General features: G+C 67.2%; 102 protein-coding genes, 2 tRNA genes and 4 pseudogenes (1 of these 108 running past the window's edge). 54 read left to right on the top strand and 54 right to left on the bottom strand.

The features are described 5' to 3' along the window. The first annotated feature begins 77 nt into the window (after window positions 1-77). The 6 genes from G6N24_RS15835 to G6N24_RS15810 all read left to right on the top strand — a co-directional run bounded on the left by G6N24_RS15835 (window position 78) and on the right by G6N24_RS15810 (window position 7,224). Window positions 78-1,283, top strand: a complete 1,206-nt coding sequence (locus G6N24_RS15835; RefSeq protein WP_085160442.1) for a 5-(carboxyamino)imidazole ribonucleotide synthase — start codon at window positions 78-80, stop codon at window positions 1,281-1,283. Beyond that, window positions 1,276-1,791, top strand: a complete 516-nt coding sequence (purE, locus tag G6N24_RS15830; RefSeq protein WP_085160421.1) for a 5-(carboxyamino)imidazole ribonucleotide mutase — start codon at window positions 1,276-1,278, stop codon at window positions 1,789-1,791. The genes G6N24_RS15835 and purE overlap by 8 nt, the downstream gene beginning before the upstream one ends. Window positions 1,792-1,885: 94 nt before the next feature. Further along, the gene (locus G6N24_RS15825; protein WP_085160444.1) at window positions 1,886-3,055 is read left to right on the top strand and encodes an acyl-CoA dehydrogenase; all 1,170 of its coding nucleotides are present in this window, start codon (window positions 1,886-1,888) and stop codon (window positions 3,053-3,055) included. A gap of 68 nt (window positions 3,056-3,123) precedes the next feature. Next, a complete protein-coding gene (locus G6N24_RS15820) occupies window positions 3,124-3,720 on the top strand; it encodes a TetR/AcrR family transcriptional regulator (RefSeq protein WP_085160423.1) in 597 nt (198 codons plus the stop codon). A gap of 163 nt (window positions 3,721-3,883) precedes the next feature. Then, complete coding sequence (locus tag G6N24_RS15815; RefSeq protein WP_197743095.1) at window positions 3,884-4,330, top strand: MmpS family transport accessory protein; 447 nt, start codon at window positions 3,884-3,886, stop codon at window positions 4,328-4,330. Beyond that, window positions 4,327-7,224: an MMPL/RND family transporter gene (locus tag G6N24_RS15810; RefSeq protein WP_085160427.1), complete on the top strand. Its 2,898-nt coding sequence runs from the start codon at window positions 4,327-4,329 to the stop codon at window positions 7,222-7,224. Before G6N24_RS15815 ends, G6N24_RS15810 begins: the two co-directional genes overlap by 4 nt. Here the strand turns inward: G6N24_RS15810 and G6N24_RS15805 are convergent. The 6 genes and pseudogenes from G6N24_RS15805 to G6N24_RS15780 all read right to left on the bottom strand — a co-directional run bounded on the left by G6N24_RS15805 (window position 7,182) and on the right by G6N24_RS15780 (window position 14,940). Beyond that, complete coding sequence (locus G6N24_RS15805) at window positions 7,182-9,425, bottom strand: SulP family inorganic anion transporter (RefSeq protein ID WP_085160429.1); 2,244 nt, start codon at window positions 9,423-9,425, stop codon at window positions 7,182-7,184. The genes G6N24_RS15810 and G6N24_RS15805 overlap by 43 nt on opposite strands. A gap of 680 nt (window positions 9,426-10,105) precedes the next feature. Then, a pseudogene (locus G6N24_RS24820) lies at window positions 10,106-10,639 on the bottom strand (PPE family protein); the annotation flags it as partial. Window positions 10,640-10,980: 341 nt separating this feature from the next. Continuing rightward, window positions 10,981-12,177, bottom strand: coding sequence for a CoA transferase (locus G6N24_RS15795; protein WP_085160433.1), 1,197 nt, complete (start codon window positions 12,175-12,177; stop codon window positions 10,981-10,983). 15 nt (window positions 12,178-12,192) lie between these two features. Then, window positions 12,193-12,846: an SAM-dependent methyltransferase gene (locus G6N24_RS15790; protein WP_085160435.1), complete on the bottom strand. Its 654-nt coding sequence runs from the start codon at window positions 12,844-12,846 to the stop codon at window positions 12,193-12,195. A gap of 813 nt (window positions 12,847-13,659) precedes the next feature. Next, window positions 13,660-14,550 carry a non-homologous end joining protein Ku gene (ku, locus tag G6N24_RS15785; RefSeq protein WP_085160437.1) on the bottom strand — a complete coding sequence of 297 codons (891 nt, stop codon included), beginning with the start codon at window positions 14,548-14,550 and terminating at the stop codon, window positions 13,660-13,662. A gap of 141 nt (window positions 14,551-14,691) precedes the next feature. Continuing rightward, complete coding sequence (locus G6N24_RS15780) at window positions 14,692-14,940, bottom strand: hypothetical protein (RefSeq protein WP_085160440.1); 249 nt, start codon at window positions 14,938-14,940, stop codon at window positions 14,692-14,694. Window positions 14,941-15,076: 136 nt separating this feature from the next. On the opposite strand from G6N24_RS15780, the gene G6N24_RS15775 reads away from it, so the two are divergent. Together G6N24_RS15775 and G6N24_RS15770 are read left to right on the top strand one after the other, a co-directional pair. Further along, window positions 15,077-17,332, top strand: a complete 2,256-nt coding sequence (locus tag G6N24_RS15775; protein ID WP_085161692.1) for an ATP-dependent DNA ligase — start codon at window positions 15,077-15,079, stop codon at window positions 17,330-17,332. Further along, window positions 17,329-19,263 (top strand): fumarylacetoacetate hydrolase family protein, encoded by a 1,935-nt coding sequence (locus G6N24_RS15770; RefSeq protein ID WP_085161691.1) that lies wholly within the window; start codon window positions 17,329-17,331, stop codon window positions 19,261-19,263. Before G6N24_RS15775 ends, G6N24_RS15770 begins: the two co-directional genes overlap by 4 nt. Before the next feature lie 7 nt (window positions 19,264-19,270). Here the strand turns inward: G6N24_RS15770 and G6N24_RS15765 are convergent, their stop codons facing one another. The 4 genes from G6N24_RS15765 to G6N24_RS15750 form a co-directional block, all read right to left on the bottom strand. Then, window positions 19,271-20,188: an SAM-dependent methyltransferase gene (locus G6N24_RS15765; protein WP_085161690.1), complete on the bottom strand. Its 918-nt coding sequence runs from the start codon at window positions 20,186-20,188 to the stop codon at window positions 19,271-19,273. Window positions 20,189-20,252: 64 nt separating this feature from the next. Further along, window positions 20,253-21,026, bottom strand: coding sequence for an STAS domain-containing protein (locus G6N24_RS15760; protein WP_139822475.1), 774 nt, complete (start codon window positions 21,024-21,026; stop codon window positions 20,253-20,255). Window positions 21,027-21,501: 475 nt separating this feature from the next. Next, entirely contained in the window at window positions 21,502-22,485 is a 984-nt protein-coding gene (locus G6N24_RS15755; RefSeq protein ID WP_232070815.1) for a DUF4873 domain-containing protein, read from the bottom strand. A 188-nt stretch (window positions 22,486-22,673) separates the two neighbouring features. Beyond that, complete coding sequence (locus G6N24_RS15750; RefSeq protein WP_085161689.1) at window positions 22,674-23,594, bottom strand: AurF N-oxygenase family protein; 921 nt, start codon at window positions 23,592-23,594, stop codon at window positions 22,674-22,676. A gap of 104 nt (window positions 23,595-23,698) precedes the next feature. Between G6N24_RS15750 and cobF the strand changes: the two genes are divergently transcribed. The 6 genes and pseudogenes from cobF to G6N24_RS15725 all read left to right on the top strand — a co-directional run bounded on the left by cobF (window position 23,699) and on the right by G6N24_RS15725 (window position 29,717). Continuing rightward, window positions 23,699-24,436 (top strand): precorrin-6A synthase (deacetylating), encoded by a 738-nt coding sequence (gene cobF, locus G6N24_RS15745; RefSeq protein ID WP_085161688.1) that lies wholly within the window; start codon window positions 23,699-23,701, stop codon window positions 24,434-24,436. 124 nt (window positions 24,437-24,560) lie between these two features. Further along, window positions 24,561-26,276, top strand: a complete 1,716-nt coding sequence (locus G6N24_RS15740; RefSeq protein WP_163745536.1) for a PE family protein — start codon at window positions 24,561-24,563, stop codon at window positions 26,274-26,276. 95 nt (window positions 26,277-26,371) lie between these two features. Continuing rightward, window positions 26,372-28,057: a PE family protein gene (locus G6N24_RS15735; protein ID WP_085161686.1), complete on the top strand. Its 1,686-nt coding sequence runs from the start codon at window positions 26,372-26,374 to the stop codon at window positions 28,055-28,057. Between the two features lie 33 nt (window positions 28,058-28,090). Beyond that, window positions 28,091-28,285, top strand: a pseudogene (locus G6N24_RS24815) (DNA-formamidopyrimidine glycosylase family protein); the annotation flags it as partial. A gap of 201 nt (window positions 28,286-28,486) precedes the next feature. Continuing rightward, on the top strand, window positions 28,487-28,954 hold the full coding sequence (locus G6N24_RS24810; RefSeq protein WP_232070814.1) for a zinc finger domain-containing protein: 468 nt from the start codon (window positions 28,487-28,489) through the stop codon (window positions 28,952-28,954). 16 nt (window positions 28,955-28,970) lie between these two features. Further along, complete coding sequence (locus tag G6N24_RS15725; RefSeq protein ID WP_085161684.1) at window positions 28,971-29,717, top strand: SDR family oxidoreductase; 747 nt, start codon at window positions 28,971-28,973, stop codon at window positions 29,715-29,717. Between the two features lie 64 nt (window positions 29,718-29,781). Here the strand turns inward: G6N24_RS15725 and pgi are convergent, their stop codons facing one another. From pgi to G6N24_RS15710, 4 genes and pseudogenes are all read right to left on the bottom strand, one after another. Further along, window positions 29,782-31,446: a glucose-6-phosphate isomerase gene (pgi, locus tag G6N24_RS15720; protein WP_085161683.1), complete on the bottom strand. Its 1,665-nt coding sequence runs from the start codon at window positions 31,444-31,446 to the stop codon at window positions 29,782-29,784. Continuing rightward, a pseudogene (locus G6N24_RS25895) lies at window positions 31,443-31,517 on the bottom strand (hypothetical protein); the annotation flags it as partial. The pseudogene G6N24_RS25895 and the gene pgi, both read right to left, overlap by 4 nt. Before the next feature lie 55 nt (window positions 31,518-31,572). Then, window positions 31,573-32,502, bottom strand: coding sequence for an esterase family protein (locus G6N24_RS15715; RefSeq protein WP_407938667.1), 930 nt, complete (start codon window positions 32,500-32,502; stop codon window positions 31,573-31,575). 107 nt (window positions 32,503-32,609) lie between these two features. Further along, complete coding sequence (locus tag G6N24_RS15710) at window positions 32,610-32,951, bottom strand: chorismate mutase (protein ID WP_085161681.1); 342 nt, start codon at window positions 32,949-32,951, stop codon at window positions 32,610-32,612. A 303-nt stretch (window positions 32,952-33,254) separates the two neighbouring features. Between G6N24_RS15710 and pcrA the strand changes: the two genes are divergently transcribed. Continuing rightward, window positions 33,255-35,570 carry a DNA helicase PcrA gene (pcrA, locus tag G6N24_RS15705; RefSeq protein WP_085161680.1) on the top strand — a complete coding sequence of 772 codons (2,316 nt, stop codon included), beginning with the start codon at window positions 33,255-33,257 and terminating at the stop codon, window positions 35,568-35,570. A gap of 72 nt (window positions 35,571-35,642) precedes the next feature. On the opposite strand, the gene G6N24_RS15700 is transcribed toward pcrA, so the two are convergent. Together G6N24_RS15700 and G6N24_RS15695 are read right to left on the bottom strand one after the other, a co-directional pair. Then, window positions 35,643-36,206 (bottom strand): hypothetical protein, encoded by a 564-nt coding sequence (locus tag G6N24_RS15700; RefSeq protein ID WP_169716092.1) that lies wholly within the window; start codon window positions 36,204-36,206, stop codon window positions 35,643-35,645. Window positions 36,207-36,210: 4 nt separating this feature from the next. Beyond that, window positions 36,211-37,257, bottom strand: coding sequence for a M23 family metallopeptidase (locus tag G6N24_RS15695; RefSeq protein ID WP_232070584.1), 1,047 nt, complete (start codon window positions 37,255-37,257; stop codon window positions 36,211-36,213). A gap of 274 nt (window positions 37,258-37,531) precedes the next feature. Between G6N24_RS15695 and sucC the strand changes: the two genes are divergently transcribed. Both sucC and sucD read left to right on the top strand, forming a co-directional pair. Continuing rightward, window positions 37,532-38,695, top strand: coding sequence for an ADP-forming succinate--CoA ligase subunit beta (sucC, locus tag G6N24_RS15690; protein ID WP_085161678.1), 1,164 nt, complete (start codon window positions 37,532-37,534; stop codon window positions 38,693-38,695). Window positions 38,696-38,713: 18 nt separating this feature from the next. Further along, window positions 38,714-39,616 (top strand): succinate--CoA ligase subunit alpha, encoded by a 903-nt coding sequence (gene sucD, locus G6N24_RS15685; RefSeq protein ID WP_085161677.1) that lies wholly within the window; start codon window positions 38,714-38,716, stop codon window positions 39,614-39,616. Between the two features lie 62 nt (window positions 39,617-39,678). Here sucD and G6N24_RS15680 read toward each other — a convergent pair whose 3' ends face one another. Further along, entirely contained in the window at window positions 39,679-40,527 is an 849-nt protein-coding gene (locus tag G6N24_RS15680; RefSeq protein WP_085161676.1) for an LLM class F420-dependent oxidoreductase, read from the bottom strand. A 162-nt stretch (window positions 40,528-40,689) separates the two neighbouring features. Here G6N24_RS15680 and G6N24_RS15675 point away from each other — a divergent pair, with 162 nt between their 5' ends. From G6N24_RS15675 to G6N24_RS15645, 7 genes are all read left to right on the top strand, one after another. Then, window positions 40,690-41,604: a DUF5336 domain-containing protein gene (locus G6N24_RS15675; RefSeq protein ID WP_085161675.1), complete on the top strand. Its 915-nt coding sequence runs from the start codon at window positions 40,690-40,692 to the stop codon at window positions 41,602-41,604. A 51-nt stretch (window positions 41,605-41,655) separates the two neighbouring features. Further along, entirely contained in the window at window positions 41,656-42,978 is a 1,323-nt protein-coding gene (locus G6N24_RS15670; RefSeq protein WP_085161695.1) for a cell division protein PerM, read from the top strand. A gap of 91 nt (window positions 42,979-43,069) precedes the next feature. Beyond that, a complete protein-coding gene (purN, locus tag G6N24_RS15665; protein ID WP_085161674.1) occupies window positions 43,070-43,699 on the top strand; it encodes a phosphoribosylglycinamide formyltransferase in 630 nt (209 codons plus the stop codon). Continuing rightward, window positions 43,696-45,267: a bifunctional phosphoribosylaminoimidazolecarboxamide formyltransferase/IMP cyclohydrolase gene (purH, locus tag G6N24_RS15660; protein ID WP_085161673.1), complete on the top strand. Its 1,572-nt coding sequence runs from the start codon at window positions 43,696-43,698 to the stop codon at window positions 45,265-45,267. The genes purN and purH overlap by 4 nt, the downstream gene beginning before the upstream one ends. Before the next feature lie 97 nt (window positions 45,268-45,364). Next, complete coding sequence (locus G6N24_RS15655) at window positions 45,365-46,750, top strand: sigma 54-interacting transcriptional regulator (RefSeq protein WP_085161672.1); 1,386 nt, start codon at window positions 45,365-45,367, stop codon at window positions 46,748-46,750. Next, entirely contained in the window at window positions 46,743-48,719 is a 1,977-nt protein-coding gene (locus G6N24_RS15650) for a vWA domain-containing protein (protein WP_085161671.1), read from the top strand. Before G6N24_RS15655 ends, G6N24_RS15650 begins: the two co-directional genes overlap by 8 nt. A 36-nt stretch (window positions 48,720-48,755) precedes the next feature. Beyond that, entirely contained in the window at window positions 48,756-49,097 is a 342-nt protein-coding gene (locus G6N24_RS15645) for a hypothetical protein (protein ID WP_085161694.1), read from the top strand. Between the two features lie 22 nt (window positions 49,098-49,119). On the opposite strand, the gene G6N24_RS15640 is transcribed toward G6N24_RS15645, so the two are convergent. From G6N24_RS15640 to G6N24_RS15570, 15 genes are all read right to left on the bottom strand, one after another. Beyond that, window positions 49,120-49,791, bottom strand: a complete 672-nt coding sequence (locus tag G6N24_RS15640) for an LppA family lipoprotein (protein ID WP_085161670.1) — start codon at window positions 49,789-49,791, stop codon at window positions 49,120-49,122. After that, a complete protein-coding gene (locus tag G6N24_RS15635; RefSeq protein ID WP_163745535.1) occupies window positions 49,788-51,485 on the bottom strand; it encodes an alpha/beta hydrolase in 1,698 nt (565 codons plus the stop codon). Before G6N24_RS15635 ends, G6N24_RS15640 begins: the two co-directional genes overlap by 4 nt. Then, entirely contained in the window at window positions 51,482-51,622 is a 141-nt protein-coding gene (locus G6N24_RS15630; protein ID WP_163745534.1) for a hypothetical protein, read from the bottom strand. The genes G6N24_RS15635 and G6N24_RS15630 overlap by 4 nt, the downstream gene beginning before the upstream one ends. Before the next feature lie 193 nt (window positions 51,623-51,815). Next, window positions 51,816-51,995 carry a hypothetical protein gene (locus G6N24_RS15625; protein WP_085163059.1) on the bottom strand — a complete coding sequence of 60 codons (180 nt, stop codon included), beginning with the start codon at window positions 51,993-51,995 and terminating at the stop codon, window positions 51,816-51,818. Continuing rightward, complete coding sequence (locus G6N24_RS15620) at window positions 51,995-52,663, bottom strand: LppA family lipoprotein (RefSeq protein WP_085163060.1); 669 nt, start codon at window positions 52,661-52,663, stop codon at window positions 51,995-51,997. The genes G6N24_RS15625 and G6N24_RS15620 overlap by 1 nt, the downstream gene beginning before the upstream one ends. Further along, entirely contained in the window at window positions 52,663-53,334 is a 672-nt protein-coding gene (locus G6N24_RS15615; RefSeq protein ID WP_085163061.1) for an LppA family lipoprotein, read from the bottom strand. Before G6N24_RS15615 ends, G6N24_RS15620 begins: the two co-directional genes overlap by 1 nt. Continuing rightward, the gene (locus G6N24_RS15610; protein ID WP_163745533.1) at window positions 53,331-55,031 is read right to left on the bottom strand and encodes an alpha/beta hydrolase family protein; all 1,701 of its coding nucleotides are present in this window, start codon (window positions 55,029-55,031) and stop codon (window positions 53,331-53,333) included. The genes G6N24_RS15615 and G6N24_RS15610 overlap by 4 nt, the downstream gene beginning before the upstream one ends. Then, window positions 55,028-55,360, bottom strand: coding sequence for a hypothetical protein (locus G6N24_RS15605; protein WP_139822593.1), 333 nt, complete (start codon window positions 55,358-55,360; stop codon window positions 55,028-55,030). The genes G6N24_RS15610 and G6N24_RS15605 overlap by 4 nt, the downstream gene beginning before the upstream one ends. Before the next feature lie 87 nt (window positions 55,361-55,447). Continuing rightward, window positions 55,448-56,050, bottom strand: coding sequence for a DUF1707 SHOCT-like domain-containing protein (locus tag G6N24_RS15600; RefSeq protein ID WP_085162622.1), 603 nt, complete (start codon window positions 56,048-56,050; stop codon window positions 55,448-55,450). A 68-nt stretch (window positions 56,051-56,118) separates the two neighbouring features. Continuing rightward, on the bottom strand, window positions 56,119-57,018 hold the full coding sequence (locus tag G6N24_RS15595) for an enoyl-CoA hydratase family protein (RefSeq protein ID WP_085162621.1): 900 nt from the start codon (window positions 57,016-57,018) through the stop codon (window positions 56,119-56,121). Window positions 57,019-57,034: 16 nt separating this feature from the next. Next, window positions 57,035-58,201 (bottom strand): acyl-CoA dehydrogenase family protein, encoded by a 1,167-nt coding sequence (locus tag G6N24_RS15590; protein ID WP_085162620.1) that lies wholly within the window; start codon window positions 58,199-58,201, stop codon window positions 57,035-57,037. Next, the gene (locus tag G6N24_RS15585) at window positions 58,198-60,189 is read right to left on the bottom strand and encodes an acetyl/propionyl/methylcrotonyl-CoA carboxylase subunit alpha (RefSeq protein ID WP_085162619.1); all 1,992 of its coding nucleotides are present in this window, start codon (window positions 60,187-60,189) and stop codon (window positions 58,198-58,200) included. Before G6N24_RS15585 ends, G6N24_RS15590 begins: the two co-directional genes overlap by 4 nt. 5 nt (window positions 60,190-60,194) lie before the next feature. Next, window positions 60,195-61,784 carry an acyl-CoA carboxylase subunit beta gene (locus tag G6N24_RS15580; RefSeq protein WP_139822600.1) on the bottom strand — a complete coding sequence of 530 codons (1,590 nt, stop codon included), beginning with the start codon at window positions 61,782-61,784 and terminating at the stop codon, window positions 60,195-60,197. Window positions 61,785-61,839: 55 nt separating this feature from the next. Continuing rightward, on the bottom strand, window positions 61,840-62,988 hold the full coding sequence (locus tag G6N24_RS15575; protein WP_085162618.1) for an acyl-CoA dehydrogenase family protein: 1,149 nt from the start codon (window positions 62,986-62,988) through the stop codon (window positions 61,840-61,842). Beyond that, on the bottom strand, window positions 62,985-64,667 hold the full coding sequence (locus G6N24_RS15570) for an acyclic terpene utilization AtuA family protein (protein ID WP_139822599.1): 1,683 nt from the start codon (window positions 64,665-64,667) through the stop codon (window positions 62,985-62,987). Before G6N24_RS15570 ends, G6N24_RS15575 begins: the two co-directional genes overlap by 4 nt. Window positions 64,668-64,908: 241 nt before the next feature. On the opposite strand from G6N24_RS15570, the gene rpmF reads away from it, so the two are divergent. The 5 genes from rpmF to G6N24_RS15545 all read left to right on the top strand — a co-directional run bounded on the left by rpmF (window position 64,909) and on the right by G6N24_RS15545 (window position 69,450). Then, window positions 64,909-65,082, top strand: coding sequence for a 50S ribosomal protein L32 (rpmF, locus tag G6N24_RS15565; RefSeq protein WP_085162617.1), 174 nt, complete (start codon window positions 64,909-64,911; stop codon window positions 65,080-65,082). Between the two features lie 57 nt (window positions 65,083-65,139). Then, entirely contained in the window at window positions 65,140-65,826 is a 687-nt protein-coding gene (gene mprA, locus G6N24_RS15560; RefSeq protein WP_085162616.1) for a two-component system response regulator MprA, read from the top strand. A 137-nt stretch (window positions 65,827-65,963) separates the two neighbouring features. After that, the gene (locus G6N24_RS15555) at window positions 65,964-67,415 is read left to right on the top strand and encodes a HAMP domain-containing sensor histidine kinase (protein ID WP_232070583.1); all 1,452 of its coding nucleotides are present in this window, start codon (window positions 65,964-65,966) and stop codon (window positions 67,413-67,415) included. Between the two features lie 59 nt (window positions 67,416-67,474). Next, window positions 67,475-68,905, top strand: coding sequence for a S1C family serine protease (locus G6N24_RS15550; protein WP_085162614.1), 1,431 nt, complete (start codon window positions 67,475-67,477; stop codon window positions 68,903-68,905). After that, entirely contained in the window at window positions 68,905-69,450 is a 546-nt protein-coding gene (locus G6N24_RS15545; protein ID WP_085162613.1) for a MogA/MoaB family molybdenum cofactor biosynthesis protein, read from the top strand. Before G6N24_RS15550 ends, G6N24_RS15545 begins: the two co-directional genes overlap by 1 nt. 19 nt (window positions 69,451-69,469) lie before the next feature. Here the strand turns inward: G6N24_RS15545 and mscL are convergent, their stop codons facing one another. The 4 genes from mscL to G6N24_RS15525 form a co-directional block, all read right to left on the bottom strand. Further along, a complete protein-coding gene (gene mscL, locus G6N24_RS15540) occupies window positions 69,470-69,919 on the bottom strand; it encodes a large-conductance mechanosensitive channel protein MscL (RefSeq protein WP_085162612.1) in 450 nt (149 codons plus the stop codon). Window positions 69,920-69,994: 75 nt separating this feature from the next. Continuing rightward, on the bottom strand, window positions 69,995-70,666 hold the full coding sequence (locus G6N24_RS15535; RefSeq protein ID WP_139822592.1) for an SAF domain-containing protein: 672 nt from the start codon (window positions 70,664-70,666) through the stop codon (window positions 69,995-69,997). Between the two features lie 67 nt (window positions 70,667-70,733). Next, on the bottom strand, window positions 70,734-71,054 hold the full coding sequence (locus G6N24_RS15530) for an FmdB family zinc ribbon protein (RefSeq protein ID WP_085162610.1): 321 nt from the start codon (window positions 71,052-71,054) through the stop codon (window positions 70,734-70,736). An 84-nt stretch (window positions 71,055-71,138) separates the two neighbouring features. After that, on the bottom strand, window positions 71,139-71,732 hold the full coding sequence (locus tag G6N24_RS15525) for a 5-formyltetrahydrofolate cyclo-ligase (RefSeq protein ID WP_085162609.1): 594 nt from the start codon (window positions 71,730-71,732) through the stop codon (window positions 71,139-71,141). A 75-nt stretch (window positions 71,733-71,807) separates the two neighbouring features. On the opposite strand from G6N24_RS15525, the gene G6N24_RS15520 reads away from it, so the two are divergent. The 6 genes from G6N24_RS15520 (at window position 71,808) to G6N24_RS15495 (ending at window position 76,689) form a co-directional block, all read left to right on the top strand. Beyond that, window positions 71,808-72,725, top strand: a complete 918-nt coding sequence (locus G6N24_RS15520) for a UTP--glucose-1-phosphate uridylyltransferase (protein WP_085162608.1) — start codon at window positions 71,808-71,810, stop codon at window positions 72,723-72,725. 33 nt (window positions 72,726-72,758) lie between these two features. Next, the gene (gene glp, locus G6N24_RS15515; protein ID WP_085162607.1) at window positions 72,759-74,039 is read left to right on the top strand and encodes a molybdotransferase-like divisome protein Glp; all 1,281 of its coding nucleotides are present in this window, start codon (window positions 72,759-72,761) and stop codon (window positions 74,037-74,039) included. Window positions 74,040-74,060: 21 nt separating this feature from the next. After that, the gene (locus G6N24_RS15510) at window positions 74,061-74,714 is read left to right on the top strand and encodes a GNAT family N-acetyltransferase (RefSeq protein WP_085162606.1); all 654 of its coding nucleotides are present in this window, start codon (window positions 74,061-74,063) and stop codon (window positions 74,712-74,714) included. A 169-nt stretch (window positions 74,715-74,883) separates the two neighbouring features. Continuing rightward, the gene (gene sepX / locus G6N24_RS15505; RefSeq protein ID WP_085162605.1) at window positions 74,884-75,960 is read left to right on the top strand and encodes a divisome protein SepX/GlpR; all 1,077 of its coding nucleotides are present in this window, start codon (window positions 74,884-74,886) and stop codon (window positions 75,958-75,960) included. Between the two features lie 48 nt (window positions 75,961-76,008). Further along, window positions 76,009-76,081 (top strand) — tRNA-Ala (locus G6N24_RS15500). A gap of 461 nt (window positions 76,082-76,542) precedes the next feature. Next, window positions 76,543-76,689, top strand: coding sequence for a hypothetical protein (locus tag G6N24_RS15495; RefSeq protein WP_163745532.1), 147 nt, complete (start codon window positions 76,543-76,545; stop codon window positions 76,687-76,689). A gap of 18 nt (window positions 76,690-76,707) precedes the next feature. Here the strand turns inward: G6N24_RS15495 and G6N24_RS15490 are convergent, their stop codons facing one another. Further along, window positions 76,708-76,905 (bottom strand): site-specific integrase, encoded by a 198-nt coding sequence (locus G6N24_RS15490; RefSeq protein WP_308204446.1) that lies wholly within the window; start codon window positions 76,903-76,905, stop codon window positions 76,708-76,710. Window positions 76,906-77,168: 263 nt separating this feature from the next. Here G6N24_RS15490 and G6N24_RS15485 point away from each other — a divergent pair, with 263 nt between their 5' ends. Then, window positions 77,169-77,432 carry a hypothetical protein gene (locus G6N24_RS15485; protein ID WP_085162602.1) on the top strand — a complete coding sequence of 88 codons (264 nt, stop codon included), beginning with the start codon at window positions 77,169-77,171 and terminating at the stop codon, window positions 77,430-77,432. Between the two features lie 9 nt (window positions 77,433-77,441). Here the strand turns inward: G6N24_RS15485 and G6N24_RS15480 are convergent, their stop codons facing one another. Then, a complete protein-coding gene (locus tag G6N24_RS15480; protein ID WP_085162601.1) occupies window positions 77,442-78,188 on the bottom strand; it encodes a class I SAM-dependent methyltransferase in 747 nt (248 codons plus the stop codon). A gap of 131 nt (window positions 78,189-78,319) precedes the next feature. On the opposite strand from G6N24_RS15480, the gene G6N24_RS15475 reads away from it, so the two are divergent. Genes G6N24_RS15475 through G6N24_RS23725 form a run of 3 tightly spaced genes read left to right on the top strand, consistent with a single transcriptional unit; the run spans window position 78,320 to window position 80,656 of the window. Continuing rightward, window positions 78,320-79,264: a GNAT family N-acetyltransferase gene (locus tag G6N24_RS15475; protein ID WP_139822598.1), complete on the top strand. Its 945-nt coding sequence runs from the start codon at window positions 78,320-78,322 to the stop codon at window positions 79,262-79,264. 39 nt (window positions 79,265-79,303) lie between these two features. Then, on the top strand, window positions 79,304-79,972 hold the full coding sequence (locus G6N24_RS23730; protein ID WP_085162599.1) for a DUF5642 family protein: 669 nt from the start codon (window positions 79,304-79,306) through the stop codon (window positions 79,970-79,972). A gap of 27 nt (window positions 79,973-79,999) precedes the next feature. Further along, window positions 80,000-80,656 carry a DUF5642 family protein gene (locus G6N24_RS23725; protein ID WP_085162598.1) on the top strand — a complete coding sequence of 219 codons (657 nt, stop codon included), beginning with the start codon at window positions 80,000-80,002 and terminating at the stop codon, window positions 80,654-80,656. Window positions 80,657-80,709: 53 nt separating this feature from the next. Here the strand turns inward: G6N24_RS23725 and G6N24_RS15465 are convergent, their stop codons facing one another. Beyond that, window positions 80,710-81,306 (bottom strand): alpha-ketoglutarate-dependent dioxygenase AlkB, encoded by a 597-nt coding sequence (locus G6N24_RS15465; protein ID WP_179963436.1) that lies wholly within the window; start codon window positions 81,304-81,306, stop codon window positions 80,710-80,712. Window positions 81,307-81,375: 69 nt separating this feature from the next. On the opposite strand from G6N24_RS15465, the gene arcA reads away from it, so the two are divergent. Next, window positions 81,376-82,584 carry an arginine deiminase gene (gene arcA / locus G6N24_RS15460; RefSeq protein WP_085162596.1) on the top strand — a complete coding sequence of 403 codons (1,209 nt, stop codon included), beginning with the start codon at window positions 81,376-81,378 and terminating at the stop codon, window positions 82,582-82,584. An 82-nt stretch (window positions 82,585-82,666) separates the two neighbouring features. On the opposite strand, the gene G6N24_RS15455 is transcribed toward arcA, so the two are convergent. Beyond that, the gene (locus G6N24_RS15455) at window positions 82,667-84,235 is read right to left on the bottom strand and encodes a dolichyl-phosphate-mannose--protein mannosyltransferase (protein ID WP_085162595.1); all 1,569 of its coding nucleotides are present in this window, start codon (window positions 84,233-84,235) and stop codon (window positions 82,667-82,669) included. 22 nt (window positions 84,236-84,257) lie between these two features. Between G6N24_RS15455 and G6N24_RS25890 the strand changes: the two are divergent. Further along, window positions 84,258-84,410: pseudogene (locus G6N24_RS25890) on the top strand (hypothetical protein); the annotation flags it as partial. Beyond that, window positions 84,407-85,246: a 16S rRNA (cytidine(1402)-2'-O)-methyltransferase gene (gene rsmI / locus G6N24_RS15450; RefSeq protein ID WP_085162594.1), complete on the top strand. Its 840-nt coding sequence runs from the start codon at window positions 84,407-84,409 to the stop codon at window positions 85,244-85,246. The pseudogene G6N24_RS25890 and the gene rsmI, both read left to right, overlap by 4 nt. 23 nt (window positions 85,247-85,269) lie before the next feature. On the opposite strand, the gene G6N24_RS15445 is transcribed toward rsmI, so the two are convergent. The 4 genes from G6N24_RS15445 to G6N24_RS15430 all read right to left on the bottom strand — a co-directional run bounded on the left by G6N24_RS15445 (window position 85,270) and on the right by G6N24_RS15430 (window position 90,063). Further along, the gene (locus G6N24_RS15445; RefSeq protein WP_085162593.1) at window positions 85,270-86,526 is read right to left on the bottom strand and encodes a hypothetical protein; all 1,257 of its coding nucleotides are present in this window, start codon (window positions 86,524-86,526) and stop codon (window positions 85,270-85,272) included. 122 nt (window positions 86,527-86,648) lie between these two features. Next, window positions 86,649-87,914 carry an aminodeoxychorismate synthase component I gene (locus tag G6N24_RS15440; protein WP_179963435.1) on the bottom strand — a complete coding sequence of 422 codons (1,266 nt, stop codon included), beginning with the start codon at window positions 87,912-87,914 and terminating at the stop codon, window positions 86,649-86,651. A 47-nt stretch (window positions 87,915-87,961) separates the two neighbouring features. Then, window positions 87,962-88,891 (bottom strand): RNA polymerase sigma-70 factor, encoded by a 930-nt coding sequence (locus G6N24_RS15435; RefSeq protein WP_085162592.1) that lies wholly within the window; start codon window positions 88,889-88,891, stop codon window positions 87,962-87,964. Next, complete coding sequence (locus tag G6N24_RS15430) at window positions 88,888-90,063, bottom strand: NAD(P)/FAD-dependent oxidoreductase (RefSeq protein ID WP_085162591.1); 1,176 nt, start codon at window positions 90,061-90,063, stop codon at window positions 88,888-88,890. The genes G6N24_RS15435 and G6N24_RS15430 overlap by 4 nt, the downstream gene beginning before the upstream one ends. 388 nt (window positions 90,064-90,451) lie before the next feature. Here G6N24_RS15430 and G6N24_RS15425 point away from each other — a divergent pair, with 388 nt between their 5' ends. Then, window positions 90,452-92,131 (top strand): hypothetical protein, encoded by a 1,680-nt coding sequence (locus tag G6N24_RS15425; RefSeq protein WP_085162590.1) that lies wholly within the window; start codon window positions 90,452-90,454, stop codon window positions 92,129-92,131. A gap of 13 nt (window positions 92,132-92,144) precedes the next feature. Here the strand turns inward: G6N24_RS15425 and metG are convergent, their stop codons facing one another. Next, window positions 92,145-93,689: a methionine--tRNA ligase gene (gene metG / locus G6N24_RS15420; RefSeq protein WP_085162626.1), complete on the bottom strand. Its 1,545-nt coding sequence runs from the start codon at window positions 93,687-93,689 to the stop codon at window positions 92,145-92,147. Between the two features lie 20 nt (window positions 93,690-93,709). On the opposite strand from metG, the gene G6N24_RS15415 reads away from it, so the two are divergent. The 5 genes from G6N24_RS15415 to G6N24_RS15395 all read left to right on the top strand — a co-directional run bounded on the left by G6N24_RS15415 (window position 93,710) and on the right by G6N24_RS15395 (window position 99,579). Next, complete coding sequence (locus G6N24_RS15415) at window positions 93,710-94,558, top strand: TatD family hydrolase (protein ID WP_085162589.1); 849 nt, start codon at window positions 93,710-93,712, stop codon at window positions 94,556-94,558. Between the two features lie 159 nt (window positions 94,559-94,717). Further along, window positions 94,718-95,845, top strand: coding sequence for a resuscitation-promoting factor (locus G6N24_RS15410; protein WP_197743094.1), 1,128 nt, complete (start codon window positions 94,718-94,720; stop codon window positions 95,843-95,845). Then, on the top strand, window positions 95,809-96,717 hold the full coding sequence (gene rsmA / locus G6N24_RS15405) for a 16S rRNA (adenine(1518)-N(6)/adenine(1519)-N(6))-dimethyltransferase RsmA (RefSeq protein WP_275997516.1): 909 nt from the start codon (window positions 95,809-95,811) through the stop codon (window positions 96,715-96,717). The genes G6N24_RS15410 and rsmA overlap by 37 nt, the downstream gene beginning before the upstream one ends. A gap of 54 nt (window positions 96,718-96,771) precedes the next feature. Next, the gene (locus G6N24_RS15400) at window positions 96,772-97,725 is read left to right on the top strand and encodes a 4-(cytidine 5'-diphospho)-2-C-methyl-D-erythritol kinase (RefSeq protein ID WP_085162586.1); all 954 of its coding nucleotides are present in this window, start codon (window positions 96,772-96,774) and stop codon (window positions 97,723-97,725) included. Window positions 97,726-97,944: 219 nt separating this feature from the next. Further along, window positions 97,945-99,579: a fatty acyl-AMP ligase gene (locus G6N24_RS15395; RefSeq protein ID WP_085162585.1), complete on the top strand. Its 1,635-nt coding sequence runs from the start codon at window positions 97,945-97,947 to the stop codon at window positions 99,577-99,579. A 102-nt stretch (window positions 99,580-99,681) separates the two neighbouring features. Here the strand turns inward: G6N24_RS15395 and G6N24_RS15390 are convergent, their stop codons facing one another. The 4 genes from G6N24_RS15390 to G6N24_RS15375 all read right to left on the bottom strand — a co-directional run bounded on the left by G6N24_RS15390 (window position 99,682) and on the right by G6N24_RS15375 (window position 105,225). Further along, window positions 99,682-103,569, bottom strand: coding sequence for a non-ribosomal peptide synthetase (locus tag G6N24_RS15390; protein WP_139822590.1), 3,888 nt, complete (start codon window positions 103,567-103,569; stop codon window positions 99,682-99,684). 26 nt (window positions 103,570-103,595) lie between these two features. Next, window positions 103,596-103,811 carry an MbtH family protein gene (locus G6N24_RS15385; RefSeq protein WP_085162584.1) on the bottom strand — a complete coding sequence of 72 codons (216 nt, stop codon included), beginning with the start codon at window positions 103,809-103,811 and terminating at the stop codon, window positions 103,596-103,598. Window positions 103,812-103,974: 163 nt separating this feature from the next. Further along, a complete protein-coding gene (gene pth, locus G6N24_RS15380) occupies window positions 103,975-104,550 on the bottom strand; it encodes an aminoacyl-tRNA hydrolase (protein WP_085162583.1) in 576 nt (191 codons plus the stop codon). Window positions 104,551-104,562: 12 nt separating this feature from the next. Further along, window positions 104,563-105,225 carry a 50S ribosomal protein L25/general stress protein Ctc gene (locus G6N24_RS15375; RefSeq protein ID WP_085162582.1) on the bottom strand — a complete coding sequence of 221 codons (663 nt, stop codon included), beginning with the start codon at window positions 105,223-105,225 and terminating at the stop codon, window positions 104,563-104,565. A gap of 388 nt (window positions 105,226-105,613) precedes the next feature. Between G6N24_RS15375 and G6N24_RS15370 the strand changes: the two genes are divergently transcribed. Continuing rightward, the gene (locus G6N24_RS15370; protein ID WP_232070582.1) at window positions 105,614-106,495 is read left to right on the top strand and encodes a lipase family protein; all 882 of its coding nucleotides are present in this window, start codon (window positions 105,614-105,616) and stop codon (window positions 106,493-106,495) included. An 86-nt stretch (window positions 106,496-106,581) separates the two neighbouring features. On the opposite strand, the gene G6N24_RS15365 is transcribed toward G6N24_RS15370, so the two are convergent. From G6N24_RS15365 to G6N24_RS15345, 5 genes are all read right to left on the bottom strand, one after another. Further along, window positions 106,582-107,205, bottom strand: coding sequence for an LpqN/LpqT family lipoprotein (locus G6N24_RS15365; protein WP_085162624.1), 624 nt, complete (start codon window positions 107,203-107,205; stop codon window positions 106,582-106,584). A 32-nt stretch (window positions 107,206-107,237) separates the two neighbouring features. Next, window positions 107,238-107,594, bottom strand: a complete 357-nt coding sequence (arsC, locus tag G6N24_RS15360; RefSeq protein ID WP_085162581.1) for an arsenate reductase (glutaredoxin) — start codon at window positions 107,592-107,594, stop codon at window positions 107,238-107,240. Further along, window positions 107,595-108,575, bottom strand: coding sequence for a ribose-phosphate diphosphokinase (locus G6N24_RS15355; protein WP_085162623.1), 981 nt, complete (start codon window positions 108,573-108,575; stop codon window positions 107,595-107,597). A gap of 92 nt (window positions 108,576-108,667) precedes the next feature. Next, window positions 108,668-110,143, bottom strand: coding sequence for a bifunctional UDP-N-acetylglucosamine diphosphorylase/glucosamine-1-phosphate N-acetyltransferase GlmU (gene glmU, locus G6N24_RS15350; protein ID WP_085162580.1), 1,476 nt, complete (start codon window positions 110,141-110,143; stop codon window positions 108,668-108,670). Between the two features lie 107 nt (window positions 110,144-110,250). Beyond that, window positions 110,251-110,322 (bottom strand) — tRNA-Gln (locus tag G6N24_RS15345). A 217-nt stretch (window positions 110,323-110,539) separates the two neighbouring features. On the opposite strand from G6N24_RS15345, the gene G6N24_RS15340 reads away from it, so the two are divergent. The 5 genes from G6N24_RS15340 to mfd all read left to right on the top strand — a co-directional run. Next, window positions 110,540-110,992, top strand: a complete 453-nt coding sequence (locus tag G6N24_RS15340) for a YiiD C-terminal domain-containing protein (RefSeq protein ID WP_139822589.1) — start codon at window positions 110,540-110,542, stop codon at window positions 110,990-110,992. A gap of 71 nt (window positions 110,993-111,063) precedes the next feature. Beyond that, on the top strand, window positions 111,064-111,657 hold the full coding sequence (locus tag G6N24_RS15335; protein WP_139822595.1) for a TetR/AcrR family transcriptional regulator: 594 nt from the start codon (window positions 111,064-111,066) through the stop codon (window positions 111,655-111,657). A 46-nt stretch (window positions 111,658-111,703) separates the two neighbouring features. Then, a complete protein-coding gene (locus G6N24_RS15330) occupies window positions 111,704-112,357 on the top strand; it encodes a hypothetical protein (protein WP_139822588.1) in 654 nt (217 codons plus the stop codon). Next, window positions 112,354-112,959: an RES family NAD+ phosphorylase gene (locus G6N24_RS15325; RefSeq protein WP_085162576.1), complete on the top strand. Its 606-nt coding sequence runs from the start codon at window positions 112,354-112,356 to the stop codon at window positions 112,957-112,959. The genes G6N24_RS15330 and G6N24_RS15325 overlap by 4 nt, the downstream gene beginning before the upstream one ends. Window positions 112,960-113,029: 70 nt before the next feature. Continuing rightward, window positions 113,030-114,926, top strand: partial view of a transcription-repair coupling factor gene (mfd, locus tag G6N24_RS15320; RefSeq protein ID WP_085162575.1) — the 5' portion only. Its footprint extends 1,775 nt past the window's final position; 1,897 of the gene's 3,672 nt are visible here — the first part of the coding sequence; the start codon lies at window positions 113,030-113,032; its stop codon lies off the right edge, out of view.

The following is a 114,926-nucleotide window of genomic DNA, read 5'->3' as shown; positions in this document are numbered from 1 at the left end:
AGGCAAAATTGACGCAAAATGGTACGCGGCGAGAACGAGTGCGGCCGCCAAACACGCCGCGCGCGCGCCATGAAACCATGATGGCCGTGTCGATCATGCGCACCCCCGTCGTTGCGATGGTCGGCGGCGGTCAACTTGCCCGCATGACCCATCAGGCCGCGATTGCGCTCGGCCAGAGCCTGCGGGTGCTCGCTGCCGCCGACGACGATCCCGCCGCGCAGGTCACCCCCGATGTGGTGATCGGCGCGCACACCGATCTCGAAGACCTGCGCCGCGTCGCCGCCGGAGCCGATGTGCTGACCTTCGACCATGAGCACGTGCCGACCGAGCTGTTGGACAAGCTGGTCGCCGAGGGCGTCAACGTGGCACCACCGCCGCAAGCGCTCGTGCACGCCCAGGACAAGCTCGTCATGCGTCGGCGGCTGGAAGAGCTCGGCGCCCCGGTGCCGCGCTACGTCGGCATCGAAAGCGCCGCCGGGCTCGAGGATCTGGACGCCCTGGCTCGGCGCGTGCAGGGCCCGATGGTGGTCAAGGCGGTCCGCGGCGGCTACGACGGCCGAGGCGTGCGGATGGCGCCTGATCTGGCGCACGCCCGTGAGATCGCACGCGGATACCTCGCCGAGGGGATCCCGGTGCTGCTGGAGGAGCGGGTGGAACTGCGTCGCGAACTGTCGGCATTGGTGGCGCGATCGCCGTTGGGCCAGGGCGCGGCATGGCCGGTGGTCGAAACCGCACAGCGGGACGGGATCTGCGTGCAGGTGACTGCCCCCGCGCCCGCGTTGCCCGACGAAGTCGCTGCCGCGGCGCAGCAGCTGGCGTTGCGGTTGGCGGCCGAACTTGGTGTCGTCGGCGTGCTCGCGGTCGAGCTGTTCGAGACCAGCGAGAGCGCACTGTTGGTCAACGAGCTCGCGATGCGGCCGCACAACTCCGGACACTGGACCATGGACGGGGCTCGCACCAGCCAATTCGAGCAGCATCTGCGCGCGGTGCTGGATTATCCGCTAGGCGACACCGCCGCCATTGTTCCGGTGACGGTGATGGCCAACGTGCTGGGCGCCCCGCGGCCCCCGGCGATGACCCTCGACGAGCGGTTGCACCACTTATTCGCACGGATGCCGGACGCCCGGGTGCACCTCTATGGCAAGGCCGAACGGCCGGGTCGCAAGATCGGGCACATCAACCTTCTCGGCGACGATGTCGGCCAGCTGCGTGAACGCGCCGAGCTGGCGGCGCACTGGTTGTCACACGGGCAGTGGACGGACGGATGGGAGCCGCATGGCTGAGCAGCCGCGGGTCGCGGTGATCATGGGCAGCGACAGCGACTGGTCGGTGATGGCCGACGCCGCCGAGGCGCTGGACGAGTTCGGCATCCCGAACGAGGTTCGGGTGGTCTCGGCGCATCGCACGCCGGCCGTGATGTTCGACTACGCGCGCAGCGCGGCCGACCGCGGCATCGAGGTGATCATCGCCGGAGCCGGCGGGGCCGCGCACCTGCCCGGCATGGTCGCTGCGGCGACACCGCTGCCGGTGATCGGGGTGCCGGTGCCGCTGGCTCGGCTGGACGGCCTCGACTCGCTGCTGTCGATCGTGCAGATGCCGGCGGGAGTTCCGGTGGCTACGGTGTCGATTGGCGGCGCGCGCAACGCCGGCCTGCTGGCGGTGCGGATTCTGGGATCGTCCGACCCGCAGCTGCGGGCGCGGATCGTCGCGTTCTCGGACCAGCTGGCCGATGCGGTGCGGGCCAAGGACGCCGCGCTGCAGGAGCGTCGGAGTAAGTTAACCGGCGACTAATGTCGAATTGTCTGACTCTCCCCCGCACGCGGGTGGTGCCCCCCATGGCGGACCGCGAGCGGTCGCAACGTCGTCAGACGAAAAGGAGGTCATGATGGTTGGTTGGGCCGGCAACCCCACGTTCGACGTGTTCAAGCTGCCCGAGGAGCACGACGAGTTGCGGGCGGCGATCCGCGCGCTGGCGGAAAAGGAAATCGCTCCGTACGCGGCTGACGTGGACGAGAAAGCCCGGTTCCCAGAGGAAGCACTAGTGGCGCTCAATTCCTCCGGTTTCAACGCCGTGCACGTGCCCGAGGAGTACGGCGGTCAGGGCGCGGACTCGGTGGCCGCCTGCATCGTGATCGAGGAAGTGGCGCGCGTCGACGCGTCTGCCTCGTTGATCCCCGCAGTCAACAAGCTCGGCACCATGGGCCTTATCCTGCGGGGTTCCGAAGAGCTGAAGAAACAGGTCTTGCCGTCGCTGGCCTCCGAAGGGGCGATGGCGTCGTATGCGCTGAGTGAGCGCGAAGCCGGCAGCGACGCGGCGTCCATGCGGACCCGCGCCAAGGCCGACGGGGACGACTGGATTCTCAACGGCGCCAAGTGCTGGATCACCAACGGCGGCAAGTCGACCTGGTACACGGTGATGGCGGTCACCGATCCGGACAAGGGCGCCAACGGCATCTCGGCATTCATGGTGCACAAGGACGACGAAGGGTTCATCGTTGGTCCCAAGGAAAAGAAGCTGGGCATCAAGGGCTCGCCGACCACCGAGCTGTACTTCGAGAACTGCCGCATCCCCGGCGATCGGATCATCGGCGCGCCGGGTACCGGCTTCAAGACCGCGCTGGCGACGTTGGACCACACCCGCCCGACGATCGGCGCCCAGGCCGTCGGGATCGCCCAGGGCGCGCTGGACGCTGCCATCGCCTACACCAAGGAGCGCAAGCAGTTCGGCGGATCGATCAGCAGCTTCCAGGCCGTGCAGTTCATGCTGGCCGACATGGCGATGAAGGTGGAGGCGGCGCGGCTGATGGTCTATACCGCCGCCGCGCGCGCCGAACGCGGCGAGCCGGACCTGGGTTTCATCTCGGCGGCGTCGAAATGCTTCGCCTCCGACATGGCGATGGAGGTCACCACCGACGCCGTGCAACTTTTCGGCGGCGCGGGTTATACCACCGACTTCCCCGTCGAGCGCTTCATGCGCGACGCCAAGATCACCCAAATCTACGAGGGCACCAATCAGATTCAGCGCGTGGTGATGTCGCGGGCATTGCTGCGCTGATTCTTGTTGTCGGTAGCGGGACAGTACGGTACTGGGCTGTACTGCCATAGCGGCTCTATCGTGGACGTGTGACCCAGATTGCCGATCGCGCCGCGCAGTCCTCGCCGTGGTCGCCGCGCGAGGCCGAGTTGCTCGAGGTGACGCTGCGGCTGCTGCAGCAACACGGGTATGACGGGTTGACGGTGGATGCGGTCGCGGCGACCGCCAAGGCCAGCAAGGCCACGGTGTACCGGCGTTGGAAGTCGAAAGCCGAGCTGGTGTTGGCCGCGTTCGTCGAGGGCATCCGCCAGGTCGCTCTCCCGCCCGATACCGGCACGCTGCGCGGCGACTTGCTACGGGTGGGGGAGCTGGTGTGCGAGCAGGCGCGCCAGCATTCCAGCACCATGCGCGCGGTGCTTGTCGAGGTGTCGCGCAACCCCGCACTCAACGACGTCATGCAGCATCAGTTTCTCGATCAGCGCAAGGCGTTGATCCAACACATCCTGCAGCAGGCCGTAGAGCGCGGCGAGATTGATCCGGCCGCGATCGGGAACGAACTCTGGGACCTGCTGCCCGGCTACCTGATATTCCGGTCCATCATCGCGAACCGGCCGCCCACCAAGCACACCGTGCAAGCCCTGGTCGACGACGTCGTCCTGCCCAGCCTCACCCGTATCACCAAGTAACCGTCCAGCCGCTGCCCAGCCGCGCGTTTGGATGTGCACGCCAGCGTTCCTTGTGATGTCCGGTCCCGTACCGTACTGTTATAGCCGTCGGTTTCCCGCTCCAAGCGCAAGACATGATGCCCTCGCACAAGTGGTGTGCCACCGGTCGTCGAAAGGCTAACGGGTGAAAGGGATTTCGATCCTCCGGCTGGCGAGACGGTGGTGGATGCTGCTGGTCGCGGTGGTCGTGGTCGCCGCCGCGGGGTTCGGTGTCTATCGGCTGCATGGAATCTTCGGTTCGCACAACACCACGTCGACTGGCGGCGCCATCGCGAATGACATTGTCCCGTTCAACCCCAAGCGCATCACTCTGGAGGTCTTTGGCAACCCCGGCGCGGTTGCGACCATCAACTACTTGGACATCAACGTCACACCGCAGCAAGTCCGCAACGCGACCCTGCCGTGGTCGTTGACCATGGTGACGACACAACCAGGTGCGTTCACCAACCTTGTGGCGCAAGGCAATAGCGATTCCCTGGGCTGCCGCATCACTGTGGACGGTGAAGTCAAGGACGAAAGGATCGTCAACAAAGTGAACGCCTATACCTTCTGCCTGGTGAAATCCGCATGAGCAACCATCACGTCTCCCGATCGTCCCTGGCACACTCCATCCGCCGGCTTTCGGTGCCGATCCTGCTGTTTTGGGTGGGTCTGGCCGCCGTCACGAACATCTTGGTACCGAAGTTGGAGGACGTGGCGAAAGCGCATAACGTGTCCCTGCAGTCCGCGGATGCGCCGTCCCTACAGGCAATGCATCGCATGGGCAAAGTGTTCCGCGAGTTCGATTCCGACAGTGCGGCGATGATCCTGTTGGAAGGCGACAAGCCCCTTGGCGACGACGCCCACCGGTTTTACAACACCCTGGTTCACAGGCTCGAACAAGACACCAAACATGTCCAGCACGTCCAGGACTTCTGGGGGGACCCGCTGACGGCGGCGGGCTCACAAAGCAACGACGGCAAGGCCGCATACGTTCAGGTCTACCTTGCCGGTAATCAGGGCGAGGCTAAGTCAATCGAGTCCGTCGACGCCGTCCGCGACATCGTCGCAAACACGCCACCACCGCCCGGCATCAAGGCCTACGTCACCGGCGCGGCGCCGCTCATCACGGATCAGTTCGAGGTGGGCAGCAAGGGAATCCTCAAGGTCACCTTGGTGACTCTGCTGGTGATCGCGGTGATGTTGTTTTGGGTCTACCGCTCCGCCATCACCATGATCCTCGTGCTGCTCATGGTCCTCATCGAGTTGGCCGCGGCCCGTGGATTCGTCGCTGTTCTCGGCAACTACGGGCTCATCGGACTTTCGACGTACTCGACCAATCTGCTCACGCTACTGGTCATTGCCGCCGGCACGGACTACGCGATATTTTTCCTAGGCCGTTATCACGAGTCGCGCCACGCGGCACAGGATTCCGAAACTGCCTTCTACACCATGTACCGTGGGACCGCCCACGTGATCTTGGGCTCAGGTTTAACCGTCGCCGGCGCGGTGCTCTGTCTGAGCTTTACCCGACTGCCGTATTTCCAAAGCCTGGGCGTTCCCGCCGCAACGGGCATTCTCGTCTCACTGGTGGCCGCGCTCACCCTGGTCCCGGCCGCGCTGACCGTCGGCAGTCATTTCGGTCTCTTCGAACCCAAACGAATGATGAGGACCCGGGGATGGCGGCGTATTGGCACCGCCATCGTCCGCTGGCCCGCACCCATCTTTGCGGTCACGTGCGCGGTCGCCATCGTCGGCCTGCTCGCTCTGCCGGGATACAACACCAGCTACGACGCCCGCTCCTACATGCCGACCACTGCCCCGGCCAATATCGGTTACGCGGCCGCGGAACGACACTTTTCTGCGGCCCGGCTGAATCCCGAACTGCTGATGATCGAAACCGATCACGACATGCGTAACCCGGCCAACATGCTCGTCCTCGAAAGGGTGGCGAAAGCGATCTTCCACCTCCCCGGCATCTCCCTGGTGCAATCGATGACTAGGCCCTTGGGAACCCCGATCGAGCACACCTCGATACCGTTTCAGATCAGCGCGCAAAGCACCGGCCAGGTGGAGAACTTGACATACCAGCGAGACCGGGCGAACGACTTGCTGACACAGGCCGGCGAGCTTCGGAAAACGATCAACATTCTGGAGCAACAGCTTGCTCTGCAGCAGCAGCTCGCCGCGGCCACGCACGCCGAGACCCAAAGCTTTCACGACACGATCGCCACGATCAATGACCTGCGCGATAAGATCGCCAATTTCGACGACTTCTTTAGGCCGATTCGCAGTTATTTCTACTGGGAACGGCACTGCTACGATATCCCCGTCTGCTTCGCGTTGAGAAACGTCTTTGACGCCGTCGACGGTATTGACCAGCTCAGCGAACAGTTCCAAAATCTCACCGCAACATTGGACAAATTGGATGCGGTCCAGCCGCAACTAGTCGCGCTGCTCCCGGAACAGATCGCCAGTCAGAGGAAAAACCTGGAACTGGTCCTGTCCAGCTACGCCACCAACTCCGGGATCAACGCACAGACGCAGGCTATGACCGACAACGCGACCGCCCTCGGCCAAGCCTTTGACGCCGCCAAGATGGACGATTCCTTCTACATGCCTCCAGAGGCTTTCGACAACCCGGAATTCAAGAGGGGTCTAAAACTGTTCCTCTCGCCGGACGGCAGGGCCGCACGGATGATCATCTCCCATGAAGGCGATCCCGCTACGCCGGAGGGCATTTCGCATATCGACCCGATCCGCAACGCCGCGCGCGAGGCAGTGAAGGGCACCATCTTGGCGGGCTCGAACATCTATTTGGCCGGTACCGCCGCGACGTACAAGGACATCCAGGACGGCGCCAAATACGATCTGATGATCGCGGGAATAGCCGCGCTGAGCCTGATTCTGCTCATCATGATGATCATCACGCGAAGCCTGGTTGCCGCGATCGTCATTGTGGGCACGGTAGCGCTTTCGTTGGGTGCCTCTTTTGGGCTCTCCGTGCTGGTTTGGCAGGATATTCTCGGCATCAAGTTGTATTGGATCGTGCTTGCCCTGGCCGTCATAATCCTCTTGGCGGTGGGCTCCGACTACAACCTGCTGTTGATCTCCCGGTTCAAGGAGGAAGTCGGAGCCGGACTAAAGACAGGCATAATCCGTGCGATGGGCGGCACCGGCGCGGTGGTCACTTCCGCGGGCCTGGTATTCGCCGCTACCATGTCGTCCTTCATCGTCAGCGATTTGCGGGTGCTCGGCCAGATAGGAACCACCATCGGCCTCGGGCTGCTCTTCGACACGCTGATCGTGCGTTCGTTCATGACGCCGTCCATCGCTGCGCTTCTCGGGCGCTGGTTCTGGTGGCCGCAAAGAGTTCGCCCGCGCCCCGCGAGCAAGATGCTTCGGCCTTACGGCCCGCGTCGCGCGGTTCGTGAACTTCTCGGTTACGTGCCGACGGACTCGTCAGGGCATACGATGCCGTCCTGACGCACCTCGTACACGCGTGCGGTCGAAATGTCGAAGAAAATACCGACGACCTGCACCTCATCGGACGCGACCGCGGAAGCCAGAATCGGGTGGCGGGTCAGCCTTTCCACCTGAATGGCGACGTTGACGATGCTGAGCTGGTCGGCTTCCGGGTAGCCGCTGGCCTCCGCGCTCCGGCGTGCCGGATGGTGATCCTGGTAGGCGACGAGACTGTCGCGGGCATTCTCCAGCCAACGACCCATGGGCGTCGCCGCGTCCGCGGCACCCTCCAGTAGCGCCGTCATCGCGCCGCACGACGAATGTCCGCAGACGACAACCGAACTGACACCGAGCTCGTTGACGGCAAAGTCGAGAGCGGCGTCGACCGATCGGTCGGCCGGATCGGGCGGCACCAGGTTGCCGAAGTTGCGCACGGTGTACAGGTCGCCAGGGCCGCTGGCGGTGATGACGTTGGGCAGTATCCGTGAGTCGGCACAGGTGAGGAACAGCTCATACGGGTTCTGCGAATCGGTGAGCCCGGCGATGTGCGAGTGCAACATGGCGGCACCGTTGCGGTGGTACTCATCGATGCGGTCCAGAACCGAAGTGTTGGCATCGCCGCGGTGATTGCCACGCGCCGACCGCCATGGAACCAGTCCTATCGGTTCGGACGCGAAGTGGCGCTTCGGCGGTCCAATGTGCGCGTGGTGTAGCTTCGCGGGCGACGTTTCGACGATCGCTACGACTCCGCCCCTCGTCTGGTGGGCGCGTCGCCAGTCGGAAATGGCTTCGGAGACAGAGTCATCGATGTAGTCCGCGTTGAGGTTGAGCGTCACCTCCGAGCCCTCGGGCAGCTTCGACAACACGGTGGTCAGGCGGGGCAGAAGCAAGAAGCTCAACGTGCCATCGATATCGACCCGCCACTGCCTGGACTGCTCGCCGCCAACCGGTTTGACCTCGACGGGCGCGCGTACCACCCGCACCAGGAGGAATACCACCGCGACGGCAAGTCCAATGGCCACACCCTCCAGCAGGTTGAGGAACACCACCGAGACTATGGTGATGGCGTAGATCGCGAAATTGCCGGTGCGCCAGGCCAATTTGATGTGAGCCAGCTTGATGAGCTGGGCACCGATCACGATGAGCAGGCCGGCCAGCGCCGCCTTGGGAATGAGTTCCACCAAATTGGTGAACAGTGACGCGAACAGCAGGACCCACACACCGTGCAGGATCGACGACATCCGGGTGCGAGCGCCGGCGGCCACATTGGCCGAGCTGCGCACGATGACACCGGTGATCGGCAGCCCACCGAGCAATCCGGACACCACGTTCGCGCTGCCCTGCCCGATTATTTCCCGGTTGAAGTCGGTGCGCGGACCCTGGTGCAGCTTGTCGACACCGACCGCGCACAGCAGCGATTCGACGCTGGCGATCAGCGCGATCGTGAGGGCACCGAGCGCTATCGCGCTGATCTCGTGGGTCCACGGCTGCCCCCCCGGGGACGTTTCGGGCAGCCTGGGCAAGCCGATGGCCTCGAAGAAGTTGCCGGAGAGGTTGATTCGTTCGGTGTCTAGCCCCACCGCCATCGTTAGCGCGGTCGCCGCCACGATGGCCACGAGTGGGCCGGGAATGGTTCGCAGCTTCGCGGGCAGCCTCGACCACACCACCAAAATGGCGATGACCGTTCCGCCAACGATCACTTCGTGCAGTTCGTGATGGAGGATCCCGTCCGGCAACGCCACGATGTTTTTCCACGCCGAGCTGTGCGACGTACCACCCATCAGCACATGAACCTGCTGCAAGGCGATGGTGATGCCGATGCCCGCCAGCATGGCGTGCACCACGACTGGTGCGATGGCCAGCGCAGCGCGCGCCATCCGGCTCAGGCCGAACACGATCTGCAGTGCGCCCGCGCCAATGGTCATCAGGCACAACATCGGCCAACCGAGCTCGTCGATCAGCCCGGCGACCACCACGGTGAGACCCGCAGCCGGACCGCTGACCTGAAACGGCGACCCGCCAATTGCCCCGGCGACAATGCCGCCCACTACCGCGGCGATGAGACCAGCCATCAGCGGAGCCCCGGACGCGATGGCGATCCCCAGCGAGAGGGGCAGCGCGACAAGGAAGACGACGAGCGACGCGGGGACGTCGTGCCGCAAATTAGCCAGGATTGACCGAGATTTGGACGAATCGACGGAGTTCTTGACAGTGGCGATCATATTTTGAGTCCTCGAGACCGGTCAACAAGGCCGTCGGCGCGCGGTCCGCTAGGGCACGTTGACGACGCTTCATGACCGGCTTGAACGTGGTGCGTCAATCGGGTGTTCAGCCGGGCATCGAGACAGGCGAAATGGCGGGCAGCAATTGCCGCCCGCCACCAGGCACGCAATGCCATCTTGCCCGATGGCCACGTCGATTCGACGAGCCCGGGTGCGGATTCATCGGCGATTCAAAGAATGGACACTCCAAGCCGCCGAGCTCGAGGCGGCCAAGTGGGTCACGGGGCGAGGGCAGTTCCCGCCGCTTGCAGGTCGGCACCGAGCAAGGTCAAAGGGAAGGTGAGGTTGCTACTTCCCAGAGACACCGCCGTCCCAGCGGCATACAGACCCGCGCCCGCGACATTCAACGCGGCACCGGTGACGTCGCCCGAGCGGAGAGCTGAGACCGCCGCGCTGCCGTCGGTCGTGATCACGGTCCGCGCAGCATTGAGCTCTGACTCGTTGAAAGCGCGCTGGCTAGCCACTGTGGACTGGGTGCACGATGCCACGGCGTTGAGCGCATCGGTTACCGCATCAAATGAGTTCTGGAGTGATTTCTGCAGAGTGTCCCGGGTTGAGGTGGCAAGGGAGGCCAGCACGGCCACGAACGCCAGAATGGCGCCATATTCGGTGACACCCTGCGCAGGCGCGACGACCCCAGGCGCCTGTTCCCACGGCGACAACTGCGCGGCCACCGCCGCAGCCTCGCCGTGGTAATCGACCATCACGCTCACATCCTGGGCCCACATCTCCTCGTATTCGGCCTCGGTGGCCGCTATCGCCGGGGCATTTTGTCCGAACAGATTCCAGATCACCAGGGACACCAGCTCGCTGCGGTTGGCCGCCACCGAAACCGGATGCACGACGGCCGCCCGGGCCGCCTCGTAGACGGCCGCCGCCGCCTTCGCCTGCGCCGACGCGGCCCCGGCCCGGTCCGCCGCCGTGCTCAGCCACCGCGCGTACGGCACGGCCGCGGCCGCCATCGCCATCGATGCCGGACCTTGCCACGACGAACCCGCCAGCACTGAGATCAGCGACGAAAACGAGCCCGCCGCCGAGCCCAACTCGGCGGCCAACCCATCCCAGGCCGACGCGGCGTCTAGCATCGGCCCCGAGCCCGCGCCGCTGTACATCAGCGCCGAATTCACCTCCGGCGGCGCCACCACAAAATTCATCGCACCCGACCCTTCCTGGCTGGCTAACCTTGCCTATCGGCCAATCGCGGCGGGGGCCACGATGATCGGTGAGCCGCGCAGCGCCAACAACGCCCCGGTGTGACGTTCGTCGGTCGCGCCCCCGCGCGGACGAACGTCACCGCTTTGCCCGCTCGCCCGGACCACACCATGTCGCGCCTCCGCCAACGACACTCGCCACGTTGCTGAAGGGATCGAGCAACGGACGCCCAACTCTACTAGCGGCCGCGGCTCAAAACGCACGTTTTCACCACATCTGATCAGGCGCCAACGCGCATATGCCGCTTGCGGAACCTCGGCCTGAACTGGTGCCGCTGCGCCGATCAGGAAGCGGTTCCCCGAGCGGTCAGGAACACGTCGTTGTGTTGACCCGGGGCCGGTGGGGGTTCGGTGACCACGGCGTCGAAGCTGGAGTAGCGCGCCGGTGTGCGGATCACCGTGACTGCGTCATCCCCGCTGCCAACTTCCACGGCGAGGTCGTTCTCAGCGAACAGCGGGGTGTCGACGACTTGTTTCCAGGTGTAGGGAAGGCAGGCCATCAGGCCGCCTTCGTGCAACAGCCCGACCCATTCGGCGGCGGTTTTGGCGGCCAGCGCCGACTGCAGTTCTTCGGTCAACTCGGGGTAGTTGAGCGCCCGCGCACGTTGGTCGATGAATCGCTCGTCGTCGAGGAGATCGGTCCGGCCGATGATCTGACACAACTTCTGCCAGTGCTTGGGCACATACGCGCTGATGACGATCCATCCGTCAGCGGCCCGGAACGCGTCCGACGGCTGGGTGGCAAAGCCAACTCCCTTGCGCCGCTTAGCTTTCGGTGGCAGTTCCGAATTCGACTGATCGCCGGTGGGCTTGTTCAGGTGCATGGTCAGCTGGTTGGCTTGCAGGCCCACCGCGACGTCGTACATCGCGACCCGGACGATGTCGGCCACCCCGTGCCGCTCGCGGTTGAGCAGTGCGGCCAGCACCGCCTCGGCCAGCACGTGACCGCTGGCGTTGTCGACGAGTTGGAACGGAATGATCTGCGGCTTGCCGTCCGGTGTGGGCATCCCGGTGGTCATGCCGGCCTCCGCGGCGACCATCAGATCGACGCCCGGCCGGGTGCCCTCCGGGCCGTTGCCGCCGAAAGCGCTCAGGCGCGCATAGATCAGTTTGGGGTTGCGGGACCGCAAGTCGCCGGGACCCAGGCCCATTCGTTCCATGACCCCAGGGCGAAATCCTTCCAGCACGACGTCGGCGGTGTCGGCCAGTCGCAGTATCTGTTGCCTGGCCTCGTCGGTGGTCAGGTCCACCGCCACCGACTTCTTGCCCCGGTTGTTGGGCAGAAAGTATGTGGCGAGCGGTGGGCGTCCGGGAAGAACTGAGGTGATCTGCCGGGCGGCCTCACCGCCGGGCGCCTCGACCTTGATGACCTCGGCGCCCAGGTCGGCCAGCACCTGTCCGGCCAGCGGCCCGGCCACGTTCTGGGTGAAATCGAGAACCCGAAATCCGTCAAGTGGCCTGGGGGCGTTGCTGTTTGGCATGCTGGGGCCTTTCTTTCAAGCTGCCTTGTGCAATACCGCGGTGCAGTAGTAGTTCTTGCCCGACGGGGCGTCGTCGTCGGTTAACAACTGATTCAGTGAAGTGCGAGCGGAGCGCCTGCCGCAGTGCTCCAGGTGGGTCGCTATGTCGTTGCGGTCGCTAGCAAAGCCCAAATTGTCGAGTTCAATGTCGAGTCCGTTTTCGCGCCACGTGTGTGTGGCGCCATTCAAACCGTGTTGGTGGGCGGAGATATTCAGGAAGACTTCGGCCACCAGCCGGCTGCCGTCGGCGCTGAGCGCGGTGATGTTGTCCAGCAACCGGTCCTGGGCCTGCGGCGGAAGGAACCCGAGCAGGCCCGCGGCGGTCCATGCGGTCAGCCGCCCGTGGTCGAAACCCCTGTCACGAAGCGCGCCCGGCCAGTCGCGTCGCGGGTCGATCGGGACGGTGCGCAGCTCGGACGTTGGCGCGGCGCCGAGCGCTGCCAGCGTGGCTGTCTTGAAACCGCGAACCTGCGGCTGGTCGATCTCGAGCACCCTCATTCCGGACGGCCATGGCAGCCGATAGCCGCGGGCGTCGAGGCCGGAGGCCGGGATGACCGGCTGCCGCATGCCCGCGGCCGCCGCGTCGGCGAAGAACGCGTCGGCCCAGGTCTCGTTGTCGGAGCGCCCCATCTGCAATCCCGTCTGTGCTCGCCTCGAGGGCCGCGCATTACTGGTTAGTCAGATTAACCACACACCCGCGGGCCGGCCGGTCGCACCCGGCGACCAGGCGCCGAGCAGACGCAAAGGCCCCTGGCGCCCGGCGTGTCAACGGGCCTTTACGTCTGCTCGCGGTACTACGGGGCGGGGTGGTGCGGGCCGAACAAGCTGTGCGCCTGCACCGGGCGTCGTCGCGAAGTGTGCCTGAAAATCGACATCGGGGTCCAGCCCGGCCAAACCGCCGGCGACCTTCAGCGGGCCCCGCCGACACGCTCGGCGATGGCCTGGCGCACGATGACCTGCTCGCCTGGCTCGAAAAGCCGGTGAATACCCCGACATCAGCACAAGCATGCGGCACGTGACGCCCACCGCCACAACCGATTCCCCAACGCCCCAAGAGTCCTCGGATCATCGCGGGTGGGATACGACGGTGACTCCCTGGAGGAGCGCGTGGAGTCGGCCATACCAGGCTTGTCGGCAATCTCGGGGTGGTGGAGCCGGAGACTTCGCAATGCGGATCCTCCTACGCGGCGGGGCGGCACGCAGAGCCCTTGTCGGTTCGCGGGGTGGCAGGCGATGTGAGGTGAGTCGGATGTCGCCTGTGATAGCGGCCCCGGACGTGTCGGCCGTAGCGGCCGGGGACTTGGGACGGATTGGCTCGGGTATCGGGGGGCCAATGCCGCGGCGGTAACGGCCACGACCTGAGTGTTGCCGACGGGAGCCGACCAGGTGTCGGCAGCCAACGCGGCGGCATAAGACTGCCCGCCGGCCCGGCGTAACCAGTGGTCAGGATTTCGACCGGGCCTTGGCCCCCCGGGTCCCGGTCGGCTTCTTCTCGGCCGCAGACTTCTCGGCGGGAGCCTTCGTCGCCGATGATCTTCCGTTGCCCGAGCGCGCCTTCACGCTGGCCTCCAGCTTGGCGAGTAGGTCGGAGACGTCTTCGGTCTCGTCTAGCTCGGCTGGTTGTTCCTCGGTGATAAAAGCTTCCCCGCCTTCGAGTTTCGCGTCGATGAGCTCGCGTAGTTGCTCTTGATAGGTGTCGTGGTAGCGGTCCGGATTGAAGTCGTCGGCCATCGACTCCACCACCTGGCCAGCCATCTTGAGTTCCGCAGGCTTGATCTCCACCTTCTTGTCCAGCACCGGGAAATCGGGATCGCGGATCTCGTCGGGCCACAGCAAGGTGTGCACCACCATCACGTCGCGCTTGCCGAAATCCTTGACGCGCAACGCCGCCAGCCGCGTCTTGTTCCGCAGCGTGAAATGCACGATCGCCATCCGGTCGGTTTCGGCGAGCGTCTTGGCCAGCAGCACATACGATTTGGACGATTTCGAATCCGGCTCCAGAAAGTAGCTGCGGTCGAACATCATCGGGTCTACATCGCTGGCCGGGACGAATTCCAGCACCTCGATCTCGCGGCTGCGTTCTTCGGGCATCGTGGCGATGTCGTCGTCGGTGATCACCACAATCCGGCCGTCGTCGGCCGCAAAGGCGCGGGCGAGATCGTGGTAGTCTACGACCTCCCCGCACACCTCGCATACCCGCTTGTATCGGATGCGCCCGTTGTCCTTGGCGTGCACCTGATGGAACCTGATGTCGTGGTCCTCGGTGGCGCTGTACACCTTGACCGGCACGTTGACGAGCCCGAAGGCGATCGAACCCTTCCAGATAGAGCGCATGTAAGTCAGTATGCCCACAACGCCGGATGGGCTAACAGCATGCGCACTGTTCATTGTCCGCGAGCGTGACGCCACGGCTAGATCCGGCCCGATTTCTCGCCGTGGTGTCACGCCCGCGTGCGACAGGGCGTCATCGAAAGGCTAAGGAGGCCAGCCTGATTGATCCAGCAGGACGGTCCGATCGGGTGGGTCGGCACCTGCGCGCGTGACCGTCGGCGCTGACGACAGGCTCGCCGCCGCGGGTGCAGACGGCAACATGCCGAGCTCGATCCGGTGCGGGTCCGCCCGCCCGCCCAAGATGCCAGGTTCCCACAGCATGTCGAGCAGGCCGACCACGAAGGCGTCGCTGGCGCCCATGGTGTCCACTGCGCGAACGCGGTGGGCGGTCATCGTCGCCGCTCCGATCGCCGGTCGGAGAGCCGCCAGCGGGTGCAAGCAGGCGTAAAAGCACCCCAAAAGGCCACTTTTGGGGTGCTTTTACGCCTGCTCGGCGTACTGCGGGCCCTGCACGGGTTACGTTGGCACCATGGCGGGACCATCGGTGAAGCTGACCAACGCCGACAAGGTGCTGTATCCCGCGACCGGAACCACAAAGCGAGACGTCTTCGACTATTACACCGGCATCGCCGAGGTCATGGTCCCGCACATCGCCGGGCGTCCGGCAACCCGCAAGCGCTGGCCCAACGGCGTCGACCAAGCCTCGTTCTTCGAAAAGCAGCTGGCGTCGTCGGCACCTGCCTGGCTGCCACGCGCGAGCGTGACGCACCGGTCCGGAACCACGATGTATCCGATCATCGACAGCGTCGCCGGACTGGCCTGGATCGCGCAGCAGGCGGCGCTGGAGGTACACGTGCCACAGTGGCGGTTTGTCGCCGAGTGGACGCGAAGCGGGGAACGACTGAAGCCGGGCCCGGCAACACGATTGGTGTTCGACCTGGACCCCGGCGAGGGCGTGACCATGGCCCAGCTGACCGAGGTGGCACGTGCGGTCCGGGAACTCATCGCCGATATCGGACTCACCACGTTCCCGGTTACCAGCGGCAGCAAAGGGCTGCACCTGTATGCGCCGCTGGACGAACCGGTGAGCAGCGCGGGCGCCACCGTGCTGGCCAAACGCGTTGCGCGGCAACTGGAAAAGGCGATGCCCAAGTTGGTCACCTCGGCCATGACCAAGAGCCTGCGGGCGGGAAAGGTGTTCCTGGACTGGAGCCAGAACAACGGCTCGAAGACCACCATCGCGCCGTACTCGCTGCGTGGCCGGGAGCATCCGACGGTCGCGGCGCCACGCGGTTGGGAGGAACTCGACGACCCCGAGCTGGGTCAGCTGCGCTACGACGAGGTGCTGGCCCGGGTCACCCGGGATGGGGATCTGCTCGCCCCCCTGGACGCCGGCCTGCCCAGCCGGGACCGGTTGACCAAATACCGCGGCATGCGTGACGCATCGAAAACACCCGAGCCGGTGCCGAGCGCGAAACCCGTTACCGGCCCGGGCAATACGTTCGTCATCCAGGAGCACCATGCCCGTCGGCTGCACTACGACTTTCGGCTGGAACGAGATGGCGTGCTGGTGTCCTGGGCGGTGCCCAAGAACCTGCCCGAGACCACGTCGGTGAACCATCTGGCGGTACACACCGAGGATCATCCGCTGGAGTACGCCACGTTCGAGGGCACCATCCCCAAGGGCGAATACGGCGCCGGCAGGGTGATCATCTGGGATTCCGGCACCTACGAGGCCGAGAAGTTCCGCGACGACGAGGTGATCGTTACTTTGCACGGCAGCCGGATCTCCGGGCGGTACGCGCTGATTCAGACCAACGGTGACCACTGGCTGGCGCACCGAATGAAAGACCAGAAGGTCTTCGAGTTCGGCGCGCTGGCGCCGATGCTCTGCACCCACGGTTCGGTGGCCGGTCTGAAGGCGGGTCAGTGGGCCTTCGAGGGCAAGTGGGACGGCTACCGGCTCCTGGTCGAGGCCGATCACGGGACCCTGCGGCTGCGATCGCGCAGCGGACGTGACGTCACCGGCGAGTATCCCCAATTGCGCTCGTTGGCAACCGATCTGGCGGACCATCACGTGGTGCTCGATGGCGAAGTCGTCGCGCTCGACCGGGCCGGCGTGCCCAGCTTCACCGAAATGCAGAACCGGGGCCGCGCCACCCGCATCGAATTCTGGGCGTTCGACCTGCTCTACCTCGACGGACGCTCACTGCTGCGGGCCCGCTACCTCGACCGGCGCAAGCTGCTGGAAACCTTGTCCAGCGGAACGGATCTCGTCGTTCCCGAGCTGCTACCTGGAGACGGGGCGGACGCGCTGGAGTACTCCCGCACGCGCGGGTGGGAGGGCGTGATCGCCAAGAGACGCGACTCCAACTATCAACCCGGCCGGCGCTCGGCGTCGTGGATCAAGGACAAGCACTGGAACACCCAGGAAGTCGTTATCGGCGGCTGGCGGGTCGGCGAGGGCGGACGCAGCAGCGGCATCGGCTCGCTGTTGATGGGCATACCCGGTCCCGGCGGCCTGCATTACGCCGGCCGGGTCGGCACCGGCTTCACCGAGCGCGACCTCGCCAACCTCAAGGAGGCGCTGGCGCCGCTGCACACCGACGAATCTCCGTTCGACGCCCCGCTTCCCACACGTGACGCCAGGGGGGTCACGTTCGTGAAACCGGCGCTGGTCGGCGAGGTGCGTTACAGCGAGTGGACTCCGGACAACCGGCTGCGCCAAACCAGCTGGCGCGGGCTGCGGCAGGACAAAAAGCCGAATGAGGTGGTGCGCGAATGAAGTGGGTGACCTATCGAAGTGCCGACGGCGAACGCACCGGAGTGCTTTCCGGTAGCGAAATCCACGCGCTTCCACCGGGAGTCACGCTGCTCGACCTGGTCGGGCGCGGCGCCGACGGGCTGCGCGAGGCCGGTGAGGACACGCTGCGCTCACCGGCCGCGGTGGCCCGTCTCGACGAGGTGTCACTGGCGGCGCCCATCCCGCGCCCACCGTCGATCCGCGACTCCCTGTGCTTTCTGGACCACATGCGCAATTGCCAGGAGGCGATGGGCGGCGGCCGGGCGCTCCTCGACACCTGGTATCGCATCCCGGCGTTCTACTTCGCGTGCCCGTCGACCGTGCTGGGCCCCTACGACGACGCGCCCATGGCGCCTGGAAGTGCCTGGCAGGACTTCGAATTGGAGATCGCTGCGGTCGTCGGAACACCCGGCAAGGACCTGTCGGTGAAGCAGGCCGAACAGGCGATAATCGGCTACACGATCTTCAACGACTGGTCCGCGCGTGACCTGCAGCAGTTGGAGGGCCAATTGCGCATCGGCCAGGCCAAGGGCAAGGACAGCGGGGTCACCCTCGGCCCGTATCTGGTCACGCCGGATGAACTGGAGCCGTACTTCCGCGACGGAAAGCTGGGCCTGCGGGTGACCGCCCTGGTCAACGACGCGGTGATCGGCACCGGCTCGACGGGCACGATGGACTGGAGCTTCGGCGAAGTCATCTCCTATGCCTCGCGCGGCGTGACGCTGAACCCCGGTGACGTGTTCGGCTCCGGCACGGTGCCCACCTGCACGCTCGTCGAGCACCTGCGAAACCTCGAGGCGTTCCCGGGGTGGTTACGCGACGGCGACGTGGTCACGCTGCGGGTCGAGGGGCTGGGCGAGACCCGCCAGACCGTGCGCGCGAGCGGGCCGCCAATTCCGTTGGCTCCCCGCCGGAATCCGGACGCCCCGCCCGAAGGACCCCGGGTCAACCGGGCGGCGGCGAAGGTGCCCTACACGCGCGGGCTGCACCAGGTCGCCGACCGGGTGTGGGCGTGGACGCTGCCGGACGGGGGATACGGCTTCAGCAACGCCGGGCTGGTCGCCGGCGACGGCGCGTCGCTGCTGGTGGACACGTTGTTCGACCTGGCGCTGACCCGCGAGATGCTGGGGGCGATGCGGCCCATCACGGATCGGGCGCCCATCTCCGACGCGCTGATCACCCACGCCAACGGCGACCACACCCACGGCAACCAATTGCTGGACGCCTCGGTCCGGATCATCGCGGCCAAGGGCACGGCCGAGGAAATCGCGCATGGGATGCGCCCGGAGATGCTGGCCATGCTGCAGACCGCCGACCTCGGGCCCATCGCGACCCGGTATGCGCGGGAGCGCTTCGGGCACTTCGACTTCAGCGGCATCACGGTGCGCAACGCCGACGAGACCTTCGACCACGGCCTGTCCGTCGACGTCGGTGGCAGGCGGGTGGACCTGTACAACCTTGGTCCCGCTCACACCGCCGCCGACTCGGTCGCACACGTGCCCGACGCCGGTGTGCTGTTCGCCGGGGACCTGTTGTTCGTCGGCTGCACGCCGATCGTCTGGGCCGGACCGATCGCCAACTGGGTCGCGGCCTGCGACGCGATGATCGCGCTGGACGCGCCCTCGGTTGTGCCCGGCCACGGCCCGGTCACCGACCCGGACGGGATCCGTGCCGTCCGCGGGTATCTCGTCCACGTCGCCGAACAAGCCGAGGCCGCCTACCGCAAGGGGCTGTCGTTCGCCGAGGCCGCCGCGACTATCGACCTCGGCGAGTACGCGGCCTGGCTGGACTGCGAACGGGTCGTCGTCAACGTCTATCAGCGCTACCGCGAACTCGATCCCGGCAACACCCCGCGGCTCGAGCTGATGGCGCTGATCGCGATGCAGGCCGACTGGCTGGCCAAACGCGGCTAAGGCGCCCCTAGGGAGCCACGGCGCGCACGAAACCGATCGAGTTGGCCGGACCCTGCCGGTCGGCATCGCCCAGGGGGGCCAGCCCGGCGGCGATGAAGAGCTCCGCGAGGTCGGACGTGATCGTGCTCCACCCGTGCGCCGACAGGTGCGCCGCGACGTCGGTGTGTTCACCGGGATAGGTCAGGGCGGCGATGTCGAGATCCAAGCCGAGTGCGCGCCATCGGTCGGTCATGAGCCGGGCCTGTTGCTGGGCCTGCTCGGACTGACCCGCGACCTGCCCATAGTCGGCGGCCAGCCGGCTGCCCGCGCCGCTGAGCGAGACGATGTTGTCCAGCAACCGAACTTCGGCTTCCTGCGGCAGAAAGCCGATCAGGAGCCCTTCGGCGAGCCACGCGGTCGGTTGGTCGGTATCGAAGCCGGCCCCCTGCAGCGCCGCCGGCCAGTCGTCGCGCAGGTCTATGCCCACGGCGCGGTGCTCGGCGTTGGACACAGCGCCGAGCTTGGCCAGCGTCGAGGTCTTGAACTCGAGCACTTCGGGCTGATCGATCTCGTACACGGTCGTCCCTGCCGGCCACGAAAGCCGGTATGGGCGGGAATCCAGCCCCGACGCCACGATGACGACCTGCTGCAGGCCCGCCTTGCCGGCCTCGGCGAAGTAGTCGTCGAAGAACACGGCGCGGGCGGCGAACGTGTCGATCATCCTCGGGAACCCCAGATTTCCGTCGGTGTCGGTGGCATCCAGCTCGCCGGCAGCGATCCGGGTGAACAGGTCCAGGCCCACCGCGCGCACCAGTGGCTCGGCGAATGGATCGCTGATCACCGGCTGTGGACGTCGGCTCGCGGCGGCCCGGGCGGCGGCGACCATGGTGGCGGTGGCCCCCACACTGTTGGCCAAGTCCCACGTGTCGCGCTCGGTTCGTGCCATGGTTGCTCCTCTAGATCGTGCGGCCGGGTCCGTCAATCCCTCCGCGTAGTTGAACCGCACGTGGCTAGAGCTGGTTCTCGGGGCCGATGACTGCCCAGACCGTCTTGCCGGACGAGGTCGGGGTGCTGCCCCAGGCGCGTGACAACGCGGCGACGATGGCCAGGCCGGACACGTCGATTCCCTTCGGGGGAGACGGCAGCCGGACCGCGGGCGCGCTGCTGCCGTCGGACACCGCGATGGTGGCTGTCGACCCGTCGCATTCGATCCTCATCACCGGTTCGCTCCCGGTGTGCTCCAGCACGTTTTCCACGAACACGTTGACAACCACCAGAGCCACCGGGATCAGCCGGGGCTTCGACCACGAGGTGAACCAGTCGCGGACCAGCTGGCGCGACTCGCGAAGGCTGTTCAGGCTGGCGGGCAGCTTCGCCTGGGCATGCTGGACCCTGCGACGCGCGAGCCGATCGATGGCCTTCACCGCACCCTTCGCGGTCGGGTACACCGGGATGAAACGCGTGACTCCACCGCGGGTGATCGCCTCGCGGGCCGCGCGATTGGCGCACACGAGCACGATCGGGACGCCGGGCCGGGTGTCGACTTGCCAGCGCGCACTGACGAAGACCGACCATGCCGTTTCGTCGGGCACCTGAAGCGTGGTGACGTCGACGATGACGGCGGAGGGCTCATCGAGCGTCGCCTGCATGATGCTGTCGCGGAGCGTCGCGGAGTTGGCGGCGTTGAGCACACCATCGGCGGTCAGGGCGATCAGCGACTGCTCCGTGCGCGTCGAGATAGTCAGCGAGGTCGGCGACTTAGCCACCGCACTCACCGGAACCACCCCCCCTCAAGTCCCATCCTGCCGTCCGGCTCCATCTCGTGCTCCTTGAGCTCCTGCCCCGCCAATTGCTAGAGGATGCGGCCCCTTCTTCCGGAGCACAAGGTCTATCTTCGGATCGCCTTGCTCGGGGAACAAGGCGTGGCGTCGATGGCGCCACGCATCGCAGGGCAGCTGGAAGATCCGGAAAGCGTGAGTCGGCCACGCATCCATGGTTGCGCAGCGAGCCGGACGGGGGTCGGGTCTATGCCCCGACCCAGCCCGCCCGAAGCACCGACCCCTACCACGCCGAACATGCCGTTCTCGTCTGTATCGTCTGCCGCAGCACGCGCCACTCAAAAGGGGTTACCCACTCCACGCGGGCGGCCAACCTCCAATCCGAGATGTACCCAGCCTATCCGGATTCAACCGATGCGAGGCGAAACGCTGAACAAATCCGCAGAGCACGCCATCCCGTCGCCCCGGTCGGGCACACGGCTCAACGGCCGCTGCGGGCGTAGGGCGGGGCACCCACCCCGGCGACCGAGTGCGTGCCCCACGGCGTCCGTTCAACGATGCGTGCGGGTGTGCTGCGCTGGCCCACCGAAAGTGTGGCCGCCCGCCCCTGCGTGACCGAGTCCTGCGGAAGGGGATCGAAAATGGTCCCTTGCCAGTGGTAATTGCCGTCGATGGGGTCGAGGTGACCGGTCAGCCGCACGCGCACCGGATGGCGGGTGCCGGCTAACTCCAGCGTCGCCGCGCCGTCGTAGACGTCGTCGTCCGCGGCGCCGGATGACAGGTCGAATGCGGCTGCGGCCCGAGGCGCCTGGACGGGCCGGAGTTGGGCGCGCTCGTTGAACACCTGTTGGCTGCTGCCGCGCACCTCGATGCGGCGGCTGGCCGTGCGGCTCATGAGGTTAAGGCACGCGGCGACGTAGCGTGCCTGTGCGCCAGCATCGGGACCGGTGATGAAGAAGTAGTTGGGAAAGCCGCGAACGGCCACCCCGAGAAAGGGCTCCATGCCGTCGTGCCAGGCCTGCCGGATGGTCAGTCCGCGGGTACCGACCAGGGTCTCATCGCGGACCTGATCGGGAACCGAAAACCCGGTGCCGTAGATGATGGCGTCGGCGCGGTGGTCGACGCCGTCGCTGGTGCGGATACCCGAGGAGGTCAGCACGCCGATCGCCGATTTTGTCAGGCGGACCGCCGACGGCCGCTCATGTCGCGCGTGGCGGCGCCACCACCGTCCGGCGCGCGTCGCCGGCAGCGGCAGTTCGGTGACAAACCGACGTGGTGGGTAGGCGAACGCGGTTACCGATCTTGCCGATTCGGTCAGCCGGCCGATGTGGTGTGCGACGGCGGCGTCGGTGCCGATCACCGCGACGTGCTTGCCGGACGGATCGAAATCGGGGTCCCACGCCGCCGCGTGAAAAGACTCGCCCCCGAAGACGCCGGGGAGGTCCGGTATCCACGGGACGAACACCGACAGTTGGGCGGCGACGACGACGTCGGCCCGGTAACTCTCGCCGCCGGACGTGGTGAGGACCCAAGTGTCGGTTGCGTCGTCGAACACCGAACTAACGACATCGTGGCTGGCAAGCGCCAGGTCCACGTCCAGCGGCCCGGCGGTTTCGCGAGCGCCAACGACGACGATGCGGCGACGGGACGGCGTCACAGGAACCTGTTGCGCCGCCAGCCGCGGCGCGCGATCGGGCCCATCAGGCCGACCTCGGTCAGAAACGCCGCCAGGGGAGCGAAGCCGGCGATCTGCATCTCGCGGCGGTGCGGGCTGGTGCGGGCCACTTTTCGGGCCCGCTTTGCGTCCAGGCCCGCCCGCGCGTACGGGATCGGATTGCTGAACAGGTAGTTGAAGAAGTACCCGCCCAGCCCGTTGATGTTGGCCATGAACCAGCGGTTCAACCGGGGCATCTCGGCCGCGCGTCTGCGCGCGCCGTCACGCGCGAACTGAATGTGGCGGGCCTCTTCGGTGACGTGAATCCGCATGAGCCGCTGGATAATTGGCTGCAGTTCCGGGTCGTCCATCATCTGCCGTTGCAGCGAGTCGAAAATCTCTTCACCGATCAGCGCGGCCACCCACAGCATCGCGCCCCGCTGGAACGCCAGCGGCAGCGCGTTGATGATCCAGCGGTGAAATCGCCGCGGGCGCACGGGCTTGGCGCCGATGCGCTCGATGGCCTTGCCGAACATCACCATGTGCCGCGTCTCGTCGCCCAGCTCGGTCAGCTTGTAATGCGTCGAGGAGCTCGTGGGGTCCTCGTGCAGGATCGTGCGCAACAACGATTGGTTGAGCATGTTCTCGAACCAGATCCCGGCCGACAACGTGTTGACGAGTTCCTGACGGGACAGCTCGATTTGTTGCTCGCGGGTCATCTCGTCCCACATCGGGGTGCCGTACAACGACACGAGCTTGGGCGGTAGGTAGAACTTGTCGGCGTCCAGCGGGGCGTCCCAGTCGATGTCGACGACGGGTTCGTAGGACTTCTTCACCGAACCCTTGAGCAGACGCTCCGAGAACTCTTCACGACTGGGTCCACCTGGCTTGGGCCCACCTGGTTTCACCGCAGTGGTCATCGCTGACGTCCCTTCATCAGGGGGAGTTCGCACTCGGTACCCATGGTATCGGGTACTTGGGGTCACGACTAGATCTTTGACGGTCCCGATTAGGTTGACCTGATATGAGTCGGCATATTCACGTCATCGGCATCGGCGCCGGGGACCCCGACTACGTGACCGTCCAGGCGATCGACGCGCTCAACGACACGCAGGTGTTCTTCGCGATGGACAAAGGCGAGGCAAAGAGCGACCTGTTGGCGCTGCGGCGGGGGATCTGTGCGCGATTCATCCGCGAGCCCGGGTACCGATTCGTCGAGCTGCCCGACCCGCCGCGGCGGGCGGGCCGTGATTACCGCGAAGGGGTCACTGACTGGCACGCGGCGCGCGCCCGGATCTGGGCGGCGGCCATCGCCGCCGAACTGGGAACCGACGGCGTGGGCGCCTTCCTAGCCTGGGGTGACCCGTCGCTGTACGACAGCACGCTGCGCATCCTGGACGCGGTGGCGGCGCAGGTCGATCTCAGCTACGACGTCATTCCGGGTGTCACCGCGGTGCAAGCGCTGACCGCTCGACACCGCATTCCGCTCAACGATGTCGGCGAACCCGTTCTCATCACCACCGGACGGCAGCTGCGCGCGCACGGGGTGTCGGGCTCGGCCGTGGTGATGCTCGACGCGGACTGCTCGTTTCTGGCGTGTCCACCCGAAACCCGGATCTGGTGGGGCGCCTATCTGGGCACCCGCGACGAGCTGCTGATTTCCGGCACGGTCGGCGAGGTCGGGACACGCATCGCGACGCTGCGCGCCGAAGCCCGGGCACGGCACGGCTGGATCATGGACACCTATCTGCTAAGGACTTAGTAAGGGCTTGTCGGAAGCCGCCGGACTTGCCGCCGGTTCGCGATTACCATCGCTTCGTACTAGGCATGTGTCGAAGCTCACATGGAGTAGCGGTGGGGCCGTTGCGGTTTCTGGAGGTTTGTTGATGTCGTGGGTGATCGCCGCGCCCGAATATGTGGCCGCGGCGGCCAACGATCTAGCGGGTATCGGTTCGACCATCAGCGCGGCAAATGCCGCGGCGGCGTTCCCGACAACCGCGGTGCTGGCCGCCGGCGCCGACGAGGTATCGACCACGATCGCGGCGTTGTTCGGCGCGCACGCCCAGGCGTATCAGGCGCTCAGCGCGCAGGCGGCGGCGTTCCACAACCAGTTCGTGCAGCTCATGACGGCCGGTGCGGGGCAGTATGCCACCGCCGAGGCCCTCAACGTGACGCCGCTGCAGCAGGTCGACAGCTTGGTGAATGGGCCCATGCAGGCGCTGACGGGGCGCCCGTGGATCGGCAACGGCGCCAACGGGGCACCGGGCACCGGGCAAGACGGCGGGCCCGGCGGGTGGCTGTACGGCAACGGCGGTAACGGCGGGTCCGGCGCGCCCGGCCAGAACGGCGGCAACGGCGGGTCGGCCGGGCTGTGGGGCAACGGTGGAATGGGAGGCGCCGGGGGCAACGCCGCGACGGTTGCCAGTGGCAACGCCGGCCTGCCGGGCGGCAACGGCGGCAACGGCGGAGCCGGCGGGTGGCTCTATGGCGCGGGCGGCGCCGGCGGGGTCGGCGGCAACGCCAGCAACGCCAACGGCGCCACCGCCCAAGGCGGCGGCCTCAATGGCGGCAACGGCGGCAACGGCGGCGCCGGAGGCCCCGGTGGCCTGCTCATCGGCCAGGGCGGAATTGGCGGTCTGGGCGGCAACGGTGGCAACGGCACCGGGGGCACTGCTGGCCAGCCCGGCGGCAACGGCGGAGAGGCCGGCAACGGTGGCAACGGCGGCCACAGCGGGTGGCTCTACGGTGACGGTGGTGCCGGCGGCAACAGCGGCAATGGTGGTTCGTTCGTCGCCGACAACACCGTGGTATTCGGTGCCAACGGTGGCGGCTTCACCGCGACCGGTGGTAACGGCGGTAACTCCGGGCTGTTCGGCAACGGCGGCGCCGGCGGTGATGGTGGATTGGGTGGCGCCGGTCAGACCGTCGGCACCGGAGCCTTCAGCTCTGGCGGTCAGGGTGGCAGCGGCCTCAGCGGCGGAAACGGCGGCAACGGCGGGTTCTTTTACGGCAACGGCGGTGCCGGTGGGTCCGGTGGCAACGGGGCGGACGGTGGAGGGGCCTCTGACGCTATTGGAACCTTTAACGGCACCGGCGGCTATGGCGGCTTCGGCGGCAACGGCGGCCAATCCGGGCTGATCGGCAACGGCGGCAACGGCGGCAACGCCGGCAACGGCGGCAACGGCGGCAACGGCGGCCACAACGGTGGCGGAGCTGGTCCCGGCTCGCTCGGCGGTTTGGGTGGGGACGCGATGCTGTTCGGCAGCGGCGGCGCGGGCGGCAGCGGCGGAAACACCGGCCTGCCCGGGAACTACGGCGGGATGTTCGAGGGCAGTGTGTTCCAGACTGGTAACGGCGGCAGCGGCGGCCATGGCGGATTCTTCTACGGCAACGGCGGCGATGGCGGGTTCGCCGGTACCATCCCCGCGGGCTTCAGCGCCCCCCCGAACAACGGTATTGGCGGCAACGGCGGAGATGCCGGGCTGATCGGCAACGGCGGCGACGGCGGCGCCGGTGCCGGCGCCAGCCAAGGCGGTGTCGGCGGCAAGGGCGGCGCCGGTGGGCAGCTGTACGGCCAGCCGGGAGCGAACGGACCCGCATAGCCGACCGATTCGTGAGAACGCCTGATCCAGCACTGCGATCACGATACGATCCGCCGTAGGCATGCCGATGGTGACGTGCTGTACGGAGGTGCTCGATGTCGTTTGTGATCGCGTCTGAAGAGTTAATGGCTTCCGCCGCAACGGATTTAGCGAGGATTGGTGCTTCCATTGCGCAGGCCAGTGCGTCGGCGGCGGCGCCGACGACGGGTGTGTTGGCCGCCGGCGCCGACGAGGTGTCGGCCGCGGTCGCGGCGTTGTTCACTGCCCGGGCCTGGGGGTATCAGTCGCTGAGTGCTCAGGCGGCGTCGTTTCACCAGCAGTTCGTGCAGGCGTTAAGTTCGGGTGCCGCCGCGTATGCGACCGCCGAGGCGGCGAACGCCTCGCCGTTGCAGCAGGTCCTGAATCTGATCAATGCGCCGACTCAGACGTTGTTGGGGCGTCCGCTGATCGGCAACGGGACCGATGGGGCCCCGGGGACCGGGCAAAACGGTGGCCCCGGCGGGTTGTTGTTCGGCAACGGCGGCAACGGGGGTTCCGGCGGGATCGGTCAAAACGGCGGCAGCGGCGGGGCCGCGGGGCTGATCGGTAACGGCGGCATGGGCGGTGCCGGCGGCGCTGGTGCGGCGGGCTCGGGCGCCTCGGGCGGTATCGGGGGCGCGGCCGGTAACGGGGGCGCCGGCGGCGCCGGCGGTTGGTTGTTCGGCCGGGGCGGAAATGGCGGGGCCGGCGGCGTCGGCGGGACCGCTACCGACCTCGGTGCCGGCGTCGGCCTCGACGGGGGGGCCGGAGGCTCCGGGGGCACCGGTGGTCGTGGCGGGCTGCTATTCGGCCGCGGTGGCGACGGTGCGAACGGCGGTGACGGTGGGGATGCCGTCGGCGCCATGGACCCCGGTGCTCCCGGCGGCAAGGGCGGCGCCGCGGGCAACGGTGGCAACGGCGGCAACGGCGGGTGGCTGTACGGCGACGGAGGGGACGGTGGAAACAGTGGCAACGGTGGATCCTTCGTAGGCGCAGGTGTGATAAACGGCGCCAGCGGCGGTAGCTTCGCCACTTTCGACCTGTTTGCCGGCAACGGCGGCGATGCCGGCCTGTTCGGCAACGGCGGGCACGGCGGCAACGGCGGGTCCGGTGGGGCCGGTCAGGCCAGCGTTGCCGGTGGCGGCAACGGCGGAAACGGCGGCTTCGGCGGCTTCGGCGGCACCGGTGGCCACGGCGGGTTCATCTGGGGCAACGGCGGCGCCGGCGGGACCGGCGGGCAGGGCGGGGCGGGTGGCGACGCCACGGCCGGTGGCTTCGGTGGCTTCGGCGGCGTCGGCGGCTTTGGTGGCTCCGGCGGTGGGGGTGGGCTGATCGGCAACGGCGGAAACGCCGGGGCCGGCGGAAATGGCGGGAACGGTGGCACCAATGGGGTGACCGCAAGCCAGGCGGGGCTAGGCGGTTCCGGCGGCTACGGCGGCGACGCCTGGCTGTTGGGCCACGGCGGCGCCGGCGGCAACGGCGGTGATACCGCGACCGGCCAGGTGGTCCAGATCAGCAATGGCGGCGACGGCGGCGACGGCGGGCTGTTCTACGGCAACGGCGGCCGAGGCGGCGATGCCGGCACCGCCGGGACGGCGCCGCCCTTTGGCGGTGGTGTCGGTGGTAACGGCGGCGACGCCCGGCTGATCGGCAACGGCGGCAACGGCGGGGCCGGCGCCGGCGCGGCCCTCGGCGGCGTGGGCGGCCTCGGCGGTGCCCGCGGGCTGCTGTTTGGCACGCCCGGGGTTCCCGGACCCACGTAGCACCTGGCTGGCCGCCATCGGCAGACTGAACGGGTGCCCGAACTGCCCGAGATCGAAGCGCTGGTCGACCATCTGCGACGCCATGCCGTCGGAACGACGATCGGCCGCGTCGATGTCGGCGCGCTATCGGTCTTGAAGACCTTCGATCCGCCGATCCACGCGCTGCACGGGCGGACCGTTACCGGGGCCCAGCGGTGGGGAAAGTACCTGGGACTGCGGGCCGGTGACCTGATGCTGATCGCTCACCTGTCGCGCGCGGGCTGGTTGCGGTGGTCCGATCAGCTGGCCGCAGCGCCGCTCCGCCCGGGCAAGGGGCCGATCGCGCTGCGCGTCCACCTGGGCGCGCCGGGTGACGCGCCGGGCTTCGACCTCACCGAGGCCGGGACGCAGAAACGGCTGGCGGTGTGGCTGGTCGATGACCCGAGGCGGGTGCCCGGTATCGCTGCCTTGGGCCCGGATGCGCTGGCCGTCAGCGTCAACGACCTGGCCGGGCTCCTGGCCGGCAACACCGGGCGAATCAAGACCGTCGTCACCGACCAGAAGGTGATCGCCGGCATCGGCAACGCCTACAGCGACGAAATCCTGCACGCCGCGAAGATCTCGCCGTTCGCCACGGCCGGAAAACTGTCCGACGGACAACTCGCCGCCCTGCACGATGCGATGGTGTCCGTGCTGTCCGACGCGGTGAGCAGGTCCGTCGGCCAGGGGGCCGCCACGCTCAAAGGGGAGAAGCGCTCCGGGCTGCGGGTGCACGCGCGTGCCGGGTTGCCGTGTCCGGTGTGCGGCGACACCGTGCGGGAAGTGTCGTTCGCGGACAAGTCGTTTCAGTACTGTCCGACGTGTCAGACCGGCGGCAAGGTGCTGGCCGACCGGCGCATGTCTCGGCTGCTCAAGTAGTCGATATGCTGCCCGGGTGACTCGCCAGAAGATTCTGATCACCGGCGCAAGTTCCGGCCTGGGCGCCGGGATGGCCCACGCATTCGCCGCCAAAGGCCGTGACCTGGCGCTGTGCGCCCGTCGCACCGATCGGCTGGACGAACTCAAAATCGAACTGTCCCAACGGTATCCGACCATCAAGATCGCCGTAGCCGGGCTCGACGTCAACGACCACGAGCAGGTGCCGAAAGTGTTCGCCGAACTCAGCGACGAGCTTGGCGGCGTCGACCGCATCATCGTCAACGCCGGTATCGGCAAGGGGGCCCGGCTGGGCTCGGGCAAGCTGTGGGCGAACAAGGCAACCATCGAGACCAACCTGGTGGCCGCGCTGGTACAGATCGAGACGGCGTTGGAGATGTTCGCCGCCAGCGGCTCGGGACATCTGGTGCTCATCTCGTCGGTGCTTGGCGCCAAAGGGGTGCCGGGCGTCAAAGCCGCCTATGCCGCAAGCAAGGCCGGATTGAGCTCGCTGGGCGAATCACTGCGCGCCGAGTACGCCGAAGGCCCCATCAAGGTCTCGGTGATGGAGCCGGGCTACATCGAGTCGGAAATGACCGCCAAGTCCGCGAGCACAATGTTGATGGTGGACACCGCAACTGGCGTCAAGGCGCTCGTCGACGCGATCGAGCGCGAGCCAGGACGGGCGGCGGTGCCGTGGTGGCCCTGGGCGCCGCTGGTGCGGCTGATGCGGGTGCTGCCGCCATCGCTGACCAAGTATTTGTAGGCGAGCAGACGCAAAAGCCCCCATTTCGTGCCGAAATGGGGCGCTTTTGCGTCTGCTCGCCCACTTAGCCCGCACGCCCTCGTTCGGTCCGGTAGCGTCGCACCAGCGCATCGGTCGAACTGTCCGATTGGGGCGCCGGCGGGCCGTCGCCGGTGATCACCGGGATCAGCGCCTTGGCCTGCGTCTTGCCCAGCTCCACACCCCACTGGTCGAACGAGTCGATCCCCCAGATCACACCCTCGGTGAACACCTGATGCTCGTAGAGTGCGATCAATTGCCCGAGCACCGAGGGCGTGAGCCGGTTGGCCAGAATCGAGGTGGTCGGCCGGTTGCCGGGCATGACTTTGTGCGGTACGACGGCGGCGGGGGTGCCTTCGGCGGCGATCTCGTCGGCGGTCTTGCCGAACGCCAGCACCTGGGTTTGGGCGAAGAAGTTGCTCATCAACAGGTCGTGCATGCTGCCGGTGCCCTCGACGGTGGGCAGGTCGTCGATGGGTTGCGAAAAGCCGATGAAATCGGCCGGCACCAACCGGGTGCCCTGGTGCAGCAATTGATAGAAGGCGTGCTGGCCGTTGGTTCCTGGTTCACCCCAATAGATTTCACCGGTGTCGGCACCGACGGGCGTGCCGTCGGCGCGTGTCGACTTGCCGTTGGATTCCATGGTCAGCTGCTGCAGATAGGCCGCGAAACGGGCCAAGTCGTTGGAATACGGCAGCACCGCACGCGATTGTGCCCCAAAGAAATTGGAATACCACAGCCCGATCAGGCCAAGCAGCGCAGGCGCATTCGACTCCAGCGGGGCGGTGCGGAAGTGCTCGTCGACAATGTGGAATCCGGACAGGAAATCCGCGAAGGCCTGCCGGCCGATGGCGGCCATCACCGACAGCCCGATCGCCGAATCGACCGAATAGCGCCCGCCGACCCAATCCCAGAACCCGAACATGTTGTCGGTGTTGATACCGAAGTCGTCGACCAGGCGCATGTTGGTGGAGACCGCGACGAAATGCTTTGACACCGCGGCATCGCCGAGCGCATCGGTGAGCCAGCGTCGCGCCGCGGTCGCGTTGGTGAGCGTCTCCAGCGTGGAGAACGTCTTCGATGCGACGATGAAAAGCGTTGTAGCGGGGTCTAAGTCGGTTAGGGTGGCGATCAGGTCGGCGGGGTCGACGTTGGAGACGAAGCGTGCCGAGATCCCGGCATCGGCGTAGTGGCGCAAGGCCTGGTACACCATCACCGGCCCCAGGTCTGAGCCCCCGATACCGATGTTGACGACGGTGCTGATCCGTTGCCCGGTCGCGCCGGTCCATTCGCCGCTGCGCAGCCGGTCGGTGAAGTCGCCCATCGCGTCCAGCACGGCGTGCACGTCCTCGACCACGTTGCGTCCGTCGACGATCAGCTCGGCGTCCCGGGGCAGCCGCAGCGCGGTGTGCAGTACCGCGCGGTCTTCGGAGGTGTTGATGCGGGCCCCGGCGAACATCTGGTCGCGGTGCTCCTCGAGGCCCGCTGCGCGGGCCAGATCGACGAGCAGCTTTAGCGTTTCGCGGGTGATGCGGTGTTTGCTGTAGTCGATGTAGAGGTCACCGACGGTGACGGTGAGCTCGCGGCCGCGATCGGGATCGTCGGCGAAGAACTGGCGAAGGTGGGTCTGTCCGATCTGCTCGTGATGCCTGCGTAGGGCGTCCCACGCCGGGGTGGCGGTGATGTCCGGGATCTGTTGAACGGAAGTCATGGGCGCCGCTCCTCCTGATCGCTTCGTCCCCCGCAAGCGGGTGGTACCCCTACTGCATCGTCGCCTACGCGGGTCATGGTTCGACCCTATGCTCCTGGGATGGGCGGGTGGACTGCGAGCCGCGCGTCAGACCTGGCCGCCCAGCACTCGCTGCAGATCAGGCTTCATGGCCTGCAATTGTGCCCCCCAGTATGTCCAGGTGTGGGTGCCGTCGTCCGGGAAATTGAACACGCCATTGTGCCCACCTTTGGCTTTGTACCTGCTCTGAAAAACCTTGTTGCTGATCCGCGTGGCGCTTTCCAGCAGACTGGCATCGATCTTGGTGCCACCGCCCAAGTCCGATTGCCCACCATTGCCCGTGTACACCCAGATGCGTGTGTTGTTGGCGACGAGCTTCGCCGCATTGACCGTCGGGTCGTTGAGAGCCCACGCCGGGTCGGTGGGCGGGCCCCACATCGCGTCGGAGTGAAAACCACCGGCACCCATTTGCGCGGCACTGACCAGCGACGGCCATTGTCCGGCAGACAGATTAAGGAAGCCCGACATCGAGGCGGCGTAGACGAAGTTCTCCGGATGGTTGGCGGCCAGTATCAGCGCCGCCGATCCGGACATCGACGCGCCCACCACCGCGTTGCCTGTCGTGCCGACTCCCTTGTTTGCCGCCAGCCACTGCGGCAGCTCCTGCGTCAGAAAGGTTTCCCACTTGTAGGTCCACACACCGCCATTGCCGGCCGCGGGCCGATACCAGTCGGAGTAGAAGCTGGCCATGCCACCGGTGGGCATCGCGATGGACAGGCCGGACTGATCGAACCACTCAAACGCCGGGGTGTGCACATCCCAGCCGTTGTAATCGGCACGGGCGAGCATGCCGTCGAGCAAATACACCGCGTGGGCGCCGCCGCCCTGGAACTCCACCTTGATTTGCCGGTGCATCGACGGCGAAGGCACCACCAGATATTCAATCGGCAGACCCCGTCGCGACCACGCCGAGCAGGGCGCCGAGTTCGTGGCCACACCCCCGAGCAGGACGAGCAACGCTGCGGCTGACATAGACATCAGCCGGCGCAACGGCGAAACCCCAGCTGCGTGTGCGGTAACCATTTCCGCCGCAATTTACCGCAGCAAAGCGCATTTCCGTGGTTTGTAACGACCGTAGTAACCGATTAGTGGCCGAGTCGTCCTCTGCCCAATCGCAAGAGGAGGATGGCCAGATCCTTGCCGTCGGGTCCGAGCTCGCCGTAGCGCTCAATGACCTTCATCTCGCGGCTGTGTACGAGCCTGGTGCCGCCGTTGGCCATTCGGACCCTGCCGATCGCCTGGGACACCTCGGCGCGTCGCTTTACCGCGGCGAGGATCTCGGCGTCCAACCGGTCGATCTCGGCACGCAACTTCTCGATGTCCTGGGGGATGTCTCGGGGGATGTCTTGGGGCCGCTGGGTGTCGACCATCTCGGTGTTCATCTCTGCTAACTCCGCGTTCTCGTGTTGTGGGGATTCTGGTCTCATCCGGTATCAGGCCTCACAACAGACGAGCCCCGAATCCGGAAGCGGACCACGGGGCTCTGCGATAGCAGCTAGACCACGGGCACCGCTGGTCGGTACCCGTAGAAAAATCGGCGCTGCGCGTTGAGCACGAAACGAGTGTGCCACCAACGGCCGCGCCTGCGCAAAGATATCGCGCAAAAACGGGGACTCGGAAATGGCCGCAGAACTCCAGCACCCACAGGCACAGACCAGTCTGGGTTTGAGATCTAGCGGCGTGACCGCCCGAGCCGAGTCGTCGGCGGGCGGCGGTAGGTTAGGACCGACATGAGTGTGCACGCGCCCGATGCAAAGCCTGACACCGATCGACTGCTCGACGGCCTCAACGCCCAGCAGCGCCTTGCGGTGGTGCATGAGGGTTCGCCGCTGCTGATCGTGGCCGGCGCGGGCTCAGGCAAGACGGCGGTGCTGACCCGGCGGATCGCGTACCTGATCGCGTCCCGCGGCGTCGGGGTCGGTCAGATTTTGGCCATCACCTTCACCAACAAGGCCGCCGCCGAGATGCGCGAACGCGTGGTGGGGCTGGTCGGCGAGCGGGCCCGGTACATGTGGGTGTCCACGTTTCACTCCACCTGCGTGCGCATCCTGCGCAACCAGGCTTCGTTGATCGAAGGCCTCAACTCCAACTTCTCGATCTACGATGCCGACGATTCGCGGCGGTTACTGCAGATGGTCGGCCGCGACATGGGCCTGGACATCAAGCGGTATTCGCCGCGGCTGCTGGCCCACGCGATATCCAATCTGAAGAACGAATTGATCGACCCCGATCGGGCGGTGGCCGACCTGTCGGATGACTCCGACGACCTGGCGCGCACCGTTGCCAGCGTCTACGGCGAATACCAGCGACGGCTGCGGGCGGCCAACGCGCTCGACTTCGACGACCTCATCGGCGAGACCGTGGCGGTGCTGCAGACGTTCCCGCAGATCGCCCAGCACTACCGGCGCCGGTTCCGGCATGTTCTGGTCGACGAATACCAGGACACCAACCACGCGCAGTACGTGCTGGTGCGCGAATTGGTGGGTCGCGACACCGAAGACGACGTGCCGCCGGCCCAGTTGTGCGTCGTCGGCGATGCCGACCAGTCGATCTATGCGTTCCGGGGTGCCACCATTCGCAACATCGAAGACTTCGAACGCGACTATCCGGACGCCAAAACGATTCTGCTGGAACAGAATTACCGCTCCACACAGAACATCCTGTCGGCGGCCAACTCGGTGATCGCACGCAACGCCGGGCGGCGCGAGAAGCGGCTGTGGACCGACGCCGGTGCCGGCGAGCTGATCGTCGGCTACGTCGCCGACAACGAGCACGACGAGGCCAGGTTCGTCGCCGAAGAGATCGACGCGCTCGCCGCGCGCGGTGAGATCACCTACAACGACGTGGCCGTCTTCTACCGCACCAACAATTCGTCTCGGTCGCTGGAAGAGGTGTTCATCCGCGCCGGGATTCCCTACAAAGTCGTTGGGGGAGTGCGCTTCTACGAGCGCAAGGAGATTCGCGACATCGTCGCGTACCTGCGGGTCCTGGACAACCCCGGCGACGCCGTCAGCATGCGGCGCATCCTCAACACGCCTAGGCGCGGCATCGGCGACCGCGCCGAGGCGTGTGTGGCGGTGTACGCCGAAAACACCGGCTCCAGCTTCGCCGACGCACTTGTGGCCGCGGCCGACGGCAAGGTGCCGATGCTGAACACCCGCGCGGAGAAGGCGATCGCGGGCTTCGTCGAGTTGCTCGACGACCTGCGGGGCCGCCTCGACGACGATCTCGGCGAGTTGGTCGAGGCGGTGCTGGAACGCAGCGGATACCGCTGGGAGCTGGAGTCCTCCACCGATCCGCAGGAGCTGGCCCGGCTGGACAACCTCAACGAACTCGTCAGCGTCGCACACGAATTCAGTACCGACCAGGCTCTTCTTGCCAGCGAAGCCGCCGACCTGGCGGCCGAAGACGAAGACGTTCCGGACACCGGTGCGCTGGCGGCGTTTCTGGAAAGGGTCTCCCTGGTCACCGACACCGACGAAATCCCGGACCATAGCGCCGGCGTCGTCACGCTGATGACGTTGCACACCGCCAAGGGCCTGGAGTTCCCGGTCGTCTTCGTCATCGGCTGGGAGGACGGGATGTTTCCGCACATGCGGGCGCTCGACGATCCCGCGGAGCTCTCCGAGGAGCGGCGGCTGGCCTACGTCGGCATCACCCGTGCCCGGCAACGGCTCTACGTGAGCAGGGCCATCGTCCGGTCGTCCTGGGGACAACCGATGCTCAACCCGGAGTCACGATTCTTGCGGGAGATCCCTCAGGAGCTCATCGATTGGCGGCGCACCGCGCCCGCGCCGTCGTACAGCGCACCGGTGAGCGGCGCCGGCCGGTTCGGTGCCCCGCGCCCGTCGCCGACTCGCTCGGGAGCGAGCAAGCGCCCGCTGCTGGTGCTGCAGCCCGGCGATCGGGTGACCCACGACAAGTACGGCCTGGGCCGCGTCGAGGAAGTTTCCGGTGTCGGCGAATCGGCGATGTCGCTGATCGACTTCGGCAGTTCCGGGCGGGTGAAGCTGATGCACAACCACGCCCCGGTGGCCAAGCTGTAGCGTCGGTGCGCCCAGCGTGCACTGGCCGCGAAAAATTCGCGCGAATTCTTCGCAGCCAGTGCACGTTCGGCGCTAGTTGCCCCGGAACAGCCAGCGCCTGGTCTGGGGGTGCAGCGCCAGCGCGGCGCTGGCGACCGGCAGCAGCGGAAGCGTGTGCACGATCCACGCGACGCGCGCCCCCGCGATGAACACGCCACCGTAGGTCAGCACCGCGACCACCGCGCCCGTCGCGATGAGGTAGCGCCCGAGCGGCCGCCGAAGCAGCAGCATGATCACGCCCGAGACGGTGGCAATCGCAAAGACCAGGGCGAGGAACCCGACCGCGATGCAGAACAGGCGGTCGCTGCGCCACCAGCCGGCGATCAAGTCGGTGGCCACCACCGACGTGGCCCACCCGCTGACGATGCTGATCGCGCCCGCGGCGACGGCCGTCCGGGCGCTCGGCTCACCCGGCGCAGCGCCCGTCGGCCCTGCGTTGCGGCCCGCGCCGGCGGGCAGCCGGGTGGTCTCGGCAGGTGTTATCGGGGGCAGCGGTCCGGTGGGTGCTCGCCGGATGATCCGGGTCGGTGGCTCGTGGGGCGACGCGGCGGGATCGGGCGGGTTGGCGGGCGCAGGGGGGTCGTTCGGCGCGGCCACCAGGTCAACCGGCGTAATTGCCGACGTAAAGCCCTCGTTTGGCGAGCCATGGCACGGGGTCAATGCGCTCGGCGCCGCCCTGCAGCACCTCGAAATGCAGATGCGGCCCGGTGGAATTCCCCCGGTTTCCCATGGTGGCTATCTGGTCGCCCGCCATCACCCGCTGGCCGACGCTGACCAATGTGGTGTTGACGTGGCCATAGAGCGTGACCGTGCCGTCGGCGTGACGCAGCTTGACCAACATTCCGTACCCGGCGGCGGGACCCGCGTCGATCACCACACCGTCGGACACGGCATAGATCGGAGTCCCGATCGCGTTGGCGAGGTCGATACCGGCGTGTAGCACGCCCCAGCGATACCCGAAATTGGAGGTGAATATGCCTCTCGCCGGCATGACGTAGAGCGGCTGCTGCAGGCGCGCCTCGCGCTGGGCGCGCTCCTGGGCAAACGCCACCCCCTTGGCCAGCTCCGCGTTGTGTGCCGCGACGTTCGCGTCCGGCTGGGCGGCGATGACCTGGACGCCCCGCGGTGCGTTGGCACCCGCCCCCCCGGTGAGCGCCGACGCGTTTGCAGTCAACACGGTCTCGGCCATGGTGGTGTCGGAATGGTCGGCATGAGCCGTCGCCGTATGCGCGGCGGCGGCTGCCGCGCCGGCGGCCATTGCCGAGATCAGCAGGCGGCCCTTGGCCGCGCTGGTCGGCTGCTTGCGGTGTTGCCCGCCGCGCCGGGGCTCCCAGGTGTCGAGCTCCGCGGTCACGCACGCCAGCTCGTCGGTCGGTGCGCACAGCCATTCGGGGCCCAGGTTGTCGGCGGCGTGCAGGTCGTCGAGCTCTGGTGCCAATAACAGGCGCGCCTCGATGTCGGCGTATTCGTCGAAAGCCGGGCCGAAATCCAGTTCGTCGAGGTCTGCGAAATCCAGATCGTCTAGCTCGTCAAATCCATCGAGCGGAATGATCTCGGTGATTTCATTGCGATGATGGGGGACCCAACGATCACGAGGCGCGCGCGCCGCCGTCGCGGCAGAAAAACGGGCGAAACGGTGCTGGGACAACCTAAAATGTCCTCGGATCGTGACCATAACGTTATCTGGACCCTGAGACGGTATCCGCAAACGCTGGTGGCTGGCAACCTCAGCCCGAGATCCCGGCCCTTATTGTGAGTCGGATCACGTTTCGGCTTGGTCAATGGCCGGTGGCCTGCGCCACATCGGTGGATGCGGGCGCGGAACCCATCTGGCTTGTCGATACAGTTCGTCCGTGCGAGTTGCCGATCCGGCACCGCCCATCCGGAGGCCGAGCAGTAAGCCGAGCGAAGACAGTGAGCCCATGGACCTTTTCGAGTACCAAGCCAAGGAATTATTCGCCAAGCACAACGTACCCAGCACACCCGGTCGGGTGACCGATAGCGCCGAGGGCGCCAAGGCCATCGCCACCGAGATCGGTCGCCCGGTGATGGTCAAGGCGCAGGTCAAGATCGGCGGCCGCGGCAAGGCCGGTGGCGTCAAATACGCCGCCACCCCCGAAGACGCTTACGAGCACGCCAAGAACATCCTCGGCCTGGACATCAAGGGTCACATCGTCAAGAAACTGTTGGTCGCCGAGGCCAGCGATATCGCCGAGGAGTACTACTGCTCCTTCCTGCTCGACAGGGCCAACCGCACGTACCTGGCCATGTGCTCGGTCGAGGGTGGCATGGACATCGAAGAGGTGGCCGCCACCAAGCCCGACCGGCTGGCCAAGGTTCCGGTGGACGCCGTCAAGGGTGTTGACCTGGCGGCCGCGCGTTCCATCGCCGAACAGGGCCACCTGCCGGCCGAGGTGCTCGACGCCGCCGCGGTCACCATCGCCAAGCTGTGGGAGCTCTTCGTCGCCGAGGACGCCACCCTGGTCGAGGTCAACCCGTTGGTGCGCACACCCGACGATCAGATCCTGGCGCTGGACGCCAAGATCACCCTGGACGCCAACGCCGACTTCCGTCACCCCGAGCACGCCGAGTTCGAGGATCGCGCGGCGACCGATCCGCTGGAGTTGAAGGCCAAGGAGCACGACCTCAACTACGTCAAGCTCGACGGCCAGGTCGGGATCATCGGCAACGGCGCGGGTCTGGTGATGTCCACCCTCGACGTCGTCGCGTATGCCGGCGAGAACCACGGTGGGGTGAAGCCGGCCAACTTTCTCGACATCGGTGGCGGCGCCTCCGCTGAGGTGATGGCCGCCGGGCTCGATGTCGTGCTCAACGACGCGCAGGTCAAATGCGTGTTCGTCAACGTCTTCGGTGGCATCACCTCGTGCGACGCCGTAGCCACCGGAATCGTCAAGGCGCTTCAGATCCTGGGCGACGAGGCCGACAAGCCGTTGGTGGTACGGCTCGACGGCAACAACGTCGAGGAAGGCCGGCGCATCCTGGCCGAGGCCAACCATCCGCTGGTGACGCTGGTGCCGACGATGGACGAGGCCGCGGACAAGGCCGCCGAGCTGGCGAGTGCCTGAGATAAGGAGAGCTGACCCATGTCGATCTTTCTGAACAAGGACAACAAGGTCATCGTCCAGGGCATCACCGGCAGCGAGGCCACCGTCCACACCGCACGAATGCTCAAGGCGGGCACGCAAATCGTTGGCGGTGTGAACGCACGCAAGGCGGGCACCACCGTCACGCATGAGGACAAGGGCGGCAGGATCATCAAGCTGCCGGTGTTCGGCGGCGTCACGGAGGCGATGGAGAAGACCGGCGCCGACGTGTCGATCATCTTCGTGCCGCCGAGGTTCGCCAAGGACGCCATCGTCGAGGCGATCGACGCCGAGATCCCGCTGCTGGTCGTCATCACCGAGGGAATTCCGGTGCAGGACACGGCATACGCCTGGGCCTACAACCTGGCGAAGGGCGGCAAGACCCGCATCATCGGCCCGAACTGCCCGGGCATCATCACCCCGGGCGAATCGCTGGTGGGCATCACCCCGGCCAACATCACCGGGTCCGGGCCGGTCGGGCTGGTGTCCAAGTCCGGCACCCTGACCTACCAGATGATGTTCGAGCTGCGCGATTTCGGATTCTCCACCTCCATCGGCATCGGCGGTGACCCCGTGATCGGCACCACCCACATCGACGCCATCGAGGCATTCGAGAAGGATCCCGACTCCAAGCTCATCGTGATGATCGGTGAGATTGGCGGCGACGCCGAAGAACGCGCGGCGGACTTCATCAAGACCAACGTGTCCAAGCCGGTCGTCGGCTACGTCGCGGGATTCACCGCGCCGGAGGGCAAGACGATGGGCCACGCGGGTGCGATCGTGTCCGGCTCCTCGGGGACCGCGGCCGCCAAGAAGGAAGCCCTGGAGGCGGCGGGCGTCAAGGTTGGCAAGACGCCGTCGGAGACGGCGGCGCTGGCCCGGAAGATCCTGCGCACCTTGTAACGCGAGTAGCCGCAAAAGCACCCATTTCGAGACGAAAATGGGTGCTTTTGCGTCTTGTCGCGCTAAACCGCGGCGGCCAGTTTGCCGGCCAACCGCTCCACGTAGGCGGCGACCTCGTCGTCGGAACGGTCCGGCAGCCCGAAGAGCACTTCGGTCACTCCGAGCTCGGCCCAACGCGCCAGCTTCTCGGGCACCGGTTTGAGGTCCAGCGCCACGATCTGCGGGGCCCCATCCCGGCCGGCGGCCGCCCAGATGTCCTGCAACAGCCTCACCGGCTCGTCGATATCGACGTCGCGCGGAGTGGTGATCCAGCCGTCGGCGCTGCGCGCGATCCACGTGAAGTTCTTCTCGGTGCCGGCGGCGCCCAGCAGGACCGGAATGTGCGGCTGCACCGGCTTGGGCCAGGCCCAGCTGGGCCCGAACTTGACGAACTCGCCGTCGTACGCGGCCTCCTCCTGCGTCCATAACGCCCGCATGGCTTCGAGGTACTCGCGCAACATGGTGCGGCGGCGCCCCGGGGGCACGCCGTGGTCGGTGAGTTCGTCAATGTTCCAGCCGAACCCGACGCCCAGGCTTACCCGGCCCCCCGACAGATGGTCCAGCGTGGCAATGCTTTTCGCGAGCGTGATCGGGTCATGCTCCACCGGCAGCGCCACCGCGGTCGACAGCCGGACCCGGGATGTCACTGCGCACGCCGCACCCAGGCTGACCCAGGGGTCGAGCATGCGCAGGTAGCGGTCGTCGGGCAGCGACGCGTCACCCGTCGTCGGGTGCGCAGCTTCGCGTTTGACCGGGATGTGGGTGTGTTCGGGCACGTAAAACGTGCGGAAGCCGTGGTCGTCGGCGAGCTTGGCGGCTGCCGCCGGGGTGATGCCGCGGTCGCTGGTGAACAGCACAAGCCCGTAATCCATGTACAGGATTAGAACGTGTTCTACCTGTGTTGGGCAAGCGGATCCGGCGCCAAGCAGGTCGCCCCGGCGCAGGCACACGAGCGTGCGCTAGCGTGGTTGAACGAATCGCCTGGGACCAGAGCGTCGCATTGCAGCAGTGGCGCCGATGCAATAGGAGGAGCCATGACCTACTCGGCCGGTAGTCCCGGATATCCACCCGCGCAGCCCGTCGGCTCTTACCCAGGCGCCACACCGTCGTTCGCCAAGACCGACGACACCGAAAGCAAGCTGCCGTTGTACCTGACCAGCGCGGTGGTGGCCTTCGGACTGGCGATCTATCTCTTGAATTTCGGCCCGACGTTCACCCTCAGCGCCGACCTGGGTTCGGCCGGCGGTGGGCGCGCGGGTGACGGCGGCATTGCGGTCGCGATTGCTGTGCTCGCCGCGCTGTTGGCCGGGTTGAGCTTGGTGCCCAAGGCGAAAAGCAACCTGGGCGTAGTCGCCGCGATCGCGGTGCTCGGGACGCTGCTGGTGATTTCCGAGATGATTAACACGCCCGGCGGCGTCGCGATTGGCTGGGCGCTGTGGCCCCTGCTTGCTTGCAGCGTGCTGCAGGCGATCGCAGCCGTCGCCGCGGTTCTGCTGGAGGCGGGCGTCATCACCGCGCCGGCGCCGCGGCCGAAGTACGACCCGTACGGCCAATATGGGCAATACGGCCAGTACGGCCAGCAGCCGCCCGGCGGGTACTACGGTCAGCCGAGCGCACAGCGGCAGTCGCCACAGTACGGGTCGCAGTACGGCGGTTATCCCTCGAGCCAGGCCCCGACCCAGAACGCGATCCCGACCCAGTCCACCGGCGGATTCCCCGCCCAGTCCCAGGCGCAGTCGGCTCCCCAGCCGGCAGCGGAGCAAGGGCCGTCCACGCCACCCACCGGCTTTCCCAGCTTCGGCCCGCCGCCACCGGTCAGCGCGGGAACAGGGTCACAGGCTGGTTCGGCGCCGGTCAATTACTCAAATCCCCCCGGGGGCCAGCACTCCCACGGGCAGGGCCAGCAGTCGCCGTCGACATCGTCTGGATCCGGGTCGGCGCCGGTCTAACCGGGCGCTCTCGCGCCTAGTCGGACACGTGCGCGAAGAGTAACGCGGGTGGTGGAGGACAATCGGACAGGCGCCCGTCAGGCGCGAGACCTGGTCAGGGTCGCGTTCGGCCCGGCTGTGGTGGCACTTGGCATCATCGCCGCGGTCACCCTGTTGCAGTTGCTGATCGCCAACAGCGACATGACGGGTGCGCTGGGCGCGATTGCCAGCATGTGGCTCGGCGTGCATCAGGTGCCGATCTCGATCGGTGGCCGCGAACTGGGCGTGCTGCCGCTGTTGCCGGTCCTGCTGATGGTGTGGGGCACGGCGCGCAGCACGGCGCGCACCACCTCCCCGCACACGTCGTGGCTGGTCGTCCGTTGGGTTGTCGCGTCGGCGCTGGGCGGGCCCCTGCTGATCTCGGCCATCGCGCTGGCGGTCATCCATGACGCGTCGTCGGTCATCACCGAGCTGCAGACTCCGAGCGCCCTGCGCGCGTTCACCGGCGTGCTGGCGGTGCATGCCATCGGCGCCGCGATCGGGGTGTGTTCGCGGGTGGGGCGACGGGCCTTGGCGGCTTCGCCCCTGCCGGATTGGCTGGGCGACTCGGTACGTGCCGGCGCCGCGGGGGTGTTGGCATTGGTGGGGCTCTCCGGCCTGGTGACGGCGGGGTCGCTGGTTGTGCACTGGGCGACGATGCAGGAGCTCTACGGGATCACCGATTCGATATTCGGTCAGTTCAGCCTGACCGTGCTGTCGGTGCTCTACGCGCCCAACGTCATCGTCGGCACCTCGGCGGTCGCGGTCGGGTCCAGCGCACACATTGGCTTCGCGACGTTCAGCTCGTTCGCCGTTTTCGGCGGTGACATCCCGGCATTGCCGGTCCTGGCCGCGGCCCCCACGCCGCCGCTCGGGCCGGCGTGGGTCGCGCTGCTGATCGTCGGCGCGTCATCGGGGGTGGCGGTGGGGCAGCAATGCGCTCGGCGTGCGCTGCCGTTTCTTCCGGCGATGGGCAAGCTGCTATCCGCGGCGATGGGCGGGGCATTGGCGATGGCACTGCTCGGCTATGCCGCGGGCGGCCGGCTCGGCAACTTCGGCGACGTCGGGGTGGACCCGGGCACATTCGTGGGCGGTGTGTTCTTCTGGTTCGCGGCCGTCGGCGGGGCCACGGTGTTGATGGCCGGCGGGATCAGTCGGCGCCCCAAACGGGCCAAGCCCGCGCCCGCGCCGTCGGCCGTGGAACCAGCGTTGCTCGCCGACGCCGACGAGCTGCCCGCCGACTCGGATGACCAAGTCCCACTTGGCGACGACGACATTGCCGTCGCTGGCGACCCCGACGCCGACGAGCCGCCCCCGTCGGCACCCGACGAACCGCCGGAGGCCAGTCCGCGCTGACGGTGTCGAGGCTGCGCCGGGAAAGGCGACACGCCCGACGGGCCCCACACTGGACGCAGGGTCGACGCCGCGGCCTGACTAGGCTCGCGATGTGGCCGAACCGCTCCATGTACCCCCCAGTGCGCCGGCGCGGGTCGTGGTGCTGGCATCGGGCACCGGTTCACTGTTGAACTCACTGATCGACGCCGCCGTGGGCGACTACCCGGCCCGGGTGGTTGCCGTCGGCGTGGATCGCGACTGCCGCGCCGCGCAGATCGCGGCGAGGGCGTCGGTGCCGGCTTTCACCGTCCGGCTCGCCGACTACCCGAGCCGCGATGCGTGGGACGCGGCGATCACCGAGGCCGTCGCCGCGCACACGCCTGACCTGATCGTGTCCGCGGGATTTATGAAAATCCTTGGTCCACAATTTCTTTCACGCTTCTACGGGCGCACGCTCAATACCCATCCGGCGCTGCTACCGGCTTTCCCCGGCGCGCATGGAGTGGCCGAAGCGTTGGCCTACGGTGTGAAGGTCACCGGCACCACGGTGCACCTGGTGGATGCCGGAACCGACACCGGGCCGATACTGGCGCAGCAAGCTGTTCCGGTGCTCGACGGCGACGACGAAGCGACATTGCATGAACGCATCAAGATCACGGAACGGCGGCTGTTGGTGGACGTGGTAGCCGCTATCGCAACCGGCGGCATGACGGTGGTGGGACGAAAGGCGACCATAGGATGAGCGGCGACGACGCAAGAAGGCCGATCCGGCGCGCGCTGATCAGCGTGTACGACAAGACCGGGCTGGTCGAGCTGGCCCAGGGACTGCATGCGGCCGGCGTCGACATCGTCTCTACCGGATCAACGGCGAAGACCATTGCCGACAAGGGGATTCCGGTGACACCCGTGGAGGAGGTGACCGGGTTCCCCGAGGTGCTCGACGGCCGGGTCAAGACGCTGCACCCGCACGTGCATGCCGGGCTGCTGGCGGACCTGCGCAAGCCCGAGCACGCGGCCGCGCTCGAGCGGCTCGGGATCGCGGCCTTCGAACTGGTCGTGGTCAATTTGTATCCGTTCAGCCAGACCGTCGAATCCGGCGCGGGCGTCGACGAATGCGTCGAACAGATCGACATCGGGGGGCCTTCGATGGTGCGGGCGGCGGCGAAAAACCACCCCAGCGTGGCGGTGGTCACCGACCCGCTCGGCTACGACGGAGTGCTCGCCGCGGTGCGCAGCGGCGGATTTACGCTCGCCGAGCGTAAAAGGCTGGCGGCGCTGGCGTTTCAGCACACCGCGGAGTACGACATCGCCGTCGCAAGCTGGATGGAGTCGACGCTGGCACCCGAACATCCCCCGGCCGCGTTCCCCAAGTGGTTCGCCGGCAACTGGCGCCGCTCGGCGATGCTGCGCTACGGCGAGAACCCACACCAGCAGGCCGCGCTCTACACCGACCCCGGCGGCTGGCCGGGCCTGGCGCAGGCCGAACAACTGCACGGAAAAGGCATGTCCTACAACAACTTTACCGACGCAGACGCGGCCTGGCGGGCAGCCTTCGACCACGAACAGATTTGCGTGGCGATCGTCAAGCACGCGAACCCGTGCGGCATCGCCATCTCGTCGGTTTCGGTCGCGGACGCACATCGCAAGGCCCACGAATGCGACCCGCTGAGCGCCTACGGCGGGGTTATCGCCGCGAACACCGAGGTCAGCCTGGAGATGGCGGAGTACGTGGGCACCATCTTCACCGAAGTGATCGTGGCACCCGCCTACGCGCCCGGCGCCCTCGACGTGCTGAGCCGCAAGAAGAACATCCGCGTGCTGGTGGCCTCCGAGCCGCTGGCCGGTGGCACCGAGCTGCGGCCGATCAGCGGGGGACTGCTGATGCAGCAACGCGACCAGCTCGACGCGCACGGCGACAATCCGGCGAATTGGACCCTGGCGACCGGATCGCCGGCCGGCCCGGCGACCCTGACCGACCTGGTCTTCGCCTGGCGCGCCTGCCGCGCGGTCAAGTCCAACGCGATCGTGATCGTCGCCGACGGCGCCACCATTGGCGTCGGGATGGGTCAAGTCAACCGGGTCGACGCCGCGCGGTTGGCGGTCGAACGCGGCGGCGACCGGGTCCGGGGCGCCGTCGCGGCCTCCGATGCGTTCTTCCCGTTCCCCGACGGATTGGAAACGCTGACCGCGGCCGGGGTCACGGCGATAGTGCACCCCGGGGGCTCGGTGCGCGACGACGCGGTGACCGAAGCGGCCGCCAAGGCCGGCGTCACGCTGTATCTCACCGGGGCACGCCACTTCGCCCACTAGCGGTAGCGCGACAGTGAATTCCACGACGCGACACGCGGAAAGCTGCGTCGGGAATTTCACTCTCGTCGCCAGAAGAATGACGGCGTCGTAGCGTGGTGTGGTGACTTCACCGAGCAATCTGCCCCGCACCGTCGGCGAGCTCCGTGCCGCCGGACATCATGAACGGGGGGTCAAGCAGGAAATCCGGGAGAATCTGCTGACCGCGCTGGCCGACGGGGACGAGGTCTGGCCGGGCATCCTCGGCTTCGACGACACCGTGTTACCCCAGGTGGAGCGGGCGCTGATCGCCGGCCACGACTTCGTCCTGCTCGGTGAACGCGGCCAGGGCAAGACCCGGCTGCTGCGCGCGCTGGCCGGGCTGCTCGACGAGTGGACACCGGTGATCGGCGGAGCCGAACTGGGCGAGCACCCGTTCCGGCCGATCACGCCGGAGTCGATCCGGCGGGCCTACGACCTCGGCGACGACCTGCCGGTGGCGTGGAAGCACCGCAGCGAGCGCTACACCGAGAAGCTGGCCACCCCCGACACCAGCGTCGCCGACCTGGTCGGCGACATCGACCCGATCAAGGTCGCCGAGGGCCGCAGCCTCGGGGACCCCGAGACCATCGCCTACGGGCTCATCCCACGCGCGCACCGCGGCATCGTCGCGGTCAATGAGCTGCCCGACCTCGCCGAGCGCATCCAGGTGTCCATGCTCAACGTCATGGAGGAGCGCGACATCCAGGTTCGCGGCTACACGCTGCGCCTGCCGCTGGACGTGTTGGTGGTCGCGTCCGCCAACCCCGAGGACTACACCAACCGCGGCCGCATCATCACGCCGCTCAAAGACCGGTTCGGCGCCGAGATCCGCACCCACTACCCGCTGGAGGTGGAGGCCGAGATGGGTGTTATCGCCCAGGAGGCGCACCTGAGCGCGCAGGTGCCCGACTACCTGATGCAGGTGATCGCGCGGTTTGCCCGTTACCTGCGGGAATCCCGGTCCGTCGATCAGCGGTCGGGGGTGTCGGCACGGTTCGCGATCGCTGCGGCGGAGACGGTCGCGGCCGCGGCCCGGCACCGCGGCGCGGTGCTGGGGGAGACGGATCCGGTGGCCCGGGTGGTCGATCTAGGCACGGTGATCGACGTGCTGCGCGGCAAGCTGGAGTTCGAGTCCGGCGAGGAGGGTCGCGAGCAGGCCGTGCTCGAGCATCTGTTGCGCCGCGCCACCGCCGATACCGCGTCGCGAGTTCTCGGCGGCCTCGACGTCGGCTCGTTGGTGGCCGCCGTCGAGGGCGGTTCCGCGGTGACGACGGGCGAGCGGGTGTCGGCCAAGGACGTGCTGGCGGCGGTTCCGGGGCTGCCGGTCGTGGACAGGATCGCGCGAAAGCTGGGCGCCGAATCGGAGGGGGAGCGCGCCGCGGCGCTGGAGCTCGCGTTGGAGGCGCTGTATCTCGCGAAACGTATCGACAAGGTGTCCGGGGAGGGCCAAACCGTCTATGGGTAAAGGGCACTCGTCGCGCTACTCGGCGTACACCGGCGGGCCCGACCCGCTGGCGCCGCCGGTGGACCTGCGCGAGGCCCTCGAACAGATCGGCCAGGACGTCATGGCGGGCGCCTCGCCCCGGCGAGCCTTGTCGGAGTTGCTGCGGCGCGGCACCAAGAACATGACCGGGGCCGACCGGTTGGCCGCGGAGGCGAACCGCCGCCGACGGGAGTTGTTGCGCCGCAACAATTTAGACGGCACCCTGCAGGAGATCAAGAAGCTGCTCGACGAGGCGGTGCTGGCCGAACGCAAGGAACTGGCCCGCGCGTTGGACGACGACGCCCGCTTCTCCGAGTTGCAACTGGATGCGCTTCCGCCGTCGCCGGCCAAGGCCGTTCAGGAACTCTCCGACTACAACTGGCGCAGCGGCAAGGCCCGCGAAAAGTATGAGCAGATCCGGGATTTGCTCGGCCGCGAGATGCTCGACCAACGCTTTGCCGGCATGAAGCAGGCGCTTTCACGCGCCACCGACGAGGACCGCCGGCGCGTCCACGAGATGCTCGACGACCTCAACGACCTGCTGGACAAGCACGCCCGCGGCGAAGACACCCAGCGGGATTTTCAAGCCTTCATGGACAAGCATGGCGAGTTCTTCCCGGAGAACCCGCGCAATGTCGAGGAGCTGCTGGATTCACTGGCCAAGCGGGCCGCCGCGGCGCAGCGGTTCCGCAACAGCCTCAGCCAGGAGCAGCGCGACGAACTGGATGCGTTGGCGCAGCAGGCATTTGGATCGCCTTCGCTGATGCGGGCGTTGGGCCGGCTCGATGCGCATCTGCAGGCCGCGCGTCCGGGTGAGGATTGGACGGGCTCTCAGCAGTTCTCCGGCGACAATCCGTTCGGCATGGGCGAAGGTACCCAGGCGTTGGCCGATATCGGTGAGTTGGAGCAGCTGGCCGAGCAGCTGTCGCAAAGCTATCCGGGTGCCACCATGGACGATGTCGACCTGGACGCGCTGGCCCGCCAGCTCGGCGACCGGGCCGCCATAGACGCCCGAACACTCGCCGAATTGGAACGCGCGCTGGTCAATCAGGGTTTCCTGGATCGTGGTTCCGACGGCCAGTGGCGACTCTCACCAAAGGCCATGCGCAGGCTCGGCGAGACCGCGTTACGCGATGTGGTGCAACAGCTTTCCGGACGCCGCGGCGAGCGTGACCATCGGCGTGCCGGGGCCGCCGGCGAGCTGACCGGCGCCACCCGGCCCTGGCAGTTCGGCGACACCGAGCCGTGGCACATCTCCCGCACGCTGACCAATGCGGCACTGCGGCAGGCGGGAACCGGGACCATCGACGGCCCGCTGCGGATCACCGTCGACGACGTCGAGGTTTCCGAGACCGAGACGCGCACCCAGGCCGCGGTGGCATTGCTGGTGGACACCTCGTTTTCGATGGTGATGGAGAATCGCTGGCTGCCGATGAAGCGCACGGCGCTGGCGCTCAACCACCTGGTGTGCACCCGGTTCCGCTCGGATGCCTTGCAGATCATCGCGTTTGGCCGCTACGCGCGCACGATGACGGCCGCCGAGCTGACGGGTTTGGAGGGCGTCTACGAGCAAGGCACCAACCTGCATCACGCGCTGGCGCTGGCGGGCCGTCACCTGCGCCGACACCCCAGCGCGCAGCCCGTCGTGCTGGTGGTGACCGACGGTGAGCCGACCGCACACCTGGAAGACGTTGACGGCGATGGCTCGGCCGTGTTCTTTGACTACCCGCCGCACCCGCGGACCATCGCCCACACCGTGCGCGGGTTCGACGACATGGCCCGGCTGGGTGCGCAAGTGACGATCTTCCGGCTGGGCAGCGATCCCGGCCTGGCCCGGTTCATCGACCAGGTTGCCCGACGGGTCGAGGGACGCGTCGTGGTGCCCGATCTTGACGGCCTGGGAGCGGCCGTGGTGGGTGACTACCTGCGGTCGCGTCGGCGTCGCCGTTAGTTCGGTATGAGGCAAGATCGCACCATGCCTGTCAACATGCCCCGCAGATGGGCGGTTTCATCCGCGGTGACGGTCGCCTGGAACATCGTCGGCTACCTGCTCTATGTCGGGCTGGTTCTGGTCGGCGGGTTTGAGGTCTGGTTCTCGTTGTTCTTCGCGATGGCCACTGATGGTTGTCACGACTCAGCTTGCGACGCAAGCTATCACGTGTGGCCGGCCATGATCACCACGTGGATCGGGGTTGGCGCGGTCTTGCTGACCACCTTGGTGGTCATGGTCCGTAACTCGTCGCGAGGCAACGTCGTGATCGGCTGGCCTTTCGTCGGGCTGCTGGCCCTCGGCTTTGTCTACGTGGCCGCCGATGCGGTCTTGCACTGACCGATCCCGGGGTTGTGCGTCGTCAATAGGCGTCGCGGGTTCGGCCGCCGGGTGACCCGTACAGGTATGGGTAGTGCACATCGGGATCGTTCGGGGGCCGCATGTCCAGTGGTGGCGGCGCAGTCCGCCAGGCAGCCGGAAGATGACAGCCGGTGTCGAAGGAGTAGTTCAAGGGGCTGCCGTTTTCACCATTGACGAGGTCGATCAACGTGCCGTCATCGCGAATTTGAGAGTCATTTGAAGAGCCCAGCGGCAGCGGTGGATCACCGCCCGCGGAGTTGTTCAGCCGGAAACCCGCCGCCTTAAACACCGGCGCAAGCTCGCTGACGATTTGTAGCCACTGCCCTTGAGTTGGCGCGGGTTCACCGAAAAATAGGTCGCTTTCTTCTTGCTCACCGATGGTACGGCTGAACGGGTCCTTGCAGCCGCCTGGCGGATGCCCCAGCTTGAGGCTTGAGAACTGGGTCTGTGGCGAGTATTTGGCGATTGTTGCTCGAATGGTGGCGTCCAGGTTGGCGAGTTGCTGCTGGACTGTCTCCAGATCGGGTCGTTGGTTGACGATCTTCTGTAGACGGTCCAATTCGTCGCGTCCGGGGTTGGCGTAAGGGTCGAAGGTATTGGGTTTGATGCAGCTGGTGATCAGCAGGGTAACGCTGAGCATTCCGGCAGCCAACAAACGGTGTGTTCGCCTCATTCGTGGTGCAGGGGGATCGGAGGGGGTATTTCATACGGGCCGGACCCGCCGGGCAGCCTGTCTACGCCGGTAGCGCGGGGTGTGATGAGGTCGTCGGGCAGTCCGGCCAGCACGACGGCCATGTTGTAGCCACTCATCCGCAGTTCTCCGTTGCTACCCATCCGTGCGTATTCGGAATGGCCGTAGGCCCGCTCGTGAAGTTGACCGTCCCCATACTCACCGCCTAGGACCACTCCGGTGCTGGTCGACAGTTCAGTCATTCCGGGTAGATCCTGTGGGGCGGCGCCGAATGCGCCGAAATCGGGGATGATATCGGACACGTGGTCGTTGACGCCGATCATGTAGTAGGCATGTCCGGGTTGAACGCCCAGCTGCGTGACGTTGGTGAGCTCGGTGCCCGGGGAACCGTACAGCACGACGTCGCTCACCGGTGCGCCTTGCTGCAACGCCAGGCTGGTTACAAGCGACCCGTAGGAATGCCCGAACGCGGTGATGTGGTGGTCTGGGGCATTGGTGGTGGCGGCCAGTCCCTTGTAGAAGCTGTTCAGTGGGCCCGCGGCGTCGCGTGCGAGCCAGTCATGTGTCACGTCTTTCAGACTGTCCGGCGCGTCATACCCCAACCATGCAATGGACGCCACCGCATCGGGGTTCGGGACGTGAGCCTGGCCGCGCAGCAGGCTCGCTTCTCGCCGTTGGGCTTGCGCTTCGCTAACCATTTCCTTGACGCTGGCGCTGACCCGGGTGTTCAGGCCGCCCACGGTGACGCCGACGCGTTCGGCGTTGTCGACGTCACCAACTCCCACCGCTGCCAACACTTTACGGGGATTGCTGGCGGTGTCCAACAAGATCAGGCTGGCCCCTTTGTTAGCCGGATCTGACAGCGTCCGTTGCAACGCCTGTAAGTCCGCCAGCTTCTCGGTGTCGGTGTGCCAGACTCCGTTGCCGTCTAACCACCCGTTTTGCAGCCGGGCGAGTTCGCGTTGCAGCACGGGCATATTGAGGTCGTTGCGCACGCCGGTCGGGATGCCGTCGCGGTTGCGCAGGGCGTTGGGGAACCACTGCTTGACCCGATCCTGCTGACCCGGGGTCAGCGAATGCCACTGGCTCACCTCCTGAGGATCGCTGCCCGGTGGCGGCATCTGCGGCATCTTGGGTGGCTGGTGGCCGAGTTGAGCGTTGACCTGCTCGGGCGACAGATCCCCGTCGGCGCCCCGAATAGCCGCGGCCAGATCCTCGTCTGCGGTCTGGGCGTCAGCCAAGAGCCGCTTGAGGCTTTCGGTCAGCCTGATCGCGGTATTGAGGATGGCCTGCTGATCGGCTGGTGAGTACGACGACAAGTCGGGCGGCGGCAACGCCGCTGCGGTCGCGTCGTCGATCCTCAGGCGGTAAGCCCGAGCGGTGTCGCGGATTCCCTGCAGCCGCAACTTGATCGCAGTGACCTCCTCGGCCGCCCTTTCGGCGGCCCGCGCGACCGCCTCGCAGGCGTCGGCATGGTTGTCGAGAATCACCGTCGTGTGCTGCGTCGCCGCACGAGCCGCATCGGCGGCCGCACCGCCAAAGTCGAGTAGCCGCATGGTCTCGCGAAGCGCCGCCGATGCGGTGCGGGTGCCATGGGCGCGATTGATCGCCGCCTGGAACACCGTCCTGATCGCCGCGGGATCCCAGCGTTCAATGTCGGCCAGCGTCAACGTCACGTGGTCAGTCGGCTTTCACCGCCGGCGGCCTCACCCACCTCTTTCAGAGCCGCGGCGTTGCGCTCCTCCAGTTGTGCGAACCCGACTTGCCCGCCTGGGGACAGGTCTTCGGGAATCGCCCGCAACGTCTCCGCCACACCAACTCGCTTTCATACCAACCGAACTGTCGGGGAAGTATCGCACGCGACCATATGTCGGGCCAATCGCGTCCGCGGCTGGTGTATAGGTTGAACGTTGTCGGCTTGAGGCACTCGGCGACAACAAGCGTTACTGCAGCCGGGTGTTTCCATGGTAGTTCGTCCAAATGCTTCGCCAGTTCGGCCACCGGGGTCAGCTTTCACGTGCCGCCGATATCTCGGGTCGTTCGTTGACGATCTTCTGCAGCCGGTCCAACTCGTGGCGTCCTGGGTTGGCATAAGGGCCGAATGTTGTCGGCTTAACACAACCGGCGAGCAGCACGCCGACACCGAGCAGCGCGGCAGCCAGGTGGTTGGATCGTGGGCAGTCCATCAGTACGCGTCGCGGGTTCGTCCGCCGGGTGACCCGTACAGGTATGGGTAGTGCACATCGGGATCGTTGGCCGGGCGCATGTCCAGTGGTGGCGGCGCAGTCCGCCAGGCAGCCGGAAGATGACAGCCGGTGTCGAAGGAGTAGTCCAGTAGATGCCCGTGGTTGACCAGATCGATCAAGGCACCGTCCTCCCGAATTTGAGAGTAATTCGGGGAACCCAGCGGGAGCGGGGGGTCACCAGGTACGGAGTTGTTGGGCCGGAAGCCCGCTGCCTTGAATACGGGTGCGAGTTCGGTCACGATTTGCAGCCATTGCTCGTCGGTGGGTGCCGGTTCGCCAAAGAAATGATCGCTTTCCTCCTGCTTACGGATGGTGCGGGTGAACGGGTCTTTGCATCCGTTAGTCGGATGGATGATCGCGGTGCTTGAGAACTGGGTCTGTGGCGAGTATTTGGCGATTGTTGCTCGAATGGTGGCGTCCAGGTTGGCGAGTTGCTGCTCGACTGTCTCCAGATCGGGTCGTTGGTTGACGATCTTCTGTAGGCGGTCCAATTCGTCGCGTCCGGGGTTGGCGTAAGGGTCGAATGTTGTCGGCTTAACACAACCGGCGAGCAGCACGCCGACACCGAGCAGCGCGGCAGCCAGGTGGGTGGATCGTGGGCAATCCATCAGTACGCGTCGCGTGTTCGTCCGCCGGGTGACCCGTACAGGTATGGGTAGTGCACATCGGGATCGTTGGGCGGGCGCATGTCTGGTGGTGGCGGCGCGGTACGCCAGGCGGCCGGAAGGTGACAGCCGGTGTCATAGGAGTAAGCCAATGGGCCACTGGCGTCGCCGTTGACCAGCTCGATCGTTGAGCCGTCATCGCGGATTTGAGAGTCGTTGGGTGCGCCTAGCGGCAACGGGGGCTCCCCGGGTGCGGAGTTGTTGGGCCGAAAGTTCGCCGCCCTGAAAACCGGTGCTAGCTCGGCGACGATCTGCAGCCATTGCTCGGGAGTGGGCGCCGGCCGGCCAAAGAACACGTCGCTTTTGACCTGTCGACCAATTGTGCGGTTGAACGGGGCGTTGCAGCCGCCCGCCGGATGGCCGGTCGCAAGGCTTGAGAACTGAGTGTGTGGCGAATATTTCGCGATTTCGGCTCGGATGGTTGCTTCGAGATTGGCGAGTTGACTTTCGACGGTCTCCAAATCCGGCCGCTGGTTGACGATCTTCTGCAGCCGGTCTAATTCGTTGCGTCCTGGGTTCGCATATGGGTCCAAGGTCGTCGGTTTCATGCACCCGGCGAGCAGCGTAGCGATGCCGAGCAACGAGGCGGGCAGAATGCGGAATTCTCGCCTCACGGGTGATAGTCCGGGTTGGGTATTGGCAATCCGAACGGGCCGGGCCCACTGGGAATCGTCGGAGGCGGCAGAATCGGTGGTTCGATTAGGTCTTCGGGCAGTCCTGCCAGCACGGCAGCCATGTTGTAGCCGCTCATCCGAAGTTGATTATTGTTCCCATCACGCGCGTACTCAGAGTGGCCGTAGGCTCGCTCGTGAAGCAGGCCATCGCCCAATAGCGGGCCTGGCGCCACGCCGGTATTGACCGATAGTTGGGTCATGCCAGGCACGTCCTGTGGGGCGGCACCGAATGCACCGAAATCGGGGATGATATCGGACACGTGGTCGTTGACGCCGATCATGTAGTAGGCGTGCCCGGGTTGAACGCCCAGCTGCGTGACGTTGGTCAGCTCGGTGCCCGGCGAGCCGTACAGCACGACGTCGCTCACCGGTGCGCCTTGCTGCAACGCCAAACTGGTTACAAGCGACCCGTAGGAATGCCCGAAAGCCGTGATGTGCTGATCCGGGGCATTCGCGGTGGCGGCCAGTCCCTTGTAGAAGCTGTTCAGTGGGCCTGCGGCGTCGCGTGCGAGCCAGTCATGCGTCACGTCCTTCAGACTGTCGGGTGCGTCATACCCCAGCCACGCGATGGAAGCGACCGCCTCAGGATTCGCTACCTCGGCTCGCCCCCTCAGCTCGACTGCCTTGCCGCGTTGGGCTTGCGCTTCCCTCACCATATCCCCGACGCTGGAGCTCACCCGGGTGTTCAGGCCGCCCACGGTGACGCCGACGCGTTCGGCGTTGTCGACGTCACCAACTCCTATCGCTGCCAACACTTTACGGGGATTGCTGGCGGTGTCCAACAAGATCAGGCTGGCCCCTTTGTTAGCCGGATCTGACAGCGTCCGTTGCAACGCCTGTAAGTCCGCCAGCTTCTCGGTGTCGGTGTGCCAGACTCCGTTGCCGTCTAACCACCCGTTTTGCAGCCGGGCGAGTTCGCGTTGCAGCACGGGCATATTGAGGTCGTTGCGCACGCCGGTCGGGATGCCGTCGCGGTTGCGCAGGGCGTTGGGGAACCACTGCTTGACCCGATCCTGCTGACCCGGGGTCAGCGAATGCCACCACTGGCTCACCTCCTGAGGATCGCTGCCCGGTGGCGGCATCTGCGGCATCTTGGGTGGCTGGTGGCCGAGTTGAGCGTTGACCTGCTCGGGCGACAGATCCCCGTCGGCGCCCCGAATAGCCGCGGCCAGATCCTCGTCTGCGGTCTGGGCGTCAGCCAAGAGCCGCTTGAGGCTTTCGGTCAGCCTGATCGCGGTATTGAGGATGGCCTGCTGATCGGCTGGTGAGTACGACGACAAGTCGGGCGGCGGCAACGCCGTTGCGGTCGCGTCGTCGATCCTCAGGCGGTAAGCCCGAGCGGTGTCGCGGATTCCCTGCAGCCGCAACTTGATCGCAGTGACCTCCTCGGCCGCCCTTTCGGCGGCCCGCGCGACCGCCTCGCAGGCGTCGGCATGGTTGTCGAGAATCACCGTCGTGTGCTGCGTCGCCGCACGAGCCGCATCGGCGGCCGCACCGCCAAAGTCGAGTAGCCGCATGGTCTCGCGAAGCGCCGCCGATGCGGTGCGGGTGCCATGGGCGCGATTGATCGCCGCCTGGAACACCGTCCTGATCGCCGCGGGATCCCAGCGTTCAATGTCGGCCAGCGTCAACGTCACGTGGTCAGTCGGCTTTCACCGCCGACGGCCTCACCCACCTCTTTCAGAGCCGCGGCGTTGCGCTCCTCCAGTTGTGCGAACCCGACTGCGGCCAGATGCATGCCACAGGAATGCTCACCGATACGCTCCGCGTGGGCGGCGCTGGCCATGAACCAGCTGTCAAGCAATCCCGACAGCGCGCCCGCCGACGAGCCGACCCACCCCGACTGCGCGCCTTCGGCCGCACCGTGGCAGGAGTGCTGCAAAGCCAGCAACGACTCACCGTGGTTGGCCAGCTGATAGCCCACCTGGTAGAGGGCTTCCGGAATCGCCCGCACTGTTTCCGCCATACCAGATCCTCGCCTTCACGTGCGTTCGGCGAAGTATGGCACACGATCACATGGCGGACCATTCAGCCGCAGCGACCTGACCAGCGATTACTTTCGGGGCCTGCGGGCCTTGCGCTTGATACCCACGCCGCCCCATAGCGAGAAGCCGCGGATCTTCACCCTTGGCGCGCCCGGCGTGCCTTCGCCCACGATCTCGCGGTCGAAGCCACCCATCACACCGCGGCCGTGTATCTCCACGTTGACTTCGGGCGGCAGCAGGATGGTCTGCATGCCCATGATCGAGTACGCATGGATGTCAACCTCGGTAGAGGTGAAGTCCGCGTAGCGCAGATCCAGCACCCCGCTGCCCCACAACGTGAGCGTGGTGAGCTTCTTCGGCACGTTCCATCGACCGCGTCGCTCGAACCCACTCATGAGAGCCAGCAGCAGCGTGGACGGCGCCGGATTGCAGCTGCCGCCCCTGCGCGGACTGACTGGCGAAACCGGGAGGTCCGCCCGCAGCCGGTCCAGCTCTTGGTACGTTGTCGCCGCATAAGCCCTGGTCAAGCGGTCTTCGTAATCGTTGAGTTCGAGGCGGCCCTGCTCGGCCGCGTAGGCCAGCAGCTGCGCAAGTTGGATGCGATCGGTGTCGGCCGCGCGCGACGATTCCCCGCGTGCCTCCCCCGCATCACGTTGCGCCGAGTTGCTCATCACCCACGAGCGTACGACGTGAAGATTTTGCTGCAAGAGGGGTTGGCCAAACCGCAACCTACGACCAGCTACCCCTCAGCCGGCGCCCAGCTGGGAGCACGCTTCTGCAAGAACGCAAGCATGCCTTCGCGGGCTTCGTCGGAGACGAACAGCCGCGCCGACTCTTCGGCAAGCCGTTCGGCGTCGCGGTCGAAGCCTTCGAGTACCGCGGCCGTGGTGAGCGCCTTCGACGCGGCGAGGCCCTGCGGCGAACCCAGGCCGACCTCGGCGACCAGCGATGCCACGGCGGCGTCGACGTCATCGACGGCCATGGTGATCAATCCGATCGCCGCGGCTTCGCCGGCGTCGAATTTCTCGCCGGTGAGGTAATAGCGTGCCGCGGCCCGCGCGGTCATCTTCGGCAGCAACGTCAACGAGATGATCGCCGGAGCGACGCCGATGCGGGCCTCGGTCAGCGCGAAGGTGCTGCGCGGACCGGCGACCGCGATGTCGCACGCACCGACCAGGCCGAACCCGCCGGCCCGGACATGCCCATTGATCGCGGCGATCACCGGCAGCGGAGACTCGACGATGGCGCGCATCAGCGCGGCCATTTCGCGCGCCCGCGCCACCGCCATGTCGTACACCGATGGCGGCGACCCGCTTCGACCGGCTGCGCCGCCCTCGCGATCGCCACGAGGCGCCGATGGTGGCGACCCGCTTCGACCGGCTGCGCCGCCCTCGCGATCGCCACTAGGCTCGCCGCCGGCGGCCTGGCCCAGATCCGCTCCGGCACAGAAGGTGCCGCCGGTGTGCCCGAGCACCACGACCCGCACCGCCGGGTCCGCGGCCGCGTCCCGCAGCCCCTGGTGCAGTTGGTTGACCAGCGCGGCAGAAAGCGCGTTGCGGTTGTGGGGGGAGTTCAGCGTCAGCCGGGCGAGCGGGCCTCCGCAGTCGGCCGGGCCGGCATATTCGACAACCCGTTCCATCAGTAGGACCGGGTCATCAGTAGGACCGGGGCAGACCCAGCGATGTCTGCGCCACGAAGTTGAGTACCATCTCGCGACTGATCGGCGCGATCCGCGCCAGCCGGGCCGAGGTCATCATGGCGGCCACGCCGTATTCCTTGGTCAGCCCGTTGCCACCCATCGACTGCACGGCCTGGTCGACCGCGCGCGACGACGCCTCGGCGGCAGCGTATTTCGCCATATTGGCGGCCTCGGCGGCGCCGGCGTCGTCGCCGTGGTCGTAGAGCGTCGCGGCCTTTTGCGTCATCAGCTTGGCGAGTTCGATCTCAATGTGGCACTGCGCCAACGGATGTGCCAGGCCCTGGTGCGCGCCGATCGGGGTGGACCAGACCTTGCGGGTCTTGACGTAGTCGACGGCCCTGCCGAGCGCGAATCGTCCCATCCCGACCGCGCTGGCCGCGCCCATGATCCGCTCCGGGTTCAGGCCGGCGAAAAGCTGTGCGATGGCCGCGTCTTCGGCCCCGACGAGCGCGTCGGCGGGCAGCCGGACGTCGTCGAGGAACACCTGGAACTGGCGTTCGGGACTGACCAGCTCCATCTCGATCGGGGTGTAGGTGAAGCCGGGCGCGTCGGTGGGCACCACGAACAGGGCCGGGCGCAGCTTGCCGGTTTTCGCCTCCTCGGTTCGGCCGACCACCAGCACGGCCTGTGCCTGGTCTATGCCGGAGATGAAGACCTTCTGGCCCTTGATGATCCAGTCGCTGCCGTCGCGGTGCGCGGTCGTGGTGATCTTGTGCGAGTTGGACCCGGCGTCGGGCTCGGTGATGGCGAAGGCCATCGTCAACGAGCCGTCGGCGATGCCGGGCAGCCAGCGCCGCTTCTGCTCGTCGGTGCCGAACTTGGCGATGATGGTGCCGTTGATGGCGGGCGACACCACCATCAGCAGTAGTGCGCTACCCGCGGCGGCCATCTCCTCCATGACCAGCGACAGCTCGTACATTCCGGCGCCGCCGCCGCCATACTCCTCCGGCAGGTTCACTCCGAGAAACCCGAGTTTGCCTGCCTCGGCCCATAACTCGCTGGTGTGTTCGTGAGCTCGCGCCTTCTGCAGGTAATACTCGTAGCCATAATTAGACACCCACTCCGACACCGCCTTGCGCAGGGCCTGGCGTTCCTCGCTTTCGATGAAGCTGGTGTCGGTCATGACGAATCTCCTTCTGCTAGGCCATTTGGGGGCACTTCCACTCGTGCGAGAATGGCGCCGACTTCGACTTGCTGGCCGGCATTGACGTTGAGGTGGGTGAGCACGCCGTCGGACGGGGCGGCAATGGTGTGTTCCATCTTCATCGCCTCCAGCCAGATCAACGGCTGACCCGCGGTAACGGTGTCGCCCACCTGGGCGCCGAGGCGGATGACGGCGCCGGGCATGGGTGCCACCAGGGATCCCTGTTCGACGGCCGAACCCGGCTCGGGAAAGCGGGGCAGCGCGACCAAGTGCACCGGTCCGCGTGCCGAGTCGACGTAGATATCGGCGCCGTGGCCGGCAACCGAGAAGCTGTGGGCCACCCCATCCTCAGCGAGCACGACCTGATCCACGGTGGCCGAGACCAGTTGCACGTTCGGGTCACCGGGCAGTTCCAGTCCGGTTCTCGCGAACCGATATTCGACGCGGTGATCGGTGTCGTTGTCGTCGCGGTAGGTTTTCAGCTGATAGCCCGACGGCAGGTTGCGCCAGCCGCTGGGAATCGAGCCGAAGACCGGGGCGACGGCCCGGTTGTGCGCGGCGTCGGCCAGCGCGGCGGCGATCGCCGACAACCGGATCGTCGTGGCGTCGGCCAGGGGCGCCGACAGCCTCGCCAGGTCGTGCGTGTCGAAAAACGCGGTGTCGGTAGCGCCGTCCAGGAACGCGGGATCACGCAGCAGGTTCACCAAGAGGTCGCGGTTGGTGCGCGGGCCGTGCAGGCGGGCGCGGGCCAGCGCGTCGGCGAGCACCAGCGCCGATTGCCGGCGCGCCGGCGCGTACGAGATGACCTTGGCCAGCATCGGGTCGTAGTGGATCGACACCGTGAACCCGTCGACGATCCCGGAATCCAGCCGGATCCCCGTCCGCCGTCCCAGCGTGCAGAACTGCGCCCGAACCCCCGGCACGTCGATGGTGTGCACCAGGCCGGCCTGCGGCTGCCAGTCGTGCGCGGGGTCCTCGGCATAGAGTCTGGCCTCGATCGAATACCCTTGGGCGGCAGGAGGTTCCGTATTGAGTCGGCCGCCCTCGGCAATCATGAGCTGGAGTTCGACCAGGTCGAGTCCGGTGGTCTCTTCGGTCACTGGGTGCTCGACTTGCAGCCGGGTGTTCATCTCCAGGAAGTAGAACTCGCCGTCCTCATCGGCGAGAAATTCCACCGTGCCGGCGCCGGTGTAGCCGATCGCGGCGGCGGCCAGCCGGGCCGCGTCGAAGAGCTTGGCGCGCATACCGGGTGTGCGTTCGACCAATGGGGACGGGGCCTCTTCGATGATTTTCTGGTGGCGTCGCTGGATCGAGCATTCCCGTTCCCCGACGGCCCACACGGTGCCGTGCGTATCGGCGAGGACCTGAACCTCGACGTGGTGCCCGGCGGGCAGGTAACGCTCGCAGAACACGGTGGGGTCGCCGAACGCGGACTGCGCTTCGCGCCGGGCGGCGGCGACTTCGGCCGGCAGGGCGGACAATTCGCGAACCACCCGCATCCCGCGACCGCCGCCGCCCGCGGAGGCCTTGACCAGTACGGGAAGCTGCGCCTGGGTGACGGCGTCGGGGTCGAGTTCGTCGAGCACCGGAACCCCGGCGGCGGCCATGAGCTTCTTGGACTCGATCTTGGAGCCCATCGCGCGCACCGCATCGACCGGCGGCCCGACCCAGGTTAGGCCCGCCTGCTCGACCGCGGCCGCGAATTCGGGGTTTTCCGAAAGGAATCCGTAGCCGGGGTGCACCGCGTCCGCACCGGCGGCGCGAGCGGCCGCGATGATCGCCTCGGCATTCAGATAGTCGTTGGTTCGCGTCAGCCGCACCCGGGCGTCGGCCTCGGCGACGTACGGCGCACCCGCGTCCGGGTCGGTGTATACAGCGACGGTGCCCAGCGCCAGCCGTCGGCAGGTGGCGAACACCCGCCGGGCGATCTCGCCGCGATTGGCCACCAGGACTCGAGTGATTGACATTGGATTCACATCCTGAAGACGCCGAAGTTCGACGTTCCCTTGATCGGGCCATTGGCGATGGCGGACAGACACATTCCCAGCACGGTGCGGGTGTCGCGTGGGTCGATCACCCCGTCGTCGTAGAGCATCCCGGACAGCACCATCGGCAGCGACTCGGCTTCGATCTGGCCCTCGACGGCGGCCCGCATCGCGGCATCGGCCGCCTCGTCGACTTGCTGTCCGCGAGCCTCGGCGGCCGCTCGGGCCACGATCGACAGCACGCCCGACAGCTGGGCGCCGCCCATCACCGCGGATTTGGCGCTGGGCCAGGCGAACAGGAAGCGGGGTTCGTAGGCGCGGCCACACATGCCGTAGTGGCCCGCGCCGTACGACGCGCCGATCAGCAGCGAGATGTGGGGAACGGTCGAGTTGGACACGGCGTTGATCATCATTGATCCGTGTTTGATCATCCCACCCTCCTCGTAGTCCTTGCCCACCATGTAGCCGGTGGTGTTGTGCAAGAACAACAGTGGGGTGTCGGCGCGGTTGGCCAGCTGGATGAACTGGGTGGCCTTCTGCGACTCCTCGCTGAACAGCACGCCGCGCGCGTTGGCCAGGATGCCCAGCGGATAGCCGTGCAACTGGGCCCAGCCCGTCACCAGTGACGATCCGTACAGCGGCTTGAACTCGTCGAATTCGGACCCATCGACGATCCGGGCGATCACCTCCCGCGGGTCGAATGGGATGCGCAGGTCCCCGGGTACGATGCCGATCAATTCCTCGGAGTCGAACAGCGGCTCGGTCACGGGCCGCGGGGCGGGTCCCTGTTTGACCCAGTTCAGCCGGGCCACAATGCGCCGCCCGATCCGGATCGCGTCGAGCTCATCGACGGCGAAATAGTCGGCCAAACCCGAAATGCGGGCGTGCATTTCGGCGCCGCCCAGCGATTCGTCGTCGGACTCCTCGCCGGTCGCCATCTTCACCAGCGGGGGACCGGCCAGGAACACCTTCGAGCGTTCCTTGATCATCACCACGTGATCGGACATGCCGGGGACGTAGGCGCCGCCCGCGGTGGAGTTGCCGAATACCAGGGCGATGGTGGGGATCCCGGCGGCCGAGAGCCGGGTCAGATCTCGGAACATCTGCCCGCCGGGGATGAAGATTTCCTTCTGCGTGGGCAGGTCCGCCCCGCCGGATTCCACCAGCGAAATCACGGGAAGCCGGTTTTGGAAGGCGATCTGGTTGGCCCGCAGTATTTTTCGGAGCGTCCACGGATTGCTGGTGCCGCCCTTGACGGTGGGGTCGTTGGCGACGATCATGCATTCCACACCGGAGACCGCGCCGATACCGGTGACCAGGCTGGCTCCGATCGCAAACGCGCTGCCGTACGCCGCCAGCGGGCTCAGTTCCAGGAACGGGGAGTCCGGATCGACGAGCAGCTCGATGCGTTCCCGGGGGGTCAGCTTGCCGCGGGCATGGTGACGGTCGACATACTTGGGGCCACCGCCCGCAAGCGCTTTGGCGAGTTCGGCGTCGATCTCTTCGAGCCGTGCGATCGCCGCCGACGCGGCCTCGGCGTAGGCAGGAGCGTTTCGGTCGAGCGTGGACTGCAGCACGGTCACGACCACCGCCGACGATGCAGAGCGGAGCGATGAGGAGGAGGCGGTGCAATCACGATTGATACCCCAGAAGCTTGGCGGCAAGAGCGGTGAGGATTTCGGTGGTTCCGCCACCGATGCCCAGGATTCTCATGTCCCGGTATTGGCGTTCGACTTCGGATTCGGCCATGTAACCCATGCCGCCGAAGAGCTGGACGGCTTGGTTGGCAACCCATTCCCCGGCCTCGACGGCGGTGTTTTTCGCGAAGCACACCTGCGGGACGAGGCTGGTTTCACCCGCGAGTTGGCGCTCCACCACGCTGCGCGAATAAACGCGGGCGACGTCGATGCGGCGGGCCATCTCGGCGAGCGTGTTCTGTACCGACTGGCGCGAGATCAGCGGGCGGCCGAACGTCTCCCGGTCGCGACACCACTGCGCGGTGATGTCCAGACAGCGCTGTGCGCTCGAATACGCTTGCGTGGCAAGGGCGATGCGCTCGGAGACGAACGCACGGGCGATCTGGGCGAATCCGGTGTTCTCGCCCCCGACGAGATTGGCGGCCGGTACCCGCACATCGGTGTAGGACAGCTCGGCGGTGTCCGAAGAGCGCCAGCCCATCTTGTCCAGCTTGCGGGCGACCTCGAAACCCGGGGTCCCCTTCTCGACCACCACTAGTGAAACCCCGGCGGCGCCAGGCCCACCCGTGCGCACCGCGGTGACGACGTAGTCGGCGCGAACCCCGGACGTGATGTAAGTCTTGGCGCCGTTGATCACATAGTGGTCGCCGTCGCGCACCGCGCTGGTCCGCAGATGCCCGACGTCCGAACCCCCGCCGGGTTCGGTGATGGCCAGCGCGCCGATCTTCTCCCCGGCCAACGTCGGCCGCACGAACGTCTCGATCAGCCGCGCATCCCCCGAGGCGATCATGTGCGGCACCGCGATGCCGCAGGTGAACAAGGATGCGAAGACGCCGCCCGGTGCGCCGGCCTGGTGCAGTTCTTCGCAGATGATCACCGGATCGGCACCGTCTCCGCCGCCACCACCGACCGTTTCGGGAAAGCCCGCGCCCAGCAACCCGGCCGCCCCGGCGCGCCGGTGCAGGTCGCGCGGCAGCTCGCCGATCCGCTCCCATTCATCGATATGCGGCAGGATCTCGCGTTCGGTGAACGAGCGCACCGTCTTTCGCAGCTGTTCGCGTTCGGGCGTGTTCCAGATGCTCACAAAAGCCTTTCCGGGATGTCGACATGGCGGCTGCGCAGCCATTCGCCCAACCCCTTGGCCTGCGGATCGAAGCGCGCCTGATAGGCAACACCCTGGCCGAGGATCCCCTCGATGACGAAGTTGACCGCCCGCAAGTTGGGCAGCACATGGCGGGTGACATCAAGGTCCGCGGTCTCGGGCAGCAGCTCCTTGAGCTGCTCGACCGTCAGCGTGTTGGCCAGCCAGCGCCACTGCTCGTCGGTGCGGACCCACACCCCGACGTTGGCCGATCCGCCCTTGTCGCCGCTGCGGGCGCCGGCGATGCGGCCCAGCGGCACCCGGCACGTCGGGCCGGCAGGCAGCGGCTCCGGCAACGGCGGGGGATCGGCGGGCACCAATTCCAAAGTTTCCGTGGCGCAGGCGATTTCGGTGCGCGTACCGTCGGGATGCACCGCGATGTGCCGCACCTGTTGGGCGTCGACGTACCCCGCAGTGAACACACCGTAGACCTGTCCATCGCCCGGCGGGGCGGTCATGGTGAACCCGGGATAGCTTGCCAACGCTAATTCGACTGCCGCCGAGGAAAATTGGCGTCCCACGTTCGCCGGGTCGGGATCGCGGACGACGCAGTGCAGCAAGGCGCTCGCGGCTTCCTCGGTGTCGGCGTCGGGGTGGTCGGTGCGGGCCAGGGTCCACTGCAACTCGGCGGGCTTGACGGTCAAGCTGGATTCCAGTTGCCGCCGCACCAAATCGGCCTTGGCCTCGATATCCAGGCCGGTCAGCACGAACGTGATGGCGTTGCGGAATCCGCCGATGCTGTTCAGCGACACCTTCAGTGTGGGCGGCGGCGGTTCGCCGATCACGCCGCTGATGCGGACCCGGTCGGGGCCGTCGGCCAATAATTCGATGGTGTCCATCCGCGCCGTGACGTCGGGGTTGGCGTACCGGGCGCCGGTGATCTCGTAGAGCAGCTGCGCGGTGACCGTGTCGACGCTGACCACTCCGTCGGTACCCGGGTGCTTAGTGATCACCGACGAGCCGTCGGCGTCGACCTCGGCCAGCGGGAAGCCGGCGTGGAGCAGCTCCGGGATTTCTGCGAAAAAGGAGTAGTTGCCCCCGGTGGCCTGGACGCCGCATTCGATGACGTGACCGGCCACCACCGCCCCGGCAAGCCGGTTGTAGTCGGTGCGGCCCCAGCCGAAGTGCGCGGCCGCGGCCGCGACGGTCACCGAGGCGTCGGTGACCCGGCCGGTAACGACGACGTCGGCTCCGGCACTCAGGCAGTCGACAATGCCCCAGGCGCCCAGGTAGGCGTTTGCCGTCAGCGGCGCGCCGAGGCCGAGTTCGGCCGCGCGGGGCTGCAGGTCGTCGCCTTCGACGTGCGCGATCCGGGCTCCGATACCCAGGCGTTCGGCCAGGGCGCGTACCGCGTCGGCCAGCCCGGCGGGGTTCAGGCCGCCGGCGTTGGCGACGATGCGCACCCGGCGGTCCAGCGCCAGTCCCAGGCATTCCTCCAGTTGGGCCAGGAAGGTCTTGGCATATCCGCGGTCGGGGTTTTTCATCCGGTCGCGGCCCAGAATCAGCATGGTTAGCTCGGCCAGGTAGTCGCCGGTGACGTAGTCGAGTTCGCCGCCGCTGAGCATTTCGCGCATGGCTGACAGGCGGTCCCCGTAGAAGCCCGAGCAGTTCCCGATTCGCACGGCACCGGAAACAGGAGCCATGCGCATCCTCCCTTCATTGGGACCATTTCTGTGGCGCGACCAACCAACCGGTAGGTCAGCATAGCCGCATCCATAACGACGGGTGAATACCCGCCTCGAACCCATTTTGGCCAGCGGCGGGTCACCGACTACCCTAAGAACCAATCGTCGCCGTTCGGCCGGGAGGCCATGCCATGCGACATGCCCGACCGAAACCCCAATCGAGGAGTAAGGCCCCACCATGGCGGTACCCAAGCGCAGGATGTCGCGCGCGAACACCCGAAGCCGGCGCTCGCAGTGGAAGGCTGCCAAGACCGAGCTCGTCGGAGTGACGGTGGCTGGTCACAAGCACAAGGTTCCCCGCCGGCTGCTCAAAGCCGCCCGCCTCGGCCTCATCGACCTCGACAAGCGCTAGCCCGGCTACGGCGCGCCTCTCAGGCCTGTCTCAGGCGCTGGTACGAAACTAGTGTCCGTGCGGATTCTTGTCGTCGACGACGATCGCGCAGTGCGCGAGTCGCTGCGCAGGTCGCTGTCATTCAACGGCTACTCTGTCGAGCTGGCCCATGACGGGGTCGAGGCCCTCGACATGATTGCCAGCGATCGGCCCGACGCGCTCGTGCTGGATGTGATGATGCCGCGCCTGGACGGCCTCGAGGTGTGCCGCCAGCTCCGCAGCACGGGCGATGACCTGCCCATCCTGGTCCTCACCGCCCGCGACTCGGTTTCCGAGCGGGTCGCGGGCCTGGACGCCGGCGCCGACGATTACCTGCCGAAACCGTTTGCCCTCGAGGAGCTGTTGGCGCGCATGCGGGCGCTGCTGCGACGGACCAGGCCCGACGACCCCGCCGAGTCGGTGGCCCTGAGGTTCTCCGACCTGACCCTGGACCCGGTCACCCGCGAAGTCACCCGCGGGCAACGCCGGATCAGCCTGACGCGGACCGAATTCGCCCTGCTGGAGATGCTGATCGCCAATCCGCGGCGGGTGCTCACCCGTAGCCGCATCCTCGAGGAGGTGTGGGGATTCGACTTTCCCACCTCGGGTAACGCGCTGGAGGTCTACGTCGGGTATTTGCGCCGCAAGACCGAGGCCGACGGCGAGCCGCGGCTGATCCACACCGTGCGCGGGGTGGGTTACGTGCTACGCGAAACGCCCCCCTGATGATCCGGTTCCGCCGGCCTCGCCGGGTTGGCCGCGCACCGTTGCGAGCTGTCGGGTTTACTCGGCAGCGACCCCCAGCGCCCGGCCCCGCCGCACCGTTGCGAGCCACCAGCTCGTTGTCCCTGCGGTGGCGGGTGATGCTGCTGGCCATGTCGATGGTGGCGATGGTGGTCGTGCTGATGTCATTCGCTGTCTACGCCGTGATAGCGGCCGCGCTGTACAGCGACATCGACAACCAGCTGCAAAGCCGGGCGCAGCTGCTGATCGCCAGCGGCTCGCTGGCCGCCGATCCAGGAAAGGCCATCGAGGGCACCGCCTACTCGGACGTCAACGCCATGCTGGTGAACCCGGGCCACTCGATCTACACCGCTAACCAGCCGGGTCAGACCCTGCCGGTCGGATCGGCCGAGAAGGCCGTCATCCGCGGCGAATTGTTCATGTCGCGGCGCACCGCGGCCGATCAACGGGTGCTGGCCATCCATTTGCCCAACGGCAGTTCGCTGTTGATCTCCAAGAGCCTGCGACCGACCGAGGCGGTCATGAGCAAACTGCGCTTTGTGCTGCTGATGGTCGGCGGGGTCGGCGTCGCGGTCGCCGCGGTGGCCGGAGGGATGGTCACCCGGGCCGGGCTGCGTCCGGTGGGTCGTCTCACCGAGGCAGCCGAGCGGGTGGCGCGCACCGACGACCTGCGCCCCATCCCCGTGTTCGGCAGCGACGAACTGGCCAGGCTCACGGAGGCATTCAACTTGATGCTGCGCGCGTTGGCCGAGTCTCGGGAACGGCAGGCACGGCTGGTTACCGACGCCGGACACGAGTTGCGCACCCCGCTGACATCGCTGCGCACCAACGTCGAGCTGCTCATCGCCTCGATGGAACCCGGAGCACCGCGGCTACCGGAAAAGGAGATGGTCGATCTGCGCGCCGATGTGCTGGCTCAGATCGAGGAATTGTCCACTCTGGTAGGCGATTTGGTGGATCTCACGCGAGACGACGCCGGCGATGTGGTGTATGAGACGGTCGACCTGTCCGAGGTCATCGATCGCAGCCTGGAGCGAGTCAGGCGGCGGCGCAACGATATTCACTTCGACGTTCAGGTGATTGGATGGCAGGTCTACGGCGACGCAGCCGGGTTGTCGCGTGCGGTGCTGAACCTGATGGACAACGCAGCCAAGTGGAGCCCGCCGGGCGGTCATGTCGGCGTCAGGATGAGGCAGCTGGACCCGTCGCATACCGAGCTGGTGGTTTCCGACCATGGACCGGGCATCCCACCGCAGGAACGGCGCCTAGTGTTCGAACGGTTCTACCGGTCGGCGTCGGCACGCGCAATGCCCGGTTCGGGCCTGGGGCTGGCGATCGTCAAGCAGGTGGTGCTCAACCACGGTGGGTCGGTACGCGTCGAAGACACCGTGCCGGGAGGTCAGCCGCCGGGAACGTCGTTTTACGTGCTGTTACCGGGCCGGCCGATGCCGACGCCGCCGCCGCCGACGGCCCGGGCCGAGGCTCGAACCGTGCCCATGGTCAAGACGGCGAACTCTCGGGGTCCGGCGAACGTTATCTCAGTGGATTCTCAGTCCGCGCGGGCAAGGTAGTTGCCGTTACTGTTGAACACGCAGGCCCATGCCCAGTAGAGAAAGAGCGACTTAGCGACATGACGAATCACCCGAGGTATTCGCCACCGCCGCAGCAGCCGGGACATCGTACCGCGCCTAATCAGCCTGTGCCGCCCGCTTATGCTCAGGGGCAGCAAACATATAGCCAGCAGTTCGACTGGCGCTACCAACGGCCCCAGCCATCGCAACCTCCCCACCCAACCCAATTCCGTCAGGGCTTCGACACGTTCGGTGGTACGGGGCCGGGTTCCATCCCCGGCGGCACCGGGCAAGGCCCGATACCCAGGGGCACCGGGCCGGTTCCGATACCCGGGATGCTTCCGCCAATGGGCCCCCCTCCCACGGTGATTCACCAGCGGCGGCCTCGGGCGGGCATGTTGGCGATCGGCGCGTTGACCATCGCGGTGGTGTCCGCCGGTATCGGCGGGGCGGCGGCATCGTTCGTGGAGCTCAACCGGTCACCCGCGGGCCCCGACGGCGGCGTGGTGGCAGCCAGTGGGGCTCCCAGTGTCCCGGCAGCAAACATGCCGCCTGGCTCCGTCGAACAGGTTGCCGCAAAGGTGGTCCCCAGCGTCGTCATGCTGGAGACCGATCTGGGCCGTCAGTCCGAGGAGGGCTCCGGCATCATCCTGTCGGCCGACGGGCTGATCTTGACCAACAACCACGTCATCGCGGCCGCCGCCAAACCCCCCGTCGGCAGCCCGCCGCCCAAAACGACGGTGACTTTCTCCGACGGCCGTACCGCAACGTTCACCGTGGTCGGGGCGGATCCCACCAGCGATATCGCCGTCATCCGGGTGCCGGGTGTCTCCGGGCTCACCCCGATTTCCCTGGGTTCCTCGTCGGATCTGCGGGTTGGTCAGCCGGTGCTGGCCATCGGCTCGCCGCTGGGTTTGGCGGGCACGGTGACCACGGGGATCGTCAGCGCGCTGAACCGGCCGGTATCGACCACCGGTGAGGCCGGCAACCAGAACACCGTGCTGGACGCCATTCAGACCGACGCCGCGATCAACCCGGGTAACTCCGGCGGGGCGTTGGTCAACATGAACGGCCAGTTGGTGGGCGTTAACTCCGCCATCGCCACCCTGGGTGCCGATTCGGGCGACGCGCAGAGCGGCTCGATCGGCCTCGGCTTTGCGATTCCGGTCGACCAGGCCAAGCGCATCGCCGACGAGTTGATCAGCACCGGCAAGGCGTCCCATGCCTCGCTGGGCGTGCAGGTAACCACCGACAAGGGCGTCCCGGGTGCCAAGGTTGTCGAGGTAGTGGCCGGTGGCGCGGCCGCGAACGCCGGAGTGCCCAAGGGCGTCGTCGTCACCAAGGTCGAGGACCGCCCGATCAACAGCGCCGACGCCCTGGTCGCCGCGGTGCGGTCCAAGGCGCCCGGCGACAGAGTGTCGCTGACCTACCAGGATCCCTCGGGCGGCAGCCGCACCGTGCAGGTCACGCTCGGCAAGGCGGAGCAGTGATGAGAGTCGACGCGCAGTTGTCGGACCTCGGATATACGGTGGCACCCATGGAACAGCGTGCGGAGTTGGTCGTCGGCCGGGCACTCATCGTCGTTGTCGACGACCGCACGGCGCACGGCGACGAGGACCACAGCGGCCCGTTGGTCACCGAGTTGCTCGCCGAGGCGGGGTTCGTCGTCGACGGCGTGGTGGCGGTCGAGGCCGACGAGGTCGAGATCCGAAACGCGTTGAATACCGCGGTGATCGGCGGGGTGGACCTGGTGGTGTCGGTCGGCGGGACCGGAGTCACGCCGCGTGACGTGACCCCGGAGGCCACCCGCGACATCCTGGATCGGGAAATCCTGGGCATCGCGGAAGCGATCCGCGCGTCGGGCCTATCCGCCGGCATCATCGACGCCGCATTGTCACGCGGGCTCGCCGGCGTTTCCGGGAGCACGTTGGTGGTCAACCTCGCCGGTTCCCGTTACGCGGTGCGCGACGGAATGGCGACGCTGAATCCGTTGGCCGCTCAGATCATCGGGCAACTGTCCAGTCTCGAGATCTGAAGCTGGGGCGGGCGGCCCGTCACTGCGACTCGGCGCCCGCGCGCGGTCCGTGGCCTGGAGTGGATGCCCCGCCGTGCGTGCCCGACGAATCTCCGTTTGATTGCGCGAGCAGGTCGCGAATCTCGCTGAGCAGCACGACTTGGGCGTCGTCCGCCTGCTCGACCTCGCCCCTGTTGCGCAAGGTGTTGTACGGCAGCACGACGAAGAAGTACACCACGGCGGCGATCAGGACGAAGTTGATCGCCGCCGACAGGACGATGTTCAAGTCGATGGTCTGGCCGCCGCCTATGCCGATCTTCAAGATGCCGACGTTGGACTGCTCTTTGACGCCGATCCGGTTGATCAGCGGCGTGATGATGCTGTCGGTGAACTTGGTGACTAACGCCGTGAAAGCCGTGCCGATGACCACCGCGACGGCCAGGTCGACGATGTTGCCCCGCGCGAGAAACTCCTTGAACCCCTTGAGCATGGCTCGGTCCTTTCAGGCCCTGTCTGGACTGGACACAGTTTGCTGTCGATCGGGTGCCGACCAACGGCCGGGCACTCAGTGCAGGGTGAGGGTTACCGTCTGACCCAGCGCCGAGCCTGCCACTGTGTTCGCCACCCGAGCCGGCAGCGCAACCAAGACTACGCCGTCGCCTGCGGCGGCCCGGTCCTGCTGCCGGGCCGACACCAGTACCACGACGGCGTCGGTGGCGAGGACCTTGGGGACCGCCGGCGAGGCGGGTGCCGGCGTGTCGTTGGCGGGAGCGGCAAGAACGTCGATGACATCACCGACGCGAACCAGGTCGATCAGCGCGCTGTCGGCCAGGTGCAGTGGGACGATGCGAGCGCCGGGCCCGGCCGTGGACTCGGCCAGCCGGCTCCCCAGTAGCCGGACATCGGTGATCACCTCGCCGCGCCGCGTGGGGCCGGCCAGGGTCGCACCGACCACCACGCCCAGATCGGTTTGTGACCCGTCGGGAAGCGTTGTGGCCAAACGCTTTTCCAGCCGAACGTCATCGGCACTCAGCGCGGCCCCGGGGCGCAGGTCGCGCGCGGCCACCACGACCTCGGCGCGCTCACCCTCGGGATTCGACCGCAGCGTCGCGACGCCGGCTAGCACAACCAGCGCTCCAGCGGCGACGCGCCGGGCCAGCACGGTCCGGGTCCAGTCCGGCCGCAGCCACATCGATACGCGGCTGACCAGGCTCGGATTCAACGATGTTGCCGCCACGCCGCAAACGGTAGGCGCCGCGGCGGCGCCGGCGGTGCCGGCGAGAAAGACGCTTGTGGATAACCCGCTAGCTCGACGCGCCCGCGGGGGCCGGTGTGGAGCTGGTTGACTTTTCGCTCGACCCGGACTTCTCGCTCGACCCCGAACTCGAGCTCGTCCCCGCGTCGCCGGTCGAGGATCCGTTGGTCGAGCTCTTCGATTTCTTGCCGGACTCGCGGCTGTCGGTGCGGTAAAAACCGCTGCCCTTGAACACGACGCCGACCGCGTTGAACAGCTTTCGCAGTCGACCGGAGCACCGCTGGCAGGTGGTCAGCGCATCGTCGGTGAAGGCCTGCACAACGTCGAAGCGGTCGCCGCACTCGGTGCACGCGTAGGTGTAGGTCGGCACAGAAACCTCCGGGTACTGTCAGATCGATTAGCACTCTACCGTCTCAAGTGCTAGAACCGCCACGTGACCTGTACCATTCCCCGCTCATTCCCCAGTCGAAAGCGCGATCAACCCGCGTTGCGGTGTGAGCGCGTGGGTCATTCGCACATCGTGGGGCTCCGACGGCAACTCGTCGACCAATTCGTCGTCGCGCACGATCGCGATCAGTCGTGCCCGCGGGTCTCGGGCCGCGAGCGAGCGATCGTAGAAGCCGCGCCCCCGGCCCAGCCGCACGCCCCGGGCATCGACCGCCAGCGCCGGCACCAGCACGACGCTGGCCTCGGCCAGGGCCGAGGACGGCAGCCAGGGGTCGAGCGGCTCGAGCAGTCCCCAACGTCCCCGCGCAAGCCGGTCGGACCCGTACTCGCCCCAACGCAGCGGCAACGGCACGTCGGCGGCGGTGGTGCGCGCCACCGGCAACAGCACCCGCCCCGCCCGGCGGAGCAGCACGTCCAGCATCTGCAGCGAACCGGGCTCGGCGCCCACCGGCACGTACGCGCAGACGGTGCTGCCGCCGCTCACCAGGAGCTCGAGGTGCTCGCTGAGCATCCGGGCCTCGGCGGCCCGAACGTCGTCGGCAACGCGACGCCGGGCCGCCAGCAGCTGTTCTCGCAACACTGCCTTGTCGGCGACCGCCATGCTCTCCACGATGACAGGCCCGGCTTTGTCGCCGCGACAGCGACTCGGCGGTTGTGTGGGGCTATGGTGTGAACGATGTCCCGCCCAGAAGTACCGACCCCGATCCCGCGCACCGCAATCGTCCCCGCAGCGGGCCTGGGCACACGGTTCTTGCCCGCGACCAAGACGGTGCCCAAGGAGCTGTTGCCCGTCGTCGACACCCCCGGCATCGAACTGGTCGCCGAGGAGGCGGCCGCGGCCGGTGCCGAACGCCTGGTGATCGTCACCTCCGAGGGCAAGGACGGCGTCGTCGCGCATTTTGTCGAAGACCTGGTGCTCGAGGGCACGCTCGAGGCCCGCGGCAAGAAGGCCATGCTGGCCAAGGTGCGGCGGGCCCCGGCGCTGATCAAGGTCGAATCCGTGGTGCAGGCCGAGCCGCTGGGGCTTGGACACGCCATCGGCTGCGTGGAGCCCAGGTTGTCGGAGGACGAGGACGCGGTTTCGGTGCTGCTGCCCGATGACCTGGTGCTGCCCACCGGCGTCCTGGAGACGATGTCGACGGTGCGGGCCCAGTACGGCGGCACGGTGTTGTGTGCCATCGAGGTAACGCCGGAGGAGATCAGCGCCTACGGGGTCTTCGACGTCGCGCAACTTCCCGACGCCGACAATCCCGACGTGCTCAAGGTCAAGGGCATGGTCGAGAAGCCCAAGGCCGCCGAGGCACCGTCGATGTATGCGGCGGCCGGGCGCTACGTGCTCGACCGCGCCATCTTCGACGCGCTGCGCCGCATCGACCGGGGCGCCGGCGGGGAAGTGCAGCTCACCGACGCGATCGCGCTGCTGATCGCCCAAGGTCATCCGGTCCATGTGGTCGTGCATCGCGGATCCCGACACGACTTGGGAAATCCCGGCGGCTACCTCAAGGCTGCGGTTGACTTTGCATTGGATCGTGACGACTATGGCCCGGATTTGCGGCAGTGGTTGGTGGCGCGATTGGGCCTGACCGAGCAGTAGCCGGGCCAGGGCAGGAGGGCAGAAAGGCGCGCTGTGCGTTCTGTGGAGGAGCAGCAGGCCCGGATATCGGCCGCGGCGGTGGCGCCTAGGCCGATACGTGTTGCCATTGCCGAGGCGCAAGGATTGATGTGCGCCGAAGAAGTGGTGACCGAACGCCCGCTGCCCGGTTTCGATCAGGCCGCGATCGACGGTTACGCGGTGCGCAGCGTGGACGTGCTCGGCGTGGGCGAGCCGGGTTCCCCCAACGATCAAGCCGATGATGCCGACCCCGACGGTCGCGAGGTGCTGACCCTGCCGGTGATGGGAACCATCGATGCCGGTGCGCGCACACCCAGCAGGCTGCAGCCGCGCCAGGCTGCCCGCGTGCAGACCGGCGCGCCGCTGCCGACGCTGGCCGATGCGGTCCTACCGTTGCGGTGGACCGACGGTGGGATGAACCGGGTTCGGATTCTGCGCGGCGCGCCGTCGGGTGCTTACGTGCGTCGGGCCGGTGACGACGTGCAGCCGGGCGACGTGGCCGTGCGCGCCGGGACGATCATCGGCGCCGCCCAGGTGGGGCTGCTGGCGGCGGTCGGCCGCGAACGGGTGCTGGTGCACCCGCGCCCGCGGCTGTCGGTCATGGCGGTCGGGGGTGAACTGGTCGACATCTCGCGCACCCCAGGCAACGGGCAGGTCTACGACGTCAACTCCTATGCCTTGGCGGCGGCCGGCCGGGACGCGGGCGCGGAGGTCAACCGTGTCGGCATCGTCAGCAACGACCCCAAGGAGCTCGGCGAACTCGTCGAGGGCCAGCTCAACCGGGCCGAGGTTGTGGTGATCGCCGGCGGAGTCGGGGGCGCGGCGGCCGAGGCGGTGCGGTCGGTGCTTTCCGAGCTCGGTGAGATGGAGGTCGTCCGCGTCGCCATGCATCCGGGGTCGGTGCAGGGTTTCGGGCAGCTCGGCCGGGAGCGGGTCCCGACGTTTCTGCTGCCGGCCAATCCGGTCAGCGCCCTGGTGGTCTTCGAGGTGATGGTTCGGCCGCTGATCCGGCTGGCGCTGGGCAAGCGGCAGCCGATGCGCCGCATCGTGCAGGCTCGCACACTGTCGCCGATCACCTCGGTGGCCGGGCGCAAGGGCTACCTGCGCGGTCAGCTGATGCGTGATCAGGACACCGGCGAATACCTGGTGCAGGCACTCGGCGGCGCCCCCGGGGCGTCGTCGCACCTGCTGGCCACGCTTGCCGAGGCAAACTGCCTGGTCGTGGTTCCCAGTGGCGCCGAGCAGATTCGCACCGGCGAGATCGTCGACGTCGCCTTCCTGGCTCAGCGCGGCTGAGCGCAACCACGGCACATTCTCATGAACCTCTGGCGCTCCAATCCCCGGCATCCGGGCTGGCCGACGGTCGTTGGGCCGCTACGGGTTTCGGCGGGCCTCATCCGGTTGCGCCCGGTGCGGATGCGCGACGGGGCGCAGTGGAGCCGGATCCGGTTGGCCGATCGTGCCCACCTCGAGCGGTGGGAGCCTAGCGCCGACGGCGACTGGACCGTCCGTCACGCGGTTGCCGCATGGCCGGCGGTGTGTTCGGGTCTGCGTTCGGAGGCCCGCAAGGGCCGCATGCTGCCGTACGCCATCGAGCTCGACGGGCAGTTCTGCGGTCAGTTGACCATCGGCAACGTCACCCACGGGGCGCTGCGGTCGGCGTGGATCGGCTACTGGGTGTCTCGTGCGGCGACCGGCGGCGGGGTGGCCACCGGGGCGTTGGCGCTGGGCCTTGACCACTGCTTCGGTCCGGTGATGTTGCATCGCGTGGAGGCGACGGTGCGGCCGGAGAACGCGGCCAGCAGGGCCGTGCTGGCAAAGGTCGGGTTCCGCGAAGAGGGTTTGTTGCGGCGATACCTCGAAGTCGACCGGGCCTGGCGAGACCACCTGCTGATGGCCATCACCGTCGAGGAGGTGCGCGGGTCGGCGGCGTCGACCCTGGTCCGCGCCGGGCAGGCCAGCTGGCCCTGACTCGGCCTGGCCCGGGAGGCCCGGCCGTGTGTGGCTAGCGTGACACGTGTGGCGTGTGATGCTTGTCAGCTGCAAATTACAGGTGTGTAATTGTCCTGGGCCTTTGGCCCGGCCGTGGGGGCCACCCGACGAGGCCTCGCGGGGATTAGAACCGAAGGAGCAGGTCATCATGCCAAGCATCCCGCAATCGTTGTTGTGGATCTCGCTGGTGGTGCTCTGGCTGTTCGTGCTGGTGCCGATGCTGATCAGCAAACGCGACGCGGTGCGGCGCACCAGTGATGTGGCCCTGGCAACACGGGTGCTCAACGGCGGCGCGGGCGCTCGCCTGCTCAAGAGGAGTGGCCCCGCCGCGGGCCATCGCAGCGACCCCGCCTGGAAGGCGGACGAAGACTGGGAGGACGAGCCGGTCGACGGGGTATACGCCGATGCCGACCTCGACCAAACCCAAGACCTAGGCCCGGGGCAGGACGTCGAGGCCGAAGATGTGCGGCGCCCGCGCCCGGTGGTCGTGCAGGTTGCGGCCGCCCCTGACGCCGAGGCCGCGGAGCCCGACTACCTGGACGTCGACGTCGTCGAAGAAGACTCCGGCGCCCTTCCGGCAGGGGTCAGTGCCCGGGCGGCCGAGCCCGCGTTGCTAGCGGTCGACGATGGCGCGGACGACGAGGAGGCCGAACCCGAGGGCGCGTCGGCCGCGCAGGACGACTCACTGCAAGACGAATACGAATACGTCGAGGACTCCTGCGGTTTGGAGCCGGAAGAGGAGGACGCCCGAGACGAATCGCCGGCAACGGTGGTGCCGGGAGCGTCCCGGCGGCGACGGTTCGACACCCAGACCGCGGCCGCGGTCAGTGCCCGCAAGTACACGTTCCGCAAGCGTGTGCTGATGGTGATGGCGGTGATCTTGGTCGGTTCGGCCACGGCGGCGTTCGAAGTCACGGCGAACGCATGGTGGGTGTGCGGGGGCGCCACCGCGATGACCGTGCTCTACCTGGCCTACCTGCGCCGGCAAACCCGGATCGAGGAGAAGGTGCGGCGCCGGCGGATGCAGCGGCTGGCGCGGGCGCGGCTGGGCGTGGAGAACACGCATGACCGCGAGTACGAGGTGGTGCCGTCGCGGCTGCGGCGCCCGGGTGCGGTCGTCTTGGAGATCGACGACGAGGACCCGATCTTCGAGCACCTGGACCACCAGGTGCCGCTCCGCAACTACGGCTGGCCCAGGGATCTGCCGCGAGCCGTCGGCCAGTAGAGCGCAGTTCGGCCTTTGGTGTCGCGGCTGGTAGCCTGCTAGCGATCAGGGGCTATGGCGCAGTTGGTAGCGCGACTCGTTCGCATCGAGTAGGTCAGGGGTTCGAATCCCCTTAGCTCCACAGTTTGAGCAGGCGTTTTGCGGTTTAGCCAAGGCGTCGTCGCACGGGCCGGCAAACGTCCGGTACGCACAACGCCGTTCGCCCTCGCGGGCGAGAAGACCAAGTCGCGTGGGCGGGCTGGTGTGTTGGATGGCGATGACGGCTCTTCTATTTGCGATCTTGTTTGCGGCGTAGTGGCGTGGGCGCGACGTTCCACAGAGTTGAGGTCGCCTGGCTGGACGCCCACCCCCTGGTTGCGCGAGAGGAAACGGGAGGCGTGGATCAGGAACTTCATATACGCCTCTACCGCCGACCGAATGGAACGCACTTGTGCGTGGTGGAGTTTCGGGTTCGCGATGGTGAGCTTCGGGTGCGCGGCCGTTGCATTCCTTGTTAGTGGTTTTGAGCCGGCCCAGCGAGTGACAGCTAACCCACTCGTCTGTACTTACATCGCGTGCGGATTCTTCGAAATCATAGGCATCGTGACGACGGTTCAGGCACTGATCAACACCTACCATTGGACGGGGGAACCGCCCCAAGGATGGGCCAAATACCGGGGCCCGGCGTTCATCACCGCGGGCATAGCGCTTGGCTTCATCGGCAACGTCAAGTCCATAACAGCTCGGTAGACAAGCCATTCATTCTGGTCATTCTGGCGTCTTTTGGATGGCAACGACGCCCCGGATGGCCGCAACGAGGTTAGCGGCCACGCTGTCCAGGGCCGCGTCGAACAAGTCCGCGTACACGTCGAGCGTCATCGACGCCATGGCGTGCCCGAGCATCCTTTGCACCGTCTTGGCGTTGGCACCGGCCGACACCGCCAGCGTTGCCACCGTGCGCCGCAAGTCGTGGGGGTTGGGAGCCGGGACGGAATTTTCGTGCGAAAGCGGACCGCGCCCGGTGATGCGGTTGTGAGGCCGACCTCGCGGCAGCCGTCCAGAAGCGGGCTTTCCCCCGCTGTACCCTCGCACCCGCCCGTCGTCGTTGTCGACCACCCGGCCCAGCCACCCGACACGAAGTCTGATGCCGATCCAATAATTTGCTGAACATTCGCTAAGACGGTGTGGCGGAGCGGGATTCGGTCCCGGGCGGGCCCTAATGTCGAGGAATGACCACCGAGTACTACCTGCAGAAGGTTCCCGTCGAATCCGTTCGGCCGGGCTTTTCCCTGGCCATCCGCCGCGACGGTGAGTATCGACTGTTTCAGGTCGAATGCACGCAGATGTCGCAGCGGAACGGGCAGCCGGTGATGTTCACGCTCACGTCGGAGCCCGGCTCAGGGCCGGTTGAAGGCGGCGATCCGTGGGTCGTGGAGTACGAGGCGGGCACGCCGGTGGTCCGCCTTCTCGGCGTCTGCAAGAACGCCTCCTGATGGATGGGGTCACCGGGGCTTACCGGCGGCGACGAACTGTAGCGCGCGCTGTGCCCGTTGTTCGATGTCGACGAGGCCGGCCGACGAAAACAGGTCGACGAAGCTGTGCCGGTCGAACATCGTGAGCCCGATCGCGCGGGCGGCCGCGGTCAGGCCGGACCGGAGCGGCGCCCGTTGCCCGGCGTAACTGGTGAGGATCGCGATCCGACCGCCCGGTCGGAGCACTCGTATCATCTCGCGGGCCACCCGGAACGGTTCGGGCATTAGGTAAAGCGCGCCGAAACAGCAGACGGCGTCGAATGTTTCGTCGGCGAACGGCAACATGCGGGCGTCACCGCGGACGTAACAGGTGCGCGGCCCGCTGTTGTCCAGCACGGCCCGCGTCAGCATCGGCGCAGAAATGTCGAATCCCACCGCGAGGCCACCATCCGGCAGTTGTCGCGCCAGTGGCCCGGTGAAATTGCCTGGCCCGCAAGCGACGTCGAGCAACCGATGGGCGCTGCCGAGGCGCAGGACCGTCGCCGCGCGGCGCTGCTCGGCGCGGGTGGTCACGCCGCTGGCGAGGTAGAAGGACGCCGGACGCCACAGCCGCTCGTAGACGGTGGCGACGAACGGACTGTTCATCGCCCGTTGGGCGAAGGTCGGCGCTTCAGAACTCGTCGATTCGCCCAGCACGTCGAGGAAACCGTGCCGCAGCACTGCGGTCCCGGCGAGCAGGCCGCGGGTCGACTCGAGCGGGTCCTGGCTGCTGTCCATTGGGTTCAGGCTAGTGCGGCGGCTTGCCGCGGACGCGGCCGACGCCCTAACCTGTCGCGGATGGGACCGGAACGGGGCGGCGGATTCATGTGGCCGAACTGACCGGCGCGCGCGTTGAAGAGCTGGCGCGAATGGACATCTTCGAGGGATGCCCAGCCGAGAACCTGATCCCGTTGGCGGCCCGCGTTCAGCCGCTGCGGGCCGCCGCCGGCCAGGTGCTGATGCGGCAGGGCGAGCAGGCTGTCTCGTTCCTGCTCATCTCCTCGGGGGCCGCCGAGGTCAAGCACGTCGGTGACGACGGCGAGGTGATGGTCAGCCAGGCGTTGCCGGGCATGATCGTCGGGGAAATCGCCCTGCTGCGCGACGCCCCACGATCCGCGACGGTCACCACGATCGAGCCGCTGACCGGCTGGGTCGGTGACAACGACGCCTTCGTCCAGATGGTACACAACCCCGAGATCATGCAGCGGGTGCTGCGCACGGCGCGCCAGCGCCTGGCCGCCCTCATCACGCCGATCCCGATACGCGTTCGCGACGGGACCGAGCTGATGCTGCGTCCGGTCCTTCCCGGCGACGACGAGCGCACCGTGCACGGGCACGTCGAATTTTCCAGCGAGACCCTGTATCGGCGGTTCATGTCGGCTCGCCTGCCCAGCCCGGCGCTCATGCACTACCTGTCCGAGGTGGACTACGTCGACCACTTCGTCTGGGTGATGACGGACGAGAGCGACCCGGTCGCCGACGCTCGCTATGTGCGCGACGCGACAGATCCGACGGTCGCCGAAATCGCCTTCACCGTCGCCGACGCCTATCAGGGACGGGGCATCGGAAGCTTTCTGATCGGTGCGTTGTCCCTCGCCGCCCGGATTGCCGGGATCGAAAGGTTTTCCGCGCGAATGCTTTCCGACAACGTGCCGATGCGCGCGATCATGGACCACCACCGCGCGGTCTGGCAACGCGAGGACGCCGGGATCATCACGACCGTCATCGACGTGCCCCGCCCACGTGGCATCAAGCGTGACATGGCTGACCAGATCAAGCGCGTCGCCCGCCAGGTGATCGACGCGGTCGGCTGAGCGGACTCCGTCGGCTCACCGCTCGTGATATCAACGATCATGCGGCCGTTCTGGATTGGCGCGGTTGTTGCGCTGCTGGCGGCCGCATGTGCGCGCACGCCCGCGCCGGCTCCCGCGCCGTCGCCGTCGGCTCATCCCACCGCCGTCAACCCCGCCAACATCAAGAGGGTCGGTCGGGAGCTGCCGCCCGGCTATGAGGTGAGCACAGCCATCCCCGCCGGGGTCTCGCCGAGAGTGACTTGGGGGCTTGAACCGGATATGGGGGCGAGGCCGCCGCAATGCGCGGCGCTGGCCGACCCGGGCAATGGACGCGACCAGTCCGCCCAGGGTGTCTCCGGATCGGGCGCGGGCGGCATCGTCGGCGCGGTGGTCGTGGCGGTGCGGCCGGGCCCGGTGGACCTCAACCACACCGTTGTCGCGGCGTGCGGGCAGTGGACCATGTTCGACGAGCACACCACCGTCAGTGTGCGTCTGACCGACCCCCCGCACGTCGACGGCGCCGAAACCCTTGGCATGGTGGCCGATACCCGGACCTCCGTCGAGTCAGGCACCGAAATCGATTCGCGGATATACACTTTCGTCGCCTACCTGGGCGACTACTACGCATTCACCACCCTGACCACCGACCCCGGTTCGCCGCTCCCGGCGCTGACTCCGCAGTTCGCCGCCGATCTCTTGGTCAAAACGGTGTCGGAGTTACGCGGCTGAGCATCCGTGTTGGGTAGATTGGCCACGATGTTCAAGGTGGCGCTGGCGCTCGCATCGGTGTGTTGGCTCATGGGCTGCTCGTCGGGCGCGAATACCGCCTCGCGGCAGGTCGACATCGCCAAGGTCACCGACTTGAAGCCGACCTTCGGACCCGAGTTCAAGGTCTCCGACGTCACGCCCAGGGCCATCGATCCCGCGTTCTTTTCCGCCCGCAAGCTGCCCGAGGGGCTGCGGTTCGATCCCGCGAATTGCGCGAAAGTCGCGTTGGGGCCGCAGTTGCCACCGGGCTTGCAGGGCAACATGGCCGCCGTCTCCGCCGAGGGCCACGGCAACCGGTTTGTCGTCATCGCTTTGGAGACCTCCCAGGCGCTGCCATCCAACGACCCGGGGAAGGACTGCGGCAAGGTCGCTTTCGTCGGGCCCCAGGTGAGGGGTGGCATCGAGGTGGTCGATACGCCCAAGATCGACGGGACGCAGACGCTGGGCATCCACCGCGTCCTGCAGGCGCTGGTCGATGGGTCAGCCCGCACCGGTGAGCTCTACGACTACTCGGCCCAGTTCGGCGACTACCAGGTGATCGTCATCGCCAATCCGCTGGTGATCCCCGGACAGCCGGTGGCAGCCGTCGACACGCAACGTGCCCGCGACCTGCTCGTCAAGGGAGTGGCCGCGGTCCGCGGCTAGCCCGACGACGGCGAGCGCCGGGGCGGCGCGAGAACGGAGTCGGGCAATCAGAACTAGCGCACATCGCGTGGCCGAAATTGGATGCTGACGCGTGGACCCGCGGGCGCGGACGTCTTGGGAACCGAGTGCTCCCAGGTGCGCTGACAGGAACCGCCCATCACCAGCAGGTCGCCGTGCGACAACGCCAGCCGCAGCGACGGGCCACCGCCGCGCGGCCGCAGCGCGAAGGTGCGGGTGGCGCCCAGGCTGACGATCGCCACCATGGTGTCCTCCGAGCCGCCTCGACCGATGGTGTCGCCATGCCAGGCGACGCTGTCGGAACCGTCGCGGTAACAACACAGCCCGACGGTGGTGAAGGGCTCACCCAGTTCGCCGGCGTAGATGTCGTTGAGCCGCCGACGCAGCCGCGCCAACAACGGGTGGGGCGGGTCCTCGACCGCGAGGTCGTGAAAACTCACCAGCCGGGGCACGTCGACCACCCGCTCGTACATCTGGCGGCGTTCGGCTCGCCACGGCACCGTCGACAACAACGCCTCCAGCAACTCACCACCACCGGTCAGCCAGCCGGCCCGGATGTCGATGAAGGCCCCCTCGCTGAGGGTTCTCCGCTCGTGGTGCTCGAACAGCGAGCCCTGCACCGCGATCGCCACGCCCGCCAGCATATCGCACATTCGTTCGATGAGACGGTTCCGGCCGGGCCAGGGGCTACGGTTCTCACTGTGAGTGTCGAGCTGGGCTCCAACTCCGAGGTCGCAACGTTACGGGTCGCGATTCTGCACCGCCCGGGCGCCGAGCTGCTCCGACTCAACCCGCGCAACAACGACCAGCTGCTGTTCGACGGGCTGCCCTGGGTTTCGCGCGCCCAGGAGGAGCACGACCAGTTCGCCGAGCTGTTGCGCTCCCGCGGTGTGGAAGTGCTGCTGATGTCGGACCTGCTGACCGAGGCGCTCCACCATAGCGGGGCCGCCCGAATGCAGGGGGTTGCCGCCGCGGTCGACGCACGCCGGCTCGGATTGCCGTTGGCGCAGGAGCTTTCGGCCTACCTGCGCAGCCTTGACCCGGTCAGGTTGGCGCATGTTTTGACGGCCGGGATGACGTTCAACGAGCTGCCGGCGGACACCCGCAGCGCGGTGTCCCTGGTGCTCCGGATGCACCATGGGGCCGATTTCGTCATCGAGCCATTGCCGAACCTGGTGTTCACCCGTGACTCGTCGATCTGGATCGGGCCGCGCGTGGTGATCCCGTCGCTGGCGCTGCGGGCGCGGGTCCGGGAGGCGTCGCTGACCGATCTGATCTATGCCCACCACCCGCGGTTCACCGGTGTGCGGAAGGCCAACGAATCACGGGCCGCTCCCGTCGAAGGTGGTGACGTGCTGCTGCTCGCTCCGGGCGTGGTCGCGATCGGAGTGGGGGAGCGCACCACCCCGGCCGGTGCGGAAGCGTTGGCGCGCAGCCTCTTTGACGATGACCTCGCGAAAACCGTGCTGGCGGTGCCGATCGCCCAAAGGCGCGCGCAGATGCACCTGGACACGGTGTGCACGATGGTCGATACCGACACGGTGGTGATGTACGCCAACGTCGTCGACACGCTCTCGGCCTTTACGATCCAGCGCACGCCCGATGGCGTGACGATCGGCGAAGAAACCTCGTTTCTGGATGCAGCGGCCCAGGCGATGGGAATCGACAAGCTGCGGGTGATCCACACGGGGTTAGACCCCGTCGTCGCCGAACGTGAGCAGTGGGACGACGGCAACAACACGCTGGCCCTGGCGCCCGGCGTCGTCGTCGCCTACGAGCGCAACGCGCAGACCAACGCGCGCCTGCAGGACGCGGGTATCGAAGTGCTCACCATCTCCGGCTCCGAATTAGGCACCGGCCGAGGCGGGCCGCGCTGTATGTCCTGTCCGGCCGCCCGCGATGCGGTGTAGCTCACCGAGATTGCCGCCATGGTCGTGGCCAGTGCGGCGGGCACAGCCATGGCGGCAATCTCGGCGAGCGCCGACGTGGCAGCTATCGCCAGCTGGGCAGCCAGATCTCCATGTTCCAGGTCTGTTGCGAGATCGGCAGACCGGTGAGCACCGGGAATAGCCAGGCGAAATTCGTCACGACCATGGCCACGTAGCAGCAGACGGCGATCAGTCCGAGCGTGCGACGCTCTGGCCCCTGGTGCGGCTGGTAGAGGATGTCGCCGAGGATCAGCGCGATGCCCATCACGAGGAACGGCGCCATCGCCGCCGCGTAGAAGAAATACATCTGCCGGTCGATGTCGGCGAACCACGGCAACCACCCGGCGCAATAACCAATCAAGACGGCCGCGTATCGCCAGTCGCGACGAACGAACATTCGCCAGGACGCGTACAGCAAGACCGGCACCGCCAGCCACCACATCGCGGGCGTGCCGACGAGCATTTCCGCCTTGACGCACGACTGCGCGCCGCAGCCGGGAACGTTTTGCTGGTCGATGGCGTAGAGCACCGGCCGCAAGGACATCGGCCAACTCCAGGGCTTGGATTCCCACGGGTGGTAGTTGCCCGCGGAATTCGTCAGGCCCGCATGGAATTGGAATGCCTTGGCGGTGTAGTACCACAGCGAGCGGATGGCGTCGGGCAGGGGGACGACGCTGTGCGGACCGATCGTCAGGCCCACCTGGTGCCGGTCGATGGCGGTCTCGGAGGCGAACCACCCTGCGTAGGTGGCCAGGTAGACCCCGAACGGGATGACAGCCAGGGCGTACCCGGTGGGCACGAGGTCACGTCGCAAAGTCCCCAGCCACGGCCTGGGCACCCGGTACTGGCGACGTGCCGCGACGTCGAACGCCAGCGACATCAGGCCGAAGAACAGGATGAAGTACAGGCCGGACCACTTCGTCCCGAACGCCAACCCGAGCAGCACCCCGGCGCCGAAGCGCCACCACCGCACGCCCAGTCGCGGGCCCCACGCGGTATCGGCGATGCGGTCGCCCAGCAGAGCGATATGCATTTGTTGGCGAACTTGGTCGCGGTCCACGATGAGCGCTCCAAACGCGGCGACCACGAAGAACGTGAGAAGCCCGTCGAGCAGCGCCGTCCGGGCCGCGACAAAGCTGACGCCGTCGCAGATGAGCAGCAACCCGGCGACAGCGCCGACCAAGGTCGAGCGGCTGATCCGTCGCACGATTCGGGTCACCAGCGCCACCAGGATCACACCGAGCAGTGCTCCGGTGAATCGCCAGCCGAAGGCGTTGTAGCCAAAGATGGCCTCGCCGATCGCGATCAACTGCTTGCCGACCGGGGGATGAACGACCAACCCGAACCCGGGGTTGTCCTCCACCCCGTGGTTGTGCAGCACCTGCCAGGCCTGCGGCGCGTAGTGCTTCTCGTCGAAGATGGGTGTGCCCGCATCGGTCGGGGACCCCAGATTCAGGAACCGGGTCGCCGTCGCGAGCAGGGTGATCACGACGGTGACGATCCAGCCGCGCACCCGGTCAGTTGGCCCGAAATCGGCTACCGGCACCAGCGGCCCAGGGCTCACGACGGGCACCGCACGCTCCTCGACGGAGTTCTCGGTAAAGACGGGGGATTCTCGGGGCGGGGCGGACATCGGTGTCGATCGTAGGCTGTCCGACATGACCCGCGCCGGCGACGATGCAGTGGGGGCACGCCCCCACAAGTGGGTGGGGGCACCTCCCTCTGGGGGCGTACCCCCACCCGCTTGCGGCGGACGAAGCGATGAGGCGGGGGTACCGTCCACTTGCCGGGGAGAGCGGAGCTCATGACCTCTGGTCGCCTGTTGCTCGGCGCGACCCCGCTGGGCCAGCCGCTGGATGCGTCGCCGCGCCTGATCGACGCGCTGGCCCGCGCCGACGTGGTGGCGGCCGAGGACACCCGTCGGGTGCGGCTGCTGGCCAAGGCGCTCGACGTCCGGATCGGCGGGCGGGTGGTCAGCCTGTACGACCGCGTCGAGGCGGCGCGGGTGACCGCCCTGCTCGAGGCGATCAACGCCGGTGCGACGGTGCTGGTGGTCAGCGACGCGGGCATGCCGGTGATCAGCGATCCCGGCTACCGGCTGGTGGCGGCGTGCGTCGACGCCGGCCTGCGCGTGCAGTGCCTTCCGGGGCCGTCCGCGGTCACTACCGCGCTGGCCGTTTCCGGTCTGCCGTCGGAGAAGTTCTGCTTCGAGGGTTTCGCGCCGCGCAAAAGCTCGGCGCGCCGGGCATGGTTGGCCTCGCTGCTCGACGAGCAGCGCACGTGTGTGTTCTTCGAATCGCCGCGCCGGTTGGCCGCCTGCCTGCGTGACGCCGTCGAGCAGCTGGGTGGCGCGCGCCCCGCGGTCGTCTGTCGGGAGCTGACGAAGGTGCACGAAGAAGTGGTGCGCGGATCGCTGGACGAGCTGGCGACCTGGGCGGCCGACGGCGTGCTCGGCGAGATCACCGTGGTGCTGGCTGGAGCAACCCCACGCGCCGACCTGCCGTCCCTGGTGGCACACGTGGAGGACCTCGTCGCGGGGGGCGTTCGCGTCAAGGACGCCTGCAGCGAGGTGGCCGCGGCGCATCCGGGGGTGCGATCACGCCAGCTCTACGACGCGGTCCTGCATTCACGCCAGGACGGGTGAATTCGCCCAGGACGCGCGTTAGCTCAGGGCGTGCAGAGCGGGATGACGGAGAAGGGCGCACACAGCTGTGGGTGGGGGATCGGCGGTGGTAGCAGCAGCGGTGGTGGAGGTGGTAGCGCCGGCAGCGGCGGGAGACCCACCGGCAACGCGGGCGGCGGCAAGGCGGGCAGGCCCGCCGGGAGGCCGTTCGCCGCCAACGCGGCCACCAACGGTATTGCCTCGGGCGGAATCCCTGGGAGACCCACCCCCGGGACACCGGCCGCCAGCGCCGGAAGATTCGCGGCCAGCGCCGGGAGATTGGCGGCCAGCGCCGCGAGATCCACCCCCGGGACACCGGCCGCCAGCGCCGGAAGATTCGCCGCCAGCGCCGGGAGATTGGCGGCCAGCGCCGCGAGATCCACCCCCGGGACACCGGCCGCCAGCGCCGGGAGATTGGCGGCCAGCGCCGGGAGATTGGCGGCCAGCGCCGCGAGATCCACCCCCGGGACACCCGCGGCCAGCGCCGGGAGGTTGGCGGCCAGCGCGGGAAGATTTGCGGCCAGCGCCGGGACAGCCGCCGCTGCGGCACTCGCCGGGACACCGGCCGCGGGCAACAGCATGCCGGCCGCCGAGGAGACTGCTCCGTTGATTGCGGGTAACAGCCCACTGTTGTTCAGCAGCGTGTAGGCATACGCGATCATTGCCACGGCGCTCGCGGCGCTGGTGGTAAGGCCGATGGCGGTGCCGCCGATGCCGAGGACGCCGGCTACCACCGAGTAGGCCGCGTTCGCCCCGTACGGTATGCCGTACAACGCGGCGGCGGTGCCGACGGCGTTGGATACACCTGGTATGCCGAGGATGTCGGCCGGGTCGGTCAGGTAGGGCAGGCCCGGGACGCCCGGTGCGCCCACACCCGGCACGGCGGGCGTGGCCGTCGGCACGCCAGCTGCTGGCACGCCTGCGCCCGGTACGGCCGCCTCCGGCGCGCCGAGCCCCGGCAGGCTGGCCACTCCGGGCACCGAGCTGGCCGCCATCGGCACCCCGCTCGGTTCCGGAGCCGATCCCGGCACTATCGCATCGCCGGGTGGTGCGGCCGGCGCCGGCGCTGCGTGCTCTGGCGCGGCGCCCTGTCCCGGCTGTGGTGGCTTCGGCATCAGAACCGATTCCAGCCGGTCGCATTGTTGGCCGGCGCTGCACGTCCCGCTCGGCAGTCGCGCCGGTGTGGTCACGGTCAGCGGTGCTACCGCCAGCGCCCCACCTACGGCCGCGGCAGCCGCGGCGCCGACGATGGCGATCCTCATGGCGGCCCCCTCTCGAAGTCGACCCCGTGACGGGCACGGATCGATGGCCTGGAGCTTAAGCGCGCTGGGCCCATGGCGTGGGCGTTACGCAAAATTCAAGGGCTGGTCGAGGCCGGCCGTGCCTAGCTGGTTAACCGGACCGGCGCCTCGGCCGCCGCGGCGGGCGGCCCGACGATGGGCGCCGCCTTGTGCAGGCATTCCTCCCATTCGGCGTCGGGATCCGAGTCGGCGGTGATCCCGCCGCCGACCCCCAGCACGGCGTTGCCCGCGGTGCCGAACTCAACGGTGCGGATCGCGACGTTAAGTTCGCAGCCGGCGATCGGGGATGCCAAACCAACCGTGCCGCAATATATTCCGCGCCGGCGCTGTTCCCATTGCGAAATCAATTGGCGGGCCCGAAGTTTGGGCGTTCCGGTGACCGAGGCCGGCGGGAAGGCGGCGTCCACCAACGTCGGCGTCGGCAGCTCGACCGGAACCCGTGCCGACACCGTCGACACCAGGTGCCACACGCCCGGCGCACGCCGCACGACCAACAGCTCGGGCACCGTTACCGTGCCGGTGATCGCCACCCGGCCAAGATCATTGCGGACCAGGTCCACGATCATGATGTTCTCGGCGACCTCTTTGGGCGACGCGCGCAACGCCGACGGCCAGGCATCCAACGGCAGGGTGCCCTTGATCGGGCTGGACGTCACGACGGCACCGCTGCGGCGCAGGAAAAGTTCCGGCGACAGCGATGCGACCGCGCCCCACGGTCCGGCCACGTAGGCCGCCCGCGCCGGAGAGGTGCGGGCGACCAGGTCGATGAAGAAGTCCAGCGGGGTCCCGGTGAGTGTGCCGGTGAACCGGGTGCACACGCAGGCCTGGTAGACCTCGCCGGCGGCGATCGCCTCCAGGCAGGCCAGCACCGCGGCGCGGTGCGCCTCCCGATCGGGCGCTCCCCAGTCGATCCGGCACGTCGGCGCCGGTTCATCGGCCGGTGCGGCTAATGCGCTGGCCAGCCAGTCCGGCATCGGCGCACCAGACAGGCTCTCGTACCACCAGTGACCGTCGCGGTCATGGCGCAGCACACAGTCGGTCCAGCCGCCGGCGACTTCGGGGATCCGGCTTCCCCGCCCGTCGCCCCCAGGGTCCGGGTAGCTCCGGTAGCCGATCCAGCCGCCGCCCACCGAGTCGGAGCCGGGCGTCGGCGAAGCCGGCCGGACCGCGAATGCGTCGTCGGCGGCCACCGGTTGCACGGCCAGGCTTGGTGCGATCACCGCCCGTGCGCCGAACCACTCCCCGGTCAGCGCGGCCGGCGGTGGCAGATCGAGCCGGCGGGTGGCGTCGCCGACGGCCCGCAGCACGCTGGGTGCGGCGCCAAGATCGCCCAGCGGGTCGATTCGCACAGCCCTAGCTTGACAGAACGGACGATCTTCGCACGCCAGGACGGGGTTCAGCGCCGGCTGATCTCGCGTGGGTTGGTCAGCGCCGCCAGCTTGTCGGGGTTGCGCATCACATAGAAGTTGGTGATCTTGTCGTCGCGGATTTCCAGCGTGATCACCCCTTCGAGGTGTCCGCCCAGGTAGAGCAACACCGCGGGGGCGCTGTTGCACGTCACCGTCTGCGCGTGGAACTGGGCCATCGCCGAAGCCCTGCGCATCAGCCCGGCGATGGCCCTGGCCACCCGCTCGGCGCCAACCACCGGCCGGCGGGCCGCGCTCACCTTGCCGCCGCTGTCGGCCATCCAGGTGGCGTCCGGGGCGAGCATCGTCATCAGCGCTTCCACGTCGCCGCTGGCCGCGGTGGCCAGGAACTGGGTGGTGATCTGCGCGTTGCGTTGCGGATCCACGGTGTCGAAGCGCTTCCGTCGCGCCCGCACGTGTTCACGTGCCCGGTGCGCGACCTGCCGCACGGTCGCCGCCGGCTTGCCCACGGCCTCGGCAATCTCGCCGTAGTCGAAGCCGAACACCTCGCGCAGCACGAACACGGCACGTTCGTCGGGGCTCAGTGTTTCCAGCAGCACCAGCATCGCCATCGAAACCGATTCCGCCAGAACGACATCGGCTGATGGGTCCTGGTCGTCGAGGAGCAGCGGCTCGGGCAGCCACGGCCCCACGTACTCCTCCCGCCGGCGGGCGTCGGCTCGCAACGCGTTGAGCGCCTGGCGGGTCACCAGCCTCGCGAGATAGGACTTGGTATCGCGCACGGTGGACAGGTCGACGGTGGCCCAGCGCAGATAGCTGTCCTGCAGCACATCGTCGGCTTCGGTTGCCGAGCCCAGGATTTCGTAGGCGATGGTGAACAGCAGCGCTCGCAGCAGGGTGAACCGTTCGGCGTGTTCACCGCCCGACCCGCCGGCCGACCCGCCTGGTGAAGAAGTCATTGGAGCGCGACCTGCTGGCCGGCCGGCGCCTGCGCGGGCCGCGTGCCGCCCCTGAACCAGCGGTAGGTGCCGGGTTTGGCGGCCTCACGCCGGATGGCCCACAGCGTGCCCTTGCAGACGGCTTCCTTGATCGACGCGGCGCTGCGCCCGGCCACCACCACGTTCACCGGGGTGTCGTCGCCGCGTGCCAGCTGGATCGTGCCGTGTCTGCGGCCCAGGCTGACGCATTGCCCGACGAACGCCTGGTTCAGTGCCGCGGGGGAACGTCCGGCGATGCGGCTGAGCACCGTGTTGGCCGCCTGCGCCGCCAACGGCCCGGCCGCCTGGCAGCTCATCCGCAGTGGCTGGCCCGACGGTGCGGCGGCGTCGCCCGCGGCGACGATGCGCTCGTCGTCGACGCTGGTCAGCGTTTCGTCGGTGAGCAGCCGGCCCAGGGCGTCGGTGCGCAGCCCGCTGCGGGCGGCCAGATCCGGCACACCGAAACCCGCCGTCCACACCGTCACCGCGCTGGGCAGCACGGCGCCGTCGGCGAGCACCACCGCGTCCCACCGAACCTGGCTGACCGCCGCGGATTCCAGCACGCTCACGCCGAGTTTGCGCAGCTGCTTGGCCACCGAACGCCGGCCGCGCGCGCTCAACGACGGCCCCAGCATGCCGCCGCAGACCAGGCTCACGCGGCGGCCCTGTTCGGCGAGCTCGGAAGCGGTCTCGATGCCGGTCAGGCCGCCGCCGACCACGGTGATGGCGGCGTCGGGGTGCAGATCGGCCAACGCATAGCGCAACCGCTTGGCGCTTTCCAGATCGGCGACCGAATAAGCGAATTCGGCCGCGCCCGCCACCGCCGGGGTCGCCCCGGTGCTGCCCACAGCGTAGATGAGGTAGTCGTAGTCCAGCACGGCGCCCGAGGTCAGCAGCAGCCGGCGGGCAGCGGTGTGGATGCGCTCGGCGCTATCGACCACCAGTCCGATGCCGTCACCGAGCAGTGTGGCGTAGTCGGCGGTGGCGGTGCCGGTGCCGGCGACCAACTGGTGCAAGCGGATTCGCTCGACGAAGACCGGACGCGGGTTGACCAGCCTGATGTCGATGTCGGCGCACTGGCGCAAGTGGTTGGCGGCCAGGGTGCCGGCGTATCCGCCGCCGACGACGACGACGTGGGTGCGTTGGTGGTTCATCTGAGGTCTCCTAGTTTCTCATGGGACTTGTGCCCTTCAGACACCGCAGACCGGCCGGGCGTGACAATCGGGGCCGCGAGTGTGAGCTGTTTCACTGGTGGGCGCTCGCCCGTCGTTTTCGGGGCCCGGCTTGGGACCCGGGTCGAGGGGCGCGCATGTTAGTCTTCCCGACTAACGTGGATTCGGGGCTCGCCCCGGTCCGGGTGCGCCTAGCGGTCAACCAGGCGAAGCAAGAAACCCTTTCGATGTGCATCGGCGCGCATCCGAAGGAGCCGTCTTGCGGATCGTGCGCCTGATGGGGCGCGTCGTCCATAATTTGTCGAGTCGCCGACGCTTCGTGCGATCTAGCTCAATTGTGAGATTGGTTGGAAACAATTAGTTGGAAACAATGAGAAAGAACGCGCTGGTCTTTTGGGTCTCTGTCGCGTGCGCGGCGTTGGCGCTCAACGGGTGTAGCAGCCCGGGCCCCAGCGGTCCCTTGACCGCGATGGTGAGTCCGGCCATACCGGCCAGCGCGCAGGAGATCGCCAACCCGCTACGCGGCCAGTACGAAGACCTCATGGAACCCCTTTTCCCGCAAGGTGTTCCGGCGCAAAAGCGCTATCCGGCGTGGCCCGCATCGTACGACGCCAGTTTGCGGGTTTCGTGGCGGCAACTGCAGCCCGCCGATCCGGGCACGCTTCCGCCCGACGCGCCCGACGATCGCAAGTACGACTTCAGCGTGATCGACGACACGCTGGCCAAGCTGGCCGAGCGCGGCATGCGGCTGACGCTGCGGGTGTACGCCTACAACTCCTGTTGCAACGCTTCGTATCCGAACAACACCAACATCGCGATCCCCGACTGGGAACGGGCGCGTCCGGGCACCAGCACCAGCTATCCCGGTCCGCCGAACGGTCCGTCGGCCGGGGTGACGCAGGTGGTACCCAACTTCAATGACCCCACCTATCTCAACGATTTCGGGCAGCTGCTCGCCGCGCTCGGTCGCCGCTACGACGGTGATGAGCGGCTCAGCGTTTTCGAGTTCTCCGGGTATGGGGACTCGAGCGAAAATCACGTCGCCTATCTGCGTGACGCCCTCGGCGCGCCCGGTCCCGCGCCCGACGACAGCGTCGCGGCCCTGGGCTATTTCAGTCAGTTCCGTGATCAGGACATCACCACCGCCTCCATTCGGCGGTTGGTCGCGGCGAACGTCGACGCTTTTCCCCACACCCAGTTGGTGGTAATCCCGAACAATCCCGAAATCGTGCGCGCATTGCTCGCCGACGACGTCACCAAGAAACTTTCGGCGCCGGTCGGCATTCGCTCGGATTGCCTGGGTGTCCACGCGCCGATGCCGGCGTGGGCCGAGGGCAGCGGTGCCCATTACGCGCAGACCAGTGACCCGGTCGTCGCCGCGCTCCGGCAGCGGCTTGCGACGGCGCCGGTGATCACCGAGTGGTGCAGGTTGCCGAGCGGAACTTCACCGCAGTCCTACTACGAGAAGGGCCTGCACGACGTCATCAAGTACCACGTGTCGATGGCGTCGAGCGTCAACTTCCCGGACCAGTCCGCAACCGCACCGATGGATCCGAAGCTATACCTGCTGTGGGCGCAGGCCAACGCGACGGCCGGCTATCGGTACACGGTCGAGGCGCGGCCGGGATCGCAATCGGTGCGCGACAGGGTGGCGGCGATATCGGTCACGTGGACCAACAACGGCTCCGCCGCCGCCACCGAGAAATGGGTGCCCGGCTACCGTCTGGTGGATTTCACGGGGGCAGTGGTTGCGACGATCCCGGCGACCGTGGACCTGAAGGGTTTGGTTACCGATCAGTCCGGCAGCAGCGACCAGCCGACGCCAGCGTCGGTCACCGAGTCGGTGCACGTTGACCTGGCGGGCTTGCCGGCCGGTCATTACACGCTGAGGGCGGCGGCCCAATGGCAACAGCACAAGCCCAACGGCACACATGTGGTGAACTATCCGCCGATGCACCTGGCCCGCGACGGCCGTGACGACTCGGGTTGGTATCCGATCGCGACGCTCGACGTACCGCGCGAAGTGCCGACGTCGGCGAATCCGCAATAAAGCCCAGAGCCAGCTAGTCAGGCTGGTAGCGCGGAAACACTCCCGCGGGCGCCGGCAGCACCGTGCCGGGCGTCAGCCGCGCGCCCACCGCGGCAAATGCCCGCTGGTCTTCGGCCTGGCCCAGCAGGTCCAACAGCTTGCCCGCTGACTCCGGCATGACCGGCTGCATCAGCAGCGCCGCGATGCGCACCGCCTCGCAGGTGGTGTACAGGACGGTGCGGAACCTGGCCTGATCGGCCGCGGACTCGCTCTTGCGAAGCACCCACGGCTGCTGGGCCGAAAAGTATCTGTTCGCTTCGCCGAGCATCAGCCAGATCGCCTCTAAGGCCAGGTGCATCGCCTGGTCGTCGAAATTGGCGCGCACCCGCTCCAACAAGCCGTCGGCCGTCGCCAGCAGCGCGGTGTCGGCCTCGGTGAACTCACCCGGTTCGGGCACCACCCCGTCGAGGTTCTTGGCAACCATCGACAACGACCGCTGGGCGAGGTTGCCCAGCTCGTTGGCCAGGTCGGTGTTGATCCGGGTGATGATGCCCTCGTCGCTGTAGCTGCCGTCCTGGCCGAACGGGACCTCGCGCAACAGGAAGTAGCGGACCTGGTCCACTCCGAACGTCTCGACCAGCGTCACCGGGTCGACGACATTGCCCACCGACTTGCTCATCTTCTCGCCGCGGTTGAGCAGAAACCCGTGCGCGAAAATCCTTCGTGGCAGCTCGATTCCGGCCGACATCAAAAATGCCGGCCAATACACGGCATGGAACCTGATGATGTCCTTGCCGATCATGTGCAAATCGGGGGGCCAGTAGCGGCGGAACAGCTCGGAGCCGGCGTCGGGGTAGCCGGCGCCGGTCAGGTAGTTGGTCAGCGCGTCGACCCAGACGTACATGACGTGGTCGGGGTGCTCGGGTACCGGCACGCCCCAGTTGAACGAGGTGCGCGAGATGGACAGGTCGCGCAGCCCACCGGAGACAAAGCTGACCACCTCGTTGCGCCGCACATCGGGCGCGATGAAGTCCGGGTTGGCCTCGTAGTGGGCCAGCAGTTTGTCGGTATACGCCGAGAGCCGGAAGAAGTATGTCTGCTCTTCGGTCCAGGTCACCGGCGCGCCGGTTTCGATGGCCAGCCGGGTTCCGTCCTCGGCGAGGCGGGTCTCGGATTCGACGAAGAACCGCTCGTCGCGCACCGAATACCACCCGGAGTAGGCGTCGAGGTAGATGTCACCCGCGGCCGACATCCGCCGCCAGATCTCCTTGGACGCCTCGTAGTGGTCGGCGTCGGTGGTGCGAATGAAGCGGTCGAAGGAGATGTTCAAGTTCTCCTGCAGGCGCTGGAACACGTCTGAGTTGCGCCGGGCCAACTCGGCGGTCGGTAGGCCTTCAGCGGCGGCGGCCTGGGCGACCTTGAGGCCGTGCTCGTCGGTGCCGGTCAAGAAGCGCACGTCGAAGCCGTCGAGCCGCTTGAACCGGGCGATCGCGTCGGTGGCGATGTACTCGTACGCGTGTCCCAGGTGCGGGGCGGCGTTGGGATAGGTGATCGCGGTGGTGACGTAATAGGGCTTCATGTCGGACTCCACCCTATTGTGTGCGCGTGAGCTCCAGCCGCCGTGTCGAACGCGGAGCGCCGCCCGCTCCGGAGCCCCTGGCGCCCTTGATCGACGCCCACACCCACCTCGACGCGTGCGGCGCCGCCGATGGCGACGGAGTGCGGGCCATCGTCGACCGCGCCGCGGCGGTCGGCGTGGACGCGGTGGTCACCGTCGCCGACGACCTGGACTCGGCACGCTGGGTCACCCGGGCCGCCGAGTGGCACCCGCGGGTGTATGCCGCGGTGGCGCTGCACCCCACCCGCGCCGACGCCCTCAGCGATGACGCCCGCGCCGAGATCGAGGAGCTGGCGTCGCATCCGCGGGCGGTGGCCGTCGGCGAGACCGGCATGGATATGTACTGGCCGGGGCGGCTGGCCGGGTGCGCGCAGCCGGACGTGCAGCGGGAGGCGTTCGCGTGGCACATCGACCTGGCCAAGCGGATCGGCAAACCGCTGATGATCCACAATCGCGAGGCCGACGCCGAGGTGCTCGACGTGCTGCGGGCCGAGGGCGCGCCCGACACCGTGATCTTTCACTGCTTCTCGTCGGACAGCGCCATGGCCCGCGAGTGTGTGGCCGCGGGGTGGCTGGTCAGCCTGTCCGGGACGGTGAGCTTCCGTAATGCTCGTGACCTACGGGAAGCCGTCCCGCTGATTCCGGTGGAGCAGCTGTTGGTCGAAACGGACGCGCCGTTCTTGACCCCGCATCCCTACCGGGGCGCAGCGAACGAGCCGTACTGCCTGCCCTACACCGTGCGGGCCCTGGCTGAGCTGGTCAATCGGCGTCCGGAGGAACTGGCGCTCATCACCACGAGCAATGCCCGTCGGGTCTATCGACTTGGGTGAGGGCGAACCGACCGCCTATACCAGTATCGCGCCGGAGTTGCTGAACGTTGGCCGGTTCGTTACCGTCTTGTGATCGAACGGGTGGGCCTGCATGGCCCATTTTGTCATTTTCCGCTGTGAGGGTCGTCAAGTGTTGCCTAGGTCGGGGATAGCTGCGAATTGACTGTACTCAAACAACTTCACCAGACCCCATCACCGATGTTGCGCCTCGTGGTAGGCGCGCTGTTGCTCGTATTGACGTGCGCCGGAGGCTATGCGATCTCCGCGTGCAAGACGGTGACGTTGACCGTCGACGGAACGGCGATGCGGGTGACCACGATGAGGTCGCGGGTGATCGACATCATCAAAGAGAACGGGTTCTCCGTTGGCGAGCGTGACGACCTGTACCCGGCCGGTGATGTTGTGGTCCATGATGCGGAAAACATCGTGCTGCGGCGCAGCCGGCCGTTGGAGATCTCGTTGGACGGCCACGACGCCAAGAGGGTTTGGACGACGGCGTCCACCGTCGACGAGGCGCTGGCCCAACTTGCGATGACAGACACGGCCCCCGCCGCGGCTTCGCGCGGCAGCCGTGTTCCGCTGGCGGGCATGGCGTTGCCGGTTGTGTCCGCCAAGACGGTGCAGATCAACGACGCCGGCGCGGTGCGCACGGTGCACCTGCCGGCTCCCAATGTCGCTGGGCTGCTGGCCGCCGCCGGCGTCCCGCTGCTGGGCAGCGACCAGGTGGTGCCCGGTGCGACGTCGCCGATCGTCGACGGCATGCAGATCGAGGTGACCCGGAATCGCATCGAGAGGGTCACCGAGCGGTTGCCGCTGCTGCCGAACGCGCGCCGCATCGAGGACCCCGAGATGAACATGAGCCGTGCGGTCGTCGAGGACCCCGGAACTCCGGGTACGCAGGATGTGACGTTCGCGGTCGCCGAGGTCAACGGCGTCGAGACCGGTCGGCTGCCCGTCGCCAACGTGGTGGTGACGCCGGCCCGCGAAGCGGTGGTGCGAGTGGGGACCAAGCCCGGCACCGAGGTGCCCCCGGTGTCCGACGGGGACGTCTGGGATGCCATCGCGGGCTGTGAGGCCGGCGGAAACTGGGCGATCAACACCGGCAACGGGTATTACGGTGGTGTGCAGTTCGACCAGGGGACCTGGGAGCGCAATGGCGGGCTGCGGTATGCGCCCCGTGCGGACCTCGCCACCCGCGAGGAGCAGATCGCGGTTGCCGAGGTGACTCGGCAGCGCCAAGGCTGGGCCGCCTGGCCGGTGTGCAGTGGACGAGCGGGTGCACGCTGACCATCCGGCTGCTGGGGCGCACCGAGATCCGGCGGCTGGCCAAGGACCTCGATTTTCGGCCACGGAAATCCCTCGGGCAGAACTTCGTTCACGACGCCAACACGGTGCGGCGGGTGGTGTCGGCCTCCGGGGTTTGCCGTTCTGACCATGTCCTGGAGGTAGGTCCGGGCCTCGGCTCGCTCACGCTGGCGCTGCTCGACCGCGGCGCTACCGTCACCGCCGTCGAGATGGATCCGGTGTTGGCCGGTCGGCTGCCGCAGACCGTCGCGGAGCATTCGCACAGCGAAATTTACCGGCTGACGGTGTTGGGTCGCGACGTCCTGTCGCTTCGGAAGGCGGACTTGGCCGCCGAGCCGACAGCGGTGGTCGCCAACCTCCCGTACAACGTCGCGGTCCCCGCGCTGCTGCATGTGCTTGCCGAATTTCCGTCCATCCGCGGCGTGACGGTGATGGTGCAAGCCGAGGTCGCCGAACGGCTTGCCGCCGAGCCCGGCGGCAAGGAATACGGCGTGCCCAGCGTCAAGGTGCGCTTCTTTGGACGGGTTCGTCGCTGCGGCACGGTGTCTCCGACGGTCTTCTGGCCAATCCCACGCGTCTATTCCGGGCTGGTACGCATCGACCGGTACGAGACTCCGCCATGGCCGACCGACGAAGCCTTCCGTGAGCGGGTGTTCGAACTGGTGGACATCGCGTTCGCGCAGCGGCGCAAGACATCTCGTAACGCGTTCGCCGAGTGGGCGGGCTCGGGAAACGAGTCGGCGAATCGATTGCTCGCGGCCAGCATCGACCCCGCCCGTCGCGGGGAGACGCTGTCCATCGACGACTTCGTGCGGCTGTTGCGCCGCTCGGGTGACTGGGCTTCGGCGAGCTGACGCCCGGCTGGGTTTCGAGACGGTCGCGGCGATAGTCTGCTGCGGTGGCAGGCAATGTCTGACGGCAACACCGCCGAGCTGTGGGTGCCCACCGGGTCGGTCACCGTTCGGGTTCCCGGAAAGGTCAACCTCTACCTGGCGGTCGGTGATCGCCGCGACGACGGTTATCACGAGCTGACGACGGTGTTTCACGCCGTCTCGCTGGTCGACGAGGTGACGGTGCGCAACGCCGATGTGCTGTCGCTCGAGCTCGTCGGCGAGGGAGCCGACCAGTTGCCCACCGACGAGCGCAACCTGGCCTGGCAGGCCGCCGAGCTGATGGCCGACCACGTGGGCCGGGCACCCGACGTGTCGATCATGATCGACAAATCCATTCCGGTGGCCGGTGGGATGGCGGGCGGCAGCGCGGATGCGGCCGCCGTGCTGGTCGCGATGAACTCCCTGTGGGAACTCAACGTGCCCCGCCGCGACCTGCGCATGCTCGCCGCGCGGCTGGGCAGCGACGTGCCATTCGCCCTGCACGGAGGCACCGCGCTGGGGACCGGTCGCGGCGAGGAGCTGGCCACCGTGTTGTCGCGCAACACCTTCCACTGGGTGCTGGCGTTTGCCGATAGCGGCCTGCCCACGCCGGCGGTGTTCGCCGAGCTGGATCGGCTGCGGGAGGTCGGTGATCCCCCGCGGCTGGACGAACCCGGGCCGGTGCTGGCCGCCCTGGCCGCCGGCGATCCGGAGCAGCTGGCGCCGCTGCTGGGCAACGAATTGCAGCCGGCCGCGGTGAGCCTGGATCCGGCGCTGCGGCGCGCGCTGCGCGCCGGTGTGCAAGCCGGTGCTTTGGCGGGCGTCGTGTCCGGCTCGGGCCCGACGTGTGCCTTCCTGTGCGCGTCGGCGGCCTCGGCGCTCGACATCGGCGCGCAGCTCTCGGGGGCGGGTGTGTGCCGCACCGTTAGAGTGGCCACCGGACCGGTGCCCGGAGCCCGGGTGATCCCGGCGCCGACGACCTCCCAATAACTGACGTGTGACGGGAATGTGAAATCTGCCTCAAATCGTGCGAGCGTTTGGCAGTTACTTAAGAGTTGCTTAAGATAATCCGCGGTGTAGGGGTCCAGGACCCATCACCGAACCGAGACCTAACCGCTCCCCAAATGTTTGCGCGCGCCTGCTGCGAAGTGGCATCCAGCAAGCGGAACATGAAGTCCGGACCTTGGGGCCGGAACCGAGGAGGTTGCTGTGAGCAGGTTTACCGACAAGATGTTCCGCAATGCTCGCGAGAGCACCAAGGGCATGGTTACCGGTGAACCGCACATGCCGGTCCGGCACACGTGGGGCGAGGTGCATCAGCGGGCGCGCCGGATAGCCGGTGGGCTCGCGGCCGTCGGCGTAGGCCGCGGCGACGCGGTCGGTGTGCTGGCGGGCGCGCCCGTCGAGATCGCTCCGACCGCCCAAGGTCTGTGGATGCGCGGCGCCAGTCTGACCATGCTGCATCAGCCCACCCCCCGCACCGACTTGGCGGCGTGGGCCGAAGACACCACCACCGTGGTCGACATGATCGAGGCCAAGGCGGTCGTCGTCTCCGATCCGTTCCTGGCCGCCGTTCCGGTGCTGGCCGAGCGCGGCATCAAGGTGCTGACCGTCGAGCAGTTGCTGGCATCCGATCCGATCGACCCGGTCGGGGCCGACGAGGACGACCTGGCGTTGATGCAATTGACGTCTGGGTCCACAGGTTCACCCAAAGCTGTCCAGATCACCCACCGCAACCTGTTCGCCAATCTCGAGGCGATGTACATCAGCGCCGAGTACAACGCCGACACCGACGTGATGGTCAGCTGGCTACCGCTGTTCCACGACATGGGGATGATCGGCTTCTTGACCGTGCCGATGTACTTCGGCGGTGAGCTGGTCAAGGTCACCCCGATGGACTTCATGCGGGACACGCTGCTGTGGGCCAAGCTGATCGACAAGTACCAGGGGACGATGACGGCCGCCCCCAACTTCGCCTATTCGCTGTTCGCCAAGCGGCTGCGCAAGCAGGCCAAGCCCGGCCAGTTCGACCTGTCCACGTTGCGCTTCGCGCTGTCCGGCGCCGAGCCCGTCGAGCCGGCCGACGTCGAGGACCTGTGCGAGGCCGGCGCGCCGTTCGGGCTCAAGCCGCAGGCGATCTTGCCGGCCTACGGAATGGCCGAGATCACGCTCGCGGTGTCGTTCTCCCAGTGTGGCGCCGGCCTGGTGGTCGATGAGGTGGACGCCGACCTGCTGGCCGCACTGCGCCGTGCGGTGCCGGCCACCAAGGGCAACACCCGTCGCCTGGCCTCGCTGGGGCCGCTATTGCAGGGCATCGAGGCTCGCATTGTCGACGAGGACGGCAACGTGCTGCCGACCCGGGGTGTCGGCGTGATCGAATTGCGCGGCGAATCGGTCTCCCCGGGCTATCTCACGATGGGCGGCTTCATCCCGGCGCAGGACCGGCACGGCTGGTATGACACCGGTGACCTTGGCTACCGGCTGGAGAACGGTCACGTCGTGGTGTGTGGTCGGGTCAAGGACGTCATCATCATGGCCGGCCGGAACATCTACCCGACCGACATCGAGCGGGCCGCAGGCCGGGTCGAGGGTGTCCGGCCCGGGTGCGCGGTGGCGGTCCGGCTCGACGCCGGGCACTCGCGCGAGACGTTCGCCGTCGCCGTCGAGTCGAACGCCTTCGAGGATCCCGCCGAGGTGCGCCGCATCGAGCACCAGGTGGCCCACGAGGTACTCAAAGAGGTCGACGTGCGGCCACGCAACGTCGTGGTTCTCGGTCCCGGGACTATCCCGAAGACGCCGTCGGGCAAGCTGCGGCGGTCCAACTCGCTGGCACTCGTTACGTAGCTTTCCTTTCGCGAGCTGGGGGCGCCTCCCGTTTGCGAGCAGACGCAAAAGCCCCCGAATCCCACGGATTTCGGGGGCTTTTGCGTCTGCTCGGCGGGTATCTCACAAGAGATATTTGAGTTGCCTTCCGTATGTTTTCAGCGCGCGAGAAGTCAGCATCTCCTCATGGCTGCAGTCGACCGAGTATGCGCTGATATCGCCACCGACATAGGGCCGCCAAATGTCGGTCAGCGAGGAACCCCAGATATTACTTTGCGCGGCGGAGAATATGGTCATGTCGCCGTCAAACACGCCGGGCGCGCGATTCGTGTCGCAAAGTTCCAGATTGGCGATTACATTGTCGACAATTAAATCGACGACTTGGCTGGTGGGAAGAATAACCTCCGCGCCGCCGCTCTGTTGACGAACGAGGCTCTCGACTTCGTGGTAACTGAGGGACTTTAGCCCAGGCGGCACGTCGATGTGGTATAGCCGCAGGGCCCCTTTGAGTACTTCAAACTCTATAGCGGCCCGCGTCCGTTGCTCGTCCGTTTTCTTGATCTTGAATGCGGGCCCAGCGTCCAGGATGATAAGACGCTCAACCGCGGATCCGCGTCCGACAAGTTCGATTGCCAGCTCGTGAGCTACGGTTCCGCCAAAAGACCAGCCGAGGAGTCGATACGGTCCGGCGGGATCGATCGCCTGGATTCTGTCCGCGTAGTTTGTTGCCATGCAGCTAATTGATCTGGGTGCGACTTCCCCGTCGCGTGGGACTTGTTGAATCCCGATTAGCGGGCAGGTCAAATACGAACTCAGACCCTGATATTGCCAGCTAATCCCACCGGCTGGATGGATGCAAAACAGTGGAACGCCCGTCCCCTGCTTCAGGATCTCGATGGGAACCACGTCCTGTACCGACGTGACGGGGTTGCGTAACTGCTGGCCCAAGCGTCGCACGGTTGGCGCGTCGAACAGGGTATGTACGGCAAGTTGGACGCCGAGGGATCGGTTGATGGCGGCGATGGCGCGCATCGCCAGCAGCGAGTCTCCGCCGAGGTCGAAGAACGATTCCTCAACACCGACGCGGCGCAGGCCCAGTGTGCGGGCATAGATGCCGGCCAGGATTTCCTCGACGCGGGTGGCCGGGGCCCGGTGGTGGTCGCTGCCGTGGTAGTCCGGCGCGGGCAGGGCGCGCAAGTCGAGCTTTCCGTTGACCGTGAGCGGCAATGTCTCGAGCACGACGATCGCTGTGGGCACCATGTAGGGCGGCAGTTGTTCGGTCAACAGCGCGCGCGCCTTGACGGGGTCTGCAGTGCCGGTGATGTAGCCGACCAGGCGTTTGTCGCCGGGGTGGTCTTGGCGGGCGATCACCGCGGCCTGGTCGACGCCATCCAGCTTGGCCAATGCCGCAGTGACTTCGCCCAATTCGATGCGGTAGCCGCGGATCTTGACTTGGTCATCGGCACGTCCCGCGTATTCCAGTTGCCCATCGGGCAGCCACCGGACCAGATCGCCGGTGCGGTACATCCGTGTTCCGGCGCCGCCGAACGGGCACGCCACAAACCGTGACGCCGTCAACCCCGCCCGGCCCACGTATCCGACCGCCACCCCGCGGCCGGCCACATACAGCTCCCCGACCACCCCGGCCGGTACCGCCCGCAACCAGTCATCCAGCACAAACAACGCCGCCCCCGCCACCGGCGCACCGATCGGAACCACCCCCGACCCCGCCCGTAGAGGCGCACTGATCGCGGTGCATATCGTGGTCTCGGTCGGACCGTAGGCGTTGATCATCACCCGTCCAGGCGCCCACCGATCGGCGACCTCGGACGGACACGGCTCACCGCCGGTGATCAGCGTCACCGACTCCAGACCCCGCGGCTCCAAAATCGCCAATGCCGACGGGGTCTGGGTCAACACGCTGAGCTGCTCGCCGACCAGCAGATCGTGAAAGTCGGTTGGTGAGTGCGCCACTGACTCGGGCACCACCACCAACCGCCCACCGTCAAGCAGCGCCCCCCATATCTCCCACACCGAGTAGTCGAACGCATACGAGTGCCAATGCGACCACACCCCGGCCGACGGCAGGCTTGCGCCTAGCGCCGCCACCAGCTCGGTCACGTTGAGGTGGGTGACCGCCACTCCCTTGGGCACACCGGTGGTCCCCGAGGTGTAGATCAGGTAGGCGACGTCGTCTGCCGCGGGCTCCGGCAGTGCCGTGCTAGGTTGGCTGTCCATTGCGGGGTCGTCGACATCGATGACCGGCAGATCACATCCCTGCAGCCGCGCGCGCAAGTCCGTCGCGGTGATCGCGGCGATCGGCGCGGCATCGGTGAGCACGAATTCAATCCGGGCCTGCGGATGCATGGGGTCGATGGGAACGTAGGCGGCCCCGGTCTTGAGCACCGCCAGGATGGCGATGATGGCCTCGGCGCGGTGGGGGAGCAGCAGGGCCACACGGGTGCCCGGGCGAGCCCCGTGTCCGCGCAGCAGGTGGGCGAGCTGGTTGGCTGCCCGGTCGAGTTGCCGGTAGGTCAAAGACCGGCCTTCGCAGGTCAGCGCCATCGCCGCGGGTGTGCGTCGCACCTGCGCGGCCCACACCGCCGGAATCGATGCGGCGATGGTCGGCGGCACCGTGAGCACCGCCCGGTTGCCCCACCCATCCAGGCGGGCGTGCTCGGCCGCACCCAGCAGATCTATCGACGACAACACCCGCGCCGGGTCGGCGGTGATCGCCGCCAACACCTGCTCCACTAGGCGGCCCAATTCGTCGATACGAAAACGCGAAACCAGGTCACCCGTTCCGACGGAAGTCAACAAGAGCTTGTCATTGTCTCTGAAGAAGGCCAATCCGGAACCCCGCGGACCAAAAGCCGACGCGGAAGGCCTTATCGATGCCACGGCATCGCCAAAAGGCGCCACGGTTATCGACGGAACGATATTTATGCTAACCCTATTTGCCGGCTGTGTGGCGCCGCGGTAGTTGCGCTCCAGAATGGATGTCGGGAACCGCTGATGGTGTAGCACCTCCCGTATTCGCATATCGACGTGCCGACAAAAGTCGGCGACGGTGGAGTTCGGCGGGGTCGCCAATACGAGCGGAACAACCCCGGATAACATCCCGGGTATCGTCATTGTCTCTGGGCCAACGCGTCTGGTTACCGGGAGATCGAGCACCACCTCCGAGCCGCGCGCGCACCACCCATGCACCAGAAGCGCGCAAGCTGCGGTAAGGACGGACGATCGGCGCACCCCCAGCGCGCGAGATAACTGGTGAACCCGGCCGACGACAGCGTCGTCCAAGCGGACCAGCTCCGAGGTCAAAGGTGCGTCCGGTGCACGCGCATCCCATACCCGCCGGTAATCGGGCTGCGCTGCGGGATCGAGCGTCGAGAGCATGCCCGTCCAATAGGTCAAGTCCCGGGCGTAATCGTCGGATGCCTCGTACGCCGACTCGTAATCCACCAAGTCTTGCAGCTTGCCGAAGAAACTGGGCGGCACTGGCGCGCCGGAAATCAGCGCGGAGTAAATGGCAGCGATTCGATTCGCGATAAGCATAGCGCCGAATCCGTCGGTGGCGATGTGATGCCAATACCCGTACAGGTGAAACTGATTTGTGCGTGTCTGAAACAGAGCGAACTTTATAAGCAGCCCGCCCGCCAGTGCTATCGGGGTGCGTCGGATCGATTCGGCAAGCTCGTGAGCGTGTCCCACCGGGTCGTGGCAGTCTCGGAGGTCATAGATGAGAAGCTCGAAATCCGGGTCAGCTACTACCCACTGGACAACGTGGCCGTCCACCTCAGAGAATGCGGCCCTGACCGGTTCGGTCTCTTCGAGCACCAGCCGGATCGCGTGCTCGAGCACATCGGGCGCCACCGGGCCATCGATGGTCAAAAAGTAGCCGAGTTGCCAGTCGGTCGCGCCGCAGTTGCCCGTCTCGTGCGTCAGCCAGATATCAAGCTGCCCCCGAGTCAGCGGAAGTGTTCGATTTTCACGTTCAAGGGGACCCATTCGAGCGGGTCGTTTGACATGTGAGGTCACGTCTGCGCGAGCGTGTCTCGGAGGCTCATCGGCCGGATGTCACTCCAGTTCTCTTCGATGCAATCCAGACACTCGGCGCGCGACGATTCCCTGTACACCGCCCGCCAGCCCGCCGGGATGTCGGCGAACGCTGGCCACAGGCTGTGTTGCTCCTCGTCGGTGACCAACACCACGAATGTGCCATGGTCATCATCAAACGGATGGCCGCTCAATGGGTCTCCTTATAGTGGTCGTGCCGCCGCGAAACTTGCTGCGGGGTGCGGGTATTGGGCTGGACCGTAGCTGTCCGAACGCCCCCCGCATAGGGCATTTTGCACAAACGTCAAATACGCAACGTTGCAACTCGCACTGCCAACACCCGGTGTTGACGCCCGCCTACCAGGCGTGCACGCGGTTTTGCGCGGGCTCCAGCCCCAGTTCGATGAGCAACTCGGTGGCGTCGGCGGCCTGCTCGCAGATCGTGGGGACTTGCACGCGCTCTGCCGCCGTGAAGTTCTCCAACACGAACGCCGCCGGGTCTTTGCGACCCGGTGGACGGCCGATCCCGATGCGCACCCGCTGAAAGTCCTTGGTACCCAGCGCGGCTGCCACCGAACGGACGCCGTTGTGGCCCCCTTCACCGCCGCCGAGCTTGAGCCGGATGCGACCGAAGTCGAGGTCGAGCTCGTCGTGGATGACGATGATGTCGGCCGGCGCCACTGAGTAGAACTTCGCCACCGGGCCCACCTGGCGGCCCGACTCATTCATGTAGCAGCGCGGCTTGGCTAATACCACCGAGCGTCCCGCTATCCGGCCGCTGAGGACTTCGGCGCCGGAACGCTTGTGCACCTTGAATTTGGAGCCCAGTCGCGCGGCGAGCAGGTCGGCAACCATGAATCCGAGGTTGTGCCGGGTGCGGGCGTAGTTGTCTCCCGGGTTGCCCAGGCCGACCACTAACAGGGGTTCGGCCACTTCGCGGGCCGCCTACTCGGATTCGCCCGCGGCCTCGGCCTCGCCGGCCCCTTCCGGCGCGGCTGCTGCGGCCTCTAAGGCCTCGGCTTCCTCGCCGGCGCCCTCTTCCTCGAGCTCCTCGGCAGTGGGTGCATTCACCACGTTGACCACCAGCAGGTCGGGGTCCGAAATCAGCGTGACGCCCGCCGGCAGCGCGATCTGCCCGGCGGTGAACTGGGTTCCCGGTTCGGCGCCCTCGATGGACACGGTCAACTGCTCGGGGATTGAGAGCGCCTCAGCCTCGATCTCGATGGCATTGGTCTCCTGAGTGACCAGGGTGTCGGGTCCAGCCTCACCTTCGACGACGACGTTGACCTCGACGACAACCTTCTCGCCGCGGCGCACGACCAGCAGGTCGGCGTGTTGGATGGTGCGGCGGATCGGGTGGATATCGAGCGCCTTGGTCAACGCCAGCTGCTCTTTACCGGCGATGTCGAGGGTCAGCACCGCGTTGGTGCCCGCGTGCCGCAGCACGGCCGCGAAGTCGTGCCCAGGCAACTCCAGATGCTGGGGATCTTCGCCGTGGCCGTAGAGCACGGCGGGAATCTTGCCCTCGCGCCGGGCCCGCCGGGACGCGCCCTTACCGGTCTTTTCACGTACCGTGACGCTCAGCCGGTTGACCGCGGATTTAGCCATTGTGTCGCTCCTGTGTGTATGGCACGGCCAGGATCGCGACGAACTGCCGGTCTCCGTCGATAACGGTGCTGGCTAGATCGCCGGCCACCCTCGCCGTGACGCTCGCACAGGCTAGCGCATCAGCACCTCAGAGGGAAATTGACGCATCGCCGCCGCGTTTCTTTGCGCCGCGCCCAATCCAGATCAAAGTGGCTGGCATGCGCTCGCGTTCGTCTTCGAGCAGCGGTACGAAGATCGGTTAACTTGTTGTGCCGCAACGGATCATCACTCACGCGTTCCAGCATGATGACAGACCCGTAACGGTTCTGTGCCCCCGGTGCCGGCGCCGCTACTGTGTGCCTGTCAACTCGCGGGAAGGAAGCCGATGGGTGACGGTCAGTCCACCGCGATGGCGCGCCGCGCCTTCCTGGCAAACCTCGTTCTGGCTGGTGGCGTCGGAGCCCTCGCGCAATTGGCCGGCCCGGGGATCATGCAGGCCCACGCGAGTGGGCCGGATCGGCATCCTCCGACGGGCCTTGACCCGGAGTTCGCTCTCGATGTGCTCCTTCCGCTGTGCCTTGCCGCCTACGCGATAGTTCAGTCGCCCGTGGTGACCCTCCCATCGGGATACGAGTGGACCGCCAAAGTGATAGTCGACCCTGATGTTGCCGCCGCGCGATCCGGCGAGAATCCCACGTTGACACGGATAGCGACCAATGAATCCGTATTCGGGATGATGGGCCGCAACGCATCCACTCGCACCGCGTTCTTGGCATTCCGCGGCACCGTTTTCTTCGACGACGTCATAACGGATCTGGGTATCATGCCCACCCCATACTTTCCGGTCGACGGATTCGGATGGGTGCACTCCGGCTTTCTGTTTATTTACCGTTTGCTTCAAAACAGCATCAGCACCAACCTGGCCGCCGCGTGCGCGGGCTGCGATCAGCTCCTGGTCACGGGGCACAGCCTCGGCGCGGCGCTCGCCGTGCTTGCCGCGCCCGACATCATGAAAAACATGCTGCCGAGCATCGAACTCAAGGTCATCACTTTCGCCGGGCCGATCGCCGGGCTGTGGGACTTCGCCAGTACATTCGACCGCGTCATCACCAGCTGCTATCGACTGGTGAACTGGCTCGATCTGGTTCCCTACCTGCCACCTCCGCCGTACGAACACGTCAATATTCCGGTCGAAGTTGACAGCGGCGGATCAATCGATCCGTTGTGGCGTCACAGTCTCTACGCATATCAGGCCGGGCTGCAAACGATTATCAAATCGCGCAGACGCTAGTTTGTGCCGAGCAGACGCGAAAGCCCCCAATTCGGAGCCGAATTGGGGGCTTTCGCGTCTGCTCGGCGTGCCCTACCAGCGCCCGCTCACTTGGGGGCGACGACGAATCCGCGGATGATCGCCTCGATGTCGGAAGCCTGCGCGACCGCCTCCCTGGCCAGGCTGGTGATGGTGAGCTGAACCAGGTATCGCTGGTTGGCGGGCGGCGAGCCGGTGGCGATGACGACCCGGTTCCAGCTGTGCAACCGAGCGCCGTTGAGGTCGTAGCTGCCCTGGATCATCGACGACGGAAAGCCGTTGAAGTCTGCCGTTGAGGCGTCCAGCTGGGTGAAGCTCTGTAGCTGCTGGGCATCGGCATTGGCGTGTTTGATCGCTTCGGCGGCGTCGAAGTCCCCATGCAGCCTGAACACCGTCAGCATGGCCGCCGGATACTTGTCGCCCTTGGAAATCAGCTCCGCGGTCGGCGCGATCTTCGGATTGGCGTATGGCGCCCAGCCGGGTGGGGTAGGGATCGACACGGTGAGGTCGGTCAGGCTGTTCGACGCCACCGGCACCCCGGCCACGCCGACGCTTTCCAGGTATTTCGCAAACGGCACGGGGTCGGCCGTCATCGTCGGGGTAGCGCTGGTTGTCGAGCTCGTCGTCCAGATCGACTGGAAGTCGGGGGCCTTCGGTGCGCAGCCGACCGCGGGCGCGATCAGCACGAGCATCGCGACCGCAGCCGAGCGGCTGCCTAGTGCCCTCACAGAATCTCGCGGACAGCGTCGACCGGCCGGGCCAGCCGGGTGCCCTTCGGTGTGACGACAAACGGCCGTTCGATGAGGATGGGGTGTTCGGCCATGGCGTCGAGCAGTTCGTCGTCCGTTGCGTCAGCCAATTGGAGTTCGGCGTACAGCGGCTCACGCTTGCGCACCGCGGTGCGTACGTCGATGCCGGCGTCGCGGATCATCCGTACCAACTCGCCCCGGGATGGCGGCGTTTTCAGGTACTGGATGATGGTGGGTTCAAAACCGGTGTCCCGCAATAAGTCCAGGGTCTTGCGCGATGTGCTGCACTTGGGGTTATGGTAGATGACGGTGTCGCGTGAACCGGATACCATCTAGGCGTCTCCGTCGAATAGCCCTGTGACTGAGCCGTTTTCGAACACGGCGCGAATAGTGCTGGCCAACAGTGGCGCGATGGACAGGACCGTGAGCTGGGCGAAACGCTTCTCCTCGCCGATCGGGAGCGTGTTCGTGACAATCACCTCGCGGGCGCCGCACGCAGCCAGCCGCTCGGCGGCCGGGTCGGACAGCACACCGTGGGTGGCGGCGATGATCACGTCGCCGGCACCGTCGTCGCGCAACAGCTGCACCGCGCCGGCGATGGTGCCGCCGGTGTCGATCATGTCGTCGATCAGGACACAGGTGCGCCCGGCCACGTCGCCCACGACGCGGTTGGACACCACCTGGTTGGGCACCCGGGGATCACGGGTCTTGTGAATGAAGGCCAGCGGGACGCCGCCCAACGCGTCGGCCCATTTCTCGGCGATACGCACCCGGCCGGAATCGGGGGAGACGACCACCATGTTGCCGTCCGGGTAGTTGTCCCTGATGTAGCCGGTCAGCAGGTTCTGGGCGCGCATGTGGTCGACGGGGCCGTCGAAGAAACCCTGGATCTGATCGGTGTGCAGGTCGACGGCCACGATCCGGTCGGCGCCCGCGGTCTTGAGCAGGTCGGCGACCAGCCGTGCCGAGATCGGCTCGCGGCCGCGGTGCTTCTTGTCCTGCCGGGCGTACGGATAGAACGGCATGACCGCCGTGATCCTCTTGGCGCTGCCCCGCTTGAGCGCGTCGATCATGATCAGCTGTTCCATCAGCCAGGTGTTCACCGGCGCCGGGCACGATTGCAGGACGAACGCGTCGCAGCCGCGCACCGATTCGTGGAAGCGCACGAAGATCTCGCCGTTGGCGAACTCCCGCGCGTCCTGCGCCGTGACGTGTACGTCGAGTTCCTTGGCCACCTGCTCGGCCAACTCGGGGTGGGCGCGGCCAGAGAAGAGCATCAGGTTTTTGCGATTATCGGTCCAGTCGTGGCTCAACGTGCTGCCCTCGCCGTATCGGGATCTGTTGAAGGCCCCATCGTACGCAAGCGTTGGGACGGGATTTGTGCGCGGGTTGTCGGGTTCTGCTTTCACGGTGTCTGGCCGGACTCGGGTGCCCGCGTGGTCCTTTCCGACGCCTTTTCGGCGGCCCGCGCGGCCGCGCTGCCCGGTCGTTTGCGCTGCACCCAATTTTCGATGTTGCGTTGGGGGCCCGCCGAGACCGCCAGCGCGCCAGGGGGGACGTCGTGGCGCACCACCGTGCCGGCGCCGGTATAGGCGCCGTCGCCGATGGTCACCGGGGCGACGAACATGGTGTCCGAGCCGGTGCGCACGTGTGAACCGACGGTGGTCCGCCGCTTGGCCTCCCCGTCGTAGTTGACGAACACGCTGGACGCGCCGATATTGCTGTGCTCGCCGATATCGGCGTCACCGACGTAGGTCAGATGCGGCACTTTGGTGCCGGTGCCGATGGTGGAGTTCTTGGCCTCGACGAACGTGCCGAGCTTGCCGTCGGCTCCGAGCACGGTGCCGGGCCTCAGGTAGGTGAAGGGGCCGACGGTGGCGCCGTCACCGATCGACGACGAAATGCCGTGAGTGCGGACCACGCAGGCGCGGTCCCCGACGGTGACGTCGGTCAGTGTGGTGTCTGGGCCCACCACACAGTGGCCGCCGACCTGGGTGCGGCCCAGCAACTGGGTGCCGGGGTGGATGACGGTGTCGCGGCCGATCGTCACGTCAACGTCGATCCAGGTGGTGGCGGGATCGACGACGGTGACGCCGGCCAGCTGGTGGGCGGCCACGATCCGGCGGTTCAGCTCGGCGCCCAGCTCGGCCAGCTGGACGCGGTTGTTGACGCCCGCCACCAGCGCGCTGTCGTCGACGTGCCGGGCGTGGACGGTCTGGCCGTCGGATCGCAGGATAGCGATGACGTCGGTGAGGTAGAGCTCCTGTTGGGCGTTGTTGCGGCTTAGTCGGCCCAGTGCGGAGCGCAGCGGGGCGATGTCGAACGCGTAGACACCGGCATTGACCTCGTGGATCTCGCGCTGCGAGGGCGTCGCGTCGGCGTGCTCCACGATCGCCATCACTTCGTTGTCCTGGGTGCGCAAGATGCGGCCATACCCGAAAGGATCGGTCAACGTCGTGGTCAACACTGTCACCGCGGCCGACTCCGCGCTGTGCGCGGCCACCAGGTCGGCCAGCGTGTCGGCGTCCAGCAGGGGGGTATCGCCGGCGGCGACGACGACGACGCCGGCGTAGTCGTCGGGCAGCGCCGACAGCCCGCAGAGGACCGCATGTCCGGTGCCGAGTGGTTGGTCCTGCAGGGCGACCTCGATCCTGCGTCCCAGGGTGTCGGCCAATTCGGCGACCAGCGCGGAGATGCGCTGGTGATCGTGGCCCAACACCACGACCAGGTGCTGCGGCGCCAGCTTGGTCATCGCGTGCAGCGAGTGCGACAGCATGCTGCGCCCGCCGATGGTGTGCAGCACCTTCGGGGTGTCTGACCGCATCCGGGTGCCGGGCCCGGCCGCCAAGACGAGGACCGCGGTGTCGCCACGAGACGTCATCAGCTCTCCTTATGTCGCGGCTCGCGAGGGCGCGTGTTAGATCGCCGACACGCCGTCAAGCGTGTCATTTCACGCGCGCTCGCGGCAAAGGGCGGGTCCATTTGGGGCTCCGTCGCCAGGACTCGAACCTGAACTATCTGAACCAAAATCAGAGGTGCTGCCGATTACACCACGACGGACTGCACACCAGGGGCGGCCCCGCGCCACCATGTGACTCTAGACGGTTTGGGAGGGCCGGGTCTCGCGTCCGAGGTCATCCGGGGCGTTAAGGGCGGCCAGCGCCGCCAACACCGCTGTTTCGAGCGACGCGAAGTCGGCGTTGGTGGGCCCGCGGCCGGTGACGTGTTCGAGGCGGCGCAGTACCGATCAGTCCGCTCGGCGCAGAGGAAACGGTTCATGGCCGCAACGGATGCGATGAAACAGATGCCGTGGATACTGTGGCTGGATTTGGACACCGAACTTGGGCCGGATGGGTCGGTGCGGGCGGTCCTACGACGCCCTAAACCCGAGCACGTCAATCACAACGGGCACGTCAACGCACCGGTGATTTACGGCGTAGCCGAGGTCGCCGGTGCGGGCGCGGCCGTGCTGGCGGCGGGTGCAGCGGGCACCGGTGCCTACACCGTCATCCGCAGCGCAGAGATTGACTACCAGCGACCAGCCCGCGGCGGTATCACCGCCACCAGCAAAGTCGATTCCGCCGTCGCCTCAGATGTCCAACGGGCCCTCAAGGCAGGCCAGGGGTGCGATATCGACGTTGACGTGTCTCTGACCGACGCCGAGAACACCGTCACCGGGACGTGCCGATTTGTGGTCAGCCTGCGACCCCCACGGCGCGGACCGCGCTAACCGATACCCTGGTTGGCGTGGCTGTGCTGGATAAAGAGCCTGATAAGGAAATGCGGGCGCCGCGTGCCAGGATGACCGGCAGTGAGCGCCGGCTGCAGCTCATCGGCATTGCGCGGTCGCTGTTTGCTGAGCGAGGGTACGACGGGACCTCCATCGAGGAGATCGCGCAGCGCGCCAACGTATCCAAACCGGTCGTCTACGAGCATTTCGGCGGCAAGGAGGGCCTGTACGCCGTGGTCGTCGACCGGGAGATGTCGGCGCTGCTGGACGGCATCACCTCGTCGCTGACCAACAACCGGTCTCGGGTGCGCGTCGAGCGGGTCGCGCTGGCATTGCTGACCTACGTCGAAGAACGCACCGACGGCTTCCGCATCATGATCCGCGACTCGCCCGCCTCCATCAGCTCGGGCACCTATTCCAGCCTGCTCAACGACGCCGTCAGCCAGGTCAGCTCCATCCTGGCCGGCGACTTCGCCCGCCGCGGCCTGGACCCGGACCTGGCCCCGCTGTACGCCCAGGCACTGGTGGGCTCGGTGTCGATGACCGCGCAATGGTGGCTCGACACGCGAGAGCCCAAGAAGGAAGTGGTCGCCGCGCACCTGGTCAACCTGATGTGGAACGGCCTGACTCACCTGGAAGCCGATCCGCGGCTGCAGGACGAATGACGGTAGGGTCGGACCGCCTGGCGCAAATATGTCGTACGATAGTGACATGGTTACGACAGGGCCTGAGCTTGGTGCTCTGCTCGATCGGGTCAACGAAGCGACCAAGCGGTTGCAGCGCTCGACGACGGTTCCCGACGACGTCCTCCAGCTGATCGACAGCTTCGAGCCTGCGCTCGGCGCTGCGACGCCGTTGCGTCTCGAGGCGAACCCATACCTCACGACAACAATGTGGGCCGCTGCGTATAGCGCGGAAAAAGCGCTCCGCCACGACAACGACGAAGACCGGCGTCGGGACGTGCGCATTGCGCTAGAGCAATTCCGCCACGCGTTGCGTGACATCGTCGCAAATCAGCCGTTCAAAGACGATGCGCCGGTCCGCGAAGTACTTGCCAGGACGGCCGGGGCCCTCGCCGCCCCCCAGAAGACCCTGGCCGACCTGTTGGGGGTTTCCGTTCGCCAGCTTCAGCGCTGGCTCGGTCACGACGGCCCGGAGCCGGCGACCGACGACGCCGCGCGCATCCGAGCAGTCGGGCAAATCGTGAACCAGCTGCGGCATTCATTCACGGGTCCGGGGGTAGTCGCCTGGTTCTATCGGGAGCACCCTGTGCTCGGTCGGCGACCGGTTGATCTGCTCGATGACCCGCTGTGCTATCCACGGCTCCTCGGGGCGGCGACCGGGGCCCGTGCCATGACGGCATGAGACTGACGGTATTTCGGCACGCGTCGTACGACTCGCCGTGGTGGGCGTTCCCCAGCTCGCGAGCTGGGCGTTTCCATCGCGCGAGAAGCGAGACAGTCCAGTACCTGAGCCTGCATCCGCTCGGCCCCGCCGCCGAGATGCTGCGCCACCACGTTGGCCCGAGCGGCGATCCGGACGATGTCGTCTTGAATTTGTGGGCGGCTGCGGTCGACGTCGATGACGTGATACAGGTGGATTTCGACGACTGCGCTAGGTATGGGCTGACGCCCGATGAGCTCGTCGGAGACGACTACACCCCGACGCAGGAGTTGGCTGATGCCATTCGAAGGAGCGGTGCAGCCGCGATGATCGTGCCCTCGGCCGCGCTGCCGGGAACACACAACCTGATCTTGTTTGGCGTCCGAGTCCTGAACCCGTTCCTGCGGGCACCGTTGACGCCCGAAGAGGTCCCGACTGGGCACCTTAGCGACGGAGCGCGTCCCCCGGCCGAGGTTGTGCCGCACGTCCGATGGTTCGGCACTCCGCACCCGGCGGCAGAGCAGTGGAAGTTGACCGGCAGCTACGACCTCTTCGATGATCCCGCCGCGACGCGCGGACGGTGAGAACGACGCGGTGGTCGGCGCCGGCCGGGCTCGATATCGACGAACCGTCGCGCCTTAGAATGGCGGGATCATGACCGCACCGGGGACTGCGTGCCCAGATACCCCGATCGCGGGGCTCGTCGAATTTGCGTTGACTGCACCAACATTCCGGCAGCTCATCGAGCGCGCCTCCGATCGACCCGATGAATTGACGCTGGTCGGCCCGGCGGGCGCACGGTTGTTCGTGGCCAGTGCGCTGGCCCAGCGGGGCCCATTGTTAGTGGTCACCGCCACCGGGCGGGAAGCGGACGACCTCACCGCCGAACTGCGGGGTGTCCTCGGCGACGCGGTGGCGTCGTTTCCGTCGTGGGAGACGCTGCCGCACGAGCGGCTCTCGCCCGGGGTTGACACCGTGGGCAACCGCCTGATGGTGTTGCGCCGCCTTGCCTATCCCGATGATTCCCGGCTGGGCCCGCCGCTGCGGGTGGTGGTGACCGCGGTGCGCTCACTACTGCAACCAATGACGCCGCAGCTGGGCCTGGTGGAGCCGCTGACGCTCGCCGTCGGCGACGAAGCCCCCTTCGAGGGTGTGGTGGCCCGGCTGGTCGAGCTGGCATACACCCGGGTGGACATGGTCGGCCGGCGCGGCGAGTTCGCCGTCCGGGGCGGGATCCTCGACATCTTCCCCCCGACCGCCGAACATCCGGTGCGGGTCGAGTTCTGGGGCGACGAGATCACCGAAATGCGGATGTTCTCGGTCGCGGATCAGCGCTCCATACCGGAGATCGACGTCGACACGCTGGTCGCGGTCGCGTGCCGCGAACTGCTGCTGACCGACGACGTGCGGAAGCGGGCCGGCGCGTTGGCCGCTCAGCATCCCGCCGCCGAGTATGCTGCCGCGGGCACCGCCACCGGCATGCTGGCCAAGCTGGCCGAGGGTATCCCGGTCGACGGCATGGAGGCGCTGCTCCCGGTGTTTTGTCCCCCGAAAGATGGGGCTCACGCGCTGCTGACCGATCAGCTCGCCGACGGCACCCCGGTGTTGGTGTGCGACCCGGAAAAGGTGCGCGCCCGAGCCGCCGACCTGATCAAGACCGGCCGTGAGTTCCTGGAGGCGTCGTGGTCGGTGGCCGCCGTGGGCGGTGACACGCCGGTTGACGCCCGGCAGCTGGGCGGGTCCGGGTTCGCCGAACTGGATGAGGTGCGGGCCGCGGCACGCCGGTCCGGCCATCCGTGGTGGACGCTGAGCCAGCTGTCCGACGAATCGGCGCTCGAACTCGACGTCCGCGCGGCGCCGTCGGCGCGTGGCCACCAGCGTGACATCGATGGCATCTTTGCGATGCTGCGCGCACACGTAGCGACCGGCGGGCACGCCGTGATCGTCGCGGCGGGCACCGGGACCGCGCATCGAGTGGTCGAGCGGCTGGCCGAATCCGACACCCCCGCCGCCATGTTGGAATCGGGCAAGGCACCCACGCCCGGCATAGTCGGGGTGCTCAAGGGCCCGCTGCGCGATGGTGTCGTAGTCTCCGGCGTCGGCCTGGTCGTCATCACCGAGACCGACCTGACCGGCAGCCGGGCGACCTCCGTCGAGGGCAGGCGGCTGGCGGCCAGGCGGCGCAACACCGTCGACCCGCTGGCGCTCACCGCCGGCGACCTGGTGGTGCACGACCAGCACGGCATCGGGCGGTTCGTGGAGATGGTGGAGCGCACCGTCGGCGGCGCCCGGCGCGAATATCTGGTGCTGGAGTACGCGTCGGCCAAGCGGGGCGGCGGGTCCGACAAGCTGTATGTCCCAATGGATTCCCTCGATCAGCTGTCGCGGTATGTCGGCGGGCAGGCGCCCGCGCTGAGCCGGCTCGGCGGCAGCGACTGGGCCAACACCAAGACCAAGGCTCGCCGCGCGGTCCGGGAGATCGCCGGCGAGCTGGTATCGCTGTACGCCAAGCGGCAGGCCACCGCCGGGCATGCGTTCGCCCCGGACACCC

Source organism: Mycobacterium lacus (genome assembly GCF_010731535.1).
GTDB classification, from domain to species: Bacteria; Actinomycetota; Actinomycetes; order Mycobacteriales; family Mycobacteriaceae; genus Mycobacterium; species Mycobacterium lacus.
This window is presented reverse-complemented; position numbering and strand designations above follow the sequence as displayed.

Bases quoted from the DNA above. Each gene is read 5' to 3' on its own strand.
- G6N24_RS15835 (WP_085160442.1), top strand. From the start codon at position 78: ATGATGGCCGTGTCGATCATGCGCACCCCCGTCGTTGCGATGGTCGGC.
- purE (WP_085160421.1), top strand. From the start codon at position 1,276: ATGGCTGAGCAGCCGCGGGTCGCGGTGATCATGGGCAGCGACAGCGAC.
- G6N24_RS15825 (WP_085160444.1), top strand. From the start codon at position 1,886: ATGGTTGGTTGGGCCGGCAACCCCACGTTCGACGTGTTCAAGCTGCCC.
- G6N24_RS15810 (WP_085160427.1), top strand. From the start codon at position 4,327: ATGAGCAACCATCACGTCTCCCGATCGTCCCTGGCACACTCCATCCGC.
- G6N24_RS15805 (WP_085160429.1), bottom strand. From the start codon at position 9,425: ATGATCGCCACTGTCAAGAACTCCGTCGATTCGTCCAAATCTCGGTCA.
- G6N24_RS15795 (WP_085160433.1), bottom strand. From the start codon at position 12,177: ATGCCAAACAGCAACGCCCCCAGGCCACTTGACGGATTTCGGGTTCTC.
- G6N24_RS15790 (WP_085160435.1), bottom strand. From the start codon at position 12,846: ATGGGGCGCTCCGACAACGAGACCTGGGCCGACGCGTTCTTCGCCGAC.
- ku (WP_085160437.1), bottom strand. From the start codon at position 14,550: ATGCGCTCTATCTGGAAGGGTTCGATCGCCTTCGGGCTCGTCAACGTG.
- G6N24_RS15780 (WP_085160440.1), bottom strand. From the start codon at position 14,940: ATGACCGCCCACCGCGTTCGCGCAGTGGACACCATGGGCGCCAGCGAC.
- G6N24_RS15775 (WP_085161692.1), top strand. From the start codon at position 15,077: ATGGCGGGACCATCGGTGAAGCTGACCAACGCCGACAAGGTGCTGTAT.
- G6N24_RS15770 (WP_085161691.1), top strand. From the start codon at position 17,329: ATGAAGTGGGTGACCTATCGAAGTGCCGACGGCGAACGCACCGGAGTG.
- G6N24_RS15765 (WP_085161690.1), bottom strand. From the start codon at position 20,188: ATGGCACGAACCGAGCGCGACACGTGGGACTTGGCCAACAGTGTGGGG.
- G6N24_RS15750 (WP_085161689.1), bottom strand. From the start codon at position 23,594: ATGACCACTGCGGTGAAACCAGGTGGGCCCAAGCCAGGTGGACCCAGT.
- cobF (WP_085161688.1), top strand. From the start codon at position 23,699: ATGAGTCGGCATATTCACGTCATCGGCATCGGCGCCGGGGACCCCGAC.
- G6N24_RS15740 (WP_163745536.1), top strand. From the start codon at position 24,561: ATGTCGTGGGTGATCGCCGCGCCCGAATATGTGGCCGCGGCGGCCAAC.
- G6N24_RS15735 (WP_085161686.1), top strand. From the start codon at position 26,372: ATGTCGTTTGTGATCGCGTCTGAAGAGTTAATGGCTTCCGCCGCAACG.
- pgi (WP_085161683.1), bottom strand. From the start codon at position 31,446: ATGACTTCCGTTCAACAGATCCCGGACATCACCGCCACCCCGGCGTGG.
- G6N24_RS15715 (WP_407938667.1), bottom strand. From the start codon at position 32,502: ATGTCTATGTCAGCCGCAGCGTTGCTCGTCCTGCTCGGGGGTGTGGCC.
- G6N24_RS15710 (WP_085161681.1), bottom strand. From the start codon at position 32,951: ATGAGACCAGAATCCCCACAACACGAGAACGCGGAGTTAGCAGAGATG.
- pcrA (WP_085161680.1), top strand. From the start codon at position 33,255: ATGAGTGTGCACGCGCCCGATGCAAAGCCTGACACCGATCGACTGCTC.
- sucC (WP_085161678.1), top strand. From the start codon at position 37,532: ATGGACCTTTTCGAGTACCAAGCCAAGGAATTATTCGCCAAGCACAAC.
- sucD (WP_085161677.1), top strand. From the start codon at position 38,714: ATGTCGATCTTTCTGAACAAGGACAACAAGGTCATCGTCCAGGGCATC.
- G6N24_RS15680 (WP_085161676.1), bottom strand. From the start codon at position 40,527: ATGGATTACGGGCTTGTGCTGTTCACCAGCGACCGCGGCATCACCCCG.
- G6N24_RS15675 (WP_085161675.1), top strand. From the start codon at position 40,690: ATGACCTACTCGGCCGGTAGTCCCGGATATCCACCCGCGCAGCCCGTC.
- purH (WP_085161673.1), top strand. From the start codon at position 43,696: ATGAGCGGCGACGACGCAAGAAGGCCGATCCGGCGCGCGCTGATCAGC.
- G6N24_RS15650 (WP_085161671.1), top strand. From the start codon at position 46,743: ATGGGTAAAGGGCACTCGTCGCGCTACTCGGCGTACACCGGCGGGCCC.
- G6N24_RS15645 (WP_085161694.1), top strand. From the start codon at position 48,756: ATGCCCCGCAGATGGGCGGTTTCATCCGCGGTGACGGTCGCCTGGAAC.
- G6N24_RS15640 (WP_085161670.1), bottom strand. From the start codon at position 49,791: ATGAGGCGAACACACCGTTTGTTGGCTGCCGGAATGCTCAGCGTTACC.
- G6N24_RS15625 (WP_085163059.1), bottom strand. From the start codon at position 51,995: ATGGACTGCCCACGATCCAACCACCTGGCTGCCGCGCTGCTCGGTGTC.
- G6N24_RS15620 (WP_085163060.1), bottom strand. From the start codon at position 52,663: ATGGATTGCCCACGATCCACCCACCTGGCTGCCGCGCTGCTCGGTGTC.
- G6N24_RS15605 (WP_139822593.1), bottom strand. From the start codon at position 55,360: ATGGCGGAAACAGTGCGGGCGATTCCGGAAGCCCTCTACCAGGTGGGC.
- G6N24_RS15600 (WP_085162622.1), bottom strand. From the start codon at position 56,050: ATGAGCAACTCGGCGCAACGTGATGCGGGGGAGGCACGCGGGGAATCG.
- G6N24_RS15595 (WP_085162621.1), bottom strand. From the start codon at position 57,018: ATGGAACGGGTTGTCGAATATGCCGGCCCGGCCGACTGCGGAGGCCCG.
- G6N24_RS15590 (WP_085162620.1), bottom strand. From the start codon at position 58,201: ATGACCGACACCAGCTTCATCGAAAGCGAGGAACGCCAGGCCCTGCGC.
- G6N24_RS15585 (WP_085162619.1), bottom strand. From the start codon at position 60,189: ATGTCAATCACTCGAGTCCTGGTGGCCAATCGCGGCGAGATCGCCCGG.
- rpmF (WP_085162617.1), top strand. From the start codon at position 64,909: ATGGCGGTACCCAAGCGCAGGATGTCGCGCGCGAACACCCGAAGCCGG.
- G6N24_RS15555 (WP_232070583.1), top strand. From the start codon at position 65,964: ATGCTGCTGGCCATGTCGATGGTGGCGATGGTGGTCGTGCTGATGTCA.
- G6N24_RS15550 (WP_085162614.1), top strand. From the start codon at position 67,475: ATGACGAATCACCCGAGGTATTCGCCACCGCCGCAGCAGCCGGGACAT.
- G6N24_RS15545 (WP_085162613.1), top strand. From the start codon at position 68,905: ATGAGAGTCGACGCGCAGTTGTCGGACCTCGGATATACGGTGGCACCC.
- mscL (WP_085162612.1), bottom strand. From the start codon at position 69,919: ATGCTCAAGGGGTTCAAGGAGTTTCTCGCGCGGGGCAACATCGTCGAC.
- G6N24_RS15525 (WP_085162609.1), bottom strand. From the start codon at position 71,732: ATGGCGGTCGCCGACAAGGCAGTGTTGCGAGAACAGCTGCTGGCGGCC.
- G6N24_RS15520 (WP_085162608.1), top strand. From the start codon at position 71,808: ATGTCCCGCCCAGAAGTACCGACCCCGATCCCGCGCACCGCAATCGTC.
- G6N24_RS15510 (WP_085162606.1), top strand. From the start codon at position 74,061: ATGAACCTCTGGCGCTCCAATCCCCGGCATCCGGGCTGGCCGACGGTC.
- sepX (WP_085162605.1), top strand. From the start codon at position 74,884: ATGCCAAGCATCCCGCAATCGTTGTTGTGGATCTCGCTGGTGGTGCTC.
- G6N24_RS15485 (WP_085162602.1), top strand. From the start codon at position 77,169: ATGACCACCGAGTACTACCTGCAGAAGGTTCCCGTCGAATCCGTTCGG.
- G6N24_RS15480 (WP_085162601.1), bottom strand. From the start codon at position 78,188: ATGGACAGCAGCCAGGACCCGCTCGAGTCGACCCGCGGCCTGCTCGCC.
- G6N24_RS15475 (WP_139822598.1), top strand. From the start codon at position 78,320: ATGGACATCTTCGAGGGATGCCCAGCCGAGAACCTGATCCCGTTGGCG.
- G6N24_RS23730 (WP_085162599.1), top strand. From the start codon at position 79,304: ATGCGGCCGTTCTGGATTGGCGCGGTTGTTGCGCTGCTGGCGGCCGCA.
- G6N24_RS23725 (WP_085162598.1), top strand. From the start codon at position 80,000: ATGTTCAAGGTGGCGCTGGCGCTCGCATCGGTGTGTTGGCTCATGGGC.
- G6N24_RS15455 (WP_085162595.1), bottom strand. From the start codon at position 84,235: ATGTCCGCCCCGCCCCGAGAATCCCCCGTCTTTACCGAGAACTCCGTC.
- rsmI (WP_085162594.1), top strand. From the start codon at position 84,407: ATGACCTCTGGTCGCCTGTTGCTCGGCGCGACCCCGCTGGGCCAGCCG.
- G6N24_RS15445 (WP_085162593.1), bottom strand. From the start codon at position 86,526: ATGAGGATCGCCATCGTCGGCGCCGCGGCTGCCGCGGCCGTAGGTGGG.
- G6N24_RS15435 (WP_085162592.1), bottom strand. From the start codon at position 88,891: ATGACTTCTTCACCAGGCGGGTCGGCCGGCGGGTCGGGCGGTGAACAC.
- G6N24_RS15430 (WP_085162591.1), bottom strand. From the start codon at position 90,063: ATGAACCACCAACGCACCCACGTCGTCGTCGTCGGCGGCGGATACGCC.
- G6N24_RS15425 (WP_085162590.1), top strand. From the start codon at position 90,452: ATGAGAAAGAACGCGCTGGTCTTTTGGGTCTCTGTCGCGTGCGCGGCG.
- metG (WP_085162626.1), bottom strand. From the start codon at position 93,689: ATGAAGCCCTATTACGTCACCACCGCGATCACCTATCCCAACGCCGCC.
- G6N24_RS15400 (WP_085162586.1), top strand. From the start codon at position 96,772: ATGTCTGACGGCAACACCGCCGAGCTGTGGGTGCCCACCGGGTCGGTC.
- G6N24_RS15390 (WP_139822590.1), bottom strand. From the start codon at position 103,569: ATGGGTCCCCTTGAACGTGAAAATCGAACACTTCCGCTGACTCGGGGG.
- G6N24_RS15375 (WP_085162582.1), bottom strand. From the start codon at position 105,225: ATGGCTAAATCCGCGGTCAACCGGCTGAGCGTCACGGTACGTGAAAAG.
- G6N24_RS15370 (WP_232070582.1), top strand. From the start codon at position 105,614: ATGGCGCGCCGCGCCTTCCTGGCAAACCTCGTTCTGGCTGGTGGCGTC.
- G6N24_RS15365 (WP_085162624.1), bottom strand. From the start codon at position 107,205: ATGCTCGTGCTGATCGCGCCCGCGGTCGGCTGCGCACCGAAGGCCCCC.
- arsC (WP_085162581.1), bottom strand. From the start codon at position 107,594: ATGGTATCCGGTTCACGCGACACCGTCATCTACCATAACCCCAAGTGC.
- glmU (WP_085162580.1), bottom strand. From the start codon at position 110,143: ATGACGTCTCGTGGCGACACCGCGGTCCTCGTCTTGGCGGCCGGGCCC.
- G6N24_RS15340 (WP_139822589.1), top strand. From the start codon at position 110,540: ATGGCCGCAACGGATGCGATGAAACAGATGCCGTGGATACTGTGGCTG.
- G6N24_RS15335 (WP_139822595.1), top strand. From the start codon at position 111,064: ATGACCGGCAGTGAGCGCCGGCTGCAGCTCATCGGCATTGCGCGGTCG.
- G6N24_RS15330 (WP_139822588.1), top strand. From the start codon at position 111,704: ATGGTTACGACAGGGCCTGAGCTTGGTGCTCTGCTCGATCGGGTCAAC.
- G6N24_RS15325 (WP_085162576.1), top strand. From the start codon at position 112,354: ATGAGACTGACGGTATTTCGGCACGCGTCGTACGACTCGCCGTGGTGG.